This window comes from Novosphingobium nitrogenifigens DSM 19370 (assembly GCF_000192575.1).
In the GTDB taxonomy this organism is placed as follows: Bacteria; Pseudomonadota; Alphaproteobacteria; order Sphingomonadales; family Sphingomonadaceae; genus Novosphingobium; species Novosphingobium nitrogenifigens.
Window position 1 is genome coordinate 246,176 of record NZ_GL876931.1, and the last position, 98,307, is coordinate 344,482.

A 98,307-nucleotide genomic window follows, 5' to 3' on the forward strand; every position below is an offset into this window, starting at 1 on the left:
GGTCAGAAGCTCTTCGAAGGAACGGGCGACATCCGCCCCTTCCCACGGCGTATAGTGGCACCGCGCCAGCACGTCGGCAGGCGGATAGATCACCGGATTGTCGCGATAGGACGCGGGCATGCGGGCGAGCGCGGCTGCGTTGGGGGTGGGGAACAGGATCGTGCGCGAAATGTCGGCACCGACTTTGCCGTCGAGAATGAAATTGATGAAGGCATGGGCCTGATCGGGCGAGGGCGCATTCTTGGGAATGCACAGGCAGTCGGACGAGAGCAGCGATCCTTCGCGCGGGACGACGAAATCGATGTCGGGGTCTTCCTTCATCACCTGGGCGATGTCGCCGTTGAATTCCATCACCAGATCGACGTCGCCAGCGAGCAGCAGGTCCTGTCCGTCGTCGGAATGGAAGGCGCGGATATTGGGCTTTTGCGCGATCAGCAGGGATTCGATGCGGGCCAGCGTTGCCGGGGCGAGGCGGTCGGGACCGTGGCCGAGATAGATGGCGACCATGCGGATGAGGTCGTCCGATTGATCATAGAGCGCGATCCGGCCCTTGTAGCGGTCGGATTCGAACAGCCATTTCCAGCTGTCGGGAACGCCAGAGACTTTCGATTTGCGATAGCCGATGCCGAGCGTGATCCAGGTATAGGGCATCGACCAGTGGCGGCCCGGATCGAACGGCGGATCGCGGAACATGGGCAGGAGATTGGCGGCATTGGGAATGCGCCGGAGATCGAGCGGCTGGATCAGTCCGGCCTCGCGCAGGCGTGTGACGAAATGGTGCGTCGGCACGATCACGTCATAGCCCGAATTGCCCGAGGCGAGCTTGGCGAACATTTCGTCGTTGCTGGCAAAGACGCTGGCGTTGACGGCAATGCCGAGCTGTTCCTCGGTCCATTCGTAAGTGTGTTCGCCGGTATAGGAATCCCAGGTGTAGAAATTGATGTCGCCGTTGCGACCGTGCTTGTTCTTGCAGGCCGAGAGTGTCAGGCCGACGCCCGCCGCGCCGAGTGCGGCCAGCAACGAGCGGCGGGAAAGGCGCGAGCCGTTCATGACGCGGCCCCCGGTTTGGCGACAAAGACTCTTTGCCCCTTGAACCAGGTTTCGAGCACGCGGGTCCTAGCGATGTCGGCGCCTTTGCCTTGCGCGCCGAGTGCGAAGATGTCCTGGTCAATGAGGATGAAATCGGCCGACTTGCCCGGTTCGAGCGAGCCGATCTCGTCTTCGCGGCGCAGGGCACGGGCACCGTTGCGGGTATAGGCGTCCAGTTCTTCGGCAATGGTCAGGCGTTCCTGCGGCCCGAGGACGGGCTGTCCCTCCATCTGGCGGGTGAGGGCAGCGGCCATGTTGACGAAGGGGATGGGATTGCGCGAGGCAACCGGCGCATCCGACCCGGCGGCGATGATCCCACCGGCTTTGAGCATCGATTTGGCAGGGTAGGCGTGACGGTCGTAATAGCTGTCGGGCTGGTTGAGATCCATCTTGCCGTTGACCAGCACGTTTTCGACGAATGGCACGACGTCGAGATCGGCGGCGGGGTCGTGGACGGCCCAACTCATCGTGAAAACGCCGAAAATGTGATCGCGGCCAAGGCGCTCGATATCGCGATCCGACACGATCTGGAGATGGGCGATCGCATCGCGCGAGGCAAAGGCGGGATAATCGGCGCGCGCGGCTTCCACGGCATCGAGCGCGGCGGACACTGCGCCATCGCCGATGGCATGAAGATGCACGTCGAACCCGGCGCGATGCATCGCTGTCACATAGCGACCGAGCAGAGGCGGCCCGGTGACGAAAGCACCCGAAACCTTCGCGCATTGATCGGGGTGATAGCCGTTGGCGGCAAGAAAGGCCGAGGCCGCTGCCTTGCCGTGCTCGCTTGCCGCGGCCCAGCCGTGGCAGGCCGGGCCATCGGTGTCGACATAGCCGACGACGGCGGTCTTGCCCGCTTCGGTGCGGAAAATCGGCTGAAGATAGGGCTTGAGCGAAGGCGAATTGGGCATCGTCGGTGGCACGGCCAGCGGATTGGCTTCGAGTACGCCATCGACGAAGACCTTGACCCCGGTCACGCGGATCAGCGGATCGGCGGCAAAACGCGCACGAAAGGCGCTCGCGGCTTTCACCATGTCCTCGACCGAGAGTGTCGTACTGCCCAGCGCGATGGTGTCCTTGCCCATCAGCGGCAGCATGTTGACGCGCAGGGTCAGGTGGTTGCGCCGTTCGAGCTCGGTATAGAGCCGGTCGTTTTCGCCGATGGTCACGGCCGCATCCTGAATGGCGGTGATCCCGGCGCCATTGAGCGCCTCGACCGTGCGTTCGGGTTCGCGCAGCACGGCCTGGAACACGCTGCCCAGCAAAGTGGGCGAGGGGATCAGCGCGCGGGCGGTTTCGCCGACGCGGCCATCGGGCTCGCCATGGGCGTCGACGCCGACGAACGTGGCAAAGCTTTTGAACGGACCGGCCAGCGTTGCCGCCGACAGGCCGACCGTGGTCCCGTCGCTCTGACGCGCCAGAACGAGAGCCGCGCTGTTGTAGGCGCCGTGGTGAAAGTCCGATCCGACCAGCTGCACCGGATTGTCGGGCGCGGCGCGGTCGAGCGCGGCGCGGATGGTCTCATAGCCCGGGGACAGGTCGTTGCCGTCGGCATAGTTCCATTGCGCAACGCTCAGCCATTCACCCTTGGCCGGTTTGTAGCGGGCAATGCAGTCGTGCACGATCGCGCTCAGGTCCGCGAGCGAGTGCGCCTTGTTGTCGAGGTCGCAGACATCGATCGGATAGAGCCCGAGCGGGGGATGGAGATGCGCGTCGACGAGCCCGGGCAGCACGCGGCGTCCGCCCGCGTCGATCACGGCGGTCTTGGGTCCGCGATAGGCCATGGCCTGCGCCCTCGTTCCCACCGCGATCAGCTTGCCGTCGCGGATGGCCATGGCTTCGGCTTCGTGGCGGGCATCGTCCTGGGTGGCGATGCGGGCATTGACGAGAATGGTCTGGGCCGGAGCCGTTGCAACGGTGCGCGCCATCGCCGGTCCCTGTGCCAGCAAGGCCAGCGCGACGGCCAGGGAGGCCGCGGCGCTGCGGGCGAGTGGCAGGTGGCGGCGGAAACGAGTGCGCGGGGGCATGGGGGCATTTCCTTGGCAAGAGGGCCGATGCAGCGCGCACAGTGATCGTTGATAACGAGGGGTGTTTCAATGCCCTTGCTGCTTGTGACGGTTACAAGGGTGCCGGACAGGTCCTTTGAGAAATGCCGAAAATGCTTGGGGAATTGAATGTTCCGATCGGCGGGGTGCTCTTGGGGTGCGGTTGGAGGGATGTCGATCCTGCTTTATTGTGATCGCAGAATGAACGCCCAAAAGCGAAAAACCCCCGCTTCCGGTAAGGGAAACGGGGGCCTTGTCGGACGTCTGAGAGGCTTGGTGCCGATCCTTTGAAATTCCGGCATTGCCGAAATATCAAATCGGACACCAAGCCGGAAAAGTCGTCAGAGCAGCAGCGGGTTCAGGGCGAAGTCCGATGCTGCGAAGTCGTGGAGACCATCGACGCGGATCATGAAACCGGCACTGCCGCTGCCGGTGGTGTCCCCTTCGATATAGGTGTTGCCGCCGACCTGTTCGTAGCGCAGCTCGCCCGCATGGCCCGAGAAGCTGTGGTCGCCGATGAAAGTGAATTCACCGGCGCTGGCCGAATTGCCCGCAATCGCAGACACACCGGTCAGGACGATCACGTCGTGTTCGCTGTGGTTGAAGTCGGTGATGCGGTCGGCGGTGGCAAAGGAATTGCCGCCGGTCTTGCCGTCGGCAAAGACGAACCGGTCCGCACCGAGACCGCCGGTCAGGGTGTCGTGCCCGGTTCCGGTGACCAGCTTGTCATCGCCGCCCATCCCGTTGAGGTGGTCGTTACCCGAGTTGGCGATGAGGATGTTGGCCTTGGAATTGCCGGTCGCGTCGATGTTGCGATTGCCGACAAGGGTCACGTTGTTGACATTATTGCTCGCGACGAAGCTGTGGTTAGAGCTGATCGTCACCTTGTCGCGGCTGTCGATGGTGGTGGTGCCGAGTGCTTCGTACTGTGCCGCGCTCAGCTTGAGCGTGCCGTTGGTGGCATAGATCGAGGTGATCCCGGCCCCGGCAAGCCCGGCAATATCGCCCGCAGACAAGGCCGAGATGGCGCTGGTCAGATCCGACAGGGTGACGGTGCCCGTCGAAGCCACTTCCATCGATCCCAGAGCTGCCGACTGGGCGGCGGTCAGCGTCAGGCTGGCGTCGGCCAACGTGACGTAGGAGGCGGCTCCAGCGTGATCGCGCCGAGTGCGCCGAGCTGCGGCGCCGTGATGGTGAGGGCGCCGTCGATCCCGCTGATCAGGGTGATCCCGATCACGTTCAGCGCGATGGCGTCGAGCGTCGCGAAGTCGACCGTCGCAATCGACAGGGGGGCTGCCGGGTGGTCGAGCGAGACTGTGCCGAGCCCCTGGAGCTGGGCGAGGTTGAGGCGCAGGGTGTCGTCGCTGGCGGATGCCTGCGTCACCGAGGCTTGCGATCTGCGTGGCGGTGAGCCCGGCGAGATTGGCACTGGTGTCGGCAAGCGTGATGTAGTCGGCGCCCGAGAGGCTGACCGAACCGAGAGCCAGATACTGCGTAACGGTGGGGGCGAGTGTGTGATCGGTGGTGACGACCGTCGTCACCCCATTGGCGGCAGGATTGGCGAATCGGATGCGGACAGGGATGCGATATTGCTTCCGGTATCCGACAGAGTCACCGACGACGAATAAGCTCCGGCGGTCGATATCTGTTCGAGATACTGTGAAACGGTGACGGTCTGACTGCTCATGAATGCGCTTGCGCAATAACAAAAAGGGGGCGTCAGGCAAAAGGGTGTCAGGGCTGCTGTCGTGGTGTATGCGGGGCTGGCACCGCCCGGTCGTGGCGGGGTGAAATTGTCCCTCCTTTCAAGGGTCTCCTGCGGTTGCGATGACCTCGCCAGTTTCCCATTCCGATGCAGAGCGCCGCGAAGGCGGCGATGCGGCTGTCGACACCGTGCGCGGTGGGCACGGCCTGCCCCCGTTCGCTGCCTTGCGCGCGTTCGAGGTCGTCGGGCGCATGGGGGGCGTGCGCCGGGCGGCGCAGGCGCTGGGCATCGACCATACCGTGGTCAGTCGCCATCTGCGGACGCTGGAAGACTGGCTCGGCGTGCCGCTGGTCGAACGGGGCGGCGCGCGACTGGTCCTGACCGACGCGGGGCGTGCCTATCATGCAAGGGTTTCAGCCGCCGTCCATGATCTGGTCGCCGCGACCCGCGACATCATGGCGAGCGGCACCGGTGAAGGCTTGCGGCTCTGGGCCGTGCCGGGGTTCGCGACGCAATGGCTGTCGGACCAGCTGGCCGATTTCGAAAGGACCGATCCCGGTTTCGCGGTCGAATTGCGCCCGACCGATGCCTGCGCCAATCTCGTCCAGTTCGAGGCCGATGCTGACATCCGGTTCTATGGCGACGACTGGCCTCCGCAACCGGGCGGGCCGGGACTGCAAACGCTTGAACTGGCAAGGCCGCCGCTGGTCATCGTGGCCAGTCCGGCACTGGCCGCAACGCTCGACTTGTCCGTGCCCGAGGACTTGCTGTCTGCCCCCTTGCTGCATGAAGAGCACCACGAGCAGTGGCGGGCGTGGTTGACGCAAAACGGAGTGCCGCTGGCCGGACGCAGCCTTTCGGGGCCTTTGCTGTGGCACGCGCATCTCGCCATCGCGGCGGCGCGGCAGGGGCGGGGTCTGGCTCTGGCCAATCGTTATCTCGTCGGGCGGGATCTGGCGAACGGGGCTCTGGTCGAGCTGACCGTTCCGGGAACGCGGCCGGTCACGATCGGCAGTTACTGGTTCGTTGCGCGGGCCGACCGCTGGAACGCGCCGCAGATCGCCCGCTTGCGCACGTTCCTGAGGCAACGCACGCGCGAGGGGTAATTCAGCGCGTCGTGGTGGCCCCAGCGCGCCCGGCGGTTGCGGCATAAGGGGCGAGGGCCGTGAACCGGAACAGGAATTCCGGATTGGCAACCTTGCCATCCAGGGATTGGCTCGTTTCCTCGATGCACGTCTCGGCATTGAAGAAGAACTGACCGGAAAAGCGCACGAGATCGCCCGCTTTCATGTGCGAGACTTGCGCGAACATGGGGGACGACGGGGCGATCAGGGTGTTCCTGCCATCGTCGATCCGCGCGTCTTCGCGGGTTCCGACAGTCGCGTGGGGAGAGATGGCGATCTGCAAGGCATCCTTGCCGTCGACATGGTCCTCGATTTTCACGACTTTGCCCACCCAGTCGGCAACTCGCGGGCCGAAGGCTTCACCGCCGAGCAGGGCGGCGGCATAGCGGTTCCCGATGGCGTCCTTCAAAGTCAGGCTGCCGTCGCCCGGTGCCAGTTCGGCATTGGCCAGGACTTTGCAGATGCGGTCGTTGCGGGTCTTGAGAATGCTGCCCTTGTGACTGGTGCCGACAACGTCGTCCGCTTCTGCAGCGGCCGTATCGACCAGATTGGCGAGGGCGTTTTCATTGGCGGGGATTCCCGTGAGGGCCCCGGCGGATGGCTCGACGGCTCCGCATCCGGCCAACGTCAGGGGGCCGACGACGATGAAGAGGCGTTGGCGCAAATGCATCGGTGTTCCGATCGGGACGGTGATGTCCCCTCACGGGGCATGTTCATGAAAGGGGAACGGAGATTTTGGCGCGTGTCCGTTTAATCGTCTTGAATGAGGGGGATCGGTATGTCCCCAAGGTTAAGGCATATTCTCAAGTAAGTCATGCACCGCACTATGCTCTTGGGGGGGAATTGTTCCTTCCAATACGTGGGTCAGATATTTTTACCGGCAAGTTCATTGACGGGCACCCGCGAGGACAATGACGGTACAAGCGCGAGGATGCGCGCGGCGGCCTTGCGGCTGACCGCTTCGAGCCGAGCCTCGATCAGAAGGTGAATGATAATGCTGCCGAAAACGGACAGCATCGTGATCGCGGCAACGACGACGCGGATGTCGAGATCGTGGGCGATTCGGGAAAGGATCGACAGCATGGCTGAAACCAGATGCGGGTGAAACAGGTAGATCGAGAACGACGCCTTGCCCAAAAGCGTGCCGATCCGGTCCAGAGCGCCCGCGCGGCAGTTCATGTGTGCGGCCAGGAACAACACGATGCAGGAGGCCATCGCTGCGCACAGTGCAGGGAAAACGGCGGTGAAACCAATTTCGACGTGGGTTCCTGCGCGCCAGGCCACGAGATAGGCCCCGAGGATCAGCGCGAATGCCATCCGGCCGCCGGGCAGGCGCAGATTGCGGGTATGGCGCAAGTTTGCAAGGCCGAGGACAAACCCGGCGAGAAAGTCGAAATTGGTCGGAAAGGTCACGTTCCTCACGAACTGACCCAGTGCGTCACCGGGTTCGGCGGGCAGGCCGAGGGCAAGATAGGCCAGCGGTGAAAGGCCCCACAGCACGAAGAGTGCCGGGCGATGGCGCCTTATCAGAAACGAGAGGGCAAAGGCGATGTAGAACAGGGATTCGAGGCGCAGTGTCCACAGCGATTTGGGCTCGTAACTCCCGAAAGGAACCAAAAACATCGCTCGCACATACGTGAAGCGGAAGGTGTCGTGATGACCGATCACGCGGCCGAGGTAATAGGTGAGGATCGCCAGCCCCATGATGGGGACAATGCGAAAGAACCGGCGCGATGCGAATTCCCGCAAAGTGACGCGGGAAACGATCTTGCCGTCGGACATGGCCAACGACGTGCGGGCAATGATGAAACCGCTGATCACGGCGAAGAGATTGACGCCCAGGACGCCGGGGCCAGCTGGCCAGTTTCCGAAGTTCGCGCCGAAATACTTGGGAAAGGCGGCCATGCCGACAGTGTGGTCGAAGACCACCGAAATCGCGGCAATGCCGCGTAGGTACTGGATGCCGCTGATCTTCCGGCTTTGACTGCTCATGGGCATGGAACTCTGACCGGACCGCCTGTTCGATGGATAACGTCCGGCCTCAGGGATTTCTTCCACGACCGGGGGCAACCTTGTTTGCGGGAGGGGTATTGGTGATGCGGGGCGCGACCAGAGGTTTGATTATTAACTTGGATCAGGAACTTTTTTGGTGTCTTCGGATGTAATGAATCGGCTGTTAAATGTTCTTGTTCAAGATTATTCGGAAAAATGGAAGCATTATTTGATTTCTGTCCCGAATAAAGAAACGCCGCAACCCGGTGGGGTCGCGGCGTTTCCGTTTCGTCGGTGTTGAAGCCGCCGATCAGCCCATGGTCGGGATGACGAAGGCATTGCCGAGCGCTTCGCCCGGATCAGGCCAGCGCTGGGTGACGACTTTGGTCTTGGTGAAGAAGCGGATCGAATCCGTGCCGTACTGGTTGTGGTCGCCAAAGGCGCTGCGCTTCCACCCGCCGAAGCTGTGGTAGCTGACCGGAACCGGGATCGGCACGTTGATGCCGACCATGCCGACTTCGACCGTTTCGACGAAGCGCCGTGCCGCACCGCCGTTGCGGGTGAACAGGGCGACGCCGTTGCCGTACTGGTGCTGGGTTGCGAGCGCGATGGCTTCGTCAAGCGCGGCCGCGCGCACGATCTGCAGCACCGGGCCGAAGATTTCGTCCTGATAGGAACGCATCTTGGGCGTGACCTTGTCGAACAGGGTCGGGCCGACGAAGAAGCCGTTCTCGTGGCCCTGCATGACGAAATCGCGCCCGTCGACTACCAGTTCGGCGCCTTCCTCGACCCCCATGTCGATATAGGACAGGATCTTCGCCTTGTGCTGGGCGGTGACCACCGGGCCGAAGTCCGCGTCGCGGTCGGTCGAGACGCCTACGCGCAGCTTGGCAATGCCCTCGATCAGGCGGCGGCGCAGTTCTTCGGCGGTGTCTTCGCCCACCGGCACCACGACCGGCAGCGCCATGCAGCGTTCGCCCGCCGAGCCATAGGCCGCGCCCAGAATGTCGTTGACCGCCTGGTCGAAGTCGGCGTCGGGCAGAACGATCCCGTGGTTCTTGGCGCCGCCCATGGCCTGCACCCGCTTGCCGTTGGCCGTGCCGCGGGCATAGACCGCCTGGGCGATGTCGGACGAACCGACAAAGCTCACCGCCTTGATGTCGGGATGGTCGAGCAGGGCGTCGACGGCGACCTTGTCGCCGTGAACGACTTGCAGCACGCCGTCGGGAAGCCCGGCTTCGGCGAGCAGTTCGGCAAGGCGCACCGGCACGCTCGGCGCGCGCTCCGAGGGCTTGAGGATGAAGGCATTGCCGGTCGCGAGAGCGGGCGCCATCATCCACAGCGGGATCATCGCGGGGAAATTGAACGGCGTGATCCCCGCGCAGACGCCGAGCGGCGAACGCAGCGAATAGACGTCGATGCCCGGACCTGCCCCTTGCGTATATTCACCCTTTTGCAGGTGCGGCACGCCGCAGCAGAATTCGACGACGTCGAGCCCGCGCTGGATGTCTCCCTTGGCATCAGGAACGGTCTTGCCGTGCTCGGACGAGAGCATTTCAGCAAGACTTTCCATTTCCTGTTCAATCAGATCCTTGAACTTGAACAGGACGCGGGCGCGGCGCTGAGGATTGAGTGCGGCCCATCCGACTTGTGCTTCCTTGGCTGCGGCAATCGCGGCGGCCATGTCGCCGGTGGTGGCAAGGCGCACCTGCCGCGCGACTTCGCCGGTCGAGGGATTGTAGACGGGGGCAAGGCGATCGCCCTCGGGCTGGTAGCCGCGCGCGGCCCCGGCAAAGACGTGTTCGATGATCGACATGGGATGCTTTCGTTTGGGGGCGGATCAGGCGGTCTGGCGCAGGACTTCGGCAAGTTTGCCGAACATCTCGTGGATCTGGCTTTCCGAGACGATCAGCGGCGGCGAAAGCGCGATGATGTCAGCCGTGACGCGGATCAAGAGGCCCGCATCGAATGCGCGATGGAACGCTTCCATCGCGCGGGCACCCGGAGCACCGTCGCGCGCGGCCAGTTCGATCCCCGCGACAAGGCCGATATTGCGGATGTCGATCACGTTGGGGCAATCGCGCAGCGAATGGGCGGCTTCTTCCCAGACCTTGGCGAGGCCGGCGGCGTGGGCGAAGATCCCTTCGTCGGCATAGAGGCCGAGCGTGGCAACGGCCGCCGCCGCCGCGACGGGATGGCCCGAATAGGTGTAGCCGTGGAAGAATTCGATGCCCGCGGGCGAACCGTTGACGACGGTGTCATGGACTTCGCGGCTGGCAGCGACGGCGCCCATCGGTACCGAGCCGTTGGTCAGGCCCTTGGCCATGGTGAGGATGTCGGGCGTCACACCGAAGTATTCGGCAGCGGTCGGCGTGCCGAGACGGCCGAAGCCGGTGATGACTTCGTCGAAGATCAGCAGGATGCCGTACTTCCTGGTGATGTCGCGCAGGCGCTGGAGATAGCCCTGCGGCGGCACCAGCACGCCGGTCGAGCCCGCCACGGGTTCGACGATCACGGCTGCGATGGTTTCGGGACCGTGGAGCTGCACCAGTTCTTCGAGTTCGTCGGCAAGGTTGCCGTTCGAAGGTTGCATGCCGCGCTGGAAGCGCACGGCGTCGCCGTGGGTGTGGGCAAGGTGGTCGACGCCCCAGACCTGGCTGACGTGGCGACGGCGATTGCCGCCGATGCCGCCGACCGACATGCCGCCGAAATTGGTGCCGTGATAGCCGCGCTGGCGTCCGATCAGGCGGAAGCGCTGCGCTTCGCCGCGTGCGTGGTGATAGGCGAGCGCCATCTTGAGCGCGGTGTCGGCGCTTTCCGACCCGGAATCGGTAAAGAAGATGCGGTCGAGGCCTGCGGGCATGATCGCGGCCAGCGCGGTCGCCGCCTTGAACGCCATCGGATGGCCAAGCTGGAACGTGGGCGCAAAGTCGAGCGTCTGCGCAGCAGCGGCAATCGCGGCGGCAACCGGCGCGCGGCCATGACCGGCATTGACGCACCACAGGCCGGCCGTGCCGTCGAGCACCTTGTGCCCGTCGGTCGTTTCGTAATGCATGTCCTTGGCCGAAGCGAGCAGGCGCGGATTGGCCTTGAAGAAGCGGTTGTTGGTGAAAGGCATCCAGAAATGGCTGAGATCCAGATCACCGGCAGCGGCGACCAGTTCCTCAGGCGTACGGATGTCCAGTTTCGCGGTCGTGGCCATCGTGCTCTCCGTCTCGACAGGAAGGGCCGCGCTCCACGGGGGGTGGCGCGGCAGACACCGCGTGATGCGGGGAATGCCGCTCTCTCGTAAGGGGTAAACCGCGTATCGGTGGTGCACCCCATGCACCACTGCGGCGATTACACCGGTTCGGTCGTACGCGTCGGTTCCGCCGGATGGGGAGGCAGCGGGGCAAGCGGTGCGGCCTGCCAGTCGGCGGGCGCTTCGGCGACCTGATCGGCAAGCCAGGCGGCGAACTGGCGCAAGGGGCGGCTCTGTCCGCTGTCGCGATGGGTGGTGAAGTAATAGGCGCCGAGCGACACCGGGCGGAAATCGGGATTGCCTGCGCCCAGTTCGACCACGCGCCCGGCGGCAAGGTCCTCGGCGGCGAGGAAGGCATTGGTCAGCGCGACGCCCTGTCCCTCGCGGGCGGCCACCAGGGTCATGTGCGCCTGCCACAGCCGCGCGGCGGGCGGGGGCAGAGTGATGTCGACGCCATGCGCGCCGAACCAGATGTGCCATTCGACATCGTCGTCCTCGTGCAGCAGGGGCAGAGTCAGAAGGTCGGAAGGGCTCGTGATCGTGCGGCCCTTGAGCCAGGGCGCATCGGGGCGGGCGACCGGAAAGACGCGGGGACGGATCGCGGCGACGCGCTCGATCGCGGGAAGCTCGCTGCCCGCGATGTCGCTGTCGCGCCACCAGCGCAAGTCGGCGTGGGCCTCGTGCCGATTGAGATCGGGCGCCGCGTCCGAGGGGCGCAGCGTTACCGCAAGGCCGGGATGGCGACGTCCGAAATCGGGCAGGCGACTGGTCAGCCAGTGATAGGCAAGGCCCGGCATCGACCAGATCTGCAGCCTTGTCCCGGCATCCCCGCGCAGGCGTTCGGTCGCGCTGCACAACTGATCGAACGCGGGGCCGATGAGGGCGTGGTAGTCCGCCCCCGCTGCCGTCAGGCCGCCATGCACACGGTCGATCAGCATGACGCCCAGCCAGTCTTCGAGCGCGCGCAAGTGGCGGCTGACGATCGCATGGCTGACGCCGAGTGCGGCGGCGGTGCGGCGCACTTTGCCGTGTCGGCCAAAGGCCTCGAACGCGCGAAGGGCGGAAAACGGGGGCAGGTGAGGACGGTCGACCACGGGCTTTGTGCTTTTCGGTTTCGAAACTTCGGATCGGTTGGGGTCTGGTGGTAACAATTTGTCACCAACGATCTACCATTTGTCGGCTTATCGCGGCAAGCAGGTGGTGCCATCTTGTTGCCACCCTTTTTAGCGGAGTCTCACCTTCATGTCCGACAACAAGTCGCTTGCCGCTCGCCGTGATCGCGCCGTGCCGCGCGGCGTTGCCTCGTCAACTGCGGTCTATGCCGATCGCGCCGAAAATGCCGAGGTGTGGGACGTCGAAGGCCGCCGTTACGTCGATTTCGCCGGTGGTATCGCGGTGCTCAACACCGGCCACCGCCACCCCAAGATCATGGCTGCCGTCGAAGAGCAGCTCAAGCGCTTTACCCATACCGCGTTCCAGGTGAACCCGTATGAAAGCTATATCGAGCTGTGCGAACGCCTGAACGAGCGTGCGCCGTTCTCGGGCGATGCCAAGACCATCCTCTTGACCACCGGCGCCGAAGCTACCGAAAACGCGATCAAGGTCGCGCGTGCCGCCACCGGCCGTTCGGCGGTCATCGCTTTCGTCGGTGCGTTCCACGGCCGCACCCTGCTGGCTTCGGCCATGACCGGCAAGGTCACGCCCTACAAGCGCAAGATCGGCCCGATGCCGCCGGAAGTCTTCCACGCGCCGTTCCCGACCGGCCTTGACGGCAACACCGTCGAAAAGAGCCTGGCCGCGATCCAGACGCTGTTTGCCGCCGACGTCGAACCCGAGCGTGTCGCTGCCGTGATCGTCGAACCGGTTCAGGGCGAAGGCGGCTTCCACGTCGCTCCGACCGAATTCCTCGAAGCGCTGCGCGCTCTTGCCGACCAGTACGGTTTCCTCCTCATCGCCGACGAAGTGCAGGCCGGTTTCGGCCGTACCGGCAAGCTGTTCGCGATCGAGCACAGCGGCGTCGAACCCGACCTCGTCTGCACTGCCAAGTCGCTGGGCGGCGGTTTCCCGCTGTCGGGCCTGATCGGTCGCGCGCCGATCATGGACGCGCTCGATCCGGGCGGTCTGGGCGGCACGTACGGCGGTTCGCCGATCGGTTGTGCAGCCTCGCTCGCCGTGCTCGACGTGATCGAGGAAGAAAAGCTGCTCGACCGTGCGACGGCGGTGGGTGAGCGCCTGAGCAAGCGTATCGCGGGCTTTGCCGCTGCGGGCCTGCCGGTCGCCAACTTGCGCGGTCTTGGCGCCATGGTCGCTTTCGACGTGACCAATGCCGATGGCGAAACCGATGGCGTCTGCGCCAAGGCTGTCAGCACGGCGGCGCTCGAAGGCGGTCTCATCCTGCTGACCTGTGGCCCCAAGGGTGAAACCGTGCGTATCCTCGTGCCGCTGACCGCGTCGGACGCGATCATCGACGAAGGTCTCGACATCATGGAAAAGGCGCTGGCTTCGGTCGGTGGAAAGGTTGCCGCGTGAGCGCTGTCGATACCGCCGTTCGTTCCAAGCCGGTCCTCGCCCGTCCCGATCTCTGGCGCGAGGCGGCCTTCATCGCGGGTGAATGGCGCACCTCGCTCAAGACTATTGCCGTCGACAATCCCGCCACCGGCGAAGTGATCGGCCACGTTCCCGACTTCGGTTTTGCCGAAGCGGACGAGGCCGTCGCCGCAGCGGCAGGGGCCTTTGCCGCATGGCGGGCCAAGACCGGCAAGGAACGCGGTGCGATCCTGCGTCGCTGGGCAGAACTCATGTACGCCCACGCCGACGATCTGGCGCTGATCATGACCGCCGAACAGGGCAAGCCGCTGGCCGAAGCCAAGGGCGAAGTCGCTTATGCCGCTTCGTTCCTTGACTGGTTTGCCGAAGAAGCGCGGCGCATTCGCGGCGAAGTGCTGACCCCGCACATGGCCGACCGCCGTCTGGTCGTCACGCGTCAGCCGGTCGGTGTCGTCGGGGCGATCACGCCGTGGAACTTCCCGCTGGCGATGATCACCCGCAAGGCCGGTCCCGCGCTCGCGGTGGGCTGCACGTTCGTGGTGAAGCCCTCGGAACTGACGCCCTATTCGGCGCTCGCTCTGGCGGTTTTGGCCGAGGAAGCCGGCGTTCCGGCCGGGGTCCTGAGCATCGTCACGGGTGAAGCCAAGGCGATCGGCGCGGTCCTGACCGGCGATCCCCGCGTGGCCAAGTTCACCTTCACCGGCTCGACCGGTGTCGGCAAGCTCCTGGCTGCCCAGTGCGCCGGGACGGTCAAGCGCGTGAGCCTCGAACTGGGCGGCAATGCGCCGTTCATCGTGTTCGAGGATGCCGACGTCGATGCCGCGATCGAAGGGGCTCTGGCTTCCAAGTTCCGCAACACCGGCCAGACTTGCGTCTGCGCCAACCGCCTCTATGTCCACGACGCGGTCTATGACGAGTTCGCCAAGAAGCTGGCTGCGCGGGTTTCGACCTATCGCGTCGGTCACGGCCTGACCGGTCCGACCGAACAGGGGCCGCTGATCGATGCGCGCGCGGTGGCCAAGGTCGCCTCGCACGTTGCCGATGCGGTTGCGGGCGGCGCCCGTGTCCTGACCGGTGGCGAGCCCAATGCGGCGGGCGAGCGTTTCTACAGCCCGACGGTCTTGGTCGACGTGCGCCCCGACGCCTTGCTCGTCCGTGAAGAAACCTTCGGTCCGCTCGCCGGTCTGATCCGCTTCACCAGCGAGGACGAAGTCGTGGCCATGGCCAATGACACCCGCGCGGGCCTTGCGTCCTATGTCTACACCGCCAGCACGCCGCGTCAGTGGCGCCTGATGGAAGCGCTGGAATACGGCATGGTCGGCTTCAACACCGGGATCATCTCGACCGAAGTCGCGCCGTTCGGTGGCGTCAAGGAATCCGGTCTCGGCCGCGAAGGCTCGCATCTCGGGGTGGACGACTACCTCGAAATCAAGCTGGCCTGCATCGCGATCTGATCGCGGATCACACAGTTCCACCCTTGAGCCCCGGAAGCGAGTTCATCGCTTCCGGGGTCTTTTTTTGGGCGTCTCAGGTTTGCGCCTCGGGCCGATTGCGCTCGTACAGGATCGGGAACCAGTCTTCGCGCAATCTTTGGCCCGGCTGCATGTCATGTCCGGGGAAAGGGGGCGAGGTGCGACCGGGGCGCTCGACATAGCGCGTGTCGTCCCCCACCAGCCGCAACGAAAAAGCCCGGCGACCGGTTGCGGCGTGATTGCCGCGTGCGCCGTGCAGGATCTTGTAGTTGAACGCGACCGCATCGCCGGGTTCCATGTCCCATTCGCGAATGTCCATGTTTTCCGCGTCCGGGTCAGGGATGGGCATATAGCTGTCGGGATCGGCGTAAAAGTCGTCGCCCGAGAGCCAGCGGATCGGAAGCACGGGCTTGGCCCAGCGATGCGAACCGGCAACGCAACGCAAGGTCGCCTCGCGCACGGGATCGAGCGGTGACCAGAAGCTGACCGTCTGTTGCCCCTCGACGAAATAATAGGGTGCGTCCTGATGCCAGGGCGTGGCCTTGGATGTGCCTGCTTCCTTCACCAGGACATGATCGTGGAACAGCTGGACGCGATCTGACTGCATGAGGTCGGCAGCGGCTTGGGCGACCGGGGAGTTGCGGATGACGTCCTCGAATTCGGGGATGCGGTGCCAGTTGCAATAGTCGTCGAAGAAACGACCGCCTTCTCCCGGCCTCACGGATTCGGCAGCGAATGGACCGGGTTCGGCCATGTTCCGCGCAATCCCGGCGCGCAGGGTGTCGACATGATCCTTGAACAGGCCGCAGATCAGAACCACGCCGTCGCGCTGGAAAGTTTCGATATGGTCCGGAGTGATCAGGGGATCGGTCATCAAGGTCTCCGCTTGCGGTTCGCGCAGGATCCCTAGGGGAGGTGGGGAATTAGTTTGAAATAATATATTCGAAATTTAAAAATAGGCCGATGCTATATCTCAGCTTGCGCCAGTTCGAATATGTTACGGCCGTGGCCCGGGCAGGCAGCCTTTCGGGTGCGGCGGTGCAGCTCAACGTGTCGCAGCCCTCGCTGTCGGTGGCCTTGACCCAGGTCGAGGATTATCTGGGGTACAAGCTTTTCGTGCGGCGAAAGGGGGCCCCGATCACGCTGACGGCGGCGGGCGAGGCCTATGTCGACAAAGTCGAGGATCTTCTCGCCATGGCCCGGCGGCTCGAAGACCCGGACCTGATGCGTCACGCGGTAAGCGGGCGGTTGACCGTGGGGATGTTCGACGGGCTGGCGCCGTTCCATCTCGGCCCAGTCCTCAAGGCTCTGGCGACACGATTGCCCGCAGTCGACATCCGCTATCGCGTCAGCGATTTTGCCACGCTGGCACGCGAGATGCTCGATGGGCGGATCGATCTTGCGGTGACCTATGATCTGGGACTGGACGCCAGTTTTTCGAAATCCCATCTCGTCGATGCCCGGCCCCATGCCCTGCTCGCAGGCGATCACCCGATGGCGGGAAAGTCGCGCATCGCCTTGCGGGATCTTGCCGGGGAGAGCTTGATTCTTTCCGAAGAAGGCCTGTCGATCCGGCACGTCCTTGGCCTGTTCCAACGCTTGAAGCTGAAGCCGCTCGTGACCCATCGCGTTGCGTCGGTCGAACTGATGCGCAGTCTTGTCGGCAACGCCATGGGCGTCGGCATCAGCTATTGCGTGCCGCCTGCAACGCGGAGCTATGACGGCAAACCGGTCAGCAGCATCGCCATCGACGATGATTTCGCGGTGGAACCGGTCATTATTGCAAGGAACGGACTGGACCTGCCCAACGAATTGGTGACGCAGGCCCATGCGGCCATTGCCGGGGTTCTGATCCAGTGAGGGGATGGCGGCCGTAAAGGCCGCCATCCCCTGCGCGAAGGGTTACAGGAATTTCTGGCTGAACCGGATGCCGAAATATTGCGGTTTGATCGGATAGCTGCGCGAGCCTTCGGTGCAGGTCTGGATTTCGCAGAAGGCATTGCGGCTGAGCACGCCGCGTTTGTCGAAGGTGTTCTGGATGAAGATCTCGGCGCTGAACCCACCGCGCTTGGCGCCGGTGGAGAAGTCGAAGCTTTCGAACCCGGTGGGATCGCCGAACAGGGCATCATTGGCGGTGTTGAGGTCGGACGTGCTGCTCGACTGGTGGAACGCAACGCCCTGGACGAAGGCGTTCCAGCGGCCGATCGGGCGTTCATAGCGGACCGTCAACTGCCCCTTGAAGCGGGGCTGACGCGGCAGGCGGGTGCCTTTGGATGCGGCGAGGTCGCCGGTTTCGCTCGAACAGGTTGAGCGCGGGACGAGATTGGAAGACGAGACGAGATCACAGAAGTTCGTCGACAGGCGGGAATCGTTGTAGGCGCCCGATCCCGAAATCAGCACGGGGCCGATTTTCCAGTCGAAGTCCGCCTCGATGCCATAGACGCGAGCGTCCCCGGCATTGACCGTGTTCGTGCTGCCGAACGTGTTGGGGACCACGACCTGATATTGGACCCCGTTCCACTTTTCGTAATAGGCGGCCGCATTGACGCGCAAGTTCCGCCCGAAGCGGGCCTTCACCCCGATTTCGAAATTGTCGAGCGTGTCGGCCTTGTACGGACTGCTGCCGGTAAGGTTGTTGCCGCCGCCGGGCCGGAAGCCGGTCGAGTAGGTGAAATAGAGCATCTTGTCGGGACGAACCTGCCAGGCGATGCTGGCTTTGTGTGTCTCGCCGGTCTGGTGATAGGGCTCGTTGACGTTGATGCATTGCAGGCGTTTCGTCAGCGGGAAACTGCACGTATCCATGTCATAGATCGTGCCGTTGAAGCCATAGGTGTTGTTGCTGGTCGAGAAATAGCGGATGCCGCCGGTCACTTTGACCGCAGGCAGGATCGGGTAGGTCGCTTCGGCATAGAGCCCGAAATCCTTGTAGGTCTGATCGTAATCGGTCGCATAGAGCGCATTGCCGCGCACCGCCGGGGCCGGATTGGTCGGGGTGAAAATACCGGTCGTCGGGTCATAGTCGGTCCCCGCATAGCCGTTGGCCGAGCCGGAATAGATATAGTCCGCGTCGAACGAGTTCTTCTGGTACTGGTGGAATACCCCGGCCGTCATTTGCAGTTTCGATGACTTGGGCGTTGCGATGCGCAGTTCCTCGGTGATCTTTTTGCCCACGGTGGATTCGGTCGCATATTGGGCCGGATCGAGAATGGCGCCGTTCTGATCGCGGAAGTAGTAATAGCTTCCGCCCATCTTGTCGTAATCAATCGAATAATAGGCATAGTCCTGCAGGATGTGCGTGGCGCGGTGGAAATAGCCGACGACGCCGGTCACATCGAGCCCGGCGATCTGGCCCTGAATGGTCAGCGAGGCCTGATACCATTCATCCTTGGTATGGGTCGGGGTGTAATCATGCACCTGCAACCCGGAAAAGCGCGGGTCGTAATTGAACGTGCCCGAACTCGCGAGGTGCTGGTAGGTGATCGAGGGCATGATCGACCAGTTGCCCGCCTCCGCCAGAAGGCTGGCGCGCCCGCCCCATTCGGTGACCGGGTTGTAATTGTTCTTGGCGATGGCGGCATTGCTGCTGACATAGGAAATCGCGGGATTGTTCTGCCCGAACGTATAGGTGTAGCTCGCAGGAGTGTTGTCGATGTAGCCGCCTTCGTGGTCGTAAAAGGCCATGACGCGCAAGGCGAGATTGGCTGCGAGCGGGGCGTTGAGGTATCCTTCGACTTGCCCGCCGGTATCTCCCGCGCCGTATTTGGCCGCCTGCACGTCCATGCCCGCTTCCCATTTGTCGAGCTTGGGCTTTTGCGTGATGATGCGCATGGTCCCGGCAAGTGAACTCGAACCGAACAGCGTTCCTTGCGGTCCCGACAGCGCCTCGACGCGTTCGACGTCGTAGATATGGATTTCCGGCTGGCCGTTGCTTGACGTCATCGGCACGTCGTCGAGATAGAGCGCGGCCGTCGGCAGACCGACGCCGCCTACGGAAATGCCGCGGAAATAGAAATTCGATCGGCCGGGCCCGAGCGTATCGAAACTGACGCTCGGCAACATCTGGGCATAGTCGGTGAAGTTCTTCACTTCGTGTTGTTCGAGTTTGTCCATGGTCAGCGCTTGCAGGCTGACCGGCACTTTCTGGATGCTTTCCTGTTTGCGCGTGGCGGTCACCACGATTTCACCAAGGGCCGGAGCGCCACTTTCCGCAGCGGGTGTCGCGGTTTGGGCGGCTTGCGCGGTTTGGGCCATGACGACGCTTGCTCCGGGCGGCGTCAGCATGGTCGCCGCACCGAGCAGGCAGAGCCATTGTCGCGATGCCGTTCCCGATCCGGCATCTGCTCTTTTTAATGGATCTCTTGTCACGTCATGCTCCCCTAATGACGCGCCGATGGCGGCGCGGATCACGTCGCGGGGGATTGGCGGGACGACGAAGCCCGTGCCGGGAAGCGTGGTGCTTCCGGCCCAATCGTCATTCTCGCCATGATCGCACCCCTGCCAAGGCGATGCGAAACGCCCCTGCTTCAACTTGCGAACGAATTCGGACTTGTTGTGTCTGAAAAGGATTGGGATTGGTGCCGTATCCCTCTGAAATACGGGGATATATGGCGTCATTTCCGGTCTTGGTTACGATGCGAGGCTAAAACGCGCGGCTTTTGCCTGTCAAGCGCGCCGATCCACCCTTTTATCCATGACAATCAGGCATATGGACTTGCACATTCAAGGGTGTGGTCTTGGCGGCGCCAGAGCGCCATGATGCAGCACCTTCCGTTTCGGAAGAACTGGCATGAGGGGCGGTGGAAACGGGATGAACAGGCCCACAGCTTCCGAGGCGGGCAACCGGCTCGATGCGGCGCACCGCCTGCTCGGCAGCGATTCTGCTGCGGCTGCGGCCTTGGCGCGAGAGGTGGTGCGGGCGCAGCCGGACGATCCCCGCGCGGCCATGGTGCTCGCCTGCGCCTTGCGCCTGTGCGGGGATGCACATGGTGCGGTTGCCGCACTCGACTTGCCGGTGCGCGCGGCCCCGGAGGATCCGGTCCTTGCCGGGGAATGGGGCCTTGCCCTCGTGGCGGCAGGAGATCATGCCCGCGCCATTGCTCCCTTGCGCCTTGCGACCCGCGCGCAGCCGCGTCTTGCCCGCACGTGGCAGGCGCTGGCCCGCGCCTTGCGCATGACCGGGGCAGAGGATGAAGCCTGGCACGCCGATGCCGGGGCGGTCGCGGCGGCCAGTGTCGATCCCATGCTGGCCGAAGCGGCCCGCGCCATGACCGCAGGCGCAACGGACAAGGCGCAGGCGCTGATCGAGCGTTATCTCTCGCTCATGCCAGACGACGCGGCGGCGATCCGCTTGTTGGGCGAACTGGCCTGGCGCAGCGGACGACAGGATCAGGCGATCGTCCATGTTACGCAGGCTGTCGCGCTGGCGCCGGGGTTCGAGGCTGCCCGCGTTTTTCTGGCGCGGATGTTGGTCGAGGCAGACCGCTTGCCCGAAGCCATGGAACAGGCCGACATTCTCGTCGCCCGTGCCCCCGATGAACCCGGGCTTGTCATGCTGCGGGCCTCGATCCTGGTAAAGCTGGGCGAACAGGACGCCGCGCGCGTGATTTATGAGGATCTGATTGCGCGAGGGACTGCTCCGGCGGCGGTTTTCCTCAATCTCGGCCATGTCGCCAAGACGCTGGGGCATGCAGGCAAGGCGGTGGAGGCCTTTCGTGGTGCCATCGCGCGCGCGCCGGGTTCGGGCGAGGCATGGTGGAGCCTTGCCAATCTCAAGACCGTCCGGCTCGACGCCGGGGACATTGCCGCCATGCGCGCGGCGCTGGCGGCCGGGGCGCGGGGTGAGGATGCGTTCCAGTTGCACTTTGCTCTGGGCAAGGCGCTGGAGGATGCGGGCGAAGATGCCGAAGCCTTTGCCGCCTATGCGCAAGGCAATCGCCTGCGCCGCGCCGATCTCCCTTATGATGCGCGCGCAACGCATACCCGTGTCCGTGCGCATGCGCGGCAGTTCGATGCGGCCTTTTTTGCGGGGCTGGAACCGGGCGGGGTAGGGGCGGCGGACCCGATTTTCGTGGTCGGCCTGCCGCGCGCCGGATCGACGCTGGTCGAGCAGATTCTCGCCAGCCACAGCGAGGTCGAGGGAACGCACGAATTGCCCGCGATGATGATGCTGGCCGATCGTCTGGCCGTGCGAGCGCGTCGCGAAGGAGTTTCTCCCGAAGCTCTCGTCGCGGGGCTGTCCGCAGACGAGCGCACGGCGCTGGGCGAAGACTATCTCGCCCGTGCGGGGGTTCACCGGCGGACCGATCGTCCCCGTTTCATCGACAAGATGCCCAACAATTGGCAGCATCTCGGGCTCATTCGCCTGATCCTGCCGCGCGCGGTCATTGTCGATGTGCGGCGCCACCCGATGGCGGCGGGGTTTGCCGTGTGGAAGCAGCATTTCGCGCGCGGACAGGCCTTTGCCTATGACCTTGCCGACATCGGGCACTATTACCGCGATTACGTCGCCCAGATGGCAGCCTTTGACGAAGCCGTGCCGGGACTTGTCCATCGGGTGGTCTATGAAGACCTCGTTGCCGATACCGATGGGCAGATCCGGGCCTTGCTGGCTGCGCTCGACTTGCCGTTCGAGGAGGGGTGTCTCGAATTCTGGCGCAACGGGCGCGCGGTGCGCACGGCGAGTGCAGAGCAAGTGCGCCAGCCGATCTTTACCGACGGGCTCGATCGCTGGCGCCGCTTCGCGCCCTCGCTCGGTCCGCTCGAACAGGCGCTGGGGCCGGTCGTGGAGGCATGGCCGGGAACGCCGCCGGACTGGCGCGACTGGCTCGGCCGGGACATCTGATTCTTTTGCCGGGGGGCATTCAAGCGTCGCATTCTTTCGACCACTTTTCCTGTCTTGGCCGGCGCAGCACCGCTTGCCCGCGCCCGAAGCTGGCTGGTCACGCATCAGGACAAGGCAACCGGATCGGTGCCTGCCCGCTCGATCAACAAGGATCGTCAGCCGGGTACTGATGCTTATCTGTTCATGACCGATGAAGCGCCCGGCCGGGCCGCTCTTGCCCTGAGGTCCTGAAATCTGAGACCCTGAAATCAGGCCGTTCGGCGCGGGGAGAAGGGATAGGTCTTGCGCTCGATCACTTCCTGCACGGCGCGGTGGGCTTCGAGCATGGCCGCATCGGTGTGGGGGCTGGCAGCTGCGTCGCTGTTGGCGATGGATACGAGCCCGAACGGCTGGCGCCCGACGACGCAAGGGCGCGTCGGCGTCTCGCTATAGACCCATTCGACCGGGTCATAGAGGCTGTTATAGGTATAGGCATAGCCGTGCGGCCAGCGGTTGACGGTAATCGCGGCGATGTCGCGCCGTGCGTCGAACCCGCCGGGGCCGAGCAGGCGCTGCATCTGCGCGCGGGTTTCGCGCTCGAACGTTTCGAAACTGGTCGCCAGCAGGTCCGCGCGGGCCGCGCGATGCTGGTCGCGTCGGGGCAGGCCGGGCTTGGTGCAATAGTGGACGAGATGGGCCACGATCGGCTCGTCGGGATTGGCGGCATGGGCAAGGCCGCCGAGCGAGACGGCTTCGGTCAGGCCGACTTCGTGATGGAACATCGTCGGGCAGTCGAAGCGGGAAATGCCCAGTTTGTGAAACGCGCGCCAGTTGGTCAGCGCGACGCTGGTATAGACGAGCGGCCCCTTGACTCCATAGGCCAGCGCTTCCTTTTGCGCGGCGGGCAATTCGGGCATGACATAGGGGATCATCATGTTCCAGCTCGCCAGAATGACCGCCTTCCCGCGCACTTGCCTAAGCTTGCCCCCGTTCATGTAACGGACGGCGACTTCCTCGGCACCGGCGGGATTGCCGATGTGCTCGACATGGACGACTATGCTCGACAGGCGGATGCGGGTCGGATTGTCCGGACGGTCGAGCACGTCGTAATCGAAGCGGGCAAGGCCGAGGTCTTCCTGCGACCGGGCATCGGTGGCGCCGGGCACCAGTTTTGCGATCAGTGCGCGGGCCACGGTCGCGTTGCCGTCGGGGAAGTGGACATCGCCATCTCCTTCCTTCTGGCGTCCGTGCTGGCCGCCGGGAAGGTCGGCGAACAGGCCATCGGGAATTTCGCCCAGACCCAGGCCCGCAAAGCCGGGATAGCCTTGCACCCAACCGAACAGCGCGGGTGTGGCATCGGCGCCGACGCAGAACGTGCCGCATCCCATCAACTGGAAGAACCAATAGCCTTCTTCGCCGATCCCGGCCTTTTCGATCAGGAATTCGCGGAAGGAATGACGGGCGAGCCAGTCCTTCTTCTGGACGACCGACAGGCCTTCGAGATAATCGGGCGGGCGGTCCGAAGTCAGGCGATGGAGTGCGGCCTTTGCCGCAGCGCTGATCGGAGCCTTGTCGATGACGTCGGGGTTGAAGCCCCAGAAATGCTCCTTGGGCAGGCGCACGACCATGTCCTTGCCCCCGGTCGCCTTGCCGAACGTTTCGCGGTCGAAGGCATAGGCGCCCGCCAGCCCGAAATCGGCATAAAGATGGCGGTTGGCGCTGTTGGCGGTGCGAAAACGCGCCAGATCGAGGCCGATGTCTTCCAGCACCGAGCGCGCCCAGGGATTGTAGCGGCCTGGGCTTTCGATGTTGAGCGTGCCGCCGTTGCACACGATGGTCTTGCCGTTGACGACGAATTCGTTGCGCTTGGCATGGCCGCCGAAATCGTCGTGATTGTCGAGTACGAGCACTTTCTGCCCGGCGCCCATCGCCTTGTGATAGAAATGCGCGGCAGAAAGGCCCGACAGGCCCCCGCCGACGATGACGAGATCGTAGATTTCCCCCTGATCGACCGCGCCCGAAAGCGACAAGGTGCCGTCGCGCAAGGCATGGGCATTTTCGAAGGCGCCGGGGTGGGCGCCCCGCATTCCGGTGCGCCGGGGCGGATAGGGATCGAGCCCGTTTCCGGTCAGGGCTGCCGCAAAGGCGCGGCTCGATCCGGTAGCCCCGGTCGCCATGGCACCTGCCGCCAGCGTCCCGGCCCCCAGCAGTACGCCATTGAGAAAGTCGCGGCGTTCGATCGGGCAATCCATGCCCAGACGCCGGTCGTCGGTGCGGGGCGTGCGTGCGGTATCGTCTGGCATGACCGGTCCTGTCGTCTGGGGCCGCGTGGGAACGGGGGCAACAAGGGTGGCGGCGAACCCCTTGAAAGGGATGGGCAATGGCCGGGCCTTGCGGCAGGTTTCAGCGGCGTTTCGAGGCGTGTGCCGCATAGGTTTCCTGTTGCCCTCGCCAAGTCAATGTCGCGACCAACCCTTTTTAAACACTCACTGAAAGGATGTCCGGATGAGCGAGCCGGTGGGGCCCGACGACCTTTCCCCGCAGTCGGATGGAGGGATCGCGCGCCGCGATTTTCTCGGCGGTGTCGGGGCGGGGACGATCCTGAGCCTTTTGGCGAACGATCCTGCCCGGGCGGCTGGCGGAGGTATCGGGGACGGGAGCGGTGCGGCGGGAACGGGGGCGTCACCCGATCCGGCAAGGTATCCGCCGGTGCGGACCGGGCTTCGGGGGCAATATCCCGGCAGTTTCGAAATGGCCCATGCCGTTCGCGACGGCGGTTTCACCGGCCCGGTCAGTGCGACGGACACTGGCGAGCATTACGATCTGGTGATTGTCGGGGGCGGTATTTCGGGGCTGTCGGCGGCGCATTTCTGGCGTCGGGCGCTGGGACCGGAACAGAAGATCCTGATCCTCGACAATCACGACGATTTCGGCGGCCATGCCAAGCGTAACGAGTTCCACGTCGGGGGACGCACGATCGTCACCTATGGCGGGACGATGAGCATCGAGACGCCGTTTCCCTATAGCTATACGGCCAAGGGGCTTCTGGCCGAACTCGGCATCGATCCTTCGACGTCGGCGCGCTACGACCGGTCGCCGACGGTCTTTTCGGGCATGGGGACGGGGATTTTCTTCGACCGCGCGCATTTTTGCGTGGACCGGATGGTGTCGGGCTATGGCGTGCGGCCATGGGCCGACTTCTTTGCCGAAGTGCCGATGTCGGCGACCGCTCGGGCCGATCTCCTGCGCCTGCACACCGACAAGCGCGACTGGTTGCCGGGGCTTGAGCCCGAAGCCAAGGCCGAGGCGCTCAAGCGCATGAGCTATCGCGATTTCCTGTTGAAGCACGTGGGGGTCGGGGAAGAGGCGGTCACCTTCTTTGCCGGGAACGGCTATCGCAACAACATGCGCGTCGATACCTGCCCGGCGTGGGTTGCCATGCGCAGCCACCATGCCCCCGGCTTTGCGGGCATGGAAATTGCCGAGGCGATCGAGGCGGAAAGCGACAATTTCCATTTCCCCGACGGCAATGCCTCGATCGCGCGCCTGCTGGTCGGGAAACTGGTCCCCCACGCCATTCCCGCCGCCCGCGACATGGACAGCGTGGTGTCCGCGTCATGCGATTACAGTCGCCTCGACTTGCCCGCGAACACCACCCGCATCCGCCTGTCGAGCATTGTCCTGCGGGTCGAACACATCGCGGGCGATCCTGCGCGGGGCGTGGTTCCGGTGACCGAGGACAAGGCCGTGCGCGTGGTCTATGCCCGTTCCGATGGCACGCGGGCGAGCGTCACGGCGGCCGGGGCGATCCTTGCCTGTTTCAACAACATCATCCCTTTCATGGTGCCCGAATTGCCGGCCCCCCAGCGCGAGGCGCTGCGCTATGCGAGCAAGGTGCCGATGCAATATACGAGCGTCGTTCTGCGCAATGGCCACCCGCTCAAGGCACTGGGCGTGAAAACCGTCCACGCGCCGTTCGGCTATCATTCGGTGCTCTATCTCGATCCGGCGGTCTCGATCGGCGAGTATCGCGGACCGGCGAGCGTGGACGATCCGGTGGTGATCAAGCTCATCCGCAATCCCAATGCGCCGGGCCTGCCGCGCCGGGACCAGAACCGCGCGGGACGGGCCGACATGCTGGCAACCCCGTTCGAAGTCACCGAACGCGAAGTGCGCGCGCAATTGCAGTCCATGTTCGGATCGACCGGGTTCGATCATCACCGCGACATCGTCGGTCTGACGGTCAATCGCTGGCCGCACGGTTATGCCTATACCTATGACACGCTCGGCGATCCCGATCTGCCCGAGCGCGACCGGCCGCATGTGATCGGGCGCCAGCCGTGGGGCCGGATCGCGATCGCCAATGCGGATTCGGCAGCGGCGGCCTTTACCAATGCCGCGATCGACATGGCCCACCGCGCGGTCGGCGATGTCCTGGTGGCGCGGGGCTTGACCTGAACGTCTTTCTCTAACCGAACCGGAAGGCTGAAATATCGGCGGACATGACGTGATCGGTGAACGGCTTGGTGCCCGCGTCGTCTCCGCCCGCTCCAGCCGTGACCATCAGTGGGATGAGGTGTTCTTCGCGCGGATGGGACAGGCGTGCCGACGGGGCCTTGTCCCAATGCGCAAGGCTTTCCCAACGGCGCGGGGCCTTGGCTGCGACCGCATCGGTCAGCCAGGCATCGAACACGCGCGAGGGTTCCACGGCTGCGGGTGAGCGGAACGCGCGCATGTTGTGAAAGCTCATTCCCGATCCGACGATCAGGATGCCTTCATCGCGCAAGGGGGCAAGCGCGGCGCCCGCGCGCAAGTGGTCCTCGGGATCGAGATCGCGCTTGAGCGAGAGCGGCACGATCGGCAGCACTGCCTCGGGATCGATCAAGAGGAATGGGACGAAGACGCCGTGGTCGAACCCGCGCGAGGGCGTCGTTGCCGCAGGAAGGCCTGCCGCGCCGATAAGGTCGGCGACACGCCGGGCCAGATCGGGCGCACCGGGCGCGGGATAGTTCAGTTGATAGGTTTGCGGGGGAAAGCCGTAATAGTCGAAGATCATGTCCGGATGCGGCGCGGTCGAGGTGGTGAATGCGGGTTCTTCCCAATGCCCGGAAATGACAATCACGCCCTTGGGCCTTTCGGGCAGCGTGGCGATCATGCCGCGCAAGAATGCGGCGGTCTTGTCCCATTCGTCGATGCGCCCGCCCATCGCGCGCCAATCCATGAAAAAGCACGGTCCCCCGCCGTGGGGGATGAAGAACGTGGGCATGCGGGTCGAGGTCATGATGCGCTCCGATGCGAAAAAAGGTGATTGGGCCCGGCGCAAAAAGAACCGCGGCCCCCGGTTGTCCGGGGTACCGCGGCAGGAATGATCCGCGTCAGGAGCAGATCAGCAGGAAAATCGGGAAGGCCATCATTGCGGGTCCCTGACCGTCCCCTTGTGCGGGAAGATCGATCGGTCGACGCGCACATGGACGCCCAGCGTGCCGTCGACGACCTGGGTCACGCCGAAATCGGCCGCCACGCTCATCAGCGAATAGGCATCGTCCGCCGAAAGCCCCTGATGCTCGGTCAGGAGATGCAGCATGTCCTTGGCCGCGTTCTTCATCGCCATGTCGAGATCGTCGCCGAAACCGTGGACGATCCAGTTTTTCGGCGTTTCCAAAAGCGGCGAGGGGAATTCGAAATCCTTGCGCAGCACGATCTGGAACAGGCAATTGAGACTGCTTTCGATCGCGGTTCCGGAAATCTCGCCGTCGCCCTGGCTGACATGGGGATCGCCGATCGAGAACAGCCCGCCCTTGACCTGGCACTTGTAGTACATCGTCGCACCCGCGCCGATGCGCCAGTTGTCGATGTTGCCGCCGTGAAGGCCGGGGGGAATGGTCGAGACCGGTTCGTCGACGGCCGGCGCTACGCCTGCGGTGCCAAGATGCGGGCGCGCGGGGATGGTGATCCCTTCAAGAGCGGGCGAACGATCGCAGACCGGGCAATGGGTGATCGTTCCCGGGACAAGGTACTTGCCAGGAAAATCATAGGCATAGAGCGCATGGGCGGTCTGGGTGACGGGATCGAGTTCATAGATCGTCACCCGCTCCTTCTCGCCGAACTCCTGATAGAGATGGCCCCAGTTGGCGGCGAGATTGGACCCGTAATTGTTGCGCGGAACCATCGAAAGATAGCGCACTTCGAGCATGTCACCCGGTTCTGCGCCTTCGACGAAGATCGGCCCGGTCATGATGTGCACGCCCGGCGCGCGGGTGGTCGGATCGATTTCGGTAAAGATGCGTTCGACCCCGGCGTCGAACATCAGGTCGGGCGCGTCCCCGGCGTGATGGGTGATCGCTTCGGCAAAGACGAGATCACCGCTGCGGATGGTGAGCGCGGGTTTGATGTCAGGGGAGAAATAGCCCCAGTGTACCGTTTCCGGTGTCGCTTTCAGATGATGGATGGCGCCGGGCCGGATAGTGTCCTTCGTCTCGCCAAGCTTGCACGTCAGTGCCATCGCGCCCCCCGGGTCAGTGGTGAAATCTGACCCGCTTGTGCGGTTTGCGGTGCGGCATGGTCTTGACCGCACGCGCCCTGCAAGTTGCATCCGGGCGGGGGAGGATGGCTCGGGCAAATTTCCGGGCCGTCTGGCGCAAGACGAACAAGGATCTTCCCGCTTAGCCTCAGGACATCCCATACTCGCGCTCTGCGAAGGACATCGCCATGCCCGATCTTGTCACGAAAGAGTTCATTGCCTCGTTTGCCAGCTCGGCGCTGGACATCGGGAGTGCGGAGACGCTGCCGCCGCCCTGCTATACCAGCGGCGAATTCTATGAATTCGAAAAGCGGGCGCTTTATGAAAAGGAATGGCTCTGCGTCGGACGGGTTCACTGGATCCCCGAGAACGGCGACTATTTCACCACCCGCATCATCGACGAGCCGGTCGTGGTGGCGCGCGGGCTCGACGGGGAAATCCGGGCGATGTCCTCGGTGTGCCAGCATCGCGCCATGCTGGTTGCCGAAGGACACGGCAATGCGCGCGGGTTCCTGTGCCCCTATCACCACTGGGCCTACAATCTGGAAGGTGAACTGGTCGGGGTTCCGGCGATGAACCGGACCTGCAATTTCGATCGCAAGGCCTATTCGCTGCCGCGTTTCGCGGTGGAAGTGTGGAACGGCTTCATCTTCATCAATTTCGACCGTGATGCAGCGCCGCTCGCGCCGCGTCTGGCGCAAGTGGCCGAGGCGGTCGCGGGCTATGACCTGGCCCATATCACCGGGCCGCGTCCCGATCCGGCGCCGACGATGCCGTGGAACTGGAAAGTCATGTTCGAAAACAACAATGACGGGTACCACGCCAGCAAGCTGCATCACGGCCCGCTGCACGATTTCATTCCGTCGAACCTTGCCGAATTTCCCGAAAGCGATCCGGCGGATGCCGGGTTCCTGCGCTTCAACGGCACCTTGCATCCCGATGCGGCATTCAATGCGACGCAGCGGGCGGTGTTCCCGATCTTTCCGGGGCTCGACGACACCATGCGCAACCGGGTCACCTTCGCCAACGTGCCGCCCACGCTCAGCCTCGTGATGACCAGCGATCTCGTCATCTACATGATCCTGCGCCCCAACGGCCCGGAATCGCTGGAAATGGATACCGGCGTACTGTTCGCCCCCGGCGCGACGCAGGACCCGGCGTTCGAGCACAAGCTCGACATGACCATGCGCGCGACCTCGCATATCATCGCGCAGGATTTCCATGTCGATGCGCTTGTCCAGCAAGGCCTGCGCTCGCGCTTTGCCCCGCGCGGCCGCTACAGCTGGCAGGAAGGCGCGCAAGTCCAGTTCAACAAGTGGCTGGTGCGCCGCTACGAAGCGGCGATCGCGGCGGAAGGTTGACGATAAAAAGGGGCGCGTCCGGCTTGGGACGCGCCCCTTTCCTCTCCCCCTCGTTATTCGCGGGTATAGTCGTCGGGAACCGCCGGGTTTTCGCCTGCCTTTACCCACAGCACGATCTCGTTGCCCCACGGATCGGCGAAGGCGTGGTTATAGCCGTTGAATTCGCGCCAGTAATGGTTGCGCCACAGGATCGTACCGCCCAGTTCCTCGGCCGTTGCCAGGATGCGGTTGTGGTCGTCGTCATCGCCGACCAGGATCCAGATGCGCGCCTTGCGTCCCTCGCTCGACAGCTTGCGTGGTTCGACGCCGGCGGGATCGGGATGCGGACGGGCGTTTCCAGCATCGAAGATCCCGAGGTGCAGATTGCCGATGGCGCTGTCGCTGCCGTCCTTGTTCTGAAAGAAACCGCCCGGAACCATGCGGTGATAGATCCCGTGCGGACGGGCATCGTTTTCCCAGCCGAACACCCGGGCATAGAAGTCCCCGGCCGCCGCCGGATCGTCCGTGGCCAGATCGACGAAAATGAGTGTGTTGGTCATCGTGCCCTCTCGTGGAAAAACGGTTCGGCACGGCTTTTCGGACTTGGACCGGGGCATGGTCTTGGCGTGGCGCGCCCTTGTTGTTGGTAGAGAGGGAAAGGCGGCATGGCGCCCAAGTTTTTGGCGCTCTCGCGTCAAGACCGGCATGCGCTCTGCCTGTAGAACCCAAGGCATCATTCATTCAGCAGGAAAAGAGACACGCATGGCGGTGATCGAAACGCTCGCTCCGGTGACGACCGATGCGGCCTGGCGCGGCGACGCGCTCATGGGACAGGATAGCTGGATCTATCGTCTGACCGATGCGCAAGTTGCTGAACTCGAAGAGCTTGGCCGCCGTTTCGTCGAAGCCGATCCTGACCTGCGTTTCGTGCAGGCGAGCGACTATCCGCTGGTCGAATGCGCACAGGCGGTGAAGGACTGGGGCCGCGACGTTGATTACGGGCGCGGTTTCGTGCTGGTTCGTGGCTTGCGCACGCATCTCTATTCCGATGCGCTGTCCGCGGCGATCTATTACATCCTGGGGCTCTATATGGGCGATCCCATTCGCCAGAACGAGATGGGCGACCTCATCGACCATGTCTATGCGACCTCGGACAAGACCATGGACGATCCCACCGCCCTGTCGGCCAAAGTGCGTGACAAGCTGGTCTATCATTCCGACAGCTCGGACATCGTGGCGCTGATGTGCCTGCGCCCCGCGCGTGAAGGCGGGGCCTCGTGCCTCGTATCCGGGGCGGAAATCTATAACGAGATCCTGCGCCGCCGACCCGATCTTGCCCCGCTGCTGCTCGAACCGTTCCACTGGGACTGGAAGAAGCAGGATCATTCTGCGCCCGCCAATACTTATACCTCGCCCATCGTCAGCATGAAGGACGGGGTGTTCAGCATGTACGCGGGCAGCCTCTATATCCTGACCGCGCAGGACTATCCCGAAGTGCCCCGGATCACGCCCGAACAGGTTGAAGTGCTGCGCCTTTTCGACGAGATCACCTATGAACCGGGCATGGCGATCGAGATGGATTTCCGTCCCGGCGACATCCAGTGGCTGTCGAACTATTCCGCGCTTCATGCCCGGACCAGCTTTTCCGACTGGCCCGAACCGCAGCGCCGCCGCCATCTCCTGCGCCTGTGGCTCAGCCGCGACGCCGGGCGCCCGGTGGTCGACGGGTTCGGCAAGAACGGCGTGGTGCAAGTACGCCAGCATGCCCGCGACGGCGGGGCGGAACATCCCGACGCGCATTTCGACATCGCTTCGATTGCCGTGCCCCGCCTGATCTCCTGATCGACGAAAGTGGCGTTCCCCCCTTCATTCGGCGGAAGGGGGGCTTATAAGACAGGGAATGACCACGCATTCGATCCTGTTCGTCGAGGATGATCCCGCGCTGCGCCTGCTGACGGCGCGGGCCTTGCGTGATTACGGCTATGATGTGCGCACGGCCGCGACCGGCGCGGAAATGTGGGCCATGCTCGAAACGCAGCCCGCCGATCTCATCGTCCTCGACATCATGCTGCCGGGCGGCAACGGGCTCGAACTCCTGCGCCGCCTGCGCAAGCAGAGCGAAGTGCCGGTGATTTTCGTGAGCGCGCGCGGCAGCGAGGAAGACCGCGTGCTCGGTCTCGAACTCGGGGCCGACGATTACCTGCCCAAGCCGTTCGGGACACGCGAACTGGCCGCCCGCATCGCTGCGGTGTTCCGGCGCGGCAGCGCGGCGGGTGGCGCGGTGGGGGCAAGCCACGGCGACTTTCTGTTCGAGGGCTGGACCCTGTCGCCCGCGCGCCACGAATTGCGCGCGTCCGACGGTACGCTGGTCGATCTGACCGGGGCCGAATTCGAATTGCTGACGACTTTCGTGGAGCAGCCGCAACGCGTGGTCGCGCGTCACCGCCTGCTCGAATTGTCGCGGATGCGTCTGGGTGACAGTTCGGACCGCAGCATCGACGTTCTGGTCTCGCGCTTGCGGCGCAAGCTCGATTGTGGCGACGGACGCCTGATCGTGACCGTACGCGGGGTCGGCTACATGTTCACCGCGCCGGTCGAGCGACGATGACGCCCGCGCGGGCCCCATTCGGGCGCTTGCCCAAATGGCTGCGCACATCCTGGCTGTCGACGCAGGTCATTGCGATCGTCGGGCTGGTCATGGTGCTCGACTTCGCCTCGAACGCCTATGTCTTTCACGAGGCCGGGGCCTTCACGCTGCCCCATGCCGAGGCAGAAGCGCTCGCCTCCGGGCTCGACAGCGCGTCCAATACCATCGGTACCGCGCCCGAACCGGTCCGGCTGGAACTTGCACGACGGTTGAGCACGCCGCAGCTTCGCCTGGCATGGCAACGGGGGGCCGAGGCTCCGGCGACCGGCCTTGCGCTCTATGGCGTCTGGCGCCAGCTGCTGCGCGAACGTCCCTCGCTCGGCGGCACCGACTTGCGCCTGCATCATGCGGTCTTCGACATGACCGGGGGACTGCGCGGGGATCTCACTCTGCGCGACGGGACGCATCTGCAATTCAGCGCGCGGACCCGCTCGGCCTGGCCCCTGCTGGTCAGCCAGCTGCTCAACCTGTTCCTGCCGACCGCCGCTTTCGCGCCGCTGGCGGGCTTGCTCGTCTATCTGTCGCTGCGTCCTTTGCGCGAACTGGTGCGGGCGACGCGGCGGATCGCGACGCCGCGTTTTCGCGTCATGGAGGAACGCGGCCCCGATGAAGTGCGCCGCCTGATCCGGGCATTCAACACGATGCAGACGCGGATCGACGAGCTGTTCGAGGCCAATGTGCAGACCATGCTGGCGATCGGCCACGATTTGCGCACACCGCTGGCGCGTCTGCAGCTGCGTCTGGAAACGCATGCACTCGACGGTCCCGAGCGGCAGGCGATCGAGGCCGACATCGAGGAAATGCGCGACTTGCTCGCCTCGTTGCAGACTTATCTCGAAGCCGACAGTCCGCCCGGCACGGGCGAGCGCGTCGATCTTGCCGCCATGGCGCAGACGCAAGTCGATCAGGCGGTCGATTGCGGGCGCGACGCGGACTATACCGGCCCCGATCGCCTGCCGGTCCTCACCAATGCGGTCGCATTGCGCCGGGCTCTGGCCAATCTCATCGACAATGCCCTGACGTATGGCGGGTCGGCCCGTGTCACGCTCGGCGTGGGGAAGGCGGGCATCGAGCTTGCCGTCGAGGACAGCGGGCCGGGCATTGCCGAGGACATGTTGCCACGCGTCCTGCAACCGTTCGTTCGCCTTGACGCCGCGCGCGAACGCAACAGCCGTGGCATGGGACTGGGCCTGACCATTGTCGAACGTTCGATCCGGGCGCTGGGCGGAACGTTGATCCTTGCCAATCGGCGGGAAGGGGGCCTGCGCGCGGCGATCCTGTTGCCCGCTTCGGCTCTGGCGCGGAAATAACGGCCACCGGGCGCCAAGCTTTACCTTGGCTGTATCGGGTGGCGTCAGAAACACTTTGTTACAATCCAGCAAGTCGTGCGCAAATAGCGCCCCATAGTCTTTGCGGGTTCCCGCGCCGGTACGTCCGGCGCGGATCGAAGGACCGGAAAGATCAATGCAATCACGCACCGTTGACCGCTCCAGCCGCAGGGCCTTGCGCGGCGTGCTGGCGGTCGTCCTCGCCCTGGGAGGCAGTGTGGCTGCCTACGCGGGGGAGCCCTTCACGCTGGCACAACTCGAAGACCTTGCCCGGCAAGGCAATCCCGCCTTGCGCACGGCCGAGGCCGGGGTCGGCGGGGCGCAGGCCGCGATCAGCACCGCGCGCGCCTTTCCCAATCCCGAAGTCGAATACATCGCCGGGTCGATGAATTACCGCCCCGGCGTCAGCGGCGTGTCGGGCGCGTCGGACAGCCTCAACGTCACCCAGCCGCTCGACCTGCCGTTTCGGCGCAATCCGCGCATTGCGGCTGCGCGCGCCGGGCTCGAGGCGGCGCGGGCAGGCTATGCTGCCTATGAAAACGACTGGATCGCGCAATTGCGGCTCGGCTATTTCGAAGCCTTGCTTCGCCGGGCGGAAAAAGTCGCTGCCGATCAGGATCTCGCGCTGATGCAGGCGGTCTATAGCCGGATCAGCCTGCGGGTGAAGCAGGGGGATGCGCCGCGCATCGAACTGATCCGCGCCGAAGCCGACTTGCTCGGCGTCCAGAAGACCGCGCAGGCCGCGCAATTGCGCGAGGAGCAAGCGCGGTTGCAACTGCGTTCGCTGGTCGGGCCGGATCTGCCGCTCGATTACGAACCGGTCGGGCAGCTCGATGCCCCGCTGCCGCTAGAAACCGCGCCAGTGCTCGTCGAGCAGGCGATGAAATCCAATCCCATGCTGGCCAAGGCACGGGCCGAAGCTGATCAGGCGCGCGAACAGGTCGCCTATGAAAAGGCCGGACGCCTGCCCGGCGTCGCCTTGCGCGCGGTGAGCGAGCGCGACCGGGAAATGCATCAGAACCGTTTTGGGGTGACGCTGTCGATCCCGTTGTGGGACCGCAAGTTGGGGCCGGTCCGCGAAGCCGAAGCGCGGCGTTCGCAGGCCGACCTGCGCATCGAGGCTGAGACGTTCGCCGTGCGCCAGCGGATCGAGATCGCCCTGCGCCAGTACGAAGTTGCCCAGTCGCAAGTCTCTGCCTTGCAGAACGGGCTTGTTGCGCAGGCCAAGGCCGCCTTCGACGTTGCGCAAGTCGCCTACAAGACCGGGGAGCGCGGGTTGATCGACGTGCTCGATGCCCAGCGCGTCTATCGCGCCGCCCGCGCCGATCTCAATTCCTCCCGTTACGAACTGGCCGCCGCCTGGGTCGAGATCCAGCGTCTGGTCGCGCCTGTTGCCGAACCTGTCACGCGGAACGATCCATGAAGATGCCCAAGCTGCCGGCGTTTGCCCTCCTCGCGCTCCCTCTCCCCCTGCTTCTGGCCGCTTGCGGGTCGCATGCCGACAAGCCCGTGGCCAAGGCCCCGGTCGATCCCACGCTCGTCGTCGGGGCGCCCGATCTCGTCAAGCGGCTGCGGATCGCGACGATTGCCGAAGTCCCGGTCAGCGAGACGTTGCGTGTCGCCGGGCAGATCGATTTCGACGAAAACCGCGTCGCGCGCATCGGGTCGGCGGTCACTGGCCGGGTTTCGGCCATGCATGCCAATGTCGGGCAATCGGTGCGGCAGGGCGAAGTCCTGGCGCAGATCACCAGTACCGATCTGACGACGCAGCAGCTTGCCTATGTCCGGGCCAAGTCGACGCACGATCTCGACAGCCGCAATCTCGACCGTGCCCGCACGCTCTATGCCGCTGATGTCATCAGCGCCGCCGAATTGCAGCGGCGCGAGACCGAATACCATGTCTCGGCCGCCGAAATGCGCGCAGCTGCCGACCAGTTGCGCCTGCTCGGCCTGTCGGGTTCGGCCATGGGCAGTCTGGGCGCGCGCGGGGCCGTTCATTCGGCTTCGCAAGTCACCGCGACGATGAGCGGCGTGGTCGTCGAACGGCATCTCGCGCAAGGACAGGTGGTGCAGCCTTCGGACGCACTGTTCGTTGTCGCCGACTTGTCCAAGGTCTGGGCCATTGCCAAAGTGCCCGAACAGCAGGTCCGCTTTGTCCGGCAGGGCGAGACGGTGACGCTCGAAATCCCGGCGCTGGGCGATGAAAAGCGGACCGGCAAGCTGGTCTTCGTCGGACAGACGGTCGATCCCACGACCCGCACGGTCCTCATCCGCACTGAACTCGACAATGCGAACGGGATGCTCAAGCCTTCGATGCTGGCAACGATGCTGGTCGAAAGCGAGCCGCAACCGCGCCTTGTCGTGCCGTCTTCGGCCGTGGTGCGCGAAAGCAATGCCGATCACGTCTTCGTCGACGAAGGGCAGGGGCGCTTCCGCCTGCGCAAGGTGCAGCTTGCCGAAGATCGCGGCGGGCGACGGGTGGTCCTGTCGGGGCTGAAACCGGGCGAGCGGGTCGTGGTCGACGGGGCCTTTCACCTCAACACCGAGCGCAACCGGCAGGCGACGGAAACGCAATGATCCAGAACTTCGTCCGCGCCGCGCTCAACCAGCGGCTGATCGTCGTCGTGGTCGCGCTGGTCCTGCTCGGCTTCGGCTTTCGCGCGGCCCAGCAATTGTCGGTCGATGCCTTTCCCGACGTGACCAATGTGCAAGTGCAGATAGCGACCGAAGCACAGGGGCGCAGTCCCGAAGAAGTCGAGCGCATGGCAACCGCGCCGATCGAGGTGGCGATGACCGGTCTTCCCGGTCTTGAGGAAATGCGCTCGCTCAACAAGCCGGGGCTGTCGCTGATCACGCTGGTCTTTACCGAAAGCACGAACGTCTATTTCGCGCGTCAGCTGGTGATGGAACGGCTGGCCGAGCTTGGTCCCAAACTCTCGCCGGGGATCGCCCCGGTGCTGGGCCCGGTTTCGACCGGCCTTGGCGAAGTCTATCAATACACGCTCGACAAGACGGGCGACGATGGCCGCGAACTATCGGCAGATGAACTGACGCAGCGGCGGCTGGTGCAGGACTGGGTCGTGCGCCCGCTTTTGCGCTCGACGCCCGGCGTTGCGGAAATCAATTCGCAGGGTGGCTTCCCTCGCCAGTACCAGATCATGGTCGATCCCGACCGACTGCGCCACTATCAGGTCAGCGTCGCCGACGTGTTCCAGGCGGTATCACGCAACAATGCCAATGCGGGCGGCGGGGTGCTGCCGCAATTTGCCGAACAGTACCTGATCCGCGGTGTCGGGCTTGTCCGCAACGAAGAGGATCTGCGCTCGATCGTCATCCGTGAAAACGCCAATCAGCCGATCTATCTGCGCGATGTTGCCGATGTGAAAGTCGGCGCGGGGGTGCGCGAGGGTGCGGTGATCCGCAACGGCACCAGTGAAGCGGTCGGCGGCGTCGTCATGATGATGGCGGGCGGCAACGCGAAGCAGGTGGTCAGCCGGATCAAGGAGCGCGTCGCGGAAATCAACGGCAAGGGCATGTTGCCCGACGGCCTCAAGATCGTTCCCTATTACGACCGGTCCGAACTGGTCGATGCCGCGCTTCACACCGTGACCAAGGTGCTGATGGAAGGCGTCGTTCTGGTCGTCGTGATCCTGTTCCTGTTCCTGGGGGACATCCGCTCGTCGCTGATCGTTGTGGCGACTTTGATCCTGACGCCGCTCCTGACCTTCATGTGCATGAACTGGCTCGGCATTTCGGCCAATCTCATGTCGCTGGGCGGACTTGCCATTGCCATCGGCCTGATGGTCGACGGTTCGGTCGTGGTGGTCGAGAACGCCTTTGCCCAGTTGGGTGACGCGGCCGGGAGCGGGGAAAGCAAGGCGCGGATCATCCTGCGCGCGGTGATCGAGGTGGCAACGCCGGTCATTTTCGGCGTCGGCATCATCGTGCTCGTGTTCCTGCCGCTGATGACGCTCGAAGGCATGGAGGGCAAGATGTTCGCCCCGCTTGCCTATACCATCGCCATCGCGCTCACCATTTCGCTGATCCTGTCGCTGACGCTGACGCCGGTCCTGTCGACGTACCTGCTCAAGGCGCCGGCGCATGGCGGGGATCACGACACCCGCCTGATCGCCTGGCTCAAGGCGCGCTATCAGCGGATGCTCGACTGGGCACTGGCGAACGAGCGCAAGACGGTGGGCATCGCGCTTGCCGGGGCGGCAGTGACGCTGGCGCTGTTCCCGTTCCTGGGGACGGCGTTCATTCCCGAAATGAAGGAAGGCTCGCTCGTCCCGGGTATCAATCGCGTGCCCAATATTGCGCTCGATGAATCGATCCGCATCGAAATGGAAGCCATGCGGCTGGTCATGCAAGTGCCCGGCGTCAAGTCGGCGGTTTCGGGCGTGGGACGCGGGGAAAGCCCCGCCGATCCGCAAGGGCCCAATGAATCGACCCCGATCGTGTCGCTCAAGCCGCGCGAGGAATGGCCCAAGGGCTGGAACCAGGACGACATCGCCGACGCCATGCGCGAAAAGCTGAAAGTCATTCCCGGCATCCAGATCGTGATGGCCCAGCCGATTTCCGACCGCGTCGATGAAATGGTGACCGGGGTGCGTTCGGACATCGCGGTCAAGGTGTTCGGTGACGATCTCGACCAGTTGAAGACGACCGCCGAAGCGATTGCCCGCGTCGGCCGGTCGATGCAGGGGGCCGAGGACATCCGCATCGAGAAGATTTCGGGACAGCAATACCTGTCGATCGACATCGACCGCGCCGCTGTCGCGCGCTTCGGGCTCAATGTTGCCGACGTCAACGATCTCATCGAGACGGCAGTGGGCGGAAAGGCCGCGACCGAAATTTTCGAAGGCGAGCGCCGCTTTCCCGCCGTCGTCCGCCTGCCCGCGGACAAGCGCGCCAATGTGCAGGCGATCGCCGACCTGCTGGTGCCCACGCCCGGTGGCGCGGCGGTGCGGCTGGCCGACATCGCCCATATCTCGGTGGTCGACGGCCCGGCCCAGATCAGCCGTGAAATGGGCAAGCGCCGCATTGTCGTCGGCATGAACGTCAAAGGCCGCGATCTGGGCGGTTTCGTCGCGGAATTGCAGAAGAAAGTGGATCAGGAAATCAAGCTGCCCGACGGTTATTACCTTGAATGGGGTGGGCAGTTCCAGAACATGCAGCGGGCGATGGGGCATCTCATGATCATCGTGCCGATCACCATTGCCGCGATTTTTTTCCTGCTGTTCGTGCTGTTCAATTCGCTGCGGCTGGCTTCGCTCATCATTACGGTCCTTCCTTTCGCGTCGATCGGGGGGATCATCGGGCTCTTCGTTTCGGGCGAATACCTGTCGGTGCCTGCCTCGGTCGGGTTCATCGCGCTGTGGGGGATCGCGGTGCTCAACGGCGTCGTGCTGGTCAGTTATATCCGCAAGCTGCGCGAGGAAGGCCGCGAGGCCCGCGAAGCGGCGCGGCTGGGCGCGATGATGCGGTTTCGTCCGGTGATGATGACGGCAACCGTCGCCCTGCTCGGGCTGGTGCCGTTCCTGTTTTCGACCGGGCCGGGATCGGAAGTGCAGCGGCCGCTGGCCATCGTGGTCATCGGGGGGATCATCACCTCGACCGCGCTGACGCTGCTGGTCCTGCCGACGATCTACCGCTTTTTCGACAGTGAACCGCTGGAAGCATAATGGGGGAAGGGATGACCACGACGGACGCGATGATCGAGATCAGGGCCGTGATCCGGCCCGCACGGCTCGATCCCTTGCGCGCGGCCTTGCGCCAGATTCCGGAATTTCCGGGGATGAGCGTGATCAAGATCGACGGATGCAGCGCGCTCTGGGTCGAACAGAGCGAGCCGGGCGGGATCAAGCGTGACCTGCTCGACTATACGCCCAAGGCGATGGTCACGATCGTCGCGCCTGAAAGCGCGGTCGAAGTCCTGATCGCGACGATCCACCGCATCGCCCACACCGGGCGCATGGGCGACGGTCTGATCTGGACCTGCCGCGTGGAAAACTTCATCCGGATCACGACGCCGGCCTAGTTTTCGGATTTCATTGCTCCGACGATGCGGTCGCGATGGTCGGCAAGGCCGGGGCAGGGCCAGTCAGGGCGCTTGGCTTCGTCGTCATAGCGGCGCAGGCGGATCGCTTCGGCAAACCAGCGGCCGGCGGCAAAGGCTTCGCATTCGCTGGCGTTCATCGGGCCGCCTTGCAGCGCGAGGCTGATCTGCGAGGCGCGTGACAGGCTCTGGGGATAGCCGGGCTCGGTTGCGCAGAGATAGCGTTTGGCATCGACGTGCAGGCGCACCGGTTCGGTCACGGCGGGACCGAACCAGCGGGCAAGCCACGTCGCGCCGAGTTCTTCGTGCCGGGCGTCGATGCCCAGCGTTTCGGCGGCATTGCCCGTGTCGTCGATGAATTGCCCGATGTCGTGCAGGAGCGCGGCGACGATCATGGTGTCGGTTTCGCCCGCCTCCATCGCCAGGTGCCCGCATTGCAGGACATGCTCGATCTGGGTTACGTCCTCGCCATAGCGGGACGACCCGAACGTTTCGATCAGGTGCCGGATCTGGGTGAAACGAGGGTCTTCCACGGGGCTCTCCTGTCGATCGGGGGTGCCTGTTTCTTCGGCTTCGACTGTGACCGGCTGACGACAGCCTCGATCCGGTTCATCATGCATTCGGTTGGCGCCGGGCAAAGAGGTGTGTCAGGTGCATTCGAAAAGGGGCATGACGGGGAAATGATGAGGGGCGATCGCCGATCGGTCTTGCGGGCCGCCGGACTTGTCGCGGGGGCGGGGCTCCTTGCGCGGGGCGCGGTGGCAGCCGAGCCCGGCCACGAGCCGTCGGTGCTCTCGGGCGAGGCGATGACGCTCACCATCGGGCGCGGCCATGTCGTCATCGACGGGCGGACAGCGCGGGCGGTGACGATCAACGGCGGTGTGCCGGGGCCGATCCTGCGCTGGCGCGAAGGGCAGACGGTGCGCCTGACGGTTGTCAACGAACTGGACGAGGAAACCTCGCTGCACTGGCACGGGATCCTGTTGCCGTTCCAGATGGACGGGGTTCCGGGGGTATCCTTTCCGGGGATCGCGCCGCGCTCGCGCTTCACCTATGAATTCCGCGTGGGGCAGGCGGGGACGTACTGGTACCACAGCCATTCCGGGTTGCAGGAAGTTGCCGGGTGCTATGGCGCGATCGTGATCGATCCGGCGGAGGCGAGCCCGCCGATGCGCGAGCATGTCGTCGTCCTGTCGGACCACAGCTTCGTCAATCCGGCACACATCCTGCGCGCGTTGAAAGTCGATCCGGGCTATTACAATCGCCAGCCCCAGACGCTGGCCGATCTTGTTGCCGGACGCGGGCAGGGGCTGGGGGATCGTCTGCGCTGGGCCCATATGCGGATGGACCCGACCGACATTGCCGACGTGACCGGCGCAGTGTTGCGCTATCTCGTCAATGGCAAGGGCGCAAAGCAGGGTTGGAGCGGTGACGTCGTCCCCGATGAGCCGGTGCGACTGCGGTTCGTCAATGCGGCGGGGATGTCGTTTTTCAACGTGCGCATTCCCGATCTGCCGATGACGGTGGTGGCCGCCGACGGACAGGACGTGCGCCCGGTGACGGTCGGGGAGTTCCAGATCGGGCCGGGCGAGACTTATGACGCGATCGTCACGCCGACCGGCCCCAGAGCCTGGCCGATCGTTGCGGAAAGCATGGACCGGTCGGGTATGGCGCTGGGCTGGCTGGCGCCTTTGTCAAACGTGGCGTCGGCTCCCCCGCTTCCGGTGCCCCCTTTGCGTGAACGGCCGCTGCTGACGATGAAGGACATGGGCATGGATATGCCGGGCATGGACATGAAAGGCATGAAGATGCGTGACCATGCCAATGCGCCCCAGGTGAAAATGGGGCCGGGGGTGGAAATGATAAACCCCATGCCGATGGACCGGACCGGCGATCCGGGAATCGGGCTCGACGGGGTCGGGCATCGGGTGCTGACCTATCGCGATCTTGTCTCGCGCGTGCCCAATCCCGATTTGCGCGCGCCGGAACGCACGATCGAGGTCCACCTGACCGGAGCCATGGACCGCTACATGTGGTCGATGGATGGCATGACCATGAGCGAGGCGCACGAGCCGATCTCCTTGCGCACCGGAGAACGCGTGCGGGTCACGTTGATCAACGACACGATGATGGCCCATCCCATCCATTTGCACGGACATCTGTTCGAACTGGTCACAGGCCATGGCGACCATTCGCCGCGCAAGCATACGGTGACGGTGCTTCCCGGCGGCAAAGTCAGCTTCGACACGACCGCACAGCCGGGCGACTGGGTCTTTCACTGTCATCTCTTCCTGCACATGGCGATGGGCATGATGCGGGTCGTGAAAGTGCGCCCGGCATGATCCGCGTTGCATCCGCGACCGCCTGTGCCGTCCTTGCCCTTGCTTGCGCGCCGCAGATTGCCGTGGCGCAGGACGAGCATGCGATGCATCACGGCATGGTGATGGACCCGGCTCCCGCCGCGCCGCCTGCTGGGCCGCCTCCTGCCGAAAACGCGTCCGCACCCGACGGGACCGGCGATGCCGGGACCGGGACTGGTGCCGGGACCGATCAGGCGCCCGGCACAGCGCCGCCTCCGGCTCCTGTGCATGATCGCGCTGCCGACCGGTTCTGGGGCGCCGATGCGATGGCCCATGCGGAGATGACAATGATGGGCGGGCATTCCGCGCCGCGGTATTCCGCCGTGCGGATCGACCTTGCCGAAATCGCGCTGTCGCCTCAGGGGGACGGCTATCGCTGGGAAGGCGAGGCCTGGACCGGCGACGTTGATCGCCTGCTTTTGCGCACGCGGGGCGAGGGACAGACCGGTGGACGGCTCGAACAGGGAGAGATCGAGGCGGGCTGGTCCCATGCACTGGGGCCGTGGTGGAATCTTCAGGCCGGGGTGAAGCAGGACATTCGCCCGACCCCGGCGCGCACCCATGCCATGATCGGGTTCGAGGGGCTCGCGCCCTATCGCTTCGATGTACAGGCTCTGGCCTATCTGTCGGACAAGGGGCAATTCACTGCCCGCTTCGAAGGTTCGCTGGACCAGAGGATCACGCGTCGGCTGGTCCTGCAACCGCGTGCGGAACTGAATTTCGCCGGGTCCGACATGCCTGCCGAACGAATCGGGGCGGGGCTCTGGCGCGCGGAAATGGGCTTGCGCCTGCGTTACGAGATCGACCGCCGCTTTGCGCCCTATGTCGGTTATTCATGGGACTGGGCGACCGGGCGGACGGCCGATTATCGCCGGGCCGACGGTGACCGCGTGGCGAACCGCGCGGTCGTGATCGGGGTCAGGGGCTGGTTCTGAAACAGATCAGCGCGGGATCAGTTTCATCGCGTCGACGGTGAACTTGAAACCGAAAACCAGCGCATCGGGGACGTTCGTCGCGCGGAAGGGGACGCCCGACTGGTCGGGGTGGACGATGTACTGCACATTGGGAGACAGCCGCAGCGCGTCGCCCAGTTGCAGGCCATAGGCCAGTTCCATCATGATCTCGTCGCGGTGGACCCGGCCGGTGCCGCCCCCGGCGATCTGTCCCGCGCTCATCCGCGAAACGGCCAGATCGCTGAAATGCTGATCGTTGATCATGAAGCCGAGCGTGTCGCGGTCGCGCCCGTGGAACGTGCCGGTCTGGACCAGACCCAGTTCGAAATAATGGCTTTCCTCCACGCGTCCCGACACATTGGCCATGGCGACGCCGAAAAGGGTGAGGCCGCGATCGCTTTTGGGATCGGGACGCGTCAGCATCTGGTCGAACCGCACATAGAGCCCCGCGCGTCCCTTGTGCGTGGCAGGTGCCGACCCGGTCAGCAGCGCGATCCCACCGGCCGCATCGCTGATCGGGTCGGCATAAGTGCCCCGGTCGACCCAGCCACCAAGGATGTAATGGCGCGGCAGGCGGTCGGTCTTGGCATCCGATCCGTATCCGACTTCGAAGGGGACGATGAAACCGGTCCCACCCTTGAAGCTCAGGCTGAAACCGTCGTCGGTCGCCCGCTTGCGGTTGGGATTGACTTCATAGATCCCGGCATGGGCGAACCAGTGCCGGTCGAATTGGACGCGCGCCTTGGCCATCCAGCTCGACGCCGGGAAATAGGTGAAATTGCTGTCCTTGAACACCAGGGTCGGATTGCCGCAGGCCGAATTCGACTGGAAATTGCAATAGAGCGGTGAAGTCAGGAAATGGATGTTCGCCTGGCTCTTGCCCGCCTCGATCGTCAGGTGGTCGTTGAGGAACGACTGTTCCCAGGTCAGGATCGCGAGGTGGGTGTTCTGCGTGCCCCAGATTTCCTGCACCGACGTGTTGTTGCCCAATGCAGTCTGGGCCAGATTGTCGCCATGGCGATTGGTGACCGCGAAATGCAGTCCGGCGCCGTGAATGCCCGCCAGCTTGCCCATGTCGAGATCGACGCCCATGTAGACCTGGCCCGCATAGGCCGCGTCCTGCCGGTCTCCGCCGACCGGATTGGCCGCCGCTTCGCCGGTGTAGTTGAGCGCGAGGCGAATACCCCGGTCGATCAGGGGTTGCCACGGATCGGCGTGCTTCTGGTTGCCCAGTACCTGCGGCACGATCGTGGTTGCTTCGGGCGATTGCGGCGCCGGATTGGCGGTATCGGCCCATGCTGCGGGCGCAAGGGTGCCCAAGCCCGCAGCGACGAGCGCCGCGAACGCTTTCCTCCCAGCCATGTCGGATGATCCTCTGTTTCTTGTTGTCTTGTGTCTTGTGGTCAGGTGTGTTTTGTCAGGTTGTCGGGACCGGCCGTTTGAGCAGGCCGACGAGCACGGCGCTCACCAGCGTTCCCGCGACCAGAGCCACGACATAGGCCCCCACGTGCGAGACAGCGCCCGGAATGGGCAGGACGAAAATCCCGCCGTGCGGCACTTTCAGTTCGACGCCCGCCGCCATCGAGATCCCGCCCGCGAGCGCCGATCCGGCCATGAGCGAGGGGATGACCCGCAGCGGATCGCGCGCGGCAAAGGGGATCGCCCCTTCGGAAATAAACGCCAGCCCCAGCACCGCCGCAGCCCCGGCCGCTTCCCGCTCGTCGGCGGTGAAGCGGTTGGCAAAGAGCCGCGTGGCAAGGGCGAGAGCGAGCGGGGGCGTCATGCCTGCCACCATGGTCGCGGCCATCGGCGTATAGACCTGGCTCGAAATCAGGCCGACCGAAAAGGCGTAGCTGGCCTTGTTGACCGGCCCGCCCATGTCGAACGCCATCATTCCGCCCAGGATCAGCCCGAGCACGAGTGCGCTCGACCCCTGCATGGCGCGCAGCCATTCGGTCAGGAACGACAGCGCCGAGGCGACCGGTGTCCCGACGGCATAGATCATCAGCAGTCCGGTCAGCGCGCTGCCGAGCAAGGGCAGGATCAGAACCGGCTTCAGCCCGGCAAGATTGCGGGGCAGGCGGATCACGCGGTTGAGCGCATCGACGCCGTATCCGGCGATAAATCCCGCGACGATGCCTCCGAGGAACCCGGCGCCCAGATTGGCCGCGAGCATCCCGCCGATCATGCCTGGCGCGATGCCGGGGCGATCGGCGATCGAAAAGGCGATATATCCGGCGAGCGCGGGAACGATCAGGGCAAAGCCGCCCTTGGCGCCGATCATGAACAGCGCGTGGGCAAGCGTTCCTTGCGCGGCATCGTCATTCGCGTGAATGCCGCCCAGCGCAAAGGCGAGCGCGATCAGAAGGCCCCCGGCCACCACGAAGGGCAGCATGAACGAGACGCCGGTCATCAGGTGCTTGTAAGGCCCTGCGCGCCCGGCGGGAGCTTCCGCACCCGTGCTGTCTCCAGCCTGCACGCTTGCTTCGGCAAAGGCCCGTTCGATCAAGGCCGCGCCGCCGGTGATGGCTGGCTTGGTATTGGAAACGAAAACGCGCTTTCCGGCAAAGCGGGCGCGGTCGACTTCGCGGTCCGCCGCGATCAGGACCAGATCGGCTTCGGCAATGTCCTGTGCGGTCAAGGGATTGCCCGCGCCGACCGACCCCTGCGTTTCGACATGGATCGCGTAGCCCAGCTGTCGCGCGGCTTCCTGCAGCCCTTCGGCCGCCATGAAAGTATGCGCGATCCCGGTGGGGCAGGACGTGACGGCAACGATTTTGCGCCCCGTCACCGCTGCGGACGAACCGATCAGGGCCGGTTCGGCCAGCGCCATGTCGGGATTGGCAAGCACGTCCTCGATGCTCAGGCGACAATGCGCGCGCGGTTCGGCGGCATAGTCTGGGCCGACGAACAGGACCCGGTCGCCTTCGGCCGGGATCACCGGGTTGGCGACACCCTGTCCGCTATGCAATTCGACTTCGAGCGGAACTCCGGCCTTGCGGGCGGCCCGGCGCAGGGCTTCGCCTGCCAGGACGCCCGAAACGCTGGCCTCGTCGGCATCGACGATGGCAACGATGCGTGTCATTCAAACCTCTCCATGAACGACCCCGCCGCATTTTTGGGCTGGGGTGATAACGACATCTTCGGACAGGGCCTCGACGCTCGACCGCTGGGGCAGGTGGGGGCCTGCGCGGCCGAGCTTGGCGACGGCAAAGGCCGTGGCGAGCCGGGCGATCCGTTCGAGCGGGGCCTTCTGGGCGAGGGCTGCGACGAGGCCCGCGACCATGGCATCGCCCGCGCCGACCGTGCTGGCGAGCGGTCCGGCATCGAGCCGGGCCAGCAGAGCGCCTTCATCGGACAGGAACAGCGCGCCCTCTTCGCCCATCGACACGACGACGAGTTCGATGCCCCGTGCGCGCAGGCGTTCCCCGCAGGCGATCACGTCTTCGATGGTGTCGAGCGGTTGCCCGGCCCATGCCGCGAGTTCACGCCGGTTGGGCTTGATCACATGGGGAAGGACCGGGGCGGACAGTGCATGGCCGAGCGGCGCGCCGCTGGTGTCGAGAACGACCCGCGCCCCGTCTGTACGCAACCGGGAGACGAGATCGGCATAGATTTCGGGCGGACAGGCAGGCGGCACGCTTCCCGAAAGGACGACCAGCGCGTTGTCATCGGCAAAGGCGTCGAGCGGGGCGAGCGCACGGGCGAGATCCGTCTCGTCGGCGGCCATGCCGTCCATGTTGATGTCGGTGGTATCGGCATGGTCGACGATCTTGATGTTGACGCGGGTCGATCCGGCGACGCGCACGAAACGGTCGGCAATCCCCTTGGCCGCGCAAAGGCTTTCGAACGGGGCGGCATTGTCGGCGCCGAGCAGGCCGAGCGCGGTCACGTCCGCGCCCCAGTCGGCAAGGCAGCTTGCCACATTGACGCCCTTGCCCCCGGCATCGAGCCGCATCGACAGGGCGCGATGGACTTCGCCGGGGACGAGGTGATCGACGTGGATCGTCTGGTCGATCGCCGGGTTGAGCGTGAGCGTGGCAATGCGCGGCGCCATCAGGCGTCTCCCTCGTTGAGGGCCCGGACGTCGGCGGAGGTTGCGGCGGCAAGGGCCTTTTGCGCCAGAGCCTGAAGTTCGGTCATGCTCGCCCCGCGCAGCCGGGCCTTGACCGCAGGAATGTCGCGCGGGGTCATCGACAATTCGCTGACGCCGAGCCCGACAAGCAAGGCCGCGCCGAAGGGATCGCCCGCCAGCCCGCCGCAGACGCCGACCCAGCGGCCATGGGCCTGCGCGCCTTCGACCGTCATCGCGATGAGGCGCAGGACGGCCGGATGCAGGCTGTCGGCCTCGCTCGCGAGTTCCGGGTTCTGCCTGTCGATGGCGAGGGCATATTGGGTAAGGTCGTTGGTCCCGACCGAAAAGAAATCGGCATGGGGGGCAAGGGCGCGGGCCTGAACCGCAGCGGCAGGCACTTCGATCATGATCCCGATCGGCAGGCGCGGAGCGGAAAGTTCGGCCCGGATCGCTTCGCAGCGTTCGCGCAAGGCCACGAGTTCATGAAGCGATGTGATCATCGGGAACATGATCGACACGTCTCCGCCCAGTGCGGCCGCGCGATAGAGCGCGCGCAATTGCGGATCGAGCAAGTCCGGACGGCGCAGCAGCAGTCGCGCGCCGCGCACGCCGAGGAAGGGGTTTTCCTCATGCGGGAGATCGAGATGGGGCACTTGCTTGTCGCCGCCGATGTCGAGTGCACGCACGATCAGCGGGCGGTCGCCGAGCGCCTCGATCATTGCGCGATAGGTGGCGAACTGTTCGTCCTCGTCGGGCGTTTCGCCGCGTTCGAGGAAGAGGAATTCGGTGCGCATGAGGCCGACGCCGTCGCCGCCTTGGGACAAGGCAAAAGGAGCCTGATCGGCGCGGTTGATGTTGGCGGCAACGGCGATGGTGTGCCCGTCAGTGGTCGTGGCCGGGCGATTGCGTTCGGCTTCCTGCGCGATGCGGCGGGCTTCGCGGGCGGCGATCCAGTCGCGTGCAGAGGCAAGGTCCGCGTCCGAGGGATCGATCCACACGCGCCCGGCGTCGCCGTCGACGATCGCGCATGTGCCCGGCGCCATCGCCAGGACCTGGGGCCCGGCGGCAACGACCGAGGGAATGCCGAGCGTGCGGGCAAGAATGGCGCTGTGCGAGGTCGGGCCGCCCAGAGAGGTCGCGATCCCGACCACCTTGCGCGTGTCGAGCGCAGCCGTGTCGGAGGGCGAAAGATCGTCGGCGAGGAGAATGCAAGGGCTGTCGGGCAGGTCTGCCATGCCCGCAAGGCCGAGTTCCGGTTCCATCTGTGCCAGAACCCGGCGTCCGATGTCGCGCAAGTCGGCAGCCCTTGCAGACAGCACCGGATTGCCGAGCGCCGAGAGTTGCCCCGCGATCCGCTCGACCGCCTGATGCCACGACCATGCGACGCCATGACCCTCGACCATGATCTGGCAGGTCAGCGTGATGAGGTCGGTGTCGTCGAGGAGGCCCGCCTGCGCCTTGAAAATGGCGGCGTCCGCCGCGCCCAGCCGCCGGGTGGTGTCGTCGATCAGCGCGGTCATCTGCGCACGGGTGGAAATCAGCGCCTGATTGAGCAGAGCGCCGCCTGCGATCAGGTCGACCGGGCGGTCGGGCACTTGTACTTCTGCCGGGGCGAGCAGATGCACCGGGGCGATGGCAAGGCCGGGACTGGCCGAAACCCCCGCGATCATCGCCGGGGTGCCGACCGGCTGCCAGCCGTGGACGGGACGTGCCGCCTTTTGCGCGGCGCGTTCGGCTTCGGCCTTTTCACGCGGCGTCAGCGCGACGACTGCGCGGTGAAAGGCGCGCAAGGCGTCGTCGGCCTGCGGACCGCCCGCCGAAAGGACCACGCGGTCCCCGGCTTTCAGGCCCAGTTGCAGCAGCGCGACAAGGCTGCGCGGATCGGCGCTTTCCGCCTCGTGGCGCACGCGCAAGGGGGCTGGCGACGCCTTGGCCGCTTCGCTCCACACCGAGGCGGGGCGGGCATGGAGGCCGGCCGGATAATCCACCACCCATTCGATCGTGGCGGGAAGGTCGGCAACGGGGGTCTGCGCCACCGGAGCGCTGTCCCCCTGCAGGGCTTCGACGATGAGGGCAGCGTCGGTCGTGCGGGCGAGGCGGTCAAGGCGCGCCTCGTCCTGGATGAGGCGCGTGAGACGGCGCAGGATGGCGATGTGGCTGTCCGATCCGGCGGCAATGCCGACGACCAGATGCGCGATCTGGCCGGGGTTCCATTCGATGCCGTCGACGAATTGCAGCACGACGATGCCGTCGCGGCGGACCAGTCCCTTGTCCTCACCCAGTCCGTGGGGAATGGCGACGCCTGCGCCGAGATAGGTGTTGGCCACCTGTTCGCGGGCGATCATGCTGTTTTCGTAGCCCGGCGCGACGCATCCGGCCGCGACCAGCAGTTGCCCGGCCTGGCGGATCGCGTCTTCCTTGTCGGTGGCGCGTGCGCCCAGCCGGATCAGTTCATGCCGGACGAGGTCGTGCCGCACCAGGTCGTGGCGCGTCGAATCCGCTGGGACAGGGGGCGTCATCGTGTGCATGAGCATGTCTTTCAGGCCTCTCGGGGGACGACTTGTGTGGTCGCCTCACTCATGAGAAAACGTTTTCTCGAAAATTTGTCAAGTGGCCCTTGCCAAGTGGTTCGGCGATCCGGCATTTCCGCTTGAGAAGAGGCATAAAATTGACCGGGCGAGGAGAGAACGTTTCCCCATGACCGTCGGAATCAAGGATGTGGCGCGAGTCGCCAATGTCTCCCCGGCCACGGTGTCGCGGGTCCTGTCGGGGCGCGCGGTCGATCCCGCGATGCACGAGCGCGTCATGGCGGCAGTGCGTTCGACCGGCTATCGCCCCAATCTTGCCGCCCGGCGGCTGCGGTCGCGGCATACCAACACCATCGGCCTGATCGTGGCCGACATCCGCAATCCCTTCTTCACCGCCGTCTCCCGCGTGGTGGAGGACATCGCCTATGAACGGGGATTGCGGGTCATCCTGTGCAACACCGACGAAGATCCCGCGCGCGAGGCGATGTACCTGCAACTGATGCAGGAGGAACGGGTGACGGGCATGATCCTGGCGCCAACGCGCGCAGGGCTCGACAAAGTGGCGCGAATGGAGACCGATTTCCCCGTCGTCCTGATCGACCGCGCGGGCGAGGGCATGGTGCATGACAGTGTCGTGCTCGACAATCCGGCCATGGCCGCGCGGCTGGTCGAACATCTGCACGAGCGTGGCTGCCGCCATGTCGCCGGGCTGTTCGGGGCTGCCAGCAGCACGGGGCGCGAACGCCGCGCCGGTTTCGAGAACGCCGCCGAGCGTCTTGCCATGCGCACGCAAGTCGTCGCGGTGCCCCATGGTCCCGGGGAAGCCGAACGCTGCGTCGCCGCCCTGATGCAGGCCGAGGACCGTCCCGATGCGCTCCTTGCCAGCAACGGCGTCATGCTCATGGCCGTCCTGCGCGCTCTTGCCGCACTCGGGCTCAAGGTGCCCGACGATGTCGCGGTGGTCGGTTTCGATCGCGAAGGCTGGATGGATCTGGTCGCAGGCGGCCTGTCGGTCATTGAGCAACCGGTCGAGGCGATCGGGCGCACGGCCATGACCATGCTCTTCGACCGGCTCGACGATGCCGCGATCCCGTCACGCAAGGTCGTCCTTTCGGGCACGCTCGTCGCGCGCGGATCGAGCCTTCATCGGCAAGAGGCCTGATCGATCCTTTGGGATCGAAGGTGGATCGGATGGTCGGGGAGACAGGATTCGAACCTGCGACCCTCTGCTCCCAAAGCAGATGCGCTACCAGACTGCGCTACTCCCCGTTGGGCGTGCCCTAGGACATAGCGGGCCGGTGGGGCAAGGTTAAAACTTCCAAAGGCGAACAGGAACTGCGGGGCGCGGGGGTGGAGGCGGGGCGGGGCAGGGCAGGCAAGGCTTGTGGTCGTTCCGGACAAGACCCGCGCGGCACGACGCGCGACAAGAGCGAGGACGTTTGCGGTCAAGATTGTCGGCGAAGGGGCGCCTAGTCTCCATGTCCATCGGGGATGGCGTGCCTGTCGCGGGGTGACTTTGTCCGGGCTGCGCGTCATCGTCCTGTGTCATGGCCGGTTCCTGGAACCGGGCCTGTGTGGAGATTGCCGTCGATGAGCCAAGCTGCTGCCCAGCCCGCCCCTGCTCCGATCGAGACATTCGGATTGCCCTCTGACAAGGGGGCGCTCGATCTCGGCATTTTCATGCCGATGGCGAACGGCGGCTGGATCATTTCCAAAAATTCGCCCCGGCTCGACGGATCGTACGACTACAATCTCGCCGTGGCGAAGCTCGCCGAAGAACTGGGCTTCGATTTCATCATGGCCATGGCCAAGTATCGCGGGTTCGGGGGCGAGACCGCGCACTGGAATTCCTCCCTCGATTCCCCGATGCTGATGGCTGCGCTTGCCCAGGCGACCAGCCGGGTGAAAGTCTGGGGCACGGTTCACACCCTGCTGCAGAACCCGGCGGTGGTCGCCAAGATGTTCGCGACGCTTGATCAGATCAGCCACGGGCGAGCCGGGCTCAATGTCGTCACAGGGTCCTATCGCGGCGAGTTCGACCAGATGGGCGCATGGCGCGATGATGTCGACCATGACCAGCGCTATGTACTGGCGACCGAATGGTTGCAGGCGGTCAAGGCGCTCTGGCGCGAGGACGGCGTGACGCAACACGGCACTTATTTCCAGCTTGAGGATTGCATGTCCAATCCCAAGCCCGAAAAGCGGCCCTTCCTCGTCTGCGCAGGTTCGTCGCCGCCGGGGATCCGTTTTACCTCGCAGGAACTCGACGCCTTGTTCCTTTCGGGCACCACGCCCGGGGAACTGGCCGCCGCGAGCCGCCGGGCCAAGGCCATGGCCGACGAATGCGGCCGATCGATCCGCGCCTATTGCATGATGACCGTCGTGCTGGGCGAAACCGATGCCGAGGCGGAAGCGAAATGCCGCCACTATGCCGAGGGGCTCGATGAAGGCGCGCTCTATGGAATGATGCGCGCCTATGGCTTCCTCGACAGCGAGATCGGCAAGGAAAACGACTTCACGCGCAAAGCCCGCTCGGGCTTCATGTCGCCCCATGTCTATGGGACCCCTGCGACCGTGACCGCAAAGCTGTGCGAGTTGTTCGAAAGCGGTGAGCTCAATGGGCTGATGCTGATTTTTGACGAATATCTCTCGGCCATGCCCATCTTTGCGGCCGAAGTGCTGCCGGTCCTGCGCGCGCGCTTTCCGGGGCGGATCGCGAGCGGGGCGGAGGCGGTCGATGCCTGATGTCGACAGCCTGCCGCATGTCGCCGATCTTGCCGATTATCTCGCGCCCTCGCGCACGGCGCTGATCGTCGTCGATATTCAGGTCGATTTCGCGTCGGCCAGGGGCGTTCTGGGCGGTTACGGCGTTGACATGACCGAGGCCGAAGTGGTCGTCGACCGGATCGAGGAGATGATCGCGGCGGCGCGCAAGGCCGGGGTGACGGTCGGTTTCATGCGCGTGATGACCCGGCCTGAAACCGATTCCGATGCCTTGCGCACATGGATGGCGCGACGCGGTACTCCCGGCGGCGAAGCGATTTGCCGCATCGGCAGCGGGGGTGAGGCCTATTACCGGGTGACCCCGGAGCCGGGCGATATCGAGATCGAAAAGCTCGCCTATTCAAGCTTCCATGGCACCGATCTCGACGCGCAGTTGCGCGCGCGGGGCATCGACACGCTGGTGATCGCGGGGATCAGCACCGATTGCTGCGTCGATTCGACCACGCGCGACGCGTTCCACCACAATTTCCACGCTTTCGTCGTTTCCGACGCCTGCACCGCTTATGGCGACGACCTGCACTATGCCGCGCTCAAGGCGATGAGCCTCCATTGCGCGCTGTTGACTCGCACTGCCGATGTGGTGGCCGCCTGGGACAAGGCCTGAGGTCTCCTCGGTCGATCTTTTGCGATACCAATTCTTTGTGCGCGCCATGACAAGATGCCGGGCGGGGTGACGGGCATCGTGCCGTCATGGACAAGCACGGGAGCGCAGCGGGACAAGGCCCGCAAGAAGTCGATCTTGTCATCCACGGTGGCTGGATCGTCACCATGGATGACCGGCGGCGCGTGTTTCGTGACGGGGCTCTGGCGGTTCGGGGCGACACGATCGTAGCGGTCGGGCCGAGTGCGGAAATCCGGGCGGCATGGCGCGGGCGCGAGACGATCGACGGGTCGCGCTGGGTTCTGACACCCGGTTTTGCCAATGGTCATGTGCATATCACCGGCGAGCCGATCACGCGCGGGCAAGTGCCCGACGATGCGGGCTGGCGCGCCAATGTCTTTGACTGGCTGATCCCCACTTATCTGGCGCAGACGCCTGATGACGAGCGCCTTGCCGCCTCGCTCTGCGCGGTCGAGATGTTGCGCACCGGCACGACCTCGTTCGTGGAAGCGGGAACGATTCTCGATCTCGACGGCGTGGTTGAGGCCCTGTCGGCGATCGGCATTCGCGGGCGGCTCGGCCAATGGGTTCAGGACCGCGCCTTTGCCCCCGACGAGGATCAGGCCAGGCTGACCGATGTCGCCGTGGCCAAGCTTGCCGCGCAATTCGAACGCTATCCGGTTCGCGGCAATGCGCTCTTGACCGGATGGGCCTCTCTGGTCGGGCACAACACCGCGACCGATGCGTTGTGGCAGGCGGCGGCCGACCTTGCTCGCGAGCACGGCGGCGGGATCAGCGCACACATGAGCCCCGATCCTGCCGACGCGGACTTCTTTCTGGCGACGACCGGCAAGCGCCCCATTGCCCATCTTGCTGCGCTCGGCGTCTTGGGGCCGACCGTTTCGCTGACCCACGCGATCCATCTCGATGCAGAGGAAGTCGCGATTCTGGCCGAGACCGGCACCGGCGTCACCCATTGCCCGATGACCGCGATGAAAGGCGGCTATGGGGCAAGCGCGGTCGGACTGTTCCCCGAAATGCAGGCGGCAGGCGTGCGTATCGGTCTTGGTACCGACGGCAACAACAACGGCAATGCCGCCGACATCATGCGTGCGGGCTATGTCATGGCGGGGCTCTTCAAGGATGCGCGTCGCGACGGCACCCTTTTTCCGGCCCACGAGGTGCTCGAATCCCTGACGCTCAAAGGGGCGGCCGCGGCCGGGCTGGCAGGCGTGACCGGCGCGATTGCGCCCGGATACAAGGCGGATTTCGTTGCCCACGACCGCGACCGGCCTGAATGGGTGCCCTTGCTCAATGTCGTCAACCAGTTGGTCTGGTCGGCCGACGGGCGCGGTGTCCACAGCGTATGGGTTGCCGGACGCCGTGTCGTTGATACCTATTGCATGACGACAATCGATGAAAAGCGTCTGTTCGCCGAAGTCGAGGCGGCGGCGCCCGGATTGATCGCGCGCAGCGGCTTGCCGGTGCCGCAGGTCTGGCCGGTACTGTGATCGAGCCGAAGGAAACATGATGAGTTCACCTGCCGATACCGCAGTCCCGCCTTCAGCTCCGCTTCAGCGCGGGGCATGGACGGCTCTCGTCGCGCTGAGCCTGATGTTCTTCCTGCTGATGGCCGGGACGTTCAATTCGCTGGGGCAGGTGCTGCCTTCGATGGTCAAGGACCTCGACATGAACTGGAGCCAGGCCGGGCTCGGGTTCGCCTTGCTCGGCCTTGCCTGTGGCGGGGCAAGTCCCTTGCCTGCGCTTGGTATCCGCTGGCTGGGGGTGCGGACAACGCTGGCACTGGGCGCGCTGGTGCTGGCGCTGTCCTTTGCCGCGATGGCGGTCGCGGGCAGTGCGTCGGTCTATTACGCCGGGGCGTTCGCGCTCGGCGTCGGGTTCTGTCTGGTAGGGCCGATTCCGGCGGTCGACGTTCTGGGATCGGTGTTCGGCGCGCGGCAGTCGCTGGCGATCGGGATCTATTTCGCGGTCGGGAATGTGGGGGCGGTCTGCGGCCCGTTGATGTTCTATACCGTGCATCAGCTGACGGGCGGCTGGCGCAGCTATTGGCTGCTCTGGGTGGCTGCCTCGATCGCTGTCGGTGCCTTTGCCGCGATCGCTGCGGGCAATGCCGCTCATGCAGCGCGCCGGGCCGGGGCGGAAGCGGCCGGAACAGCGGTCGCGCGGGTGCCCCTGCGGGACTTGTTCCGGCACATGCCCTTGCAGTTCTGGGTTTTGGCCGGGGCCTATACGACATGCCTTGCCGTCGACACGATCTTTCACAGCTTCGTGTTTCAGCATTTGATGGAACGGGGCGTGACGCAGGGCCTCGCAACCGGGGCGATGAGCGGGGCAGCGGCGGTCGCGGCGATCGCCTCGGCTTTGGGCGGGGCTGCGGGCCAGAAACTGCCCGCGCGGTTCCTGACGATCGTGTCGCTGCTCGCGCTGGCGGCGAGCATGGTCATCCTGACGCTGCCGACCGGAGTGGCGACGGTGCTGGGCTTTGTCGTTGCCTTCGGGTGCGGGGTCGGCGTGTGCAAGGTCGCGGTGGTCGAAATGCTGCGCGGGTGGTTCAACGACGCGCTGCTGCTCGAACTTTATGCGGTGATGACCTGGGTGGCGACGGCGGCGGCACTGGGGCCGAGCGTGGGCGGGCGCCTGCGCGATGCGACCGGGACGTTCGCGCCGATTTTCGACCTTTCCGCGCTGGGCTGCGTCGGCATCGTGATTCTGCTCGCGCTGGTGCGGCGTCCGCGTTCGTCGGTTGTCACCGACAGCCCTGCCATCGCGGCCTGAAACGGGGATAACGATGACGCGGATCGCCGCCGATACCCTGATCACCGGCGCCTGTCTGGTGACGATGGACGCGACGCGGCGGATCCTTGCCGACGGGGCTCTCGCCATGGCGGGCGACCGTATCGTCGCGGTTGGCCCCAGTGCCGAAGTCGAAGCGGTGGTCACAGCCCGGACGCGGATCGATGCGCGGGGCAAGCTGGTCACGCCGGGGCTCGTCAACGGGCACGTCCATCTGACCGAAACGCTGATCCGGGGCTTCATTCCCGAAGATCTCGACTTTGCCGAGGGCCTGTTCGGCTGGGTCATCCCGCTTTACGAAGCGCACAGCGCCGAAGAACAGGCGCTCGCCGCGCAATTGGCAGTCGTTGCCATGCTGACGAGCGGGACGACCACCTTCATCGAAGGGGGAACGCTGCTCGAACCCGATGCAGTGTGGGACGCGATCGCGCCGATGGGCATACGCGGGCGCATGGGCCGCTGGATCATGGATCGCGCGTTCGATCCCGCCGCCGATCAGGGCGCGCTGACCGACAAGGCGATTGCGACGATCGCGGCGGACCTTGATCGCCATGCCGGGAATGAGGGACTGCTGCGCGCATGGCCGCTGCTGGTCGGGCATTCTACCAATACGCCCGAGTTGTGGCAGGCGGCGAGCGCGATGGCGCGCGAACGCGGGCTCGGTCTTGCCGCGCATATGAGCCCGGACCCGGCGGACCCGGAATTCTATCGCGCCACTTACGGGTGCAGCCCGGTCGAATGGCTCGACCGGATCGGTGTGCTGGGCGATCATCTTTCGCTGGTGCACATGGTCCATGTCGACCGTGACGAACTCGATGCGCTGGCGCGGACGGGCACCAACGTGGTGTTCTGTCCCGGTGCCGCGATGCGCGGCGGCTATGGTGCGGGGCCATGTGGACTTCATGCCGAAATGGTCGCGGGCGGGGTCAATCTCCTGCTCGGCACCGATGGCGGCGACCGTCACGACATGTGGCAACAGGGCATGATGATGGCCGGGCTCCTGCGCGATGCGCGCCGCTCGCCCGCGCTGATCACGGCCGAGCAGGTGCTCGAGATGCTGACGCTGGGCGGTACGCGGGCGGCGGGTTTGGGCGGGCAAGTCGGGGCGCTGGCCGTCGGTTATCAGGCCGACGTGGTGCTGATCGATACCGACCGGCCGGAAATGGTCCCGCTGTGGCACCCTCCGCGCCATCTGGTGTGGTCGGGCGACGGGCGAATGGTCGATTCCGTTTGGGTCGCGGGCAGGCAGGTCGTGGGTGGCGGTCGTTGCCTGACGATCGATCAGGATCGCCTGTTCGCGCAAGCCCGCGCCATGGCGCCGGGTATCGTCGAGCGGGTCGGCCTGCCGCTCAAGAGCCCCTGGCCGATGTCCTGATCATCCTGTTTTTCGGCACTTGTCCGTGCCGGCCTTTTCCAACGGAGCCTTTCGCCATGCCGTACCAGTCGATCACCGTTGCGCCGGTCACGCCCGTGATCGGGGCGGAAGTGTCAGGGGTGGACCTGACCCGCCCGCTCGACGAGACGCAGATTGCCGAGATCAAGCGCGCCTTTGCCGAACATCTCGTGATCTTTTTCCGGGATCAGCCGGTCGGCCACGACGATCACATTCGTCTCGCCCGCTATTTCGGCGGCGTCCATATCGCGCCCAGCACCGCGCCCTGGCAAGTGCCCGGCGTGCCCGAAGTGACGATCATCCATGCCGACGAGAACAGCACGTTCGTCGCGGGCGAGGACTGGCATTCGGACATGAGCTGCGACGATGCGCCGCCGTTGGGGTCGATCCTTTACCTGCACACCATTCCCCCGGTCGGTGGCGATACCGTCTTTTCCAACATGTATGCGGCCTATGACGCGCTGTCGGACCGGATGAAGGCCTATCTCGACGGACTGACTGCCGTGCATGACGCGGTGCTCGGGTTCGGCGGGATCACGCCCGAAGGGATGAAGTTGCCGCGCAATTCGCATCCGGTCATTCGCACTCACCCCGAAACCGGGCGCAAGGCGATTTTCGTCAATCGCGGTTTCACCACCCGGATCGAAGGCGTGCCGGATATCGAAAGCCGGTCGATCCTTTCCTATCTCTACGAACATGTGCAGCATCCCCAGTTCCAGTGCCGCTTTCGCTGGCAACCGCATTCGATCGCGTTCTGGGACAATCGCTGTGCGCAGCATTCGGCGATCTGGGACTATTTCCCGCAGCGCCGTTCGGGTTTCCGCGTCCAGATTCTGGGCGACAAACCGGTGTGAACGGCAGGGGGCGCTGCGCGATCAAGTTCTAGGGCGTGGACGGCCAAGAACGCGGCAGGCAAACCGGCGATTGTGGCAACAACACGAAAGGCCCGCGTCGGGCAGGCGCGGGGAACGATGACGGGAGAGCAGCCGCCGGTCGCGCGGGCTGTCTGGGAAAAAGGCAGACAAGATTCTGTCGTCCATAAAAAAGGGGGGAAACCATGCGCTCTCGGTCTGTAACCAAGCCGACCGTTCCCATGTCGGCGGTACTCGCGTCGGCCTCGCTTCTTGCGCTGGCCGTGCCCCAGATGGCGTGGGCCGCCGATCCGGCGCCGCCTGCGCCCGCACCCGAACCTGTCGCCGGTAGCGGCGAACAGATCGCGGACATCGTCGTCGTCGGCGAAAAGCGCGCGGTCAATCTGCAATCCGCGCCGCTCGCCATCAGCGCGATCAGCGCCGACGCCTTGCGCGAACGCAATGTGGTCGACGTCGCCGACCTCAACGGTTTCGTGCCTGGCCTCACCGTGTCGAAAAGCGAAGGCAACGAACGTGTCATCGCCATTCGCGGGATCGGCTATGAAACCGCGCAGAATCCCAATTCCCAGCCCGGCGTCGCGTTCCACATCGACGGGGTCTATATCGCCCATGTCGTCGCTCTCAACCAGGACCTGCTCGACGTCGACCACGTCGAAGTCCTGCGCGGGCCGCAGGGCACCGTGTTCGGCCAGACATCGACCGGCGGTGCGATCAATGTGATCACGCGCAAGCCGGTGTTCGATCGCTATACCGGCGAAGCGAGCGTCAGTTACGGCAATTACAACTACGTCCGCACCGAAGGCACGCTCAACGTGCCTCTGGCGCAGAACCTCGCCATTCGCGGCACGGTGCAATACTTGCGCCACGACGGTTACGGCTATGCGACGCAAGTGCCGGGATACAGCAAGTTCGGCCTCGACGATGCCGACGATCTGGGCGCGCATGTCACCTTGCTGTGGCAACCCGAACCGGATTTCAGCGTGGAACTGTCGGGGCAGTCGTTCGACGCCTGGCGCCATGCCGCCTTGCAGAAGTGCACCTTGTGCAGCACCGATCCGCTTGGCGGAAGCCTGACCTACATTTCCGATCCCAATCCCGATCCGCGCGCGGTGACGCAGGATTACGGCGGGCTTTACAAGACCAAGACCCGCATGGCCTATCTGACGGTCAGCAAGACCATCGCGGACAAGGTCATCGCCAAGTCGGTCTCTGCCTATCAGTATCTGGACAAGAACCAGACCGGCGACAACGACCGCTACGCCTATGCCAACTATTACGACAATCTCGTTCGCTGGCGCGACTACAGCAGCACGTATTCCGAAGAGCTGTCGTTCGCATCGACGCCCAACAAGCATTTTGAATGGGTCGTCGGGGCGTTCTGGCTGCGGCAGAATGCCTTGCAGGACATTCTCGAATATTCGAGCAACGGTTTCGCGACCGATCCGTCGAACGGACAGGCGACCAACTTCCAGACCAACAGCCCCTATCAGCACACGACATGGGCCGGATATGGTCAGGGCATCTGGCACGCGACGCCAAAGCTCGACCTGATTGCGGGTGCCCGGTACAACTGGGACCGCGTGACGGCACAACCGGTGCAGTATTTTGCGGTCGTTCCCCCGCGCGCCACCGAAAGCGCGGCGGTAACCGGCAAAGTCAGCGTGCAGTACCAGATCGATCCTTCGCACATGGTCTATGTGACCGGGTCCAAGGGATACAAACCGACCGGCGTGACCTTTGCTGCGGACTCGCTGTGGGTGAAGAGCGCCTACAAGAAGGAAACCGTCTGGGCGGCGGAAATCGGGACAAAGAACGACTTCTTCGGCAAGAAACTGCGGCTGAACGTTGCGGGCTATTACTACTGGTACGATGATTACCAGTTCACTGCCGAAGATCCCATTCCCTATGGCGGCGGCACGGCCAATATCCCCAAGGCGGAAATCTACGGCCTTGAATTCGAAGGCATGTGGGCCGCGACCCGGCACCTGAAATTCGACGGGACGCTCGCGCTCGCCGACGGCAAGTTCAAGGGCGACTATTACGCCATCGACCGCCAGACGGCGCAGGATGTACGCGCGACGACATATGCCTCGCTCGGCTATCCGGCGGCCTGGTATTACGATTCGCGCGTGATCGCCGCCGTCGAGGCTGCCGCGCAGAACACCAATGGGCACAAGATCCCCAAGCTGCCGGGCGTTCAGGGCAATATCGCGGCGACCTATACTACCGATCTTGGCCCCGGTCAGCTTACGTTCAGGGGCGAAGTGGTCTATCGGGGCAAGTTCAATAGCCGCATTTTCAATGTCGCGCAGTACGATACGATTCCCTCTTACACGCTCGGCAATCTCTATATCGAGTACAAGCCGAACAATTCGATGTTCACGTTCTCGTTTACGGCCACCAACGTGACCGACACTCTGGGCGTCAGCAACAAGTTTGCGGACCCCTATGGCTCGGGCACGACCAGTGTCGAATATATCCCGCCGCGCCAGGTCTTCGGCACGGTCAAAATGAAGTTCTGATCTCGACCCTTCGGTCGGTCGCAGAAAAGGCGCGGCGGGACACCCCGTCGCGCCTTTTTTGATGGGGTTCGTCGCTCAAAAGTGGGAAGCCTTCCAGACGCCCTCTACGGCGCGTGGACAAATTCGAGCGGCAGGTTGCGCCCCAGTTGCAGACATAAGTAGTTGCATTCATAGTAGATGGCGGAAGGAGTAGGATGTGCCGAAGCGGCTGACCGATCGATACGATGTCGACGCCATCCGGTTTACGCGAGCGGCGCCGCAAAAAGCCCTGGCCCGTGATTTATTAGGTGTAGTCGATTCAATCCGTCCGGGGGGATCGGTTTTCTACATCCTATGTGATACTCCGGAGGACTCCGGGGACGAGATCTCGGTGCTGATCGACGGCGACACCATCATCCATTTTGAGTTGCCGCGCTTGCACTTTAAACGAACTCGCGTTGTTGGCGGACCCCCCACTGATATTCAGATTGAGTCGCTTGAGGAATTTCGAAAGCGGATCGGACAAGGGCGACGTCGACTGTTGTTGGACAGAGCTGTGGATGACGCCCACAGGCATAGGGCGTAACGTCCGCTAACCACCATCTCGGACGCCCCGCTCACCCTTGGATTGACCAAGGTGGGGGCACTCCCTCTCGCCTTGCAAACTTGACCCGGGGCGCCGCCAAATTTGGCGGGAGGGGGCGGGGTGTTCGTGCGGCCTTCACACACGGGGCAAGCTGCGTTTCAATCCGGTCTATGAGCACAGCCTGCCTCGAGAGTCTTGCCGTCCGGCCCCGAGAACGATCGGGGGCCGGGGGTGTCGCGCTGGCCGCGACAGTCGGCAACATGTTGGGGATCACCCCCGCGATCAGCGCGACGATCGGCGTGCTGCTGGTGCCGATCGCGCAGGACTTTCATTGGCCCCGCGCGCAAGTGTCGGGCGTGCTCGGGCTGATTTCGCTGATCAGTGCCGTGGTCTATCCCTGGGTGGGGCGGGCGATGGATCGGCTCGGCGCGCGAACCATGCTGATCCTCGGCAATCTCGTCTTTGCCGCTTCGGTTGCGGCCCTTGCCCTGTCGCGGCCGAGCGTGCCCATTTTCTATGGTCTCTTTGCGCTGGTCGGTGTGGCCGGGGCATTCCCGTCGACGGCGATGTTCTGCAAGGCGGTGGCCGACTGGTTTGACGAACGGCGCGGGCTGATGCTCGGGGTGACGGCGGGGGTGGGTAACGGCGTCGGCGCAACGGTCATGCCGATCCTTGCCGGGGTTCTTCTGGGAACGGTCGGCTGGCGTGGGGCCTATCTCGGCATTGCCGTGGTTGTCGCGGGGCTGGGGTTTCCGGTCCTGTTTGCTTTCCTGCGCGATGCGCCGCGCGGCAGCGGAGCGCATGGCGATGCGCTGATGGAAGGGCTCACGCTGGGAGAGGCGGCACGGACGTCGCGGTTCTGGCTGCTCCTTCTCGGCGCGGCGGCCGGGGGCGGGGCGATGACGGCGGTCTTTACTCATGTCGTCCCGATCCTCACCGATCGCGGCGTGGGGCTGGGCGAGGCGACGGGCATCGTTGCCCTGTTCGCACTGGTCACGGCCGGATGGCAGGTCGTTGCCGGGCTCATCATCGATCGCTGGCGCTCGCCCCGGATCATGACGCCGATGTATGCGCTGGCAATCGTCGGGCTGCTGCTGCTGCAATTTGGCGAAGGAGGGCTGTCCCGTTTTGCTGCCGGGACCATGCTCGGCATCGGCATGGGGGCTGAATATGCCGCGCTTCCCTATTTCATCTCGCGCTTTTTCGGGTTGCGCCACTTCGGCACGATCACCGGGGCACTTTACGGCGTCGTCATCCTTGTTCAGGGGCTGGCGCCTTTCCTCATGGATATGAGCTTTGACGCGCGCGGGTCCTATGCGATGGCCAGTGGCGTGACGGCAGTCGTGCTGACCGGGGCCATGGGGCTTTTCGCAATGCTGCCGCGTGCGGAGGCGCAAGAGTGAGCCACGTTCTGGTTTTCGGCAGTGCCAATATGGATGTGGTGGCCCGCGTGCCGCGCCTGCCTTTGCCGGGGGAAACGCTCGCGGCAAGCAGCCTTGCCCATGTCCCGGGCGGAAAGGGCGCCAATCAGGCGGTCGCGGCGGCACGGTTCGGGGCACCTTGCGAATTGGCGGGAGCCTTGGGGAAGGATGATCACGGCCGATCGCTTGCCGCCTTTCTCGATCGGGAAGGGATCGCGACCGGACGGCTCGCGCGGGTCGAGGGGCCCTCGGGCCTTGCCCTGATCGCGATCGACGCGGAAGGCGAAAACCAGATTATCGTCGTGGCCGGGGCCAATGCGCAGGCACAGGCGCCCGACCTTGCGCCGGTCGGCGGCGGACCGCGCCCGGTCGCGCTGGCCCAGTTCGAATTGCCGGTCGATGAAGTCGAACGGTTCCTCCTTGCCGCGCGACGGGCGGGATGGTTGTCACTGCTCAATGCCGCACCGGCTCTGGCCGAAGCGACGCGCCTTGTTGCCTTGCCCGACATTCTCATCGTCAACGAGACCGAACTGGCCGTCTTTGCCGGAGGCAGGGTTCCCGCAGGCGTGGACGAGGCCGCTGCGCTCGCCGCGCGTTTGCCGCGCAAGGGTGCCATGGCGACGGTCGTGACACTGGGGGCGGACGGTGTCGTCGCTCTGGTCGGCGAAGCCGTGCTGCACGTTCCAGCCCAAGTGGTCCCGGTGGTCGATACCGTGGGCGCGGGGGATTGTTTCTGCGGCGTTCTCGCCGCCGCTCTTGCCGAAGGGCAGGATCTGGAAGCGGCCTTGCGCACGGCGGTTGCCGCAGCGGGCCTTGCCGTCCAGCGGCCGGGCGCTGCCGATGCCATGCCCCTGCGTGCGCAAGTGCTCGCGCAGCTGGCCTAGCGGGATTGCTCTAACAAGGACGCTCGGCCCTCTTTCCACCGGCCCTGCGGCTTTGACATAATGCCCCGGCCCGGTCGCCAAGGGGCTCATCGGGAATCAGGATCAGCCGTGCGTTTCACGACCAATGCCTATCCGCGCGAACAGCGGCGAGACGAATGGCGCTTTGCCCTGCAACGCGCGCAGTTCGAACTCGTCGCGACCGGCGAGGATGTTTACGGCGAACTGGTCAGCCTGACGACGACGCAGGAAATCCGGTTCTGCCGGATTATCGGCATGGCCCAGTCGCTGGCCATCGACGGTGCACTCGGGCAGCCGTTCTTCTGGCTGGCGATCCCGCTCGAAGGTCGGATGACCGCGCGGTGCGAGGAAACCGTGCTGGAGGCGGGCGAGGGCGACATCGTCTTTGGCGGAACCCGGCGCACGGTGTTCGAGATGCCTTCGGACCATCGCCTGTTGATCGTGCGCGTGCCGCAGGCCCATCCCCTGCTCAAATCGCGCACGCCGATGCCCGAAACCATCGGGGTCATCGGTGCGGACATGACGGCAGCGCGGATGATCGCCGGACTTTTGCGGTCGGTCGCCGACACCATGCTGGACATTACCGAGGACCAGTTGCGGTTGGTCGAAGTCGCCTTGCCCGAATTCATTGCCGCGACTTTGCGCGACACGGCGCCGGCCAAGTCGCTGGGGGGCGCGGCGGGTGGCCGGGCGGCCTTGCTCGAACGGGTGTTCCAGTCGATCGAGATGCGCCTGTCCGATCCCGACCTCAACATTCACCAGATCGCGAGCGAGCACGGGATTTCCTCGCGCTATCTGCAAAAGCTGTTCGAGACGCATGGCGAGAGTTTCAGCCAGTATGTGAAACTGCGGCGGCTCGAACGCTGTCGGCTCGACCTCGGCAGCCCGCTCTATGCCCAGCGGACGATCTCGGAAATCCTGTTCCAGTGGGGCTTCAACGACAGCGCGACGTTCAGCCGCGCTTTCCGTGATCGTTACGGGGTGTCGCCGCGCGAATATCGCAAGGCTCCCGATCGCGAGGCACCGGTCGAATTGCCCCGGCGCGGTCGTCCCGCCCACGCGCGCGAGGCGCGATCGAGCGAAGCGGAAAACCTGACGACGCCGCCCGGTGCCGAGGATCTGTCCCCGCCGCCGGTCGAAGTGCGCCACCATTATCTGCCCGCGCGTCCCGACACGATCCACTGGGGCTTTTTCAGCCGCAACCTGCGCCCGGCGCTCGAAGTGCGGTCGGGCGATTTCGTGACGATCGAGACGCTGACCCATCATGCCAACGACGATGCCGAACGCATGATCGAAGGGGATGCGGGCGCGGAAAGCGTGTTTCGCTGGACCGCCGAGGGCAAGGCGGTGGAGCGGCGCGGGGCTGGGCCGATCGATGCCTCGGCGCTGGGGCGTGGGCCGGGCGAGGGCTTTGGCGTCCACATCTGCACCGGCCCGATCCATATCGAGGATGCGCAGCCGGGCGATGTGATCGAAGTCCGCTTTTTGGACATTCGGCCGCGCCCGAGCGCCAATCCGCGCTTTGTCGGGCGTTCGTTCGGCAGCAATGCGGCGGCCTATTGGGGCTTTCACTATTCCGAATACCTGACCGAACCGCGCCATCGCGAAGTGGTGACGATCTATGAGGTCGAAACCGAGCCGGGGCGGCGCACGGTCGCCCATGCGGTCTACAACTATCGCTGGACGCCGCAGACCGATCCCTCGGGCATTGTCCACGAACGCTATGACTATCCCGGCGTTCCGGTCGATCCCGAAACCATCGAGAAGAATTTCGATGTCCTGCGCGATGTCGAAATTCCGGTCCGGCCCCATTTCGGACTGGTCGCGGTGGCGCCTGCGCACAGCGAACTGGTCGATTCGGTTCCGCCCGGCAATTTCGGCGGCAATATCGACAACTGGCGATTGGGGCCGGGCGCGAAAGTGTTCCTGCCCGTGCAGGTGCCCGGCGCGCTCCTGTCCATCGGCGATCCCCATGCCTCGCAAGGGGACAGCGAACTGTGTGGCACCGCCATCGAATGTTCGATGACCGCGCATATCCAGGTAATCCTGCACCGGGCCAAGACATCGAGCCCGTTCATTCGCGAACTCGATTATCCGATGATCGAGACGCCGGACGAATGGGTCATCCTGGGGTTCGCCCATGGTGATTATCTGAAGGAACTTGGGGGCACGGCCCAGTCGGACGTCTACAAGAACCCCTCGCTCGACCCGGCCATGCGCGACTGTTTCCGCAAGGCGCGGCGGTTCCTGATGACGTTGCGCAACCTGACCGAGGACGAGGCGATTTCGCTATTGTCCGTCGGCGTCGATTTCGGTGTCAGTCAGGTCGCGAACGGCAACTGGGGCGTCCATGCGGTGATCCGCAAGGCCTTGTTTACAAGTTGAGCGCGGCGGGAACGGGCGGCATGGCCATCCGTTCCCGCATCGCGATTATCCTGCGTAATAGCCGACGCCGACTACGTGATCGCCGACCTGCTGGACCAGCGAACGCTTGTGCTCGACGCGGTTGTCCGCACGGTTGAGCCACACGTATTCGATCATGCCGCGACCCTTGGTCTTGGCGAGGTCGATCATTTCGCGAACCAGCGGCTTTCCTTCGGCATCGGTCATGTCGATCGCATTGGTGCCGACCAGCTTGGGTTCGGCGCCCGAGGCTTCGTAGACGCCCTTGGCCGAGAACACGAAGACATAGAGTTCGCGGTTGTTGAAGCCGCCGTGGGGATTGTTGAATTCGGCAAAGGCCTTGGCGGGACCGGCAACCTTGAGCTCGGTCACGGCCTTGTCGAGCATCGCTTCGGCCTGCGCCGAACCGGCGTGGGGAGCGGCATAGGCGGCTGTCTGGAGCGACAAGGCGCAAGCACCGGCGAGCAGAAGACGGGGGAGCGAAAACATGGACTGCCTCTCCTATAATGGTGGCGTCAGGGTAACGCAGCCGCAGAACCTCCGCCGTCGGACTTTGGTACTGTTCGTCTATGCAACCCTTTGATTTTGCGTTCCTAGCCGCGAATCCGTAGTTTGTCTTAGAAGTAGATCAACAATGAACTCCCAGATGTGAGACACTTGGCGTTTTGCCTTGGTCCAAGGGGGTGTTTGCCCTGCCGGGACTTGCCCCATCTCTTTGACTTACTGTGATTCCCCGTCAATCCCGACAGAAAGGGTGATTTCGCGGGCGCGTGCGAAATCGGCAGCAAGGGTGGAAAGTTCGTCCGCAGCATAATGCAGCGCATCGGCGCCGAGCAGGAGCACGCGCGGCGGTTGCGCCATCGATACGACCTTGAGAATGGCCTGCGCCGCCTTGTCGGGATCGTTGGGTTCATCGCCCGCCTTGGCGGTCAGGATGGCGCGGGCCTGATGCGCGGTTGCGGCATAGTCCGGGATCGTCTCTCCCGCATCGGCAAGGCCGGCTCCGGCAAAGGCGGTGCGCAGTCCTCCGGGCGCGACATTGGTGACGCGCAGGCCAAGCGGGGCGACTTCCTGCGCAAGCGTCCGGCCGATGCATTCGAGCGCGAACTTGCTGGCGCCGTAGATCCCGGTCCCCGCCCAGGGGGCAAGGCCGCTGACCGAGGTGATGAAGATCACATGGCCTGCATGCCGTGCGCGCATGGCGGGCAGAGCGGCGCGCAGGAGCGCGAGCGGGGCGAAAAGATTGATCGCGAACAGCGCTTCGACCGCCTGCGCGCTCGTTTCCTCGATCGCCCCGGTCATGCCGTACCCGGCATTGTTGACCAGAACGTCGATCCCGCCGCTCCACTTTTCGGCCTGCGCCACGGCGGCGGCAATGGCCGCTTCGTCGCGCAAGTCGACGGCGAGACCCAGTGCCTGCTCGGGATCGAGTGCGGAAAACCGGGCGGCAGCTTCGGCGCTGCGGCTGGTCCCCACGACCCGGTCGCCTTGTGCGAGTGCCGCCTGTGCGAGGCTTTGGCCGAGGCCGCCCGAGATGCCGGTGATGAACCATGTACGCATTGCAGCTTTCCGTCCTTGGTCTGTCGTGCCGTCGCGAACGTGGCGTGGCGGGCGAACCCTATCTTGTCGGCAGGCGCCGGGAAATCTGGCTGAGGCCGCACCGGGGCAAGGAGGATGTCGCGTGAACGGAGTTTCCGGCCTAGACCATCGGCAGGATGACCAGCATGGATGAGGGAACCGAGCGGGCCGGTGCGGAGGCCGTTGGCGACGACGTCTGGCGCTTTGCCACGCGCGATTTGCCGCCCGATCAACGCTGCGCCGCGTGGGGCGAGGCGATGCGCCGCCTGCGCCTACCCGAAGTCAGTCCGCATGGACCGGGGCCGGTCGATGGCACGATCACGGTCGCGGTATCACCCATGGGGCTGCAATTTGCCCGCATTGCCGCCGACGGGCAGACCATCGCGGGACAGTCGAGCGATGCCGGCGAGGGGTTGTGGATCGGCGTCCTGATCGAAGGGCAGGGGCTGTTGCAGGGCGAAGGCGTCGATACCGGCGTGCGTCCGGGCATGATCCTTTGCGGGATCACGCGCAATCCGGCCCGGCTGGTTCTCGACGGGCGCCATGTCATGCTGTTCGTGAATGTCCCGCGTTTCGTCATCGCCCCGCGTCTTCTGGCTCAGAACCAGTCGCCCTTGCTGGTCATTCCGGGCGAAGGGGTGCTGGCGACGGTCGCGTATGGATTGCTGGCAGGCGCGGCGCGGGCACTCGAAGCGCCCCTTGCGGATCTCGCTCCGGCCGGTTTTGGTCCGGTCGATACCGCGCTCGTCGAATTTCTCGCCGCGTTGATCGCCGAAGCCGGTGGGCCGCAGGCGCGGGGCGGGGGCGAAGGGGCGCGGGCGGCCTTGCTTCAGCGCATTCTGCAACGCATGGAAGTCCTGCTGGGCGATCCCGACTTGTCGCTTGCCGGGCTTGCCGCCGATGCGGGGATTTCGCCGCGCTATCTGCGGCGCTTGTTCGCCGGGCAGGATCTGAACTTTGCGGCCACGCTCAAGGCGCGTCGTCTCGAACGCTGCCGCGCCGATCTGGTCAGCCCGCTGCACGCGCAACTGTCGATTTCCGAAATCGCGTTCCGCTGGGGTTTCAACGACGCGGCCCATTTCAGCCGTTCGTTCAACGAGCGCTTCGGCCTTTCCCCGCGCGCATGGCGCAGGCAGGGATTGGGGCAGGGTGCAGGTGAGCCTCGCTCGCCGTCATGACGATGGCGCCGGGGCGGACAATTGCTTCTGCAAACCGGCGGCCAGATCGCGGGCCGTGCGGGCAGCGCCCATCAGGGTGGCCGAGCCCGGTCCGGTCCAGTCGCCATACCCGGCCAGCCACAGACGTGGCTCCTTGATGGACTGTTGCCCTTCAAGGCGGACCTTGCCGTCACTTTCGACGACATCGAGCCCGGAGAGGTGATCGAGTGCGGGGCGAAAGCCGGTGCACCAGATCACCGCATCGACCGCCATGTCCGAGCCGTCGGCCCAGACAACCCCGGAGGCGGTCATCCGCGTGAAGGGGTGAACCGATCCCAGATCCCCGCGTGCCCGCGCTTCGCGGACGGAAGGGACCATGACGATATCGCCGATGCCGCCCACCGGCGTATCGCCGGGCGGACCTTTCATCCGCGCGACCGCCCGTTCGAACAGGACGTGGCCATCGACATCGTCGGGCAGGAATTGCGGGTCATGCGTCGTGACCCACAGGACATGGGCCATCGGCGCCAGTTCTGCGACGATCTGGGCCCCGCTGTTGCCGCCGCCGACGACCAGTACGGTCTGTCCGGCGAAGGGATCGGGGGCGACATAGTGGGCCGAATGGATCTGGGCGCCTTGGAACAGGTCGCGGCCTTCGATGTCCGGGATATAGGGGTGCGACCATGTCCCGGTTGCACTGACGACAACCCGTGCGGAAAAGCGCCCCTGGCCGGACAGGATGTCGAGGCGGTCGGCGTTGCGCTCGACGGCATCGACCCGGACCGGACGCTGGACCGGCAGGGCATAGCGCGCCTCGTACCGGCCGAGATAATCGAGAACGTCGTTGCGCGTCGGATAACCGGGGTGAACCGGGGGCGGCATCGGCCATCCGGGAAGCGAGCTGTATCCCGCAGGCGAAAACAGGCGCAGGGAATCCCAGCCGTGGCGCCAAGAGCCGCCCGGACCGGGCTCTGCGTCGAGGATGGCAAAATCGACGCTCGCCCGGCGCAGGTAATACCCGAGCGACAGTCCCATCTGGCCGCCGCCGATGATGATCACGTCATGAAACTGGGGATCGGTCATGCCTGTTTCATAAGCCTGGGCCTGCATATCGGCCTTGATCCTGCACAAGATAAAAGACCGCCGACGTGGTGTTCGTCGGCGGCCAGGCAGGGTGGAACGGTGAAAGGATCAGGCCGCGTCGAGTGCCTGAGCCAGATCGGCGAGGATGTCGTCGATATGCTCGATCCCGATCGACAGGCGCACATAGCCGGGGGTGACCCCGGTGGCGGCCTGTTCCTCGGCCGACAGCTGCGAATGGGTGGTCGAGGCCGGGTGAATGGCAAGGCTGCGCGCGTCACCGATATTGGCAACGTGATAGAACAGCGCGAGCGCGTTGATGAACCGCTGTCCCGCTTCCAGTCCGCCCGCCAGTTCGAAACCGACAAGGCCGCCGGTCCCGCGCTTGAGATAGATGTCGGCGAGATCCTTGGCACGCCCGCTCGCGAGCGAGGGGTGGATCACCGCGCTGACTTTGGGATGGGCGGCGAGGAAAGCGGCGACCTTGACGGCGTTTTCGCAGTGGCGCTCGATCCGCAGCGGCAGAGTCTCGAGCCCCTGGATCAATTGGAACGCATTGAACGGGGACAGCGCTGCGCCCATGTCGCGCAACAGGATCACGCGGGCGCGGATGATGTAGGCGATCGGCCCCAGCGGCTTGATGTCGCGGGCCCAGACGGCGCCGTGATAGCTGGGGTCGGGCGTGTTGAGCAGCGGCTGGCGTTCGGGGAAGGCTTCCCAGTCGAAATTGCCGCTATCGACGATGAGCCCGCCGATCGAGGTGCCGTGGCCGCCGATGTACTTGGTGCTGGAATAGACGACGATCGCTGCGCCATGATCGAATGGGCGCACCAGCAGCGGTGCGGCGGTGTTGTCGACGATCAGCGGAATGCCGTATTCGCGCCCGATGGCGGCGACTTCCGCGATGGGAAAAGCGACCAGTTTGGGATTGGGCAGGGCTTCGGCATAATAGGCGCGGGTGCGCTCGTCGGTCGCGCGACGGAACGCTTCCGGGTCGGACGGGTCGACGAAGCGGACCTCGATGCCCAGATCCTTGAGCGTATTGGCAAACAGGTTCCAGGTGCCGCCATAGAGGTCGGTCGAGGAAACGATGTTGTCGCCTGCGCGCGCGAGATTGAGCACGGCATAAGTCGATGCCGCCTGCCCGGATGCGACGGCAAGGGCCGCCACGCCGCCTTCGAGCGCGGCAATGCGCTTTTCCAGAACGTCGGTCGTGGGATTGCCGAGGCGGGTATAGATATTGCCCAGTTCCTTCAGGCCAAAGAGATTGGCCGCATGGGTGGTGTCGTGGAACTGGTACGAAGTCGTCTGGTGGATCGGCACCGCGACCGAGCCGGTCGAGGGATCGGCGCGCCAGCCGGCATGAAGGGCAAGCGTCTCGGGACGCGCATTGGCAAGATCGGTCATTGCTGTTCCTCTCACTGACGGCTTACCCGTCCGCCTCGGGGGGATCGCCGTTTGTCTATCGTTGTGATTGAGAATTGCAAGAAGCCATTGGTGGCCCGCTGACATCGACTTTCCGCGAAAGGGAAAGGTCGCGTGGTAGGCCCGGCAGGATTTGAACCCGCGACCTAGCCGTTATGAGCGGCCAGCTCTAACCGCTGAGCTACGGGCCCCCACGCGCATTCGGACCTAGTGCCGACTTCGATACTTGGCAAGCCGACTGCGCGATCTGTTTTTCGATGGAATTCAGCGCCCGGCCGCCGTGACGATTTCCTCGATAGTCGTCGGGACCACGCCTTGCTGACGCAAATAGGTGAAGACGGTGCTCCACCATTCATAAAGCCGGTCAAGGGCTTGCGCATCGCGGACATAGGGCGTGTGCCCGGGGCTGAGCGAGGGGCTGTGGAACGAGAAGACCAGGATCGGCAGCCCATCGGCAAGCGCGCTGTCGATGGCGCGCAGGGCTTCGATCCGGTTCACCCCTTCGGGCGTCAGCGGCACGCGTTCGAGCAAGCCCATCCGTGCGAGCACGCCGCGCAGGCGGGGAATGCGCCACATCGCGGGATAGAGCCAGTCGCCATGGGCGCGTAGCGCGCCGCAGAACACCGTCGTCAACGGCAATTCCATCAGGCCGCGCGCGCGGTCGATCCACCATGGCCGGACGGGATGCGTGCGGAAATTCGGTCCGCCCTGATCCGAATAGTCGAACCGGGCGCGGATCGACGTGTCGATGGCAATGTCACCGTCAGCCAGGATCTGTGCCGTGCTCGGGCCCACGCCATAGCGTCCCGCGCGATAGATGCGCGGCTTTGTCCCGAATGCCGTCTCGATCGTGCGCGACAGGCCTTCGAACTTCGCGCGTTCGAGGTCGGCGGGGAGGTTTCCGGCATAGCTGTTGACGGCGTTGATGTCTTCGTCGTGCGGCGGGCTGACCCAGGGGTGAAGCTGAATGCCGACATCGGCCCGTCCTTCACTGACGGCGCGTCCTACCACGTCGACGACGCGCGGGTCGCAGGCCACCGGGTAATCGACCAGATAGGTGGGGCAGATCCCCGCGTTTTCGCAAAACTGCTGGAAACGGCCGAGGCCGGGAACGTGGGACAGGCCATGGCCGAAACGGTCGAACGGCTTTTCCCAGTCGAATTCTTCCTCGGTGTCGACCGTCACCAGGAAACGCGGGCCAAAGCCCGGTGCAAATTGAACGAAGTCCTCGGGCCCCGGGATATCGCGAATATCCCGGCAGCCGTTGTTTCCAGCCAAAAATCGTCCCCTTCAACCGACAACGCGGTTACATTTGCGGGCTAGGAAGCGGCGGCGCTCCGGTCAAGTGTGATGGCGGCCAGAGGCACTGTCATGGAAAGCGCAGGGGATGTCCCCTGTCCACGGGCCGGGTCGGGTGTGGCGCGTTCGAGGCAGCCGCCCGCCGCGCGCAATTCGGTGGCGCAAAGCCGCAGGGCAAAGCCGGGGCCGAGCATGGCTGCCCCCGGGACGATGCCTCCGCGCGCCGGTTCGGACGCAAACAGCGAAGCCTCGTCCCGCATCGCTAGCGCGGAGGGGAGCGTCATCAGGAGCTGTGCGGCGGTTCCCGACGGCGTGGGGGACAGCGCGAACGTCATGCGTTCGCCCGGTGCCGCAGAGCCGATCAGAGTCGAGACCAGACGCCACAGGGTTCGCTCGATCTCCTCGGACGCCAACGGGACCATGACGGCCTCGGGCGGGATCGACCAGCGCAGGCGGATCTCGCGCGGCGCGGTCAGCGGTTCGATCTGCCCTGCGAGACGGTCGAGCATCGCGGCGAGATCGGTTTCGCCGGTTTCCATTGTGGCGCGCCCGGTTTCGAGTCGGACCAGCCGCTCGACATCCTCGAACCCGGCCAGCATGCGCGCCGCGTCCGCCGCGATCGAGGCGGCAAGGCTGCGATACTGGTGCGGGGTGGGGCCGAACAGCTGTTGCTGGATCAGTTCGGCAAAGCCCTGGATCGCGTTGATCGGCGTGCGCAGTTCATGCAGCATCTGTTGCAGCATGTCGGACGAGGGTTCGACGCGCGGTGCCGGTTGCGACCGTCGGGCCGCCGGGGGGCGACGCAGACGAGCGCGATAGCCCTGGAACTGGCCACCGTCCTCGCCGAAAATCGGGGCGGCATCGATGCGCCAGACCCCGGCGATCTTTGCTGCGCCGTCGAGCGTCATCAACCCGCACACGATCGGCAGGCGGGCGCGAAAAGCGGCAAGGCTGGACGCATCGACCGAGGCGGTCGCCGCCGGCGAAGGCGGCACGAACGGCGTGTGTCCGACCAGCATGGCGGGATCGACGGTGCCCGCGCCGACGCCGACGATCGAACCGCTCGCATCGATCGAGATGTCGACTTCGGTCGCGACCGGATCGCGGGGGCGGCCGGTTTCGCCAAGGGGCAGGCTGGCCTGCTCGTCGTCATCGTTCTCTTCGTCGACACGGTCGTCGGTGTCGCGGGTGCGGCGAAAGGCCTCGATCCGGCGGACGATGGCGCCGATGCCTTCGCGCGGGGCGGCCGGTTCGATCCGGCGCTCGGTGTCGCGGGGCAGGGTGATGAGCACGCCGCCTTTGGTCGGGGGCGTTTCGGGTTCTGGCTTTTCGATCTCGGCCTGAACAGGCGGCTGGGCGATGGTTGCGACCGGGGCTGGCGTTTCGATGACGGCTTCAGCCGGGGTTTCGACCGGGGCTTGGGCCATGCTTTCCGTCGCGGATTCGGCGGAAGGGACCGGCAGGACGAAATCGTCGATGCCCAGTTTCTGCAAGAGGTCGACGACGGGTGCCCCGAGGTCGCGGCGGTGGCGCAGCACGCCGCGCGCCTGGATCGGCAATTGAGGAATGAGGTTCAGCCAGGTTTCATCGTCGAGCCGGGCGCGGTTGATCGCGGCGATGCCGCTGCGCTGTCCCTTGCCGGCGAAGTGGGCAATCAGGCGGGGCGAGCGCAGCGTGGCAAGGCCGAGCAGGACCGCTGCTGCCGCGTCGCCCAATTCGTTGTGGATATCGTCGAGCCGGGCAAGCGCGCGGTCGTGAGTCGTCGTCCATGCCGCTGTCGGGGTACGCCCGAGCAGATCGGCAAGCTGCCGGAACTGGGTGTTGAGACCGGTCCGCCCCGCGGCGTGCGTTCGCAGCACGGTTTCGAGGCGGTCATCGACGATCATCTGTGGCTCCGCTCCCGTGGTGTGTTGCTGCGCGATCGATCCGGTTGCGTCCCTGTGGTCGGCACCCGGCCCCGATTGTTAAGGGCAAGGATGAAACGACTGGTGAACGGTCCCGGCCGGCCGCCTTGCCCCGGTAAACACTAACAAAATGTGCACGCGCGAAAAGGGCTACGTTGACTGCGTTGCAATGTGGGACGATTGCGGTAAGAGACAATAAAATTATAGCGGGACAGGATTCTGCGGCAAAATGTTGCCGGGTGCGGGCCACTCGGACCTCTCTGTGCAGATTCTGATTTTTTTTGACGTGATGGCAACGAGGACCATGGCGACACTGGATGCGATTGATCGTCGGCTGCTGGCCGAATTGCAGGCTGAAGGTCGGGTGACGAACGTCGAACTCGCCCAGCGCGTGGGACTGACGGCGCCCCCGTGCCTGCGTCGCGTGCGTGCGCTCGAAGACGAAGGGGTGATCCGCGGCTATCACGCCGATCTCGATGCGGCGAAGCTCGGCTTCTCCATCACCGTTTTCGCGCTTGTCAGCCTCAAGAGCCAGGCCGAGGAATCGCTGCGCCAGTTCGAGGACCACATGCGCGGTCTTCCCGAAGTGCGCGAATGCCACATGCTCAACGGCGAGATCGATTTCATCCTCAAGATCGTGTCGCGCGATTTGCAGAGCTTTCAGGAATTCCTGACCAGCAAGCTGACCCCGGCGCCCAACGTCGCCAGTGTCAAGACTTCGCTGACGATTCGCACTGCCAAGCAGGTGCCGGGCGTTCCGCTGGAGGAATGATGGCCCGGTAATTTTCGGAACATCGTAATTCCCGGGCAATCAAGGATGGGTGGGGCAGTCCGGCTGGATCAGGTGCCCTTTCGCGTCGGTCTTGTATTCGACATCGAGCCTGATCGGCAGGCAGACTCCATCGGTCTTGAGCCGGGCAAAGACAGCGCGGTAGTCGGGGATCATGTCCGGCGGGACCAGCGTGTTTTCCGAAAACTGCTCGATCCTTAGGGCCAGCGCGACTTTGTCGTCCTTGACCAGCGACCAGTGCTCGGCCAGCCAGTGCCAGCCCTGCTCGGCGATGACCACGTCCCACAGGGCCGGGATTCCCGCGACAAGATGATCGGGATCGGCCCCGGCGGCGATCATGGCGTCGAACCCGGCGTAATGGCCGCCCGCATGCCCTGCGAGCCACGCGTTTTCGAGAAAAGTGTGCCGGGCGTCATGGCCTTCTGCCTTGCCGCCATGGGCGAGCAGCGTCACGAGAACGGCAGGATCGCGCAAGGCGGCGGCTCGTCCGACAGCGGTGTCGCCGTGGCCGAGATCGAGATTGGCGTCGGCGCCTGCGTCGAGCAGGGCTGAGGCCGCGACCGGATTGGCGCAGGCGACGCTCCAGCCGAGCAGGCTCTGTCCATGGTCATCGGGGCCGACTTTGCGGTCGAGCGCGGCTTTCCCGCCATTTGCCGCGACAAAGGCGGCAATTTCGCGGGAGAGTGTCGCCGCATCGTGTCCGGCCGGAGCGCAAAGGGTGCGGGCAAGCACTGCCGCCGGGGTCGAGCCGAAGATATCGGCGGCGCGTCGTCCGCTCAGCCGGAACTCGGCGTAGCCGAGCCGGACAATGTCCGGGGCATGATCGTCCCGTTCGGCCGGTGCCAGAGGCGCGAGCCGGCGATGATCGAGCCATCCGGCGCAGGCCTTGCCGAGTTCGCCCAGCTCGCGCACGATCAGCACATGTGGTTCGATCGCCGGCTCGGCGCGGACGTGATCGGCCAGAACCTGATTGATGATCCGCGCGGCGTCCTTGTCGATGGTCCCGGGGGCCGGATGCGCGAATCGGGCAGGCAGGCGCGACAGGCGTTGTCGCATCCGCCAGGCGGTATCGACGGCGGCCGCGCGTTGCGCCGGATCGGGCAGCGTCGAACCCTGTTCGTCGAGTGCCGCAGCGCCGGTATGGCAGAAAAGGGTTCGGGCATCGTCCGACACGGCCCCGGTCACGAGCGACGCCATCGGCAGCGGGGCATCGTCCTGCGCCCGGGCCGGGGTGGAAAGACCGGGAAAAAACATCGCCGCCAGACCGATCATCACCGCAAGTGCGGCGGCACCGCGCGGTGCGAAGCGGAGGGGCGCAGGGGTATGCTGTCGGTTGTCGTTCATCGTTCCAGCCCGGAGGCGCAACCGGCATGAGCCGGGCGCTTCCGGGCCGCTAGCGGTCGAACATTACCGTTTCTGGGCATTCTCGTGATGGCGGATCACTTCCTGAATGATGAAGCGCAGGAACTTTTCCGAAAATTCCGGATCGAGCCGGGCTTCTTCGGCCAGACGGCGCAGGCGCGCGATCTGTCGTTCCTCGCGACCGGGGTCGCTGGGGGGGAGGGCGTGTTCGGCCTTGTAGGCGCCGACCGCCTGGGTGATGCGAAAACGTTCGGCGAGGATGTGAATCATTGCCGCATCAATGTTGTCGATGCTCTGGCGGTAGCCCGCCAGCACCGGATCTTCGCTCATCCCGAGGTTCCTTGTTGCCATGGCCCATGCGAATTGGGCTGCCCAAATGGTCGGGTTACGCCTTACCCGCGCAACTTGCGACTTGCCAAGCGGCGACCCACACGCCAAGCGGTCGGGCGATGACTGCCTCGATCCATTCGCTGCCCCGCCGGGCCGAACCCTCGCTCCAACCGCTTCTGGCGCTGGTCGCCGACGGCATGAACAGCGTAAACGCGGTGATCCTTGACCGGATGCAGTCGCGCATTCCGCTGATTCCCGCGCTGGCGGGCCACCTGATTGCCGGTGGCGGCAAACGGATGCGGCCGATGCTGACGCTCGCCGGGGCCGAACTTGTCGGGTACGGCGGCAGTCGCCATTACAAGCTGGCAGCCGCAGTCGAATTTATTCACACCGCGACCTTGCTGCATGACGATGTCGTCGATGGCTCGGACATGCGCCGGGGGAAGAAAGCGGCGAATATCATCTACGGCAATCCCGCGACGGTTCTTGTCGGGGACTTCCTGTTCAGCCGCAGCTTCGAGCTGATGGTCGAGGACGGATCGATCAAGGTCCTGCGCATTCTGTCGAATGCCTCGGCAATCATTACCGAGGGCGAAGTCGATCAATTGATCGCCCAGCGCGAAATCGAGACCAGCGAGGAACGCTATCTTGCCATCATCAACGGCAAGACGGCGGCGCTTTTCGCGGCGGCCTGTCGCATCGCGGCGGTCGTTGCCGAGCGTCCCGAGGACGAGGAACTCGCGCTCGACGCCTATGGCCGCCACCTCGGCACGGCGTTCCAGCTTGCCGACGACGCGATCGACTATGATTCGGACGCGGACGTGATGGGCAAGGACAAGGGTGACGATTTCCGCGAGGGCAAGATGACCCTGCCGGTGATTCTCGCCTATGCGCGCGGAAATGCCGAGGAGCGCGAATTCTGGCGCCGCGCGATCGCGGGCGAACGCAACGGCGAGGCCGATCTGGCCCATGCCATCGAACTTATCCGCAAGCACGATGCGGTTCTGGCGACGCGCGAACGGGCCCGCCATTATGCGCAGCGCGCGATCGACGCGATTGCGTCTTTCCCCGCGTCGGCGGCAAAGTCGGCGATGATCGAAGCGGCCGAATTCGCCGTAGCCCGCCGCTTCTGATTCTTTCCCAACCGTTGACGGGAACATTTGCGCCGCGCGGTTCGTCCGCGCGGCGCAAAGGTTTTCCAAAGAAGACGTCTCAGCCCATCGGATAGAGGATATCGTGGCTGACCGCGTTGACGGCGTCGAGGGCCGTCTGGGGCAGGACCAGATCGGCGGCAGCCAGAATCGGGTCGAGCTGTCCTTCGCCGCTGACCCCGACGATGGTCGAGGCGACGAAGTCATGCTGTTTCGACCAGGCGACCGCGAACGTGACCGGATCGATGCCGTATTCGGCAGCGATGGCGGCAAAGCGTTCGGCCGAAGCGACCGACCTGTCGTTGACGAAGCGCTGGGCCATGGCCGTCTGGCGTCCTCCCAGTCCGAGGTAATGGGTGAACCGGGCGCCTTCGGGGCGGGCACCGTTGCTGTACTTGCACGCCAGAACCCCGCCTGCGATCGGTGAATAGGGGATCAGGCTGACCCCTTCCTTGCGGCAGACTTGCGCCAGTTCGTCTTCGAAGCGGCGGTTGTTGAGGCTGAAATTGTTCTGGATCGTCTGATAGCGGCCGACGCCCAGCTTTTCCGAGGCGGCAATCGACTTCATCAGGCCCCACGAGGTCTCGTTCGAGCACCCGGTGATCCGCACTTTGCCTGCGCGCACGAGTTCGTCGAGCACTTCCATGGTCTCTTCATACGACGTGTCGTGGTCGGGCCAGTGGGTCTGGTAAAGGTCGATGTAATCGGTGCCGAGCTTGCGCAGGCTTTCCTCGACCGCAACGGTGATGTTGCGACGGTCGAGCGCGGTCAGCCCGCTGCGCTTGGGCGCGCGGAACCACACGTGGCTGGGGCCGGCCACCTTGGTTGCCAGAATGACGCCGTCACGCGGCTTCGTCTTGAGCCACTTGCCCACGATTTCCTCGGTCCGTCCGACCCATTTTGCATCGGGCGGCACGGGGTACATTTCGGCGGTGTCATAGAAATTGATCCCGGCCTCGAAACAGCGGTCGAGAATGCGCAGTGCTTCGGCTTCGCCGGTCTGGCTACCGAAGGTCATGGTGCCCATGCAGATGTCGGACACGACAATGGCCGACGTGCCGAGGCGTCGATGTTGCATCAGGATAACTCCATTGATGAAAACGCTGCATAAAACGGGATCAAGGTGGCAGCGTGCAACCGATCTGCCCGACGATCGGGCAGAGGGTCAAGGGATGGTGGTTCAGGCGCGCATGTCACCGGGCCGGATGGCCCAGTGTCCAGACATAGGCGGCGACTTTGCGGATGTCCTCGTCGGTGAGGTCGGCGCCGCCCCGGGCAGGCATCGGGCCGCCGGCATTTTTGGGCTGGGGCACGCCATTGCGGATCACCTTGGCAAACGAGGCCGGAGTCCCGTCGGCCCAGAGCCAGGTGGGGCCGACAAGAGCGGGGCCTGCCGAGCTGCCGCGTCCATCAGACCCGTGGCAACCGCTGCAGGTGCCGCCTTTGAGTTCGCCCAGAAAGATGCGGCGGCCGGTGTCGACATCGGCAGCATTCGCGCCGTCGGGAAGAGGCGCGGCACGGGCGACCGGCGCGGCAACGACCGGGGTTGGGGTGGCCTCGGGAGCGGGTGCCAGCGGAGCGTCGGGCGATCCGCGATAGGTCACGCGCCAGATCGTGCCGCGCACGTCATCGGCGATATAGAGCGCGCCGTCGGGGCCCTGCGCAAGACCGGCAGGACGATGGGCGGCGCGGCCCGGTTCGCGGGTTGCACCGGCAAAACCGTCGGCAAAGCGGATCCACGGTCCCGCCTTGGCCCCGTTGCGCAAGGGCTGGAACACGACCTGATACCCGGCTTGGGGCGCGGGCGCGCGGTTCCACGATCCGTGAAAGGCAATGAAGACGCCGTTGTCATAGGCGCCCGGGAACCCGGCACTTGTGGCAGAGGGATGCCAGGCGAGGACATCGTTCGGGGCCCAGTGCGCCGGGAAAGCGGCGACGGGGCCTTTCTTTCCGGCGCAGCGCCCGACGGCCTTGCCGCCGTTGCCGCCATATTCCGGGGCGAGCACCAGTTTGCCCTTGGGGGCGTCGTAGTAACAGGCGGGCCAGCCGAAATCGTCGCCTGCGGCCGGGGCGATCAGTTCCTCGGCGGGAAGTTCGACCCCCTGTTCGGTTGTATAGAGTGCGGGCCAGTTCTGGCTCAGTTGATCGCGACCGTGCTGGACTGCATAGATCCGCCCGGCTGCATCGAAAGTGATCCCGCCGGTGTTGCGGATGCCGGTGGCCCAGCGTTCGGCGGCCGAGAACGGCTGTTCGCGAGCGTCGGCGCGGTATTTCCAGATCCCGGCATGGGTAGCCAGTTGCAGGCAGGGATCGATGCCTTTGGACAGCGGCTGGCGATCCTGTTCCTGGCAGGTGTTCGAAGGAGAGCCCATGTTGACGAACAGATTGCCTTGGGCATCGATGGCAAAGGGATGCATCGGGTGATTGCCGTCGAGCGGCATGCCTTTCACGACGACTTCAGCGGGGCCGGTGGGTTCGAGCCGTCCGGGCGCGACCGGATAGCGAACGATGCTGTCGTTGGTTTCGACATAGAGCCCACCCCGCCACAGGGCGATGCCGTCACCCCCGGCATTGCCCTGTCCGGTGGTGGGGCCAAAGCGCAGGATCTGGTCGGCATGGCCGTCGCCGTCGCTGTCCTTGAGCGCGACGAGGAAGGCTCCGGTCACCGGCGGAAAATTGCGGTAATAGCGGCCCGACCAGCTGTTGACGTAAACGGTGCCGTCCGCCGCGATCGCCATGTGGCGGGTATGGCCGAGATTGTCGGCAAAAACCGTCGCGCAAAATCCGGGGGGGAGAGTGATCCCGGTTTCTGGCGGGTTGCAGGTGTCGGGTACGAGGGGCGCAGGCGCAGGCGCAGGGGTGGCGGCCCCGGCCGGGCTCGGCGCTTTTACGCCTGCGACAAGCGCAAACCCGCCGAGTGCGGCAAGAACGATGGCGGCGGTCGTGGTCCTGGACATGATCGGGTCTCGTCGGGTCGAAAAAAGGGGGGCGTTCAGCGGGGAACTGGCACGAGCCGGAACGGCAATTGCACCGGAGGCGCCTTGTCGGGAGAAAACAGGCCGGAAAGCTGTCCCTGGACGTACCAGCCCTGTTGCCCCAGGCTGTCGACCCCGGTCGGTTCCTTGATCCCTTCGGCCAGGGGTTCGACATGGACATCGGTGCCCGAAACGATCAGCCGGTCGATCCGGCCTGCGCCTTCGGCCAGAAGGAACGTCATGCCGTGAAAGGCGCGCATGCCGTCGGGGGATTTGAGCGGACGGTCCGGCGCGAGGTGCACCACGGCCCCGGCGCTGCCGTCCGCGTTCCGGGTGACGCGGTAAAGCGACCCGTCGCGCACATTGGTAAGATAGAGCGCGCCATCCGAACCAAAGGCAATGCCGTCGAGCCCGCCCTTGCGCGGGGTGGCGGATTCGAAAATCGGGTCCTGTGCCCAGATTTCGAGCGCCTTTGCCCCCGGTTTCCAGCGCAGGACATGCGGTTGTCCGGTGTCGGTCACATAGATCGCGCCGTCGGGCCCGAGTGCGATGTCGTTGCAGACCGGCGCTTCGCCGGGCAGGGCAAGGCTGATGCGGCCTTTGCCGGTCTTGAGGTCGAACGCCTTGAGCCAGTGGCCCGGATCGGCCCCTTCGACATGGGTGGCCGGGGCGGGAAAGCTGTTGGTGCAGGTCCACAACAGATGATGGCGGGGATCGGCAAGCACGCCGAACAGGGCGCCGCTGCCGTATTGGCCCGGCGCGATGAAGTGGTCGACATGCCCGTCGGCCAAACGGACCCGCAGGACGCCGCCGGTCATGCTGCCGACATAGGCCGTGCCGCCGGGCAGGATCGAGACGCTTTCGGGATGAAGGCGATCGCCCGGCAGGTCGATGGCGTGAGGGACATCGGGCCGGGGGGTGTCGGCAAATGCGGACGCGCCCGGCACAAGGGCGGCGCCGACAAGCAGGCCGGAGAGGATGGAACGGGGCATCATGGGAAGGCATCCATTCGCAACGCGATTGCCGCGCCACTCAACAGGATCGCGCGGGGTTTGCCAAGTGGACGCTTATCAAGGGTATATGAGGGGACGAGGGCAGGGCTTTTCAGCGCCGGGTCTTTTGCCACAGCCGCCACAGGCAATAGCCGGTCGTCGCCGAAACCGCCGCCAGACCGAGCATGACGGCGGCCGCAGCCAGCCCGCTCAGGATCAGCGAGCGGATGAGTTCGGCAATGATGGTAATCGCCGTTTTCAAACCGGAGCGACTTTCCCTCAAGATTTTGTCGGCATCATACTCTCGGTTGATGCACACGACGCTTTCAACTGGTTATAACGAACGAGGAGAAATTGTCGTTCCATCTGTCGGGATCAATCGTGCAAAATTTCAAGGTGCGCTTTCCTCGCTTGTCTTCGCGTTTCCGGATCAAGGCCTTGGCGGCAGGGACCGCAGCGGTTGTTCTTGCCGCTTTTGCTCCCGTTTCGGCCCATGCCGGGGCGCCCAAGGCACCTCGCGCGTCGGTCGCGCTGACGTTCGACGATCTGCCGGGCATCGTGCTGAAGCCCGAGCAAGGCTATGTCGACGAAACCAATGAAAAGCTGCTGGAGCGGCTGCATCACTACCATTTCCCGGCGATCGGTTTCGTCAACGAGGGCAAGCTCGACGAGATTGTGCGCGAGCGGCAGATCGCCAATCTTGAACGCTGGATCAAGGCCGGGCACGATCTGGGCAACCACACCTTTTCCCACGGTTCGCCCAATGCCCTCGGGGCCGAAGGCTATATCGCCGACATCGCTCGGGGTGAGCGGGTGATCCGTCCGATGATGGAAAAGGCGCATCGCCGCCTGCAATGGTTCCGCCATCCCTATCTCGAAACCGGCAGCCCTGCGGCCGTCAAGGATCGGATCGACGCCTGGCTGACGGCGCATGGCTATCGCATCGCGCCGGTCACGATCGACTGTGACGACTGGGAATTCGCAGAACCCTATGACGAAGCGGTGATGACCGGGAACAAGGCGCAGGCCGAACGCATCCGCAACGTCTACCTCGCCTATACCGAACGGACCATCGGCTGGTATCGCAAGGGCGCGCGCGTCCTGTTCGGGCGCGACATTTCCTATGTCATGCTGCTCCACGATACCCGTCTCAATGCCGACAGCCTCGATGGTCTTGCCGCGATCTTCAAGCGACAGAACATGAAGCCGGTCGCATTGGACAAGGCCATGCGCGACCCCGCCTACAAGACGCCCGACGGCTATCAGGGCAAGGACGGGATCGAGTGGCTCGAACGCTGGTCGCTGGCGCTCCACAAGGATCTGCCGTGGAACGAGTACGAGGAAGTGCCCAAGCCGATCAGCGAGGAATACAACAAGCTCGACAACCGCTGATCGCCCGATCCCCTCAGCGGAACATGGCGGAGAAGAAGGCGATTCCTGCCACGATCACCGAACTTCCCGCGATCGGCGCGATCAGCAGGAAGAGGATGTTGTAGGCCAGTACCAGCCCGACCACGCGCTGCCCGGTCTTGTTCAGACGGGGGCGTCGCGGTTCGGGCCGGTTCGGCGGGACAGACGGCCATTCGTTGCGCAAGTCGAGAAACATGGCAGCGCACCTTGTCACGTGTTTGATACCGGGTCACGTGTTTGAGACCGGATCTGGCGAGCGCGAGTCTTCCCGCCTGGGCCGCAACGATACCATGGCGTCAAGGAGAGTAAATCCAGCCTTCCGGGTAGGATAATGCATTCTTTGGTCCGATCCGGGGGCGAACGCGGGGCCTTTGCTGTGCCTCGCCAGCCGGGGCGGGGCCCGCTATGGGGATCGGGTGAGCGATCCTTTCCTTGACCTTCCGATCCATGCCGTTCTTCCCGAGCTGGTGGCCGCGCTCGACCGCACGCCTGCGGCCGTCCTGATCGCGCCGCCGGGGGCGGGCAAGACCACCGCGGTTGCGCCAGCCCTGATCGAGCGTGACTGGTGCGAGGGTTCGGTGATCGTGCTCTCGCCCCGGCGCGTCGCCGCCCGCGCGGCGGCCGAACGCATGGCCGAACTTCTTGGCGAACAGGCAGGCGAGACGGTCGGCTATGTCACCCGCCTCGACAGTCGTCGGTCCGCTTCGACGCGCATTCTGGTTATGACCGAGGCCATTTTCGTGGCCACCGTTCTGGGCGATCCCGAACTGGAAGGCGTTTCGGCCGTCCTGTTCGACGAAGCGCACGAACGGCATCTCGACGCCGATCTCGGCCTTGCTCTCGCGATCGAGGCGCAATCGGTGCTGCGTCCCGATCTGCGCCTTGTCGTCATGTCTGCAACGCTCGACGGCGCGCGCTTTGCCGCCCTGTTCGAAAAGGCGGGGCAGGAGCCCGCGCTGGTCGAAAGCGAGGGGCGTGCCCATCCGCTCGAACTGCGCTGGCTCGGCTCGCGTCCCGATCTGACAGTCGAGGCCCAGACCGCCTCGGCGATCCAGCGCGCATGGGGCGAAACGAGCGGCGATATTCTCGCGTTCCTTCCCGGCGTTCGCCAGATCGAGCGTGTTGCCGACCTTTTGGGGGAACGCCTGCCGCATGCGCTGGTGCTGCCCCTGCACGGGCAAGTCGAACCGGCCGGGCAGCGCGCCGCGATTCGCCGGGATCGCGAAGGACGCCGCCGGATCGTGCTCGCGACCAGCATCGCCGAAACCTCGCTCACGCTCGACGGCGTGTCGGTGGTGGTCGATGCGGGCCTGTCGCGCCATGCCGAATTCGACAAAGTGGCAGGGGTGACGCGGCTTGTTACCACGCGCGCCAGTCAGGCTTCGGCGGCGCAGCGCGCCGGACGTGCCGCGCGACAGGGGCCGGGCGTCGCCTATCGTCTGTGGGAAGAGGCTGCCCATGCCGGGCGTCCCGCTTTCGATCCGCCCGAAATCCTGACGCAGGATCTTGCCCCGCTTGCCTTGACTCTGGCTCAGTGGGGCGCGGCTGACGCCGGGGCGCTGGCCTGGCTCGATCCACCTCCTGCGCCGGCTCTGGCTTCGGCGCGAGCAACTCTCGCCGCGCTCGGTGCGCTTGACGGGGAAGGGCGGATCACTGCGCATGGCCGGGCGATGGCGCGCATGCCGATGGAGCCCGCGCTTGCCCACATGCTGCTGTTTGCCGCCGGTCATGGCCGGGACGCGGCTGAAACGGCGGCGCGCCTTGCTCTGCTTTTGCAGGAACGCGGCCTTGGCGGGCGCAGCGAGGATCTCGCGCGACGGCTCGACAGCTGGAACGGCGACCGTTCGGGCCGGGCCGGGGCGGCGCGCCAGTTGGCCGGGCGCTGGGCCGGGGCGGCGTTGCGGCTGGCGGTCGCGGGTCACGACGACGGGGCCGAGATGCCGCCCGGCGTCTTTCTGGCCGAAGCGTTTCCCGACCGGATCGCCCGGGCCCGCGCGGCGAGCGGCGAAGACTGGTTGGCCTCGGGCGGGCGCGGTTATCGGCTCGACCCGGCTTCTCCGCTCGCGACCGCGCGCTGGCTGGTCATCGGCGATGCGCAAGGGGAAGCGCGCGGCGCGCGGATCACGGCTGCACTTGCGCTCGATGAAGCCGACATCCAGCAGTTTCTGCCGCATCGGATCGAGGATCGGCTCACGCTCGACTGGAATGCGAGCGAACGGCGCGTCGAGGCGCGCCGCGAACGGCGGCTGGGATCGATCGTGCTGGCCCGTGTGCCCGACCCTTCGCCCGACAATGCGGCGGTGGTCGCCCGGCTGATCGCGGCTGTGCGCGAGGGAGGATTTGATCTGTTGCCGCTGGGCACGGCAAGTCGGGCGCTGCTGTCGCGTGCGCGCTATGCGGGGCTTGCCGCGCTCGATCCGGCCCTGTTGATCGAGGTCGCCGACGAATGGCTGGCGCCTTTGCTGAAAGGGCGGCGTGATCTCGACGTCGCGGCGGGGCGGTTGCATGAGGCCTTGCTCGATCGACTCGACTGGAACGAGCGGCAGGAACTCGACCGGCTGGCTCCGGCGCAGTTCCGCTCGCCCGCCGGAACGAGCCATCCGATCGATTACGATCATGACGGCGGGCCGACGGTCGAACTGCGGGTGCAGGCTCTGTTCGGGCTCGACCGTCATCCGACCATCGGTCAGCCGCCGCGCCCGCTGCTCTTGTCCCTGACGTCGCCGGGCGGGCGTCCGATCCAGACTACGGCCGATTTGCCCGGTTTCTGGCGTGGGTCCTGGCGCGACGTGGTCAAGGACATGAAGGGGCGGTATCCCAGGCATCGCTGGCCCGACACGCCCTGGACCGAGGACCCCAGTCTCAAGACCCGCAATGCGTTCGAGGCGCAGAAGGGGAAGTGAAACGGGCTCTGGCCCGTCTTTCGCGCCCGACCTTTCGCTATCGCGGCAAAGTTGGACTTGATTTCACCCATGATTCGGATGCAAGCGGATGCCCATGCCTGCACGCATCTATCAACGCCCGAAAAACGCCCTGCAGTCCGGCAAGGCCCGGATGAATGACTGGCTGCTCGAATTCGCTCCGGCGGAGGCGAAGAAGCCCGATCCCCTGACCGGCTGGGCCGGTTCGGGTGATACCCAGCAGCAGGTCGTGTTGCGCTTTGGCAGCGAGGCAGAGGCCCGCGCCTATGCCGACCGCTATGGTATCGAGGTACACATCACCCCGACTCCGCCGCGCCGCCTCAAGCTGCAGAGCTACGCCGACAACTTCCGCTGAGATCTGTTTTTGCGATCTGTTTTTGCCGGGTTATTCTTTTCCCGGCTTGCAATTCGCGGAAAGGGTGGCCATAGGCCGGACCGGGAGTCGGGTGGACGTTTGCGTTCGCCAACCTGGTCAGGTCCGGAAGGAAGCAGCCACAACGAGTTGCGGCGGGTCGCCCGGCTCCTTTTTCGATAGCCCACCCAGTGCCTCAGGCCGGGTGGGCTTCGTGCTTTTCAGACCCCTTCTTCCTTTTCATCGACGGCGCCGTTGCCCCGGGTGTCGGGCTTTGCATCGGGCTTGATCCCGGTCATCCGCGATCGCGCGGTCTCGCGGCGTTCGGTAACGGGGACGGTTCCGGCAACTTTGCCCAATCCGAACTTGGGCATGTTGGCATAGATCGTTTCGAGACCCCGGCGCGGGACGAGATAGGTCTCGTGGAAAATCCCGACGCTGTCGTTCTGCCTGCTTGCCTGATTGAACGCGTGCCATGCGGGCAGGTGATGCTTGTCGGCGGCGCGGGCATAGCGTTCGAGGCTGTCGAAATCGCGCCAGTATTGCGCCAACAGGACCGTGCGCCAGGGCTGGAACAGGTTTTCGGCGCCCAGGAACCCGCTGTCGGGATCACGGGTCAGTTCATCGATCATCGGCCCCATCGCGCGGGCGACGGGCAGCCATTGGCTGACCTGCATGAAGCGGTTGATGCGCATGCCGATCAGGAACACGACCAGCGGTCCGTCATGGCGGGCGGTAAAACGGCCCGGCTGAATGATCGGCATGAACGATTCTCCCCCTGTCTCGTGCGCGATATGTGGAAGGGCGGGCTCGGGACATTCGACAATCGCGCGTGCAACCGGTAGCTAGCGGGATGATGGCTGATTCCACCGACATTTTCGGCGACCCGTCGACGGGCCCCGACGAATCACCGACTGCGGCCGAACTCGAAGCGGCCGGGCAGGCGGCGATGTTCGGGGAACCCGCGCCCGTGCCCGCCCCGACGTCTCCCGCTCCGGCGCCTCCCGTTCCGGCAACGTCTCCGGCTGCTGCGCCTGTGGTCCCGGCGCCCTCGGGCGCGCCGCAGCCCTATCGGGTGCTCGCGCGCAAGTACCGCTCGCAGACTTTCGCCGAGTTGATCGGGCAAGAAGCGATGGTGCAGACGCTGGCCAATGCGATCCGTCGCGGTCGGCTTGCCCATGCGTTCCTCATGACCGGCATTCGCGGGGTGGGAAAGACCTCGACCGCGCGCCTGATTGCCAAGGCGCTCAATTGCATCGGTCCCGATGGGCAGGGCGGCCCGACGATCGATCCTTGCGGGGTGTGCGAACCGTGCCGGGCGATTGCCGAAGGGCGGCATATCGACGTCATCGAAATGGACGCCGCCAGCCATACGGGCGTCGACGACGTGCGCGAGATCATCGAGGCGGTGCGCTATGCCGCCGTATCCGCGCGCTACAAGATCTACATCATCGACGAAGTTCACATGCTCAGCCGCAATGCGTTCAACGCCTTGCTCAAGACGCTGGAAGAGCCGCCGGCGCATGTGAAATTCCTGTTCGCCACGACCGAAGTCGACAAGCTGCCGGTGACGGTGCTGTCGCGGTGCCAGCGGTTCGATCTCAAGCGGATCGAGACGCCGGTCCTCGCCGCTCACTTTGCCTCGATCTGCGACAAGGAAGGGGTAAAGGCCGACGACGAGGCGCTCGCCCTGATCGCGGCGGCGGCCGAAGGTTCGGTGCGCGATGGGCTTTCCATTCTCGATCAGGCGATCAGCCATGCCGACCTTGCCGGTGGCGGCGAAGCGGGCACGCACGTCACAGCCGCCCAAGTGCGCGAAATGCTGGGCCTTGCTGACAAGTCGATGCAGCGTCGCCTGCTCGGGGCCGTGCTCGGCGGCGACGGGCGCAAGCTGCTTGACGAAGTGGCCGGGCAATATGCGCTGGGGATCGAGCCGCTGGCGCTGATGCGGGCACAGCTCGACCTCGTGCACAAGGTTACCTTGACGCAAGTGACCGGCTCTGCCGATGCGCCTGCGGCCGAAGAGCGCATGGCGCTCGAGGAATGGGCCAAGGGATTGAGCGCGGGGCAGCTTCACCGCCTGTGGCAATTGCTGCTCAAGGGGCACGATGAAGTGCGGGTCGCGCCCGATCCGCTGGCAGCCGCGCAGATGGCGCTGTTGCGGGTCATGCACGCGACCGAGATGCCCGATCCGGGCGGGCTCGTGCGCAAGCTCGAAACCATGGTGCGCGAAGCGGCGGTTCAGGCGGCCTCAGCTCCGGTCGCGCAGGCTTCGGGAGAACCGGTGGCCGGGCGTGCCGCGCCGACCATGGTGTCGAGCATCAGCGAGGAAGCCCTGCTCGAGGAATGGGTTTCGCTCGTTGAAAAGGTCGAACATGTTTCGCCCCTTACCGGGTCGACGATGCGGCTTGCGATCCGGGTGGTCCGGCTCACGCCGGGCTATCTCGCCTATGAACTGGCGCCGGGGGTTCCGGGTGATCCAGGGCCGGATATTCGCCGCGGACTCGAGGCTGCGACCGGGGAACGCTGGCAAGTCGAGCGAAGCGAGGGTAAGGGGCGGCCGAGTCTCGAGGAAGCCCGCGCTGCGCGTGTGGCTGCCGAAGAGGCCGCAATGCAGGAAAATCCGCTGGTAAAGGCCGTTTTGGCAGCCTTTCCGCAAGCGCGGATCATTGACGAGCCGGATGCTGAGTCCGGCGCCAGACCCTGGAGCAGGCGCGCATGAAGTCGATGGAAGAAATGATCCAGGCAGCCCAGAAGGCTGCCGAAACCATTCAGAAGCAGATGGAGGACGCCCAGTCCCGTCTCGACGGGATCGAAGTCGAAGGCGTTGCCGGTGGCGGTCTCGTTCGCATCAAGGCTTCGGCCAAGGGGCGCGTGATCGGCGTCGCGATCGACGACAGTCTGCTGGTGCCTTCGGAAAAGGGCATTCTTGAAGATCTCGTCGTGGCGGCGTTCAACGACGCGCGCGGCAAGGCCGATGGTGCCGCATCCGAGGAAATGCAGAAAGTGCAGATGGCCTCCGGGATTCCGGCCGGCTTCAAGTTGCCGTTCTGATCGTTTGAGAAAGGTGGCATTCCGACGCATTGGGGGTGTGGTCGGAATGCCGGAACCTTTTACGGATTTTGACGTTTTCGGCAGTATGGCATAGGCTTGGCTGACCTGTGGGGGTTTCACGGGTCGGCTGCCCCGATGGCGCGAAGAGACGCGCTGCGAAAGGACTTCACTTGCTCGTTTTCCCCGCCGTCGTAGCCGAAGCCGTTGTCAGTACCGAGATTCCCGCCGCGACCGTTCAGCAAACGGCCGTGGCCGCGACGGGGCCTGCCCAGGCCGGTGGTGCTACCGTTGCGCCTTCCGTTCCTGCGACCCCGACTGCTGCGTCTACGGCGCAGGTGAGCGTGCCGGCCGCCGCCCCGACGGCGTCTGCCCCGAATGCCGCCACAGCCGAACCCGCAACACCTTCGGTGACGAGTGCACCTGCTGCTCCCCAGGACGGGAGTGCATCGGCAGCGGCGGCCCAAACCCCGGCAACGCCGACGGCATCGACTCCTGTGGCTGGGACTGCGGCTGCGAGTGCCCAACCCGGGAATACCCCGCCCGCGACCAAGACCGGCGGGAAAAACGAAATCGTCGTGTCCGGCAAGAACGGCGCGTCGAAGATCGACCCGCTGATGAGCGTCAACCAGACGACGTACAGGGTCATGGAAAGCGTGGACAAGGCGATCGTCGCTCCGATCGCCAAGGGCTATCGCAAGCAGGTTCCGAGCCCCATCCGTCGCGGCCTGCACAATTTCTTCTTCAACCTGAACGAGCCGGTCAACGCGATCAACTTCGTGCTTCAGCTAAAGCCGTTGAGCGCGCTCAAGACCGTCGGTCGGTTCGGGCTCAATTCGACGATCGGCGTCGGCGGCTTGCTCGACGTCGCCAAGACCAAGCCGTTCAAGCTGCATTACCGTCCCAACGGGCTGGGCAATACGTTCGGTTATTACGGCATCGGACCGGGGGCGTTCCTGTTCCTGCCCGGCATCGGCCCGACCAGCGTTCGCGACCTCATCGGCTCGATCCTCGACCAGGTGGTCGTGCCCTTTGCCGTGGGCAGCCATTTCAACACGCCCTGGTTCGTCATCCCGGCGAACATCGTGCAGGCGCTCGACTATCGCGTGGGCATCGACGAGGATCTCGAAAAGGTCCGCGAAGCGAAGAACCCTTACATCTATTATCGCCAGCTCTATTTCCGTAATCGCTTCGAGGAAATCGAGGCGCTGCACGGGCGCGGGCCGCTGGCGCGCGGGCAGATCGGCATGGCGCCCTTCGCTCATCCGCTCTACCCTGAGCCGACACCGCCCGCACTCGTGCCCGAACCGGCGGGTGCCGCTCCGGCCGTCGTGGCTCCCCCTGCCGCAGGCGCAGCGCCCAGTGGGCCGACCGTCGGGCCGGTCGAAACGCCGCCCGCTTCTCCGCCCGCTCCGCCTCCCCCGGTCTTCGTCGCGCATCCGGTGGTACAGCCGCTTCCCGCCGGGGCCTGATCGCCAAGAAACGCAAGGCCTGATGCCGTCCTGGGCGGGTGCGGGCTCGCCCTGTGGCGGCAAGACATCCTTTCTGACTAATTTCGGTCGATGTCGGGGGACAAGGCCATTGCGGGCACGCGATGGTCATCCCATATCTGGGAAGAGCCCCGCTGCGGCTCGATCCGGATCGACAGGTCATGTCGCGCCGGAAAAGGCGGGCGGGGGAAAGGATACTGACCGAAATGAATCATTACCCCCTGCTGCCGCTTCGCGATATCGTGGTCTTCCCCGGCATGGTCGTGCCCCTCTTCGTAGGGCGCGAAAAGTCGGTGGCCGCGCTTGAAGCTGCCATGGGCGGGTCGAAGGACATCTTCCTGCTCGCCCAGCTCGATCCCGGGATCGACGACCCGGATCACGACGACCTCTATGATACCGGGGTCATCGCCAAGGTTCTGCAATTGCTCAAGCTGCCCGACGGCACCGTTCGCGTGCTTGTCGAAGGGCACCAGCGCGCGCGCCTTGCCGACCTCGCCGCCGAAACCGGCGCGCATGGGGCGATGCTCGTCGCCGGTGTCGAACCGATCGAACCCATCGTCGTGGCCGGTCCTGAAATCTCGGCCATGATGCGTTCGGTCGTCGATCAGTTCGGCGAATATGCCAAGCTGTCGAAGAAGCTGCCCCAGGATGCGGGGGCCCAGCTCGGCGAAATTGACGACGCGGGCAAGCTTGCTGATGCGGTCGCTGCCAACCTTGCCGCCAAAGTGGCCGACAAGCAGGCCGTGCTGTCCGAAAACGATGCGCTCAAGCGGCTGGAAATGGTGCTTTCCTTCATGGAAGGCGAACTTGGCGTGCTTCAGGTCGAGCGCAAGATCCGTGGCCGGGTCAAGCGCCAGATGGAAAAGACCCAGCGCGAATATTACCTCAACGAGCAGTTGAAGGCGATCCAGTCGGAACTGGGCGGCGGCGACGATGGCCATGCCAACGAGATCCAGGAACTGCAGGACAAGATCGACAGCCTCAAGCTGTCGAAGGACGCACGGGCCAAGGCGCTGGCCGAGCTGAAGAAGCTCAAGACCATGCAGCCGATGAGCGCGGAAGCGACCGTCATCCGCAATTACCTCGACGTCCTGCTCGGTCTTCCGTGGGGCAAGCGCAGCAAGCTCAAGAAGGACATCGGCTCGGCGCAGACGATCCTCGATGCGGATCACTATGCGCTCGACAAGGTCAAGGACCGGATCGTCGAATACCTCGCGGTTCAGGCGCGCACGAACAAGCTGAAGGGGCCGATCCTGTGCCTCGTCGGCCCTCCGGGCGTGGGCAAGACCAGCCTCGGCAAGTCGATCGCCAAGGCGACCGGGCGGCAGTTCATCCGCCAGTCGCTGGGCGGCGTGCGCGACGAAGCGGAAATCCGCGGTCACCGGCGTACCTATATCGGCTCGCTGCCGGGCAAGATCGTCACCAATCTGCGCAAGTCGGGGACGATGAACCCGCTGTTCCTGCTCGACGAAATCGACAAGCTGGGACAGGATTTCCGTGGCGATCCGGCGTCGGCCCTGCTCGAGGTGCTCGACCCCGAACAGAACGCGAAGTTCCAGGATCACTACCTCGAACTCGACGTCGATCTGTCGGACGTCATGTTCGTGTGCACCGCGAACAGCCTCAACCTGCCGCAGCCGCTGCTCGACCGCATGGAGATCATCCGGCTCGAAGGCTATACCGAGGACGAGAAGGTCGAGATTGCCGAGCGGCATCTTGTCCGCAAGCAGATCGAGGCCCACGGGCTCAAGGTCGATGAGTTCACGCTGACGCAGCCTGCGTTGCGCGACCTCATCCGCTATTACACCCGTGAAGCGGGTGTGCGTACGCTTGAGCGGGAAATCGCCCGGCTGGCGCGCAAGTCCCTGCGCCGCATCTTGGAAGGCAAGGACAAGGCGATCACGATCACGCCGGAAAACCTTGACGACTTTGCCGGTGTCCGGAAATTCCGCCATGGCGTTTCGGACGAAGAGAACCAGGTCGGTGCAGTCACCGGTCTCGCTTGGACCGAAGTGGGCGGCGAACTGCTGACGATCGAAAGCGTCACGGTTCCGGGCAAGGGCGCGGTGAAGACCACCGGCAAGCTGGGCGAAGTGATGAGCGAGAGCGTCCAGATGGCGTTCAGCTTCGTCAAGGCGCGCAGCCCGGCCTATGGGATCAAGCCTTCGATCTTCCAGCGCAAGGACCTGCACATCCACTTGCCCGAAGGCGCCGTTCCCAAGGATGGCCCGAGTGCGGGGATCGGCATGGTCACTGCCATGGTGTCGACACTGACCGGCATCCCGGTGCGTGCCGATGTGGCGATGACCGGCGAAGTCACGCTGCGCGGTCGCGTGCTGGCGATCGGCGGGCTGAAGGAAAAGCTGCTCGCGGCTCTGCGCGGCGGGATCAAGACCGTCCTCATCCCCGAGGAGAACCGCAAGGATCTGGTCGAGATCCCGGCCAACATCGTCAACGGGCTGGAGATCATTCCGGTGTCCCATGTCGATGAAGTGCTGGCCCGGGCGCTCGTTTCGCGGCCCGAGCCGATCGAATGGACCGAGGCGGACGACCTCGCCAGTCAGCCGGTAGCGCCCGTCCAGACGGGAATCACGCCTCCGACCGCGCATTGATCGCGACCAAGCGATTGACAGGACCGGCAGCTCCCCCAACCGGGGCGAGCTGCCGGTCTCGTTTCATTTGTTATCCGACGCGAAAAAGCTTCGTCCTGTCCCTGCGGCTTGACACCCCCTCCAGAATCGCCCGGATTCCGGGGATAAATGGCGCAATCGAGCCCCTTTAGCCTTTGACATGCGGGGGCTTCTCCGCTCATGTCCGCCGACCTGTCGCATTGATTCCGACGCCAACATATCCTGCAGTAAAGGTAGGGGGTTCACGGTATGAACAAGAACGATCTGATCAGCGCTGTTGCCGACGCAAGCGGCCTGTCGAAGGGTGACGCGACGAAGGCGGTTGAGGCCGTGTTCGATTCGATCACCGGCTCGCTCGCGAAGGGTGACGAAGTGCGTCTGGTCGGTTTCGGGACCTTCTCGGTTGCCAAGCGCAAGGCCTCGACCGGCCGTAACCCGCGCACCGGCGAACCGATGTCGATCAAGGCTTCGGCTCAGCCGAAGTTCAAGGCCGGCAAGGGCCTGAAGGACGCTGTCAACTAAGTCGCTGGCAGGACCGGCGGCGGCTCGACGAGCCAGTCGTCGGGGAGCCGGCAACAAAAAGCGCCGAGCCTTCGGAAAAAAGCGCCGGGTGGGTTTCCCCCCGGCGCTTTTTTGTGTCCCGTTTCCATCTGCGCCGAGCATCGACCCGGGGCCCGTTCCGTGAAGCGGGACCCCGGATGCGCAGGTTCGTATCAGTCGTCGTCGACCCAGCCTGCTTCGTCGGACCAGCTTTCGTCACCCGCGTCGTCTTCGACGGTCTGGCGCGTGGCCACGGCGTAAAGCGCGATGGCGGCAGCGTTCGAGACATTGAGGCTTTCGATCGCGCGCGAGATCGGCAGGCGTGCGACGGAATCGCAATGCTGCAGGACATTGTGCCGCAGCCCTTCGCCTTCGGCACCCAGAACGAGAGCGACCGGCCCCGTGGGGAGGGCCGAGGGGAATTCCGCCTTGCCTTCACCATCAAGAGCGATGCGCCAGTAGCCGGCTTCCGCAATCGATTCGAGTGCGCGGGACAGGTTGACCACCCGGACCCAGGGAACGACTTCCAGAGCGCCCGACGCCGCCTTGGCAAGGGTGCCCGATTCCGGCGGGGCGTGGCGGTCCTGGGTAATCATGGCGGCGACATCGAACGCTGCGCAGGTGCGCAGGATGGCGCCGACATTGTGCGGGTCGGTTACCTGGTCGAGGATGACCAGCGTGCGCCCTTCGGCCTCGTCGAGAACTTCATCGAGCGCGATGTCTTCGAGCGGGCTGCAATCGAGCACCAGCCCCTGGTGCGGGGCATCGCGGGCGACGAGGCGGGCAAGGTCGGCGGCCTGCGCATATTCGACCGGCAGGGAGCTGGGCAGTTCGGCCTCGTGGTCGTCGAGCATGGCCTGGATCGCCTCGCGCGTGCCCCACAGCTTCTTGGCCGTGCGTGCCGGATTGGTCAGCGCCGCTTCGACTGCATGACGACCCCACAACCGGGTCGCGCCGCCGCTGCCGCGCCCCGACCCGCGTCCTCCGCTCTGAATTCGTCCTTCACGCCCGCGCAAGGCGCCTTTGCGGCGCCCGCCATCGCGGTTTTGCGGGGAACGGTCGTCGGTCGGGCGATGCGGCGGAGCCATGGGCGATGTCTTTCGTGTGGATAGTTGTGAAAAAATCCTGCGCCCTGTGCCAGTAGCCCCATTGACAGGCAAGCCTTGCTTCGCCAAAGGGGCGCCTCACTCGGCCGGTAACGCCGCTTTTCGAAAGAAACGCGGCAGCACGCAGGCTCTCCCGGAAGGGGGCCGGCACCGGCAAATCTGGTGTGGACAGGTGGCCGAGTGGTTAAAGGCAGCAGACTGTAAATCTGCCCGCGCAAGCGTACGCTAGTTCGAATCTAGCCCTGTCCACCACCGACTCCCCTAAGGCTTTGAAAGCAGGGGAAATCGCTGAAATCGAAGGCTTTCAGAACCGCTCAGGTCCAAAAGAGCGGTCCAAATGGCATTGAGAATGGTTCGACTCACTCGCTCCTTATCCGGGCGCTGGGCTGCCCGAAAAGTTATCCCCGCAGACGTGAGAGAAGCCTACGGGCAAGGCGAGGCCAAGCGCACTTGGGACGCCGGATTGACCGAGGGGCAGGCCAAGGCCGCGATGGCGGCATGGTTGGCCGAGATCGAGAACCGCATTGCCGCATTGCGCGCTGTAGCCAAGCCCGCCGACACGCTCCCCGCTCTTGATCTGTCGCAGCGCGAATGCCGCGCGTTGGCAGGCCTGTGGTATGAAGACCTCAAGGCCCGCTACGAGGCCAACCCCGGCGATGCCGAAGGGTGGAGGATCGCTCAGGAGGAGGTGATCCCAGAAGAGACCGCCGCGACCTATCACCTGACCGCCGAGGAGGCCGAGGGGTTGCCGCTGCGGGTTTCGCCCTGGCTAAAGCGGGAGGCTGTCGCGCTTCTGGCCTGCAAAGGCCTACGGTTGACCGATGGGGCCACCGACAGGCTGCATCAGGACATGGCGTCCCTGTGGTTGCGCTTTGCCGACCTGATGGTGCAGCGGGCGCAAGGGGATTGGTCGCCTGATCCTCTGCCTCGGACCTTGCCTGCATGGCAGGAGCCCGCTGCTAAGGCCCCCAAAGAGGAGGCGAAGGGGCCGACCATCACCGAATTGTTCGACGCCTATGTGAGGGAGCGTCAGCCCAAGGAGCGGACCTCTGTGCAGTGGCGGCGCTATATCGGCAGGCTGGAACGCTTCCTTGGGCACGATGACGCCAGCCGGATCACCAAGGCGGACATTGTGCGGTTCAAGGATCACCTGCTGACGGTCCCCAGTAAGGCCACCGGGAAGACCTTGGACGCGAACACCGTGCGCAACGCCTACCTTGCAGCGGCCAAGGCTGTCTTTCAGGCGGCTGTCGATAATGGGCGGTTGCCGTCTAATCCTGTGGCTGATGTGAAGGTGCGCGCGCCCAAGAAGGCCCGCTTGCGAGACCCCAGCCTGACCGATGACGAGGCCCATTTGATCCTGTCGGCTGCCCTTTCGGTGACGTATAGCCAACCGCCCCATCCTGCCGAGTATGCGCGCCGCTGGGTGCCGTGGATTTGCGCTTACACAGGGGCGCGGGTCAGTGAGATAACCCAGCTTCGCAAGTGCGATGTCGTGGAGCGGGAGGGCGTCTGGGCCATCCACATCACCCCGGAGGCGGGCAGCGTGAAGACCGAGGAGGCCCGTTGGGTGCCGCTGCATTCTCACCTGATCGAACAGGGCTTTGTTGCCTTTGTGCAGGCGAGCCGGGAAGGGCCGTTGTTCTATGTCCCCCGCAAGGAGGAAAAGCCGGGGCAGCCGCCCGCGTATAAGCGGACAGGGGAGCGGCTGGCCGCATGGGTGCGAGAGATCGGAGTGACTGACCCCGCTGTGCAGCCGAACCATGGATGGCGGCACAGGTTCAAGACCGTTGGCCGGGGACGATTGGACGCTGAGGCCCGTGACAGGATCGCCGGTCACAAGCCAAGGACCGAGGGCGAGGCATACGGCACATGGACTCTCAGGAGTCTTTCTGAGCAGGTCGAGAAACTGCCCCGGTATGACCTGCCAGCCGGACAAGGGGTGCGCTCCGGGGAGTCCTGAGGGGAATCTGTGGGGCCTTCCCGTCGTCGCCACCACCAACGGCACCACCGCCACCATCCGCACGGCCCTGATCGACAACGAGCCGTGGTTCGTGGCGGTCGATGTGTGCCGTGCCTTGGGCATGGCCATCAACATCCCCGCCACCTACGCCAATCGCGGCTTCTTTTCGGACGAGGAATACCGCTTGCTCCAACGGGAAGACCTCACTCGGTGTGAGGGCTTGGTCGAGACGCTAGACCCTCGCGTTTTTCGCCTCGGTCTCCTGTCGGAGTCCGGCCTCTACAAGCTCATCATGCGGTCGGACAAGAAGGAGGCCCTGGAGTTCCAGCACTGGATCGCTTCGGAAGTCCTGCCGAGCATTCGGAAGACCGGCAAGTATGCGCTGGCCTTGCCTGTCAGGACTCGCCAGATTCGCCCTGAGAGCCAATGCAGTCTCTCCGCTGGGTATGTAGCCAGCCGACTTGATCGGCGTTCTACGGGCTTCCTAGGGCCTTTCCGGGACGCTGGGGTGGCTTGTGTATAATTGCCAGCAATATCAATGACTGGAAAAGTGAGAACCTTTAGGAGGGAGGGCCGGGTCAGTCCCACTATAGGTAAACTTTAAGTCCCACTTTCAGTTACCTTCAGGTTCCCTGTCGGTGGGCTTGCTGGTCTGCCTTGGGTGCCTGTCCTCTATCGCC

78 protein-coding genes, 3 tRNA genes and 1 other RNA gene are annotated in these 98,307 nt (G+C 64.9%); 44 read left to right on the forward strand and 38 right to left on the reverse strand.

Annotated features, from left to right (window positions below):
* The 5 genes from Y88_RS09135 to Y88_RS19585 all read right to left on the reverse strand — a co-directional run.
* On the reverse strand, positions 1 to 1,050 hold a 1,050-nt coding region (locus Y88_RS09135; protein ID WP_036500500.1), incomplete at its 3' end, for an ABC transporter substrate-binding protein.
* A complete protein-coding gene (locus Y88_RS09140; RefSeq protein WP_008068005.1) occupies positions 1,047 to 3,116 on the reverse strand; it encodes an amidohydrolase in 2,070 nt (689 codons plus the stop codon). The genes Y88_RS09140 and Y88_RS09135, both read right to left, overlap by 4 nt.
* 359 nt (positions 3,117 to 3,475) lie before the next feature.
* Positions 3,476 to 4,264 (reverse strand): calcium-binding protein, encoded by a 789-nt coding sequence (locus Y88_RS09145; RefSeq protein WP_008068011.1) that lies wholly within the window; start codon positions 4,262 to 4,264, stop codon positions 3,476 to 3,478.
* Positions 4,246 to 4,518, reverse strand: a complete 273-nt coding sequence (locus Y88_RS09150; protein ID WP_008068007.1) for a hypothetical protein — start codon at positions 4,516 to 4,518, stop codon at positions 4,246 to 4,248. The genes Y88_RS09145 and Y88_RS09150 overlap by 19 nt, the downstream gene beginning before the upstream one ends.
* Before the next feature lie 153 nt (positions 4,519 to 4,671).
* On the reverse strand, positions 4,672 to 4,821 hold the full coding sequence (locus tag Y88_RS19585) for a hypothetical protein (RefSeq protein WP_157403871.1): 150 nt from the start codon (positions 4,819 to 4,821) through the stop codon (positions 4,672 to 4,674).
* A 140-nt stretch (positions 4,822 to 4,961) separates the two neighbouring features.
* Here Y88_RS19585 and Y88_RS09155 point away from each other — a divergent pair, with 140 nt between their 5' ends.
* On the forward strand, positions 4,962 to 5,945 hold the full coding sequence (locus Y88_RS09155) for a LysR substrate-binding domain-containing protein (RefSeq protein ID WP_008068013.1): 984 nt from the start codon (positions 4,962 to 4,964) through the stop codon (positions 5,943 to 5,945).
* A gap of 1 nt (position 5,946) precedes the next feature.
* Here Y88_RS09155 and Y88_RS09160 read toward each other — a convergent pair whose 3' ends face one another.
* From Y88_RS09160 to Y88_RS09180, 5 genes are all read right to left on the reverse strand, one after another.
* On the reverse strand, positions 5,947 to 6,633 hold the full coding sequence (locus tag Y88_RS09160; RefSeq protein WP_008068015.1) for a hypothetical protein: 687 nt from the start codon (positions 6,631 to 6,633) through the stop codon (positions 5,947 to 5,949).
* Positions 6,634 to 6,827: 194 nt separating this feature from the next.
* Positions 6,828 to 7,955 (reverse strand): acyltransferase family protein, encoded by a 1,128-nt coding sequence (locus tag Y88_RS09165; RefSeq protein WP_008068017.1) that lies wholly within the window; start codon positions 7,953 to 7,955, stop codon positions 6,828 to 6,830.
* A 310-nt stretch (positions 7,956 to 8,265) separates the two neighbouring features.
* Positions 8,266 to 9,771, reverse strand: a complete 1,506-nt coding sequence (locus tag Y88_RS09170; RefSeq protein ID WP_008068019.1) for a CoA-acylating methylmalonate-semialdehyde dehydrogenase — start codon at positions 9,769 to 9,771, stop codon at positions 8,266 to 8,268.
* A gap of 24 nt (positions 9,772 to 9,795) precedes the next feature.
* Positions 9,796 to 11,157, reverse strand: a complete 1,362-nt coding sequence (locus tag Y88_RS09175; RefSeq protein WP_008068021.1) for an aminotransferase class III-fold pyridoxal phosphate-dependent enzyme — start codon at positions 11,155 to 11,157, stop codon at positions 9,796 to 9,798.
* A gap of 137 nt (positions 11,158 to 11,294) precedes the next feature.
* Positions 11,295 to 12,290, reverse strand: a complete 996-nt coding sequence (locus Y88_RS09180) for a LysR substrate-binding domain-containing protein (RefSeq protein WP_008068026.1) — start codon at positions 12,288 to 12,290, stop codon at positions 11,295 to 11,297.
* Between the two features lie 148 nt (positions 12,291 to 12,438).
* On the opposite strand from Y88_RS09180, the gene gabT reads away from it, so the two are divergent.
* On the forward strand, positions 12,439 to 13,725 hold the full coding sequence (gene gabT, locus Y88_RS09185; protein WP_008068028.1) for a 4-aminobutyrate--2-oxoglutarate transaminase: 1,287 nt from the start codon (positions 12,439 to 12,441) through the stop codon (positions 13,723 to 13,725).
* Positions 13,722 to 15,197, forward strand: a complete 1,476-nt coding sequence (locus Y88_RS09190; RefSeq protein ID WP_008068031.1) for an NAD-dependent succinate-semialdehyde dehydrogenase — start codon at positions 13,722 to 13,724, stop codon at positions 15,195 to 15,197. Before gabT ends, Y88_RS09190 begins: the two co-directional genes overlap by 4 nt.
* Positions 15,198 to 15,270: 73 nt before the next feature.
* Here Y88_RS09190 and Y88_RS09195 read toward each other — a convergent pair whose 3' ends face one another.
* Complete coding sequence (locus Y88_RS09195; RefSeq protein ID WP_008068034.1) at positions 15,271 to 16,089, reverse strand: phytanoyl-CoA dioxygenase family protein; 819 nt, start codon at positions 16,087 to 16,089, stop codon at positions 15,271 to 15,273.
* A gap of 89 nt (positions 16,090 to 16,178) precedes the next feature.
* On the opposite strand from Y88_RS09195, the gene Y88_RS09200 reads away from it, so the two are divergent.
* Positions 16,179 to 17,075, forward strand: a complete 897-nt coding sequence (locus Y88_RS09200; protein ID WP_008068036.1) for a LysR family transcriptional regulator — start codon at positions 16,179 to 16,181, stop codon at positions 17,073 to 17,075.
* 42 nt (positions 17,076 to 17,117) lie between these two features.
* Here the strand turns inward: Y88_RS09200 and Y88_RS09205 are convergent, their stop codons facing one another.
* Positions 17,118 to 19,496 carry a TonB-dependent receptor domain-containing protein gene (locus tag Y88_RS09205; protein ID WP_018075971.1) on the reverse strand — a complete coding sequence of 793 codons (2,379 nt, stop codon included), beginning with the start codon at positions 19,494 to 19,496 and terminating at the stop codon, positions 17,118 to 17,120.
* Positions 19,497 to 20,022: 526 nt separating this feature from the next.
* On the opposite strand from Y88_RS09205, the gene Y88_RS09210 reads away from it, so the two are divergent.
* Complete coding sequence (locus tag Y88_RS09210; RefSeq protein ID WP_008068039.1) at positions 20,023 to 22,056, forward strand: tetratricopeptide repeat-containing sulfotransferase family protein; 2,034 nt, start codon at positions 20,023 to 20,025, stop codon at positions 22,054 to 22,056.
* A 54-nt stretch (positions 22,057 to 22,110) separates the two neighbouring features.
* Entirely contained in the window at positions 22,111 to 22,287 is a 177-nt protein-coding gene (locus tag Y88_RS09215) for a hypothetical protein (RefSeq protein ID WP_008068040.1), read from the forward strand.
* A 17-nt stretch (positions 22,288 to 22,304) separates the two neighbouring features.
* Here the strand turns inward: Y88_RS09215 and Y88_RS09220 are convergent, their stop codons facing one another.
* Positions 22,305 to 24,338 carry an NAD(P)-binding protein gene (locus tag Y88_RS09220; protein WP_008068041.1) on the reverse strand — a complete coding sequence of 678 codons (2,034 nt, stop codon included), beginning with the start codon at positions 24,336 to 24,338 and terminating at the stop codon, positions 22,305 to 22,307.
* Between the two features lie 202 nt (positions 24,339 to 24,540).
* Here Y88_RS09220 and Y88_RS09225 point away from each other — a divergent pair, with 202 nt between their 5' ends.
* A complete protein-coding gene (locus Y88_RS09225) occupies positions 24,541 to 26,493 on the forward strand; it encodes a flavin monoamine oxidase family protein (RefSeq protein ID WP_008068042.1) in 1,953 nt (650 codons plus the stop codon).
* Between the two features lie 10 nt (positions 26,494 to 26,503).
* Here the strand turns inward: Y88_RS09225 and Y88_RS09230 are convergent, their stop codons facing one another.
* Both Y88_RS09230 and Y88_RS09235 read right to left on the reverse strand, forming a co-directional pair.
* Positions 26,504 to 27,316 carry a DODA-type extradiol aromatic ring-opening family dioxygenase gene (locus Y88_RS09230; RefSeq protein WP_008068043.1) on the reverse strand — a complete coding sequence of 271 codons (813 nt, stop codon included), beginning with the start codon at positions 27,314 to 27,316 and terminating at the stop codon, positions 26,504 to 26,506.
* A 129-nt stretch (positions 27,317 to 27,445) separates the two neighbouring features.
* A complete protein-coding gene (locus Y88_RS09235) occupies positions 27,446 to 28,537 on the reverse strand; it encodes an acetamidase/formamidase family protein (protein WP_008068044.1) in 1,092 nt (363 codons plus the stop codon).
* 206 nt (positions 28,538 to 28,743) lie between these two features.
* Between Y88_RS09235 and Y88_RS09240 the strand changes: the two genes are divergently transcribed.
* Entirely contained in the window at positions 28,744 to 29,916 is a 1,173-nt protein-coding gene (locus Y88_RS09240; protein WP_008068045.1) for an aromatic ring-hydroxylating oxygenase subunit alpha, read from the forward strand.
* 53 nt (positions 29,917 to 29,969) lie between these two features.
* Here the strand turns inward: Y88_RS09240 and Y88_RS09245 are convergent, their stop codons facing one another.
* Positions 29,970 to 30,455, reverse strand: a complete 486-nt coding sequence (locus Y88_RS09245; RefSeq protein WP_008068046.1) for a VOC family protein — start codon at positions 30,453 to 30,455, stop codon at positions 29,970 to 29,972.
* A 202-nt stretch (positions 30,456 to 30,657) separates the two neighbouring features.
* Between Y88_RS09245 and Y88_RS09250 the strand changes: the two genes are divergently transcribed.
* From Y88_RS09250 to Y88_RS09280, 7 genes are all read left to right on the forward strand, one after another.
* Complete coding sequence (locus Y88_RS09250; protein ID WP_008068047.1) at positions 30,658 to 31,737, forward strand: TauD/TfdA family dioxygenase; 1,080 nt, start codon at positions 30,658 to 30,660, stop codon at positions 31,735 to 31,737.
* 58 nt (positions 31,738 to 31,795) lie between these two features.
* Positions 31,796 to 32,503 carry a response regulator transcription factor gene (locus Y88_RS09255; RefSeq protein WP_008068049.1) on the forward strand — a complete coding sequence of 236 codons (708 nt, stop codon included), beginning with the start codon at positions 31,796 to 31,798 and terminating at the stop codon, positions 32,501 to 32,503.
* Positions 32,500 to 33,852 carry an ATP-binding protein gene (locus Y88_RS09260; protein WP_008068051.1) on the forward strand — a complete coding sequence of 451 codons (1,353 nt, stop codon included), beginning with the start codon at positions 32,500 to 32,502 and terminating at the stop codon, positions 33,850 to 33,852. The genes Y88_RS09255 and Y88_RS09260 overlap by 4 nt, the downstream gene beginning before the upstream one ends.
* A 154-nt stretch (positions 33,853 to 34,006) precedes the next feature.
* Positions 34,007 to 35,293: a TolC family protein gene (locus Y88_RS09265; RefSeq protein WP_157132620.1), complete on the forward strand. Its 1,287-nt coding sequence runs from the start codon at positions 34,007 to 34,009 to the stop codon at positions 35,291 to 35,293.
* Entirely contained in the window at positions 35,290 to 36,447 is a 1,158-nt protein-coding gene (locus Y88_RS09270; RefSeq protein ID WP_008068055.1) for an efflux RND transporter periplasmic adaptor subunit, read from the forward strand. The genes Y88_RS09265 and Y88_RS09270 overlap by 4 nt, the downstream gene beginning before the upstream one ends.
* A complete protein-coding gene (locus Y88_RS09275; RefSeq protein WP_008068058.1) occupies positions 36,444 to 39,554 on the forward strand; it encodes an efflux RND transporter permease subunit in 3,111 nt (1,036 codons plus the stop codon). Before Y88_RS09270 ends, Y88_RS09275 begins: the two co-directional genes overlap by 4 nt.
* An 11-nt stretch (positions 39,555 to 39,565) precedes the next feature.
* Positions 39,566 to 39,910: a P-II family nitrogen regulator gene (locus Y88_RS09280; protein ID WP_232280994.1), complete on the forward strand. Its 345-nt coding sequence runs from the start codon at positions 39,566 to 39,568 to the stop codon at positions 39,908 to 39,910.
* Here Y88_RS09280 and Y88_RS09285 read toward each other — a convergent pair.
* Entirely contained in the window at positions 39,907 to 40,461 is a 555-nt protein-coding gene (locus tag Y88_RS09285; protein ID WP_008068060.1) for an HD domain-containing protein, read from the reverse strand. The genes Y88_RS09280 and Y88_RS09285 overlap by 4 nt on opposite strands.
* 147 nt (positions 40,462 to 40,608) lie before the next feature.
* Between Y88_RS09285 and Y88_RS09290 the strand changes: the two genes are divergently transcribed.
* Together Y88_RS09290 and Y88_RS09295 are read left to right on the forward strand one after the other, a co-directional pair.
* On the forward strand, positions 40,609 to 42,270 hold the full coding sequence (locus Y88_RS09290) for a multicopper oxidase domain-containing protein (protein ID WP_026167026.1): 1,662 nt from the start codon (positions 40,609 to 40,611) through the stop codon (positions 42,268 to 42,270).
* Positions 42,267 to 43,223, forward strand: a complete 957-nt coding sequence (locus tag Y88_RS09295; protein WP_008068062.1) for a copper resistance protein B — start codon at positions 42,267 to 42,269, stop codon at positions 43,221 to 43,223. Before Y88_RS09290 ends, Y88_RS09295 begins: the two co-directional genes overlap by 4 nt.
* A gap of 6 nt (positions 43,224 to 43,229) precedes the next feature.
* Here the strand turns inward: Y88_RS09295 and Y88_RS09300 are convergent, their stop codons facing one another.
* From Y88_RS09300 to ptsP, 4 genes are read right to left on the reverse strand one after another with little or no spacing between them, the layout of a single operon-like run.
* The gene (locus Y88_RS09300) at positions 43,230 to 44,603 is read right to left on the reverse strand and encodes a carbohydrate porin (protein ID WP_018075976.1); all 1,374 of its coding nucleotides are present in this window, start codon (positions 44,601 to 44,603) and stop codon (positions 43,230 to 43,232) included.
* Positions 44,604 to 44,658: 55 nt separating this feature from the next.
* Positions 44,659 to 46,326: a PTS fructose transporter subunit IIC gene (locus tag Y88_RS09305; RefSeq protein ID WP_008068064.1), complete on the reverse strand. Its 1,668-nt coding sequence runs from the start codon at positions 46,324 to 46,326 to the stop codon at positions 44,659 to 44,661.
* On the reverse strand, positions 46,327 to 47,298 hold the full coding sequence (gene pfkB, locus Y88_RS09310) for a 1-phosphofructokinase (RefSeq protein ID WP_008068065.1): 972 nt from the start codon (positions 47,296 to 47,298) through the stop codon (positions 46,327 to 46,329).
* Positions 47,298 to 49,844 (reverse strand): phosphoenolpyruvate--protein phosphotransferase, encoded by a 2,547-nt coding sequence (gene ptsP, locus Y88_RS09315; protein ID WP_008068066.1) that lies wholly within the window; start codon positions 49,842 to 49,844, stop codon positions 47,298 to 47,300. Before ptsP ends, pfkB begins: the two co-directional genes overlap by 1 nt.
* 169 nt (positions 49,845 to 50,013) lie before the next feature.
* Between ptsP and Y88_RS09320 the strand changes: the two genes are divergently transcribed.
* A complete protein-coding gene (locus Y88_RS09320) occupies positions 50,014 to 51,006 on the forward strand; it encodes a LacI family DNA-binding transcriptional regulator (RefSeq protein ID WP_008068071.1) in 993 nt (330 codons plus the stop codon).
* 30 nt (positions 51,007 to 51,036) lie between these two features.
* On the opposite strand, the gene Y88_RS09325 is transcribed toward Y88_RS09320, so the two are convergent.
* A tRNA-Pro gene (locus Y88_RS09325) sits at positions 51,037 to 51,113 on the reverse strand.
* A 321-nt stretch (positions 51,114 to 51,434) separates the two neighbouring features.
* Here Y88_RS09325 and Y88_RS09330 point away from each other — a divergent pair.
* From Y88_RS09330 to Y88_RS09380, 11 genes are all read left to right on the forward strand, one after another.
* The gene (locus Y88_RS09330; RefSeq protein ID WP_018075977.1) at positions 51,435 to 52,589 is read left to right on the forward strand and encodes an LLM class flavin-dependent oxidoreductase; all 1,155 of its coding nucleotides are present in this window, start codon (positions 51,435 to 51,437) and stop codon (positions 52,587 to 52,589) included.
* Positions 52,582 to 53,232 carry an isochorismatase family cysteine hydrolase gene (locus tag Y88_RS09335; RefSeq protein ID WP_008068077.1) on the forward strand — a complete coding sequence of 217 codons (651 nt, stop codon included), beginning with the start codon at positions 52,582 to 52,584 and terminating at the stop codon, positions 53,230 to 53,232. The genes Y88_RS09330 and Y88_RS09335 overlap by 8 nt, the downstream gene beginning before the upstream one ends.
* Positions 53,233 to 53,318: 86 nt before the next feature.
* On the forward strand, positions 53,319 to 54,740 hold the full coding sequence (locus Y88_RS09340; RefSeq protein ID WP_008068079.1) for an amidohydrolase family protein: 1,422 nt from the start codon (positions 53,319 to 53,321) through the stop codon (positions 54,738 to 54,740).
* A gap of 16 nt (positions 54,741 to 54,756) precedes the next feature.
* Positions 54,757 to 56,025: an MFS transporter gene (locus Y88_RS09345; protein ID WP_008068082.1), complete on the forward strand. Its 1,269-nt coding sequence runs from the start codon at positions 54,757 to 54,759 to the stop codon at positions 56,023 to 56,025.
* 13 nt (positions 56,026 to 56,038) lie between these two features.
* Positions 56,039 to 57,418, forward strand: a complete 1,380-nt coding sequence (locus tag Y88_RS09350; protein ID WP_008068084.1) for an amidohydrolase family protein — start codon at positions 56,039 to 56,041, stop codon at positions 57,416 to 57,418.
* Positions 57,419 to 57,474: 56 nt separating this feature from the next.
* Positions 57,475 to 58,290 carry a TauD/TfdA dioxygenase family protein gene (locus Y88_RS09355; RefSeq protein ID WP_008068086.1) on the forward strand — a complete coding sequence of 272 codons (816 nt, stop codon included), beginning with the start codon at positions 57,475 to 57,477 and terminating at the stop codon, positions 58,288 to 58,290.
* Positions 58,291 to 58,493: 203 nt separating this feature from the next.
* The gene (locus tag Y88_RS09360; RefSeq protein ID WP_232280995.1) at positions 58,494 to 60,830 is read left to right on the forward strand and encodes a TonB-dependent receptor; all 2,337 of its coding nucleotides are present in this window, start codon (positions 58,494 to 58,496) and stop codon (positions 60,828 to 60,830) included.
* A 196-nt stretch (positions 60,831 to 61,026) separates the two neighbouring features.
* Positions 61,027 to 61,395: a hypothetical protein gene (locus Y88_RS09365; RefSeq protein ID WP_018075979.1), complete on the forward strand. Its 369-nt coding sequence runs from the start codon at positions 61,027 to 61,029 to the stop codon at positions 61,393 to 61,395.
* A 260-nt stretch (positions 61,396 to 61,655) separates the two neighbouring features.
* Positions 61,656 to 62,798 (forward strand): MFS transporter, encoded by a 1,143-nt coding sequence (locus tag Y88_RS09370; RefSeq protein WP_232280996.1) that lies wholly within the window; start codon positions 61,656 to 61,658, stop codon positions 62,796 to 62,798.
* Positions 62,795 to 63,700, forward strand: coding sequence for a ribokinase (locus Y88_RS09375; RefSeq protein WP_008068092.1), 906 nt, complete (start codon positions 62,795 to 62,797; stop codon positions 63,698 to 63,700). The genes Y88_RS09370 and Y88_RS09375 overlap by 4 nt, the downstream gene beginning before the upstream one ends.
* Positions 63,701 to 63,808: 108 nt before the next feature.
* Positions 63,809 to 66,103: an acetamidase/formamidase family protein gene (locus Y88_RS09380; RefSeq protein WP_008068093.1), complete on the forward strand. Its 2,295-nt coding sequence runs from the start codon at positions 63,809 to 63,811 to the stop codon at positions 66,101 to 66,103.
* A gap of 45 nt (positions 66,104 to 66,148) precedes the next feature.
* Here Y88_RS09380 and Y88_RS09385 read toward each other — a convergent pair whose 3' ends face one another.
* Together Y88_RS09385 and Y88_RS09390 are read right to left on the reverse strand one after the other, a co-directional pair.
* Positions 66,149 to 66,610 (reverse strand): cache domain-containing protein, encoded by a 462-nt coding sequence (locus tag Y88_RS09385; RefSeq protein ID WP_008068096.1) that lies wholly within the window; start codon positions 66,608 to 66,610, stop codon positions 66,149 to 66,151.
* 231 nt (positions 66,611 to 66,841) lie between these two features.
* Positions 66,842 to 67,681, reverse strand: a complete 840-nt coding sequence (locus Y88_RS09390) for an oxidoreductase (RefSeq protein WP_008068100.1) — start codon at positions 67,679 to 67,681, stop codon at positions 66,842 to 66,844.
* Between the two features lie 164 nt (positions 67,682 to 67,845).
* Here Y88_RS09390 and Y88_RS09395 point away from each other — a divergent pair, with 164 nt between their 5' ends.
* Positions 67,846 to 68,877, forward strand: coding sequence for a helix-turn-helix domain-containing protein (locus Y88_RS09395; protein WP_232280997.1), 1,032 nt, complete (start codon positions 67,846 to 67,848; stop codon positions 68,875 to 68,877).
* Here the strand turns inward: Y88_RS09395 and Y88_RS09400 are convergent.
* The 5 genes from Y88_RS09400 to Y88_RS09420 all read right to left on the reverse strand — a co-directional run bounded on the left by Y88_RS09400 (position 68,872) and on the right by Y88_RS09420 (position 74,546).
* Complete coding sequence (locus tag Y88_RS09400; protein ID WP_026167028.1) at positions 68,872 to 69,939, reverse strand: ArsO family NAD(P)H-dependent flavin-containing monooxygenase; 1,068 nt, start codon at positions 69,937 to 69,939, stop codon at positions 68,872 to 68,874. The two genes, Y88_RS09395 and Y88_RS09400, sit on opposite strands and share 6 nt — an antisense overlap.
* A 108-nt stretch (positions 69,940 to 70,047) precedes the next feature.
* A complete protein-coding gene (locus tag Y88_RS09405; protein ID WP_008068107.1) occupies positions 70,048 to 71,343 on the reverse strand; it encodes an O-acetylhomoserine aminocarboxypropyltransferase/cysteine synthase family protein in 1,296 nt (431 codons plus the stop codon).
* Positions 71,344 to 71,476: 133 nt separating this feature from the next.
* Positions 71,477 to 71,552 (reverse strand) — tRNA-Ile (locus Y88_RS09410).
* Positions 71,553 to 71,625: 73 nt separating this feature from the next.
* On the reverse strand, positions 71,626 to 72,639 hold the full coding sequence (locus tag Y88_RS09415) for a polysaccharide deacetylase family protein (RefSeq protein WP_008068109.1): 1,014 nt from the start codon (positions 72,637 to 72,639) through the stop codon (positions 71,626 to 71,628).
* A gap of 41 nt (positions 72,640 to 72,680) precedes the next feature.
* Complete coding sequence (locus Y88_RS09420; protein ID WP_008068111.1) at positions 72,681 to 74,546, reverse strand: sensor histidine kinase; 1,866 nt, start codon at positions 74,544 to 74,546, stop codon at positions 72,681 to 72,683.
* 322 nt (positions 74,547 to 74,868) lie between these two features.
* Here Y88_RS09420 and Y88_RS09425 point away from each other — a divergent pair, with 322 nt between their 5' ends.
* Positions 74,869 to 75,336: an Lrp/AsnC family transcriptional regulator gene (locus Y88_RS09425; protein ID WP_026167029.1), complete on the forward strand. Its 468-nt coding sequence runs from the start codon at positions 74,869 to 74,871 to the stop codon at positions 75,334 to 75,336.
* A gap of 39 nt (positions 75,337 to 75,375) precedes the next feature.
* Here the strand turns inward: Y88_RS09425 and Y88_RS09430 are convergent, their stop codons facing one another.
* Together Y88_RS09430 and Y88_RS09435 are read right to left on the reverse strand one after the other, a co-directional pair.
* Positions 75,376 to 76,698 (reverse strand): hypothetical protein, encoded by a 1,323-nt coding sequence (locus tag Y88_RS09430; protein WP_018075981.1) that lies wholly within the window; start codon positions 76,696 to 76,698, stop codon positions 75,376 to 75,378.
* A 63-nt stretch (positions 76,699 to 76,761) separates the two neighbouring features.
* Entirely contained in the window at positions 76,762 to 77,046 is a 285-nt protein-coding gene (locus tag Y88_RS09435) for a chorismate mutase (protein WP_008068120.1), read from the reverse strand.
* Positions 77,047 to 77,165: 119 nt separating this feature from the next.
* Between Y88_RS09435 and Y88_RS09440 the strand changes: the two genes are divergently transcribed.
* Entirely contained in the window at positions 77,166 to 78,179 is a 1,014-nt protein-coding gene (locus Y88_RS09440; protein ID WP_008068122.1) for a polyprenyl synthetase family protein, read from the forward strand.
* Between the two features lie 79 nt (positions 78,180 to 78,258).
* Here the strand turns inward: Y88_RS09440 and Y88_RS09445 are convergent, their stop codons facing one another.
* From Y88_RS09445 to Y88_RS19390, 4 genes are all read right to left on the reverse strand, one after another.
* On the reverse strand, positions 78,259 to 79,275 hold the full coding sequence (locus Y88_RS09445; protein ID WP_008068124.1) for an aldo/keto reductase: 1,017 nt from the start codon (positions 79,273 to 79,275) through the stop codon (positions 78,259 to 78,261).
* Between the two features lie 115 nt (positions 79,276 to 79,390).
* On the reverse strand, positions 79,391 to 81,154 hold the full coding sequence (locus tag Y88_RS09450; protein ID WP_008068125.1) for a c-type cytochrome: 1,764 nt from the start codon (positions 81,152 to 81,154) through the stop codon (positions 79,391 to 79,393).
* Positions 81,155 to 81,189: 35 nt separating this feature from the next.
* Complete coding sequence (locus tag Y88_RS09455) at positions 81,190 to 82,167, reverse strand: SMP-30/gluconolactonase/LRE family protein (RefSeq protein ID WP_008068127.1); 978 nt, start codon at positions 82,165 to 82,167, stop codon at positions 81,190 to 81,192.
* Between the two features lie 109 nt (positions 82,168 to 82,276).
* Positions 82,277 to 82,426, reverse strand: a complete 150-nt coding sequence (locus Y88_RS19390) for a hypothetical protein (protein WP_008068129.1) — start codon at positions 82,424 to 82,426, stop codon at positions 82,277 to 82,279.
* A 149-nt stretch (positions 82,427 to 82,575) separates the two neighbouring features.
* Between Y88_RS19390 and Y88_RS09460 the strand changes: the two genes are divergently transcribed.
* Positions 82,576 to 83,556 (forward strand): polysaccharide deacetylase family protein, encoded by a 981-nt coding sequence (locus Y88_RS09460; RefSeq protein ID WP_232280998.1) that lies wholly within the window; start codon positions 82,576 to 82,578, stop codon positions 83,554 to 83,556.
* 13 nt (positions 83,557 to 83,569) lie between these two features.
* Here Y88_RS09460 and Y88_RS09465 read toward each other — a convergent pair whose 3' ends face one another.
* Complete coding sequence (locus Y88_RS09465) at positions 83,570 to 83,770, reverse strand: hypothetical protein (protein ID WP_008068139.1); 201 nt, start codon at positions 83,768 to 83,770, stop codon at positions 83,570 to 83,572.
* Between the two features lie 220 nt (positions 83,771 to 83,990).
* Between Y88_RS09465 and hrpB the strand changes: the two genes are divergently transcribed.
* The 3 genes from hrpB to ffs all read left to right on the forward strand — a co-directional run bounded on the left by hrpB (position 83,991) and on the right by ffs (position 87,025).
* Positions 83,991 to 86,477, forward strand: coding sequence for an ATP-dependent helicase HrpB (hrpB, locus tag Y88_RS09470; protein ID WP_008068140.1), 2,487 nt, complete (start codon positions 83,991 to 83,993; stop codon positions 86,475 to 86,477).
* A gap of 94 nt (positions 86,478 to 86,571) precedes the next feature.
* Complete coding sequence (locus Y88_RS09475) at positions 86,572 to 86,850, forward strand: ETC complex I subunit (protein WP_026167030.1); 279 nt, start codon at positions 86,572 to 86,574, stop codon at positions 86,848 to 86,850.
* A gap of 80 nt (positions 86,851 to 86,930) precedes the next feature.
* An RNA gene (gene ffs / locus Y88_RS18935) (signal recognition particle sRNA small type) lies at positions 86,931 to 87,025 on the forward strand.
* A 43-nt stretch (positions 87,026 to 87,068) separates the two neighbouring features.
* Here the strand turns inward: ffs and Y88_RS09480 are convergent.
* Positions 87,069 to 87,611 (reverse strand): DUF4188 domain-containing protein, encoded by a 543-nt coding sequence (locus Y88_RS09480; RefSeq protein WP_008068144.1) that lies wholly within the window; start codon positions 87,609 to 87,611, stop codon positions 87,069 to 87,071.
* Positions 87,612 to 87,700: 89 nt separating this feature from the next.
* Between Y88_RS09480 and Y88_RS09485 the strand changes: the two genes are divergently transcribed.
* From Y88_RS09485 to Y88_RS09505, 5 genes are all read left to right on the forward strand, one after another.
* Positions 87,701 to 89,569 carry a DNA polymerase III subunit gamma/tau gene (locus tag Y88_RS09485; RefSeq protein WP_008068146.1) on the forward strand — a complete coding sequence of 623 codons (1,869 nt, stop codon included), beginning with the start codon at positions 87,701 to 87,703 and terminating at the stop codon, positions 89,567 to 89,569.
* Positions 89,566 to 89,901 carry a YbaB/EbfC family nucleoid-associated protein gene (locus tag Y88_RS09490; protein WP_008068148.1) on the forward strand — a complete coding sequence of 112 codons (336 nt, stop codon included), beginning with the start codon at positions 89,566 to 89,568 and terminating at the stop codon, positions 89,899 to 89,901. Before Y88_RS09485 ends, Y88_RS09490 begins: the two co-directional genes overlap by 4 nt.
* Before the next feature lie 170 nt (positions 89,902 to 90,071).
* Positions 90,072 to 91,370, forward strand: a complete 1,299-nt coding sequence (locus Y88_RS09495; RefSeq protein ID WP_157132622.1) for an MlaA family lipoprotein — start codon at positions 90,072 to 90,074, stop codon at positions 91,368 to 91,370.
* A gap of 224 nt (positions 91,371 to 91,594) precedes the next feature.
* A complete protein-coding gene (lon, locus tag Y88_RS09500) occupies positions 91,595 to 94,000 on the forward strand; it encodes an endopeptidase La (RefSeq protein WP_008068153.1) in 2,406 nt (801 codons plus the stop codon).
* Positions 94,001 to 94,267: 267 nt separating this feature from the next.
* Positions 94,268 to 94,540: an HU family DNA-binding protein gene (locus tag Y88_RS09505; RefSeq protein ID WP_008068157.1), complete on the forward strand. Its 273-nt coding sequence runs from the start codon at positions 94,268 to 94,270 to the stop codon at positions 94,538 to 94,540.
* 191 nt (positions 94,541 to 94,731) lie between these two features.
* Here Y88_RS09505 and rlmB read toward each other — a convergent pair whose 3' ends face one another.
* Positions 94,732 to 95,646, reverse strand: coding sequence for a 23S rRNA (guanosine(2251)-2'-O)-methyltransferase RlmB (gene rlmB / locus Y88_RS09510; RefSeq protein WP_008068159.1), 915 nt, complete (start codon positions 95,644 to 95,646; stop codon positions 94,732 to 94,734).
* Positions 95,647 to 95,830: 184 nt separating this feature from the next.
* Here rlmB and Y88_RS09515 point away from each other — a divergent pair.
* From Y88_RS09515 to Y88_RS18780, 3 genes are all read left to right on the forward strand, one after another.
* A tRNA-Tyr gene (locus Y88_RS09515) sits at positions 95,831 to 95,916 on the forward strand.
* A gap of 160 nt (positions 95,917 to 96,076) precedes the next feature.
* A complete protein-coding gene (locus Y88_RS09520; RefSeq protein ID WP_232280999.1) occupies positions 96,077 to 97,627 on the forward strand; it encodes a phage integrase SAM-like domain-containing protein in 1,551 nt (516 codons plus the stop codon).
* Positions 97,584 to 98,150 (forward strand): BRO-N domain-containing protein, encoded by a 567-nt coding sequence (locus Y88_RS18780; RefSeq protein WP_018075986.1) that lies wholly within the window; start codon positions 97,584 to 97,586, stop codon positions 98,148 to 98,150. The genes Y88_RS09520 and Y88_RS18780 overlap by 44 nt, the downstream gene beginning before the upstream one ends.
* Positions 98,151 to 98,307: the final 157 nt, after the last annotated feature.

Bases quoted from the DNA above. Each gene is read 5' to 3' on its own strand.
- Y88_RS09480 (WP_008068144.1), bottom strand. From the start codon at position 87,611: ATGCCGATCATTCAGCCGGGCCGTTTTACCGCCCGCCATGACGGACCG.
- Y88_RS09170 (WP_008068019.1), bottom strand. From the start codon at position 9,771: ATGTCGATCATCGAACACGTCTTTGCCGGGGCCGCGCGCGGCTACCAG.
- Y88_RS09350 (WP_008068084.1), top strand. From the start codon at position 56,039: ATGACGCGGATCGCCGCCGATACCCTGATCACCGGCGCCTGTCTGGTG.
- Y88_RS09265 (WP_157132620.1), top strand. From the start codon at position 34,007: ATGCAATCACGCACCGTTGACCGCTCCAGCCGCAGGGCCTTGCGCGGC.
- Y88_RS09205 (WP_018075971.1), bottom strand. From the start codon at position 19,496: ATGCTGACGCCGCCCGGAGCAAGCGTCGTCATGGCCCAAACCGCGCAA.
- Y88_RS09295 (WP_008068062.1), top strand. From the start codon at position 42,267: ATGATCCGCGTTGCATCCGCGACCGCCTGTGCCGTCCTTGCCCTTGCT.
- Y88_RS09305 (WP_008068064.1), bottom strand. From the start codon at position 46,326: ATGACACGCATCGTTGCCATCGTCGATGCCGACGAGGCCAGCGTTTCG.
- Y88_RS09330 (WP_018075977.1), top strand. From the start codon at position 51,435: ATGAGCCAAGCTGCTGCCCAGCCCGCCCCTGCTCCGATCGAGACATTC.
- Y88_RS09230 (WP_008068043.1), bottom strand. From the start codon at position 27,316: ATGACCTCGACCCGCATGCCCACGTTCTTCATCCCCCACGGCGGGGGA.
- Y88_RS09275 (WP_008068058.1), top strand. From the start codon at position 36,444: ATGATCCAGAACTTCGTCCGCGCCGCGCTCAACCAGCGGCTGATCGTC.
- Y88_RS09175 (WP_008068021.1), bottom strand. From the start codon at position 11,157: ATGGCCACGACCGCGAAACTGGACATCCGTACGCCTGAGGAACTGGTC.
- Y88_RS09195 (WP_008068034.1), bottom strand. From the start codon at position 16,089: ATGACCGATCCCCTGATCACTCCGGACCATATCGAAACTTTCCAGCGC.
- Y88_RS09335 (WP_008068077.1), top strand. From the start codon at position 52,582: ATGCCTGATGTCGACAGCCTGCCGCATGTCGCCGATCTTGCCGATTAT.
- Y88_RS09280 (WP_232280994.1), top strand. From the start codon at position 39,566: ATGACCACGACGGACGCGATGATCGAGATCAGGGCCGTGATCCGGCCC.
- Y88_RS09270 (WP_008068055.1), top strand. From the start codon at position 35,290: ATGAAGATGCCCAAGCTGCCGGCGTTTGCCCTCCTCGCGCTCCCTCTC.
- pfkB (WP_008068065.1), bottom strand. From the start codon at position 47,298: ATGGCGCCGCGCATTGCCACGCTCACGCTCAACCCGGCGATCGACCAG.
- Y88_RS09320 (WP_008068071.1), top strand. From the start codon at position 50,014: ATGACCGTCGGAATCAAGGATGTGGCGCGAGTCGCCAATGTCTCCCCG.
- Y88_RS09290 (WP_026167026.1), top strand. From the start codon at position 40,609: ATGATGAGGGGCGATCGCCGATCGGTCTTGCGGGCCGCCGGACTTGTC.
- Y88_RS09465 (WP_008068139.1), bottom strand. From the start codon at position 83,770: ATGTTTCTCGACTTGCGCAACGAATGGCCGTCTGTCCCGCCGAACCGG.
- Y88_RS09235 (WP_008068044.1), bottom strand. From the start codon at position 28,537: ATGGCACTGACGTGCAAGCTTGGCGAGACGAAGGACACTATCCGGCCC.
- Y88_RS09385 (WP_008068096.1), bottom strand. From the start codon at position 66,610: ATGTTTTCGCTCCCCCGTCTTCTGCTCGCCGGTGCTTGCGCCTTGTCG.
- Y88_RS09440 (WP_008068122.1), top strand. From the start codon at position 77,166: ATGACTGCCTCGATCCATTCGCTGCCCCGCCGGGCCGAACCCTCGCTC.
- ptsP (WP_008068066.1), bottom strand. From the start codon at position 49,844: ATGCACACGATGACGCCCCCTGTCCCAGCGGATTCGACGCGCCACGAC.
- Y88_RS09200 (WP_008068036.1), top strand. From the start codon at position 16,179: ATGCTATATCTCAGCTTGCGCCAGTTCGAATATGTTACGGCCGTGGCC.
- Y88_RS09490 (WP_008068148.1), top strand. From the start codon at position 89,566: ATGAAGTCGATGGAAGAAATGATCCAGGCAGCCCAGAAGGCTGCCGAA.
- Y88_RS09395 (WP_232280997.1), top strand. From the start codon at position 67,846: ATGGATGAGGGAACCGAGCGGGCCGGTGCGGAGGCCGTTGGCGACGAC.
- lon (WP_008068153.1), top strand. From the start codon at position 91,595: ATGAATCATTACCCCCTGCTGCCGCTTCGCGATATCGTGGTCTTCCCC.
- Y88_RS09390 (WP_008068100.1), bottom strand. From the start codon at position 67,681: ATGCGTACATGGTTCATCACCGGCATCTCGGGCGGCCTCGGCCAAAGC.
- gabT (WP_008068028.1), top strand. From the start codon at position 12,439: ATGTCCGACAACAAGTCGCTTGCCGCTCGCCGTGATCGCGCCGTGCCG.
- Y88_RS09430 (WP_018075981.1), bottom strand. From the start codon at position 76,698: ATGAACGACAACCGACAGCATACCCCTGCGCCCCTCCGCTTCGCACCG.
- Y88_RS09445 (WP_008068124.1), bottom strand. From the start codon at position 79,275: ATGCAACATCGACGCCTCGGCACGTCGGCCATTGTCGTGTCCGACATC.
- Y88_RS09455 (WP_008068127.1), bottom strand. From the start codon at position 82,167: ATGATGCCCCGTTCCATCCTCTCCGGCCTGCTTGTCGGCGCCGCCCTT.
- Y88_RS09155 (WP_008068013.1), top strand. From the start codon at position 4,962: ATGACCTCGCCAGTTTCCCATTCCGATGCAGAGCGCCGCGAAGGCGGC.
- Y88_RS09260 (WP_008068051.1), top strand. From the start codon at position 32,500: ATGACGCCCGCGCGGGCCCCATTCGGGCGCTTGCCCAAATGGCTGCGC.
- Y88_RS09240 (WP_008068045.1), top strand. From the start codon at position 28,744: ATGCCCGATCTTGTCACGAAAGAGTTCATTGCCTCGTTTGCCAGCTCG.
- Y88_RS09405 (WP_008068107.1), bottom strand. From the start codon at position 71,343: ATGACCGATCTTGCCAATGCGCGTCCCGAGACGCTTGCCCTTCATGCC.
- Y88_RS09485 (WP_008068146.1), top strand. From the start codon at position 87,701: ATGATGGCTGATTCCACCGACATTTTCGGCGACCCGTCGACGGGCCCC.
- Y88_RS09420 (WP_008068111.1), bottom strand. From the start codon at position 74,546: ATGATCGTCGATGACCGCCTCGAAACCGTGCTGCGAACGCACGCCGCG.
- rlmB (WP_008068159.1), bottom strand. From the start codon at position 95,646: ATGGCTCCGCCGCATCGCCCGACCGACGACCGTTCCCCGCAAAACCGC.
- Y88_RS09210 (WP_008068039.1), top strand. From the start codon at position 20,023: ATGAACAGGCCCACAGCTTCCGAGGCGGGCAACCGGCTCGATGCGGCG.
- Y88_RS09255 (WP_008068049.1), top strand. From the start codon at position 31,796: ATGACCACGCATTCGATCCTGTTCGTCGAGGATGATCCCGCGCTGCGC.
- Y88_RS09505 (WP_008068157.1), top strand. From the start codon at position 94,268: ATGAACAAGAACGATCTGATCAGCGCTGTTGCCGACGCAAGCGGCCTG.
- Y88_RS18780 (WP_018075986.1), top strand. From the start codon at position 97,584: ATGACCTGCCAGCCGGACAAGGGGTGCGCTCCGGGGAGTCCTGAGGGG.
- Y88_RS09355 (WP_008068086.1), top strand. From the start codon at position 57,475: ATGCCGTACCAGTCGATCACCGTTGCGCCGGTCACGCCCGTGATCGGG.
- Y88_RS09160 (WP_008068015.1), bottom strand. From the start codon at position 6,633: ATGCATTTGCGCCAACGCCTCTTCATCGTCGTCGGCCCCCTGACGTTG.
- Y88_RS09370 (WP_232280996.1), top strand. From the start codon at position 61,656: ATGTTGGGGATCACCCCCGCGATCAGCGCGACGATCGGCGTGCTGCTG.
- Y88_RS09435 (WP_008068120.1), bottom strand. From the start codon at position 77,046: ATGAGCGAAGATCCGGTGCTGGCGGGCTACCGCCAGAGCATCGACAAC.
- Y88_RS09475 (WP_026167030.1), top strand. From the start codon at position 86,572: ATGCCTGCACGCATCTATCAACGCCCGAAAAACGCCCTGCAGTCCGGC.
- Y88_RS09220 (WP_008068041.1), bottom strand. From the start codon at position 24,338: ATGCCAGACGATACCGCACGCACGCCCCGCACCGACGACCGGCGTCTG.
- Y88_RS09340 (WP_008068079.1), top strand. From the start codon at position 53,319: ATGGACAAGCACGGGAGCGCAGCGGGACAAGGCCCGCAAGAAGTCGAT.
- Y88_RS19585 (WP_157403871.1), bottom strand. From the start codon at position 4,821: ATGAGCAGTCAGACCGTCACCGTTTCACAGTATCTCGAACAGATATCG.
- Y88_RS09400 (WP_026167028.1), bottom strand. From the start codon at position 69,939: ATGACCGATCCCCAGTTTCATGACGTGATCATCATCGGCGGCGGCCAG.
- Y88_RS09245 (WP_008068046.1), bottom strand. From the start codon at position 30,455: ATGACCAACACACTCATTTTCGTCGATCTGGCCACGGACGATCCGGCG.
- Y88_RS09345 (WP_008068082.1), top strand. From the start codon at position 54,757: ATGATGAGTTCACCTGCCGATACCGCAGTCCCGCCTTCAGCTCCGCTT.
- Y88_RS09300 (WP_018075976.1), bottom strand. From the start codon at position 44,603: ATGGCTGGGAGGAAAGCGTTCGCGGCGCTCGTCGCTGCGGGCTTGGGC.
- Y88_RS09450 (WP_008068125.1), bottom strand. From the start codon at position 81,154: ATGTCCAGGACCACGACCGCCGCCATCGTTCTTGCCGCACTCGGCGGG.
- Y88_RS09165 (WP_008068017.1), bottom strand. From the start codon at position 7,955: ATGAGCAGTCAAAGCCGGAAGATCAGCGGCATCCAGTACCTACGCGGC.
- Y88_RS09140 (WP_008068005.1), bottom strand. From the start codon at position 3,116: ATGCCCCCGCGCACTCGTTTCCGCCGCCACCTGCCACTCGCCCGCAGC.
- Y88_RS09250 (WP_008068047.1), top strand. From the start codon at position 30,658: ATGGCGGTGATCGAAACGCTCGCTCCGGTGACGACCGATGCGGCCTGG.
- Y88_RS09225 (WP_008068042.1), top strand. From the start codon at position 24,541: ATGAGCGAGCCGGTGGGGCCCGACGACCTTTCCCCGCAGTCGGATGGA.
- Y88_RS09360 (WP_232280995.1), top strand. From the start codon at position 58,494: ATGCGCTCTCGGTCTGTAACCAAGCCGACCGTTCCCATGTCGGCGGTA.
- Y88_RS09425 (WP_026167029.1), top strand. From the start codon at position 74,869: ATGGCGACACTGGATGCGATTGATCGTCGGCTGCTGGCCGAATTGCAG.